This is a genomic window from Peribacillus simplex NBRC 15720 = DSM 1321, from assembly GCF_002243645.1.
Taxonomy (GTDB): domain Bacteria; phylum Bacillota; class Bacilli; order Bacillales; family DSM-1321; genus Peribacillus; species Peribacillus simplex.
Genome location: NZ_CP017704.1, coordinates 2154316 through 2269658, shown reverse-complemented (window position 1 = coordinate 2269658; position 115343 = coordinate 2154316). Strand labels below are relative to the sequence as shown.

Here is a 115343-nt window from a genome sequence, read left to right as displayed (position 1 = left end):
TCCTTTTCCGGTTTAAGGGGATAGTCGTCCCATAATTCATTGAGTACGCGTTTATTGGAAACAAGGTTAGCTTGTTCTTGATCGTAGTAGCTGACTTCTACGTTCGTTCCAAAACGGAAGTCCCCAGAAAGTGCAGGCAGATTAGAGATGATCGTTTTCAGTAACGTTGATTTTCCGACTCCATTTGGGCCAACAAGAGCTATGCTCTCTCCTTTTGTCATCCGGGAATTTATATTCTTTGATACAGTTTCCCCTTCGTATCCGATAGCCAGGTCCTGAAGGTGGAGTACTTCATTTCCGCTTTGCCTTTCAATTTGAAAAGAAAAATTCGCGGATTTTTCATCACCTTGCGGCTTGTCCAATAGATCCATCTTTTCGAGCTGTTTGCGTCTGCTTTGTGCTCTTTTCGTGGTGGAAGCCCTTGTGATATTACGTTGGACAAAGTCGCGAAGCTTTTCAATTTCCCCTTGTTGCTTCTCGAACAGTTTCATGTCCCGCTCATAATCTTCCGCTTTTCCCTCTAGGTAAGAACTATAATTACCATGGTATTTTTTCATGTTATTCCGGGAAATCTCATATACCAGGTTTACTACTTTATCTAAAAAATAACGGTCATGGGAAACAATAAGGACAGCTCCCTGGTAGCTTTGTAAATATTGTTCAAGCCAAGAGAGGGTTTCGATATCCAAATGGTTCGTCGGCTCATCCAGAATCAATATATCCGGTTTCCTTAAAAGCAGTTTTCCTAATGCAAGCCTTGTTTTTTGCCCACCGCTTAAAGTGGAAATTGGGGTAGAATAGTCAAAGTCAGCAAACTGAAGTCCATGCAATACGGAACGGATATCCGCTTCATATTGATAACCGCCCTTCTCTTTGAATGCCACCATCAAAGTGTCGTATTCATTCAGCACTTTTTGGTAAATTGTTTCGTTTTCAAAGATGTCAGGTCTGGCCATATCAGCCTCAAGGCGACGCAGTTCCTTTTCTTGCTCTATAAGGTCCGTGAATACAGTCAGCATCTCATCCCAAATGGTCAGTTCGGATTCCAATCCCGTATCCTGGGCCATATAGCCGATGGTGACGCCTTTTGGTTTGATTATTTCACCGCCATCATGGGAAAGCTGCCCGGCTATGATTTTTAGCAAAGTGGATTTACCGGCGCCATTTCGGCCGACAAGTGCAATTCGATCTTTATTTTGAACTTCGAGCTTCATATTTGATAAAATAAGTTCAGCTCCATAATATTTCGATAGTTGATTGATTTGTAATAAAATCATAGATTTCACCTCAATTGATTATTGTTAGTGTAACGTATTTTAGTTATTATCGGCAACAGCTTGGTTCCAAGCTAAAAGAAAAGCTGTTACATAAAGTGGAATAATAGTGTATGATTTAGGAGGGGTTACTTAAATGGGAAACTTAACGCATTTTAATGAACAGGGCAGGGCCAAAATGGTCGATGTGAGTGCTAAGCCTGAAACAACCCGGACGGCAGTAGCTCAATCGAGCATTTTATTGAATGATGAAATATATGAATTGGTCACGAACCAGAAAATGAAAAAAGGTGATGTACTGGCTGTTGCACAAGTTGCAGGAATAATGGCCAGCAAAAATACATCCAATATAATTCCGATGTGCCATCCCATTGCTCTGCAAGGGGTCAATATAGCCTTTGATTGGGAAAAAGAAGAACAAGGATATAGGCTTAGGATTGAAACGGAAGCTAAGACAAAAGGGAGTACAGGTGTTGAAATGGAAGCGTTAACAGCTGCATCCGTGACTGCCTTGACTGTTTATGACATGTGTAAGGCCCTTGATAAGGGAATGGTGATCGGGCCTACATTCTTAGTGGAGAAAACAGGCGGAGTTTCCAGTAACGATTATAAAAGACAAGTAAAACAAACAGATAGAGATTAAGTTGAAAAGCATGTGTGAAGGCGGGGAAGAACAATGAACCATGACCCAAAGATACCGCAGGCGACAGCCAAAAGGTTGCCATTGTATTATCGATTTTTAAAGAACTTACATTCCTCAGGCAAACAAAGAGTTTCTTCGGCAGAGCTAAGCGAAGCTGTAAAAGTGGATTCTGCTACCATTCGCCGTGATTTTTCCTACTTTGGCGCGCTTGGGAAAAAAGGCTACGGCTACAATGTCAATTATTTATTATCCTTCTTTAGAAAAACACTAGATCAAGATGAATTGACCAAAGTCGCTTTAATCGGGGTAGGAAATTTAGGAACCGCTTTTTTAAATTACAATTTCATGAAAAATAATAATACTAAAATTGAAATGGCTTTCGAAGTTTCTGAAGAAAAGGTCGGCAAGCGAATAGCTGATGTGCCCATCTATCATATGGATCAAAACGATACACTATTGCAGGAAAATAATATTACTGCGGCTATATTGACAGTGCCTGCACAGGTAGCCCAGACAATAACCGATCGTTTAGTCAAAGCTGATATAAAAGGAATATTGAATTTTACTCCTGCACGGCTGACCGTGCCTCCATCCATAAGGGTTCACCACATTGACCTGGCGGTAGAGCTTCAGTCGCTCATCTACTTCCTGAAACATTATCCTGTAGTGGAAGAAGCTGCAATAGAGGAATGAAAAAACACTGCATCATTGCATCGTTCAGTTTGTATACAAAAGGGGTGCGGAATTTTTTAATTCCGCACCCCTTTTGAAATTTTGGCCCGAGGTTAATTAAAGGCTGCCAAAATTTTACGAACCAAATCGTTCACTGGCACCAGTTGGACTAAAGTAATCAAATCAAGTTGAGCTATATAGAATAAAAAGCATCCTCATCACTTCAAGTTTTAATCCTTCTATTTTAAAGAGACTGTAGGAGAAAGGGGTTCATAAAACGTATCTTTCATCAAATGCTGATCCCGAACCAACTGGTCCAAAGCAAAACCTTCAATTCCTAAGGTATGGTTTCTATCTAAATTTTATAACGAAGTTGATTGGAGAGGAAGGTGCGAGACACCTGCGGGAAAAGCGCGTACCTGGAGCGGAAATCAACGTCCAAATTGTAAAAGCCATAAAAAAACTGTAGACAAACTCAACTTTCATCGAGTTTGTCTACAGTCTGAACGCTGCATCATTGCAGCTTTTTTTTATTTTTTCTTATTTTTTTGTGCGGCTTTAATCTTAAAGTGCAGCATGATCATGCGTAATCCCGATCCAAAGTCAAGAGTTGCAATAAGGACAAGTATGTAGGCAAAGATTCCCCATCCGGAAGAATTGACGGTTTGAATCGCGATAGCTGTAAAAAGAGCTCCTAAGCCTGCATAGATGATGCCCATGAATAATGGTGATTGACGTTTCATAATAAACCTCCGATGAAGGCCTGTGCAGTATCTAGCATCTTCTCAATATCCTCCCGATATACCACTTGAAGGATGATAACAAGCGTATTCATTGCAATATGAGCGCTCATGGAAACGAGAATGCGGCCTGTTTTTGCATAAAGGAAAGCAAAGGTGAAGCCCATTGCTGTATATAAAAGAAGATGTTCAAATTCACCATGCGCCAAGCCGAAAATAACTGAGCTGATTAAAGCTGAAATAAAGAAGTTAAAGCGTTTATGAAGTGATCCGAAAATGATTTTCCGGAAAATTAATTCTTCCAATATAGGTCCAATTACTGAAGTGACGAAAATGACCATGGGGACTTTGTAAATGAGTGAAATGAGTTGCTGCGTATTTTCAGATTCAGACTCCACCCCAAGCATTTGTTCAATGCTGCCGGCAATGCTTTGCGCAAAAAGAGCCATGAAAACTCCTGCAATTGACCATAATACGGACATGGGAACGGAAGTTTGATTTCTCGTGTCCAACTTTTCCCTCATATCTTTTCTCATTAAAAAAAGAATCAAGAATAAAGCAGCGAGAAAACTGAAAACTATCCAGTATGCTGCAGACTTCACTTCGAGTTCATCAGCCGGCATTCCGGTATAAGACCCGATCAGCATGAAAATGGGTACCCCAACAATACTGGATAATTGCATGGCAATATAAGTGATGATGACGAACCAATATTCTTTTTTCAAAAATGAAAACTCCTTTTATTTAGTCACCCATTCCGCTTGGAACGTTCCTGATATGGGGACCATCTATAAACGCATACTCCAAAATGGTATCAAATATTGAGGCAGAACTCCACTTAAAGGTACCCCCTAATAAAACATTTCAATTACTTGGTTAAGGAAATCATTATGCTAAAGTAGTATACCCGTAATTTATCAGAAATTAATAAAAAATTTTCAATAAGATACTTGCAAAAAAGGCTCGGTTTATTTAATATTATAAATGTGTTAGCACTCGATGATGAAGAGTGCTAATAATCATGAAACAAATTATCAAGAGAATATGAGGAGGTTGTTTCACTTGTTAAAACCATTAGGTGATCGCGTTATTATTGAACTAGTTCAAACTGAAGAAAAAACTGCAAGCGGTATTGTTCTTCCTGATACTGCTAAAGAAAAGCCACAAGAAGGTAAGGTAGTAGCAGTTGGTACTGGCCGTGTCCTTGAAAATGGCGAACGTGTTGCTTTAGAGGTTGCCCAAGGCGATCTAATTATCTTCTCAAAATATGCAGGTACTGAAGTTAAATACGAAGACACTGAATACTTAATTTTACGTGAAAGCGACATTCTAGCTGTTATCGGCTAATTATACATCATACTTAACTGAACGAAAATTTTCTTAAAATTTTAGGGAGGTACTTATAAATGGCTAAAGAAATTAAATTTAGTGAAGAAGCTCGCCGCTCCATGCTTCGTGGTGTGGACGCACTTGCAGATGCAGTTAAAGTAACGCTTGGACCAAAAGGTCGTAACGTGGTTCTTGAGAAAAAATTCGGTTCACCGCTTATCACAAATGACGGTGTGACGATCGCTAAAGAAATCGAATTAGAAGATGCATTCGAAAACATGGGTGCGAAATTGGTTGCTGAAGTAGCAAGCAAAACAAACGACGTAGCTGGTGACGGTACAACTACTGCAACGGTTCTTGCTCAAGCGATGATCCGTGAAGGTCTTAAAAACGTAACAGCTGGTGCTAACCCAATGGGTATCCGTAAAGGAATCGAGAAAGCGGTCAATACTGCAATTGCAGAATTGAAAGCCATTTCCCAACCTGTTGAAAACAAAGAATCAATCGCACAAGTTGCTGCCATCTCTTCAGCTGATGAAGAAGTGGGACAACTGATTGCGGAAGCAATGGAGCGCGTTGGTAACGACGGCGTCATCACAATCGAAGAGTCTAAAGGTTTCACAACTGAGTTGGACGTAGTAGAAGGTATGCAGTTCGATCGTGGGTATGCTTCTCCATACATGGTTACTGATTCAGATAAAATGGAAGCTGTCCTTGAGAATCCATATATCTTGATCACAGATAAAAAAATCACGAATATCCAAGAAATCCTTCCTGTACTTGAGCAAGTTGTTCAACAAGGGAAACCGCTATTATTGATTGCTGAAGATGTAGAAGGCGAAGCGCTTGCAACTCTTGTTGTGAACAAACTTCGTGGAACATTCAACGCAGTTGCGGTTAAAGCTCCTGGATTCGGTGACCGTCGTAAAGCAATGCTTGAAGACATCGCAGCTCTTACAGGCGGCGAAGTAATCACTGAAGAAATCGGACTTGACCTTAAATCTGCAACAATCGATTCATTAGGCCGTGCGTCTAAAGTGGTTGTTACAAAAGAAAATACAACGATCGTTGAAGGTGCTGGAAATACAGCTCAAATTCAAGCTCGTGTAAACCAAATCCGTGTTCAATTAGAAGAAACAACTTCTGAATTCGACCGTGAAAAATTACAAGAACGCCTTGCTAAATTAGCTGGTGGCGTAGCGGTAATCAAAGTCGGTGCAGCTACTGAAACGGAATTAAAAGAACGTAAACTTCGTATTGAAGATGCATTGAACTCCACTCGTGCCGCTGTTGAAGAAGGCATCGTAGCCGGTGGTGGTACAGCACTTCTTAACGTATACAATAAAATCGCTGAAATTCAAGCGGAAGGCGACGTAGCAACAGGCGTGAAAATCGTTCTTCGTGCCATCGAAGAGCCTGTTCGTCAAATCGCTCACAATGCTGGACTTGAAGGCTCTGTAATCGTAGAGCGCCTTAAAGGCGAAGCAGTAGGTACTGGCTTCAACGCAGCTACTGGCGAATGGGTCAACATGATTGCATCCGGTATCGTCGATCCTACTAAAGTAACTCGTTCAGCTCTACAAAACGCTGGTTCTGTAGCAGCTATGTTCTTAACAACAGAAGCTGTTGTTGCTGACAAACCAGAACCTGCTGGTGCTGGCGGCATGGGCATGCCTGATATGGGCGGCATGGGCGGCATGGGCGGCATGATGTAATAAACACTTATAAACCTTGATATATAAGGTTTTGTAAGTTTTAATACGATCAAATGCTAACTTTTTGCTAACTTTCAGTTTTTGAAACAACTTTATTTCACCAATTAGAGGAGGCCTTTCGTAAGTTCACTGAACTTATGGGAGGTCTTTTCTTCGATATTTTTGGTCATATGAGCGTAAATGTTCATCGTCGTGTCTATGTCTGAATGCCCTAATCTTTCTTGAATCTCTTTTACGCCTGCCCCAGCTTTAATGAGAAGGGATGTATCTCCTCTTAAACCAACCGCAATTTTTATCCACCTTTAAAATACGTCCCATATGTTTTCCAGAGGAACGATTTCTTTTCACCAGCTGGGAAACAAATGTTTTCCATGCTAAGGGAATCGCTGAGAACGGGATCTGATGTTAAAAGAACGGCTGAGGGACGTGCAAGAGCAAAGGCCCAACTGTATAATAAATCACCAGAAAAGTTCCATTTTGATCAATCTTTATTACCACAGTACAGTATCGGAAATAATTTTATAAAAGAAGACCATGACTTATAAAAAATCATGGTCTTTTCAATGCTCTAAATTTTGATGCCCGTTTCACTGATCGAATTCGTTATCGGACGTTCGTTAGGTAATTTGCGTGTACATAACCTGTTCCCTTACCGTACTGAATTTTGTACCAAGAACTGCTCTTAGTAATTACGGTAACGATTTGGTTTTTCTTCAAAGAGCCAAGAACTTTCCCTGATGTTGATGGTTTGGAACGGACATTTAACTTCGTAGCATTGACCTTGCCAGTCAAATTCTTCGCTGCCGGTTTGTTTAATGTGTAGGAAGTCGTCGTTGTACGTTTGTTCTTGCTTGGATCAATCGCTGTAATGGTAAATGTATACTTTCCGTTCGATTCCTTTGTTACATTCCATGATGCACTTTGGATACCGGCATTTTTCTCTGCATTATTGGTTAGTGTCACCAAGATTTTGCCTTTTGCATCTTTTACTTGAACGGTGACCTTCGCCCTTTCGTTAATATCATACTTCAAATCAACTTTACTCGTTTTTGAATCATATGAGGTTTTTATATGATTAATGGAAGGTGCCGTTGTATCGGGTTTCGTTAATGTAAATGGAACCGTTGCTGAGCTTTTATTTTGATTTCTGTCGATCGTTGCAATTTCAAATGAATACTTACCGTTCGAAACCTTCGATACATTCCACGATGTCCATTGGACACCGGCATTTTTCTCTGCATTATTGATCGGAGTAGCTTGGATTTTGCCTTTTGCATCTTTTACTTGAACGATAACCTTTGATTTTTCATTGATCTCATACTTCAGGAAAACTTTATTCGTTTTTGAGTCATATGAGGTATTTGTATTTTTAATAACTGGAGCCGCTGTGTCGGGCTTTGTTAATGAAAATGGAACAGATGCTGAACTTGCATTATTACTACTATCAATCGCTCTAACTTCAAAGGAGTATGAACCGTTACTTACCTTCGATGCATCCCAAATGGCTAATTGCGATCCTGATGGCTTTTGATCCCCTTTGACAAGAGAAGCGATGATTTGCTCTTTTTCATCCTTAACTTCCACTGTCACCTTCGCTTTTTCATTTGTATCAAAGGTTATTTTGACTTGGTTTGTTTTAGAATCGTAATACGTTTTTATATCTTTAATCGCTGGTGCTGTTTCATCCTTAGGTGCAGGGTCCGGAACTGGTGTTGGGATTGGGGTTGGAATGACAGGTGCAGGGTCCGGCTTGACTGGTTCTACTTCTTCAGGCTCTGGCTCATAAGCTTGTTTTAAGCTTGTCCCTTCATAATAGAAAGCAAGAATCTCGTGATACGTATTTCCCTTTTCGCCAGCCTTTTTCGCTCCATACTGACTTAGTCCGACACCATGGCCGTAGCCCTTGCCTGAAACGTTAATCACATCCCTTGCAGTATCCACTTTGTCTACTAAAAAGCTTTTCATGAAACTCAGACCGATAATGTCTCTAATTTTCGAAGCCGTTACATCTTCTAATATTACACTTTGCTGTAGCGCTTTCCCCTTTTCTTTCACTATAAATTCAATCGTAATACTTCCTTTACTCACCCTGCCGCCACTTGTTAGTGCGTGAAGGGATAGATGAGGGACAGCAGTTATTTTAATGTCTTTGCCGGTATAGCCATTTTTCTGTAGCCATGCTCTTATATTAGAAATTACTGGTGTTTGTTCAGTTTCCTTGGTATTAGCCCACCATGTATCTGCTTTTGTCAGATCTAAGTTTGTAAGGTCTATTTGTTGCTTTTTTACACTAAAACTCCAGACAGCTTGCGGATCATATGGATCTTCTTTAACCATTAAATATGGTAGCTCTGGACCAACCCAAACATTTTTGTTGGACTCGGTTTTCCCTCCATTGCTAGAGGAAAAAAGTGCATCTGAACCTATATGTAGTTTTTCACCATAACCAATGACCTGACCTTCTGTTGCTTTAACAGCTTTTGTTGAGTTTTCGTGCCAAGTGTAGCCACCGTATACCTGGTAACTCATTGTGTCATCGGGCGTTCTGTTAATGTAGCTCATCGCATAGGTTCTTGCCGCAACAGCCTGTGCCTTTAAGGCTTCCTGATTCCATAAAGCCGGCATTTCAGCTGGAACAACCCCTTTTAAATAATCTTCAAGACCAATTGAGTTATACGGACGGATGAATTTCCCATCTTCCATAATAAAACGGAAACTACCTAAGTATGTACGGCCATTAATCGAAAGTGGACCGTTCCCTGTTTCAGGTTTCACTTCAATCTCAGAAGCTTTGCCTATTTCTTTTGAATCTGTCAGAACAACAATGTCCGTACCCGCTGACCCTCAACGTATACTTCTTGTTCGATTCTAGCTTTACATTTGCTAGATTCGTAGTGTACGTGACTTCCGGTTCGACGGTAATCTCAGATTTGTTACCAAGATAGCTTTTTAATTTAACCTTAATGATCGGATCGGATGTCGCCTTAACTGATATTTCTGGAAGCAAAAATAGCATGAGAACGAGTGAAACAAACATCCATATTCCAAACCGTACCTTTTTCATTGAATAACCTCCTCTGAATTTGAAAATATACCTAAATAATAGTATACCATCCATAATTAGACATCGGATATATTTTACTATTTTAGGAGTCCCACCTAATTGCCATCACTAGCACAGGTTTAACATGTCAAAAATTCTGGATTAAAAGATAACTAGCTGTTAAGTTAACCGGAATTGGGGATCGAGTAAAGAAACTAAAACATGAATTCGTGTTTTTAGGAGACATACCACAAACCCGTTCTTTTCTCCGGTTTCAAGGGGAGAACATGGAAAAAAGCAGTTTGCATGTATATGTTCTTTTGCATGAAAAGGAAAGCGTATGTGTTTTAGAGGAACACACCTTTTAGGACTCATATAAGTAATAAAGAGGTGAATGAGGTCCAACCTACGATAGTACAGAAGGCAGCTAAATCCCCGCAAGTAGCGACCTATGCTCGCTCGGACATCACAACAAGTCTACAAGCAAGGCAAGGAGAACAAGGCTAAGGCCGAAGATAAAGAGAGGAACCCAAAGGCCAGGGATACATTTCTCGTGGCGAAGCCAAGCCCGCGCAGGGGCCACTCAAGAATTATCAAAGATTTTTCTGCATCTTTTTTACCTTTTGGAGAAAAATGGACAAAATCTCACCTATATGAGAAGAAAACGGTCTTTGATATCTTAGGTGTTGTATATGATTGTACGATGTCACAAAATCTCAAATCTACATAATGATATTTTAAAATACTTATTCAATAGGTTTATTTGCTATGCGTCTTTTTGGTGTAGTCTTAGAAAATCAATGAGAACCCACCACCATTTTACCCTTTGGTATGCTTAGCTTGATGGCGATGTGGCGAGACCCCGTTTGGGAATAAAAATATGAAAAACTCTTTCGAAACGGATATGAAATAGTTATATTAATTTCATAATGCGAAAAAACCATGTAAGGAAGCCTAACATAAACGACTTTTCCTGTAATGTTTGTTGTTATAATAACCCCAATATTAGGAAAACTTAAGGGGGATATGAATGAAAAAAACACATCCAGCAATTGTTATTTTTCTTTTCTTTTTAGGTTGGGTTTTTATGTATGCTGATCGAAACATACTTTCGCCAGTTATGGGGAGTATTGGTGATGAATGGGGACTTGATAATTCTCAATTAGGGTTAATGTCGACTGTATTTTTTGCCGCTTATGCACTTATGCAAATTCCAACTGGATTTTTAGCAGATAAGTTTGGAAGAGTGAGAGTTTTAGTTATTGGATATATACTATTCGGTGTTGGAACATATTTTAGTGGACTAGCTGCAAGCTTTGGTATTTTTCTATTAATGCGTGCGTTAACAGGTCTTGGCGAAGGTACATATTATGGTTCACAATATGGAATTTCATCAAGTATAACTCCTAAAAAATATAGGGGACTAATTTCTGCACTTATAAATAGTGGAATGGCCTTTGGTATTTCTCTTGGATTTATTGCATCGAGTTATTTTACATATACTTTAAATAAAGGATGGCAATTTCCATTTTATGTTTTTGCTATACCTACTATCATTGTTGCGATTTTAATTGGACTATTTGTACGAGACAATCAAAAACAAGAAAAGAAACAAAAACAGGTAATACGAGAAAAAGGTAGTATAAAACAATTATTTACAAAAAATCATATATTGGTATATATTTTAATCTTTTGTTCATTGTATGGATTTTTTGGAATGCTGACATGGCTCCCTTACTATTTACAAACAACGCGTGGAGTTGAAGCTTCACAAACAGGAATCATCGCATCGTTGGTACCATGGGCTTCAATACCAGGAGCAATTATCTTTGGTTACTTGTCAGACAAAATAAAAAGCAAAAAACCACTTATTATCATATTAGCAGTTGCGGGAGCTGGTTGTCAGTTTGCAATTCCATATATTGAAAACTATTCCTTGCTTCTTATTGGATTAATCTTATATGGGTTCCTTGGAAAGTTGGCACTTGATCCAGTATTAATATCTTATCTGGCAGATATAACTCCTTCTTCAATGTATTCAAGAGTATATGGATTTTTCAACTTTAGTGGAATGCTCTCTTCCATATTCGCCCCTTATATTACTGGATATTTCGCTGACAGAACAGGGAGCCTAGAATTCGGTTTTTATCTATCAGGAGGTTTATTGTTAATTGGAGCAATGTTGTTTATTTTTACGGATAAACGCTTAAAAGCAACAGCCGTTACTTCAAAATCAATGAACTTGTCTAAGGAGGAAACAGCATGATGAATAAAACAATTGTTGGATCCAAAACAATGGTAGTTAGTCCTCATTATCTTGCATCACAAGCTGGAAATTCCATTCTCCAAAAAGGCGGAAACGCATTTGATGCTGCAGTAGCTGTTAGCGCTTGTTTAGCAGTCGTATATCCACATATGACGGGACTTGGTGGTGACTCCTTTTGGCTTACATATAGTGTAAAGGATCAAAAGGTTCGTGCTTATAATGGGAGTGGCCGTTCAGGTTCTAAACTTACACGCGAAGTATTTAAGGGGAAAAAATCAATTCCCCATCGTGGTGTAGAAAGTATCATTACAGTACCTGGAATGGTGGATAGTTGGGATGCTGTGTTAACAGAATATGGGCAACTATCTTTAGCTGAAGTTTTAGAGCCAGCCATTCAGTATGCGTCAATAGGTTTTCCTTTTTCAAAGGATCAGCATGAAAATACGGTAAAAAATGCTGATTTACTACGGATTGATCCGGATACAGCAGCAATTTTTTTACCAAATGAAAGAATACCTGATTTAAATGAAAGATTTGTACAAACTAATCTAGCAACTACATTAAAAGATCTTGCTCGATATGGAAGAGAAGGTTTTTATAAAGGAGAGTTGGCAGCTCGAATTATTTCGAGTTTAAAAGAAAAGGGTGGAATGTTAACGCTGGAAGATTTCGCTAATCATCAAGGTGTGTGGACTGATCCGCTTTCAACGTCATATCGAGAGTATCAAATATACCAGGTTCCTCCAAATTCACACGGGTTTGTCGGATTAATGGCTCTTAATATATTAGAGAATTTTGATCTTTCTTTAATACCAGAAGGTTCTTATGAATATTATCATTTATTAGTAGAATCATTAAAAAGGTCCTTTCAAGATCGTAATGCAGTACTAACAGATCCTGATTTTCACTCCATTCCCTTAGAGCAATTATTAAGTAAATCCTATGCGAAAGAAATCGCAGATTCAATTGATCTACATATTGCAAGGGATATTCAAACGCAATCAGTCGGTAGTGATACAGCTTATGCTGCCATTATGGATGAGGAAGGCAATGCGGTTTCCTTTATTCAGAGTCTTTACTTCGAATTTGGCTCTGGGGTCGTAACAGGTAATACGGGGATTATTATGCAAAATAGAGGGTCATTCTTTTCACTTGATGAATCGCATGTAAACTGTCTAGAGCCAAATAAGAGAACTTTCCACACCCTTATGCCAGCGATGGCATTAAAAAATGAACGACCGCGGATTCTGTACGGTACACAAGGAGGGGAGGGACAGCCGCAAACCCAAACTGTCATCATCACGAGAATGATTGACTATGGTATGGATCCCGGGAGAGCAATCAGTGAACCTAGATTTGTTTGGGGAAGAACATGGGGAGCTGATTCACAAGAATTAAAAATAGAAGGACGAGTTAATCTTAACGTAATTGAACAGCTAGCAAAAGCAGGACATTTAGTTAATAGAGTAAAAGAATTTGACGGTGTTATGGGTCATGCAAATGTAATTTTAATAGATGATCAAGGCTTTGTTCATGGTGGTGTCGATCCAAGAAGTGATGGTGCAGCTGTAGGCAGGTGAAAATAAAAATGATAATGGTAACCCGTTTTCATAATACTTTTAACGAGGATTCAGTAATGAATGCTCACCTAACATGTGAATATTAATTTTAAAGAAAAAGGCCTCCCACAGTTTACTGTGGGAGGCCTCTTTCTTCTTTGTTGTCAGCCATGTGAACATACATCGTTATTTGAATATCTGTATGTCCTAATTGTTGTGAACTGTTGAAAGTTGGATTAAAAATGTTTTTAACTTAGTGAAGGATCATCCAAAGGAGGTTTTCCCTTTTTTCGATGGATGTTTGATTTGTAGATTGCTAAAATTGTTAACGCTTACATTTTTGCAGATTGAAGTTGCAAAAAGATGTACTAAACTATTTGAATATGTCCATTTATAATCAAATTATGAAAGGGGTTACTATCATGAAAGAACGGTCTCAACGAGTACTTACCAGATTTTTGAAAGTAAATACCTTTTTGACTTGTGAGGATTTAAGTAAAGAGTTCAATATTAGTGAGCGTACTTTTCGAAACGAATTGGTCCTGATTAATAAATATCTGTCTGAAAATAATTATCCATTCATTACGACGACAAGAGGAAAGGGGTTGAAGTTAGACCTGTCTGATGTGGACCGCGGAAAGCTCCTGTTGAAAATGGGTGATGATAGGGAAACGGATTATTATAGGCCCAATGAACGTTTTCTTGCCTTACTTTTAGATATTGCCGATACCACAAAAACGACAATGCTTTTTGAAATGGAAGAAAAACTGCAGGTATCGAAAAGTACATTGGATGAGGATATGAGAAGACTTCGTCAGTTTTTAAAGGAATATGGGATTTCTGTAGTGAGTTTAACGAAGCAAGGCATTGTATTAAAAGGAGATGAACGATCAATACGCACTATGTTGTACGACGTAATTAATAGTGTGACAGATATTTCCAACCTATTGGGGTACCGAGATAGGGATACAGTGAATACCTTTGCAGATCAATTTATCCTTGATTATTTGGATACAAGTGCTTTGAGGGTCATTGGAGAACATTATGACGAAGTCTTTGAAAAGTCTAGAGTAGAGATTAATCATGTATATCGAAATCAAAGCATTCTATTTTTAGGTATATGGGTAAGGCGGTTGCAAGAAGGAAATAACCTTAGGGAATTAGCCAAAGTTAGAGCCGAGATAAAAGAAGATCCTGTCAGAAATTTTGTGGATTTCATCTGTATGGAGTTTGGCTTATATCCATCATTAAATGAAATAAAATATACTACCTTTACAATCGAATCGTTTAATCCAAAAGATATGAATAATTCATTCGATTGGGTTACCGCACAATTATTAGCTATTCAATTAATTGAGCATGTAGAAAAAGTAACCAGAATCCCCTTTTCTCAGAGAGAAGAAGATTTGTATGAAGGTTTGTATAAGCATATCACGGGGTTATTAAGCAGGGCGAAGAACGATTTACAGGTATTTAATCCGTTGAAAGACACTATTAAGGAGTCCTTTGCCGAGATTTATCAGGCAGTCACTTGCTTTAGTAAGCAAATAGAGGACTATATAAAAAAACCATTATCAGAAGATGAGATCGGGTTTTTGACCGTTTATTTTTCAACTTCTGCCAGCCAGATAAAGCAGAAAGAACAATATGTTTATCAGGCGGTTGTGCTTTGTAATCATGGGATTTCAACTGGAAAGTTATTGGCAGCGAATTTGAAAGAGCAATTCAATATCGAAATTGTAGCAGTATTGAGTACGTTTGAATTAGCCTTTATTGACAAGCTGGATGTTGATTTAGTTTTTACGACCATTTCAATTGATTATCCAAGAAAACCCGTATTATTGCTTAATCCAATATTAAGAGAAAGTGATAAGAAGGAAATTAAAGATTTTTTACTTAAAAATAAGAATAAGAGAAGGATCGTTTCCAATAAGTTAGATGCCACAAAGCTAATGCAGGATATTCTGATGTTAATTGTAGAAAGCGGCGGTACGGTAACAAAGGAAAGCTACCAGAAAGTAGAAGAGACTTTTAAAGAACATCATTTAAATATTAATACAAGGGAGATACAGCCGATGTTACAGGATATTTTGAGGGATTCCAACATTCTACTAAAGCAAGAATGTAAAGACTGGAAAGAGGCGATTACGAAATCTGCCCAGATATTGTTAACAGAAGAGGTCATCGAAGAGCGATATATAAACGCCATGATTAAATCTGTGGAAGAGTATGGGCCTTATATAGTAGTAGGGAAGCATTTAGCGTTAGCACACGCAAGGCCAGAAGATGGAGTAAATAAATTAGGTATTAGTGTCATGACGTTAAAGGAACCGGTGAATTTCGGAAATCCGGATAATGATCCGGTGAAAATTGTTTTTTGTCTAGCTGCAGTGGATTCTTATTCGCATCTAAATGTGATGAAAAATCTGATTGAGTTAATTAATGATGAAGAGAAATTAGACCAGTTAATTACAGCACAAGATGTAACCATGTTTAATCAGGTGTTATATGGAAGTGAAGTAATGGAATGAGGAAAGCTATGGTTATTACAATTGGTGAAGATGCAAGTAGGAGAAGATGAATTATATAACCCAAAAAACGAAAGAGGAGAGAGTGAAATGAAAAAAGTAAATATCTTATTTGTATGTGGAGCAGGTTTAGGAAGCAGTTTTGCTTGTCAAATGGCGGCAGAGGATGTATTAAGCAAGTTAGGTATCAATGCCAAGCTAGATCATAGTGATATCTCGTCTGCTGTTTCAGTAAAACCCGATATTATTATTACGGCACAGAATTTTAAATCCCAATTTGAGAAATTTTCAGTTGATCCAAAACAAACGACAATTGTTTATTTGAGAAATATTGTATCTAAACTAGAGATTGAAGAAAAAATCACCCCGGTATTAAGGGAAAAAGGCGTTTTAGTTTAGAAATAAATAGAGATAGCTAGAGATGGGGGGAGAAAATGGGTGTAGTCAACTTTATTATCGAGAATATTTTGACACAGGCATCAGTCACAATCGCTTTGATTGCTATGTTGGGGTTAATTTTGCAAAAGAAATCAACAGGGCAAGTTATTTCTGGTTCGTTAAAGACGATGTTAGGATTTATGGTATTGTCGGCCGGATCTAGCATTATAGTTGGTAGTTTAATATATTTCGGTCAAATTTTTACAGAGGGTTTCCATATGCAAGGGATTATTCCTTCGATTGAAGCCATTAATGGCCAAGCAATGAATGAGTTAGGCTTGGGTCGTGATATCGCACTAACTTTCTTAGCTATCTTTGTTTTTAATATTTTAATTGCCCGGTTTACTAAATGGAAATACATCTTTTTAACTGGTCAGGCAATTCTTTGGATGGCTACTATGACAACAGTATTTGGTTACTTTGCAGGTTTACGTGGTGTTGCATTGATTTTAGTAGGCGGTTTCATTGGGGGCGTCTTTGCGGTAGCAATGCCTGCGATTGCACAACCATTTGTTCGTAAGATTACTGGTATGGATGATATTGCATTAGGACACTTTTGTACGGTTGGGTATGTGTTTGAAGCCGGTGTAGCAAAACTAGTTGGGGGAAAAGGCGAAAAGAAAAAATCTGTTGAAGATTTGAAATTACCAGCTCAATTTGAATTCTTACAAGATACCTATCTATCTTTGATGGTGGTAATGACTCCTCTTTATATTATTACAGCAGCGTTCGCAGGTGAAGAGTTCGCTTCTAAATTATCGGAAAATACAAACTATTTAATGTTTGCTTTCTTACAATCTATCCAATTCGTAGTTGGAGTGTATGTATTATTAGCAGGGGTTCGCTTATTACTAGGTGAAATTGTTCCGGCATTTAGAGGGATTGCCATGCGGTTGGTTCCAAATGCAAAGCCTGCATTAGATTGTCCAGTCCTATTTCCATTTAGCCCTAATGCAGTCATTGTAGGGTTTATCACAACTACTATAGGTTCAATTATTGCAATGTTTGTATTACCAGTCTTTGGGTTGGCAATGATCTTACCAGGTATTCTGACAGCCTTCTTCGCGGGTGGGACTGCCGGTATCTTCGGTAACTTAACAGGTGGTATTCGCGGTGCAATTATTGGTGGTATTGTACATGGTTTCTTCATTACATTATTACCAGCACTGTTAGTAACGACTTTCAATTCTATGGGATTTGTCAATGCAACAGCTACAGATGTTGATACAGTAACAGCTGCTTTACTATATGCATGGCTCATTGGTCCACTTTTAAAAGCTTTCTAGGATGTGGAAAGAGAAAAGGAGGTTCAAGTAATGTTTGGATTTGGTAAGAAAAAACCTAAAGAACCGAAAAAAGAAACAACCGAAAAGGTAGTGTTAACAGTAGAACGAAAAGAAAAGTTAGTACGTACCATCTCCATTAAAAAGGAAGAAGTAAATCAAACAGTTGGAGAAGAACAAGCAAAAATTCATGAGGAGATTGGCCTAGCATTTAATGAACTTGGTGAAGAAGATAATGCTATTGATTCGTTAGAAAAAAGTATTCAGGCTAAAAAGTCATTAGGCGATGGTTACAAAACTTTATTAAAACTTTATAACAAGAAGCGTGCAGAAGCAGCAAAAGTGAATGATGAAGAATTATTACAGATATATCTAAAGAAAATGGATCAAATGATGCAAGTTTCTAAAGAGGTTACGCGTGGTGTTCGATAAGGAAGAAAATAAAAGATTAGTATAAAGGGAGAGTAATTGATCATGTATATAACATTAAAAGAAGTAACACTTAGGGCTGAAGAATTGAATTATACAGTTGGTTCATTTAATGCACATAATTTAGAGATGTTACCTGATATGATACGTGCAGCAAAAGAGCAAGGAGCACCAATTATTATTCAAACAAGTATAGATACTGCGAAATACATTGGTCATGAAAATTTTGTTGCTGTATGTAAAACTATGGCCACAAATGAAATGGTAGATGTGGTATTGCATTTAGACCATGCAAGGGATTTTGATGATATTAAAGAGGCAATCAATAAAGGATATACATCAGTGATGTTTGATGGTTCTCATTTACCATTCAAAGAGAACATTATGAAAACAAGAGCAGTAGTAGAATATGCACACAAATATGGTGTTTCAGTAGAGGGAGAACTAGGGACAATTGGCGGTACTGAAGAAGGGATTCATGTAGATGAGGATGATAAGGTTTATACTGACCCAAAAGATGCAGAAGAGTTTGTTAAAGCAACAGGGGTTGATGCTTTGGCCATTGCAATCGGTACTAATCATGGTCAATATAAATCTAAAACAGAAGTAAATCTACCACTATTAAAAGAAATCAATGCTGTAGTAGATGTACCTTTAGTTATTCATGGAGGTACAGGTGTTAATGAAATGGATATTCATGAATTAATTAATAATGGGATTCGTAAATTTAATGTAGGTACTGAGTTGTTAGTAGCATGGACGAAAACAGCGAAAGAAACATTCGGAGAAACAAAAGTAACTAAATCATTACGACATAATATTATTCCATGTAATCAGGCAGTAAAAGAAATTGTCAAACATAAAATAGGAATCTTCATGAATAAAGAAGACCGTACCCTTCAAGTAAAATAATTACAAAAAAAGCTCATTAGCCTTTTTCAATAGAGTTGGAGAGGATGGCTAATAAAGAGAGTACGGGGAATTCCTAGTACTCTTTCTTTATTCGTTAGATTATGAGGTGGTAAGATGGATAAAGCCTTAATCTTATTAGCAGGTTTACCAGGAACAGGGAAAACCTACTTGAGTAATATCATCAATAGTAAATTAGGGTCATTTTATAATCTTTCTCAGGATGACTTGAAAGAATATTTTTGTGATATGTATGGTTATCGTAATTTAGAAGAAAAGCAGAAGATAGAAAAGATAGCATGGGCGAAGTACTATGAAATAATGGAACAGCAAATGCAAGTAGGCGACAATATCATGTCTGATTATCCTTTTAGTCAGAAACAAAAACCTCATATTCAGCAATTAGTAGATAAATATGGTTATGAGGTCGTTACTATTCGGTTAATTGCAGATTTAGATGTTTTGTTTGAACGGCAAAAAAAGCGAGATTTGGATCCGACAAGGCATTTGAGTCATATCGTAACTTCCTACAAAAAAGGGGATCATTTAGCTAATAGAAGTAATGCAGATAATTTATTGACCTATGAGGAATTTATTAATAGATGTACAACAAGAGGATATGACACGTTTGAATTAGGGAAATTATATGAAGTGGATGTATCAAATTATACAAAAGTGAATTATTCTAGGTTGTTGGAAGATATAGAACTGGGATACATTTCTGAAACTAGCAAAGAATTGTGAAATTCAAAACATAGAGGCTTTTTTTTATAAGTGGTGACAAAACTGACTATATCTTTGATGTAGTCAGTTTTTAATTAAATTACAGAGGAGTTTCCAGAGAACTCTTATTTAAACTTAGTCTTAGGGAAATAAAGTACCAATGAAAACAGAAGAAAGGAAAAGGAAATCTTATCGGTATCCCTAACAACTTCTGGATAGGCTATACTTATCTAGACAGAAAATTTAAGGTCAGGTAGACTACAGATACAACTAGTTATAGAAAAGAGGTCCGATATGCGACGTGATATACAATTGAATGAACGAGCTTTCTCTTCCAAGGAAGTGGCAGAAGAAGTGGGGATTGCAACTCCCACTGTTCGAAAGTATGGTCAAATCTTAGAGCGGAATGGATATGAGTTTTTGAAAGATGGAGATCGGCGTATCTTTGTTCAATCTGACATCGTAGCTCTTATAGCGCTACGCGATACGGACAAGCCCTTAGACGATACAGCTAAAGACCTTGTATATCAACAAAAAGAAAGATTAGAAGGATCCAATGAAACACAGATAGCGATACCCGATACATATGAAAATTTACCCCACGACCCTAATCAATTAAACGAGGTCTTAATGTTTTTAGTCAATGAACTCGCAGCCACACGTGAAATGAATGTCCAACTGACAAACGATATGTCACAGCTTAAAACAAAGGTTTCCCGGCTCCAGCAAGATCATCATGTTATAAGTTCTAGTATTGGAAATTCAGCGCAAAGAACTAATACTAAGATTGAACAATTAACTGAACAACAAAATACCCATTACGAAACATTGTTGGAACAAGAAAAACAAAAAAGTGAACTCTTACAAAAAGAAATACAAAATATGCGGGACGAACAGAAAAAAGAATGGAGTTCACAAAATGAATTTAATAAACGTTTAGAAGTAACTATACAAAAACGTTCCGAAAAATGGCGGGGGCTTTTCTCCATATTCAAAAAATAAGGTGACTGTTTTTTAGCCTAGCTGTGTATTTATGTAGAAACATTTGATAAATCTTTTTTAAATAAATAATGATGGATAAAAGCATTGAGATGCGAATCCACAAAACTTATAAAAAATCATAGTGCCATATATGATTCGCGTAGCTGAAACACAGAATTAAGAAAGAATATTTCGACTTTACAGGATTTGGTGCCTGCTATGTAAGAGCTCGGCGATACCAATGTATCGGACGTTCTACCAAAGGCAAACGAAGGCTTAATTGAAATTCATTGGAGATTTGTTTAAGCGATATGCATCTAAAACAAAATACACAATTTGAAGCAAGCAAAAAAGGCAGTTTGATAAAATGAGAGTTGAGGCGGTTAAGTACTTGCATTCAAAAATAAGAGTCATCCTTACTAGAGTTGCTCCAGACAGGGATTGATCGGTTCTTTTTTTGTGTGTTTCATATCGCTGGGCGATATAACTTGCTAATAGATTCGAAACCTTTAGGTTTAATAGAAAAACGGCGTTCGATATGCAAACATGATATACATCCAAATGAACGAGTATTCTTTTCTAAGGAGTGGAAGAAGCAGTGGGGATGCAACTCCCACTGTTCAAAAGTATGGTTAAAACTAGAACGAAACGGATATGAGTTTTTAAGGTTGCCTATCTTTATTCAATCTGACTTCGAATCGCACATAGCGCTACGCGATACGGACAAGTCCCTAGAGGGTACAGCTAAAGACCTTGTGTATCTACAAAAAGATGGATTAGATGAATCTAATGAAACAGAGATAGCGATACCCGATATATATGACAACTTAACCCATAATTCCAAACAAATAAAAGAGATTTTAATTGTTTTAACCAATGAACTCGCAGCTACGCGTGAAATGAACGTCCACTGACAAACGATATGTCTCAGCTTAAAACAACGGTTTCCCAGCTCCAGCAAGATCCATGTCCTTAATAGTGTTCCTCAAGAAAGAGGCTTATCGGTTCTTTTTTGTGTTTCGTATCGCTGGGCGATATAACATGAAAATAAATCCAGAGAACCTTCATCTTTAATAGAAAGGGAGGTCCGATATGCGACAGGATATACATCCGAATGAATGAGCATCCTCTTCCAATGAAGTGGCAAAGAAGTGGAGATGCAAAATCAATGTTCGAAAGTATGTTTAAAATTTAGAGCGAAATGGATATTTATTGTTAAAATATGGAAATTAATACATCTTCGTTCAATCCGATATCGAAACGCTTAAAGCGTTACGCGATATGGCCCCCCTAAACGATAGAGCTAAAGACAATTTTATCAAGAAAAAGAAAGATTAGATGGAACCAATAAAACAGGGATAGCGATACCCGATACATATGACAAATTAACCCATGTTCTCATTTAATTAAAAGAGAGCTTCATTTTTTAACCAATGAACTCGCAGCTACGCGTGAAATGAACATCTAACTGACAAACGATATGTCATATCTTAAAACTGAACAACAAAAAACCATTACGAAACATTACTTCAATAAGAAAAAGGTTTCATTACCTTTTTTTTAGTCTCTTTTACGATATTGAGGTGTTAATTTGCGTTAATAACTATTAAACCTAAGGCAATCAAATCAAAAGTGTAAATTCTTTTGTTCCAACCATTCAGAATCACTATTTTCAAATTTCAACAATTTCCCGAGAAATAACTACAAATTCTGAGTAGATATCGACAAAATTAGAAGCTTCTAAAAGATGTAGTAAAACATAAGTATATTGAAAAGAGTAAATATGACTAAATTCGTAGCCAGGCACACTTATTGGGTAAAATTGATATCTATGCAGTAATTATTGCAGGATTTTCAGCTAAAGTTGCAAAGATATATTTTTATGATGGCTTGATTTTTTACTTTACTAGTAATAGGTCAGTAAGAGTTGACTTTAGCTTTGATAGTAGGGTTAGAAATGAGCAGGACTCCTATTCGGTCAGCCCTTCAGCGTTTAGAACATGATGGATTGGTTCGTATTCATCCAAAGCAAGGTATCTATATATGTGATATTTCTGTAAAACAAGTCAATGAAGTGTATGAAATACGAATTGCACTTGAAACATTTGCGTTACGAAAGCTTTCACATAGTATTGAAAAACACCAACTCGAAGAACTATATGACATCTTAAACAAGCAATACGAGTATATAAAAAATGAAGATTCCTATTCAGCACTTGAATACGATATGAGGTTCCATCTTAGAATAATGGAGTTTAATAAAATGAACAAATGTTAGAGATGTTTAAAAGCATTAGAGAAAAGCTGAAATTTTACGGGAAAGAAGTATTAAAGAAAAAAATAGATCGCCTAAAGCAAACATATGATGAACACGTATTAATTGTAGAGGCCCTGGAAAAAGGCAACACGGAAGAAGTAGTTCGAAATATTGAAGAACACCTACAATATGGCAGGAAAACGCTTCTGGATCCATGAACAGTACGGCAAAAGTGTTAAATGATACTAGTTTCTAAAAAAACCATAAAAAAGGGCTGACTTTGAACTGCAGTATCTGAACAACATTGTGGAACAAGATCATCGTTTTATAAAAACGGATCCTTGCCATTTGGGGATTAAAATCGTTTCGAACAGCCATATATATTTTGGGTGGTATCGAAGCTATGCATAGGGTTAAAAAAAAAACAACCTCATCAACGGGCAAAGTCTGCCCAAAATGAGGTTGAATTCATTCATAAGTTGTTCGGAGTAGCTGCTTAAACCCAAAGTTAACAGGATATTATATTTCTATGTTTCTATTTTTTTAACCTTATATTATCAAGAGTCTAGTTAAATTCAAAAAGCTTGCATTATTCATTATTTTTTTTTATTATAATACTTGTATACAAGTGTACTTGAACTCTACAAGAAGGTGAATTTATGGTTGAATCAAAGGAATTTCTTTATCCTGTAAAATGGCTTTCAAAAGCTTCAGCTGGTGATCGTGTAACATCCGAGCTTAGAATGCGTATTATTTCGGGGATGATTGAAAGCGGTACCATCCTATCTGAAAATAAATTAGCTGCCGATTTTGGTGTTAGCCGCTCACCAGTTCGTGAAGCGTTAAAAATACTGGCATCTGAAAATATCATCCGATTAGAAAGAATGGGTGCGGTTGTCATTGGTTTAACAGAAAAAAAATATGCAGAAATATATGATGTACGGATACTCATCGAGACGTTTGTATTTGAACGTCTAGTAAGGGTGGACACGAATGAATTAGTAATGGAACTTAGTAAAATACTGGAAATGATGAAAATTTCCATAAAATACAGAGATGCTGATGAGTTTTCCTATCAGGATGTCCTGTTCCACGAAACAATTATTCGGTCCATCAATCATTCCTACATTCTGATGATCTGGGATAATTTAAAACCTGTGATGGAAAGTTTGATTCTTCTATCCATGCGTTGTCGTTTTAAAGAAAAGTATGAAGACTTTACACGGATCATTAATAATCATCAACTTTATATTGATGCAATCAGAACAAAAGATCGAGACCTCATGATTAAGTCGTTACATGTAAACTTTGATGATGTTCAAGGGGAAGTTGAAGACTTATGGATGGCCCAACAGATGCTTTCAAAAGGAGTCGAACAAGAAAATGACTAGCTATATGTTAGGTGTAGACATCGGTACAACAAGTACAAAAGCTGTATTATTTACGAAAAAAGGCGATGTCATTCAGCAAGAGAATGTTGGTTATCCTCTTTACACACCGGATATGACAACAGCGGAACAAGACCCTGAGGAGATTTTCCAGGCTGTTCTGAAAGCCTTTTCAAATATAACGAAACAGCATCCAGATAAAAAGATATCATTTATTTCATTTAGCAGTGCGATGCATAGTGTTATAGCTATGGATGAAAATGACCAGCCGCTAACCCGTTGTATCACTTGGGCAGATAATCGCAGTGAAGCTTGGGCCCATAAAATAAAAGATGAATTAGATGGGCATGAAGTTTACAAACGAACCGGAACACCGATACACCCGATGTCTCCATTATCCAAAATCACCTGGATTGTGAATGATCACCCAGAGATCGCAACTAATGTTAAAAAGTATATCGGGATTAAAGAATATATCTTTAAAAAGTTCTTTGATCAATATGTTGTCGATTATTCCCTTGCTTCATCCATGGGCATGTTGAATCTCAAAAACTTGGATTGGGATGAGGAAGCTTTAAGAATTGCTGGAATAACGCGTGGTCAATTATCTGAACTCGTACCAACAACAAAGATCTTTAACAACTGTGACCCGGATTTAGCCAAACAAATTGGGATTGATCCACAAACCTCTTTTGTCATTGGGGCAAGTGATGGTGTCCTTTCAAATCTAGGTGTAAACGCTATCCGGAAAGGCGAAATCGCTGTCACGATTGGGACAAGCGGTGCGATTCGGACGATTATTGACGAGCCGAAAACAGACGAAAAAGGAAGAATCTTTTGCTATGCCTTAACGGAAAAGCATTGGGTGATTGGCGGGCCGGTAAACAATGGAGGGATGGTCCTTCGCTGGATTCGCGATGAGTTTGCTTCTTCCGAGGTAGAAACAGCTAAAAGGCTCGGAATCGACGCTTATGAAGTCTTAACCAAGATTGCCGAACGTGTAAGACCAGGCGCTGATGGATTGCTATTCCATCCATATCTTGCAGGTGAACGTGCACCATTATGGAATCCAGACGTACGGGGTTCATTTTTCGGATTAACACTGTCGCATAAGAAAGAACATATGATTCGAGCGGCTCTAGAAGGAGTCATTTACAATTTATACACAGTATTTTTAGCCTTAACCGAATGCATGGACGGTCCCGTGACCCGAATTCAAGCTACGGGAGGCTTCGCAAGGTCGGCTGTTTGGCGGCAAATGATGTCCGATATCTTCGAATCGGAAGTCGTGGTTCCAGAAAGCTACGAAAGTTCGTGCCTAGGTGCTTGTATATTAGGATTATATGCCACCGGGGAAATTGATTCCTTCGAGGTAGTTTCTGAAATGATAGGCAATACCCACAAGCACACACCGAAAGATGATTCTGTAAAAGAATATAGGCAACTACTGCCGATTTTTATTAACCTATCAAGGGTATTGGGAAACGAATATACACAGATTGCGAATTATCAAAGAAACTTAATAAATGCTACAAAGTAAAGACAAGGAGGAATTACAATGCCATTAGTTATTGTCGCTTTAGGAATTGTCGCTTTATTAATTTTAATAATGGGCTTAAAATTAAACACCTTTATTTCCTTAATCATTGTATCGTTTGGAGTTGCTTTAGCACTTGGGATGCCACTTGATGGAATTGTCAAAACCATTGAAGCTGGACTAGGCGGAACACTTGGTCACTTAGCGTTGATCTTTGGTCTTGGAGCGATGTTGGGTAAGTTAATCGCAGATTCAGGCGGCGCGCAGCGCATTGCCATGACCCTTGTTAAAAAATTCGGTGAAAAGAATATTCAATGGGCGGTCGTAGCAGCATCATTTATTATCGGTGTCGCGTTATTTTTTGAAGTGGGATTAGTATTATTAATTCCAATCGTATTTGCCATTTCTAGAGAATTAAAAGTTTCGATATTATATCTTGGTATTCCAATGGTAGCGGCATTATCCGTAACTCACGGTTTCTTACCGCCGCATCCAGGACCAACCGTTATCGCTGGTGAATATGGTGCAGACATTGGCCAGGTTTTACTTTACGGCTTCATTATTGCGGTTCCAACCGTTATTTTAGCTGGACCAGTATTTACGAAGATAGCTAAAAGATTAGTACCTGAATCATTTACGAAAACAGGCAGCATTGCCTCTTTAGGAGAACAAAAATCTTTTAAACTTGAAGATACACCTGGATTTGGAATCAGTGTATTTACCGCTTTACTTCCGGTTATATTAATGTCAATTGCTACGATTATCACTTTGATGCAAAAAACAATGGGCTTTGAAGACAATGGTGCACTAGCAGCTATCCGTTTTATTGGTGAAGCCGGTACTTCCATGTTGCTTTCCTTATTATTTGCGGTCTATTCAATGGGATTAGCAAGAAAGATTCCAATGAAAGATATTATGGAATCTTGTACATCAGCAATCTTGCATATCGGAATGATGCTCTTAATCATAGGGGGCGGCGGAGCCTTCAAGCAAGTATTGATCGACGGCGGTGTAGGTGACTATGTAGCTGAATTATTCAAAGGAACATCATTATCACCAATCTTGCTTGCCTGGATCATCGCGGCAATCCTCCGTATTTCCTTAGGATCTGCTACCGTTGCCGCTTTAACGACAGCTGGTTTAGTTATTCCGATGTTAGGTCAGACGGACGTTAACCTTGCTCTAGTTGTACTTGCTACAGGAGCGGGAAGTTTAATCGCTTCACACGTTAACGATGCTGGTTTCTGGATGTTTAAAGAATATTTTGGTTTAAGCATGAAAGAAACATTTGCAACATGGACCTTGCTTGAGACGATTATTTCAGTAGCTGGATTAGGATTTATTCTATTACTAAGCTTATTTGTATAGGCTTTTCCCGGCAGTAAATCCCCCACTTATGGAAGGGATTTGCTGCCTATTATTCTTACATAAAAGGAGCAGAAATAAATGTTCAATACAATTGGTGTCATTGGTTTAGGGGTCATGGGCAGTAATATCGCTTTAAATATGGCTAGTAAAGGGGAACAAGTAGCTGTCTATAACTACACAAGAGATTTAACGGATCAGCTTGTTGCTAATTTAGACAGTCAGTCGCTTCATCCGTATTACGAAATCCAGGACTTTGTTCAGTCACTGGAAACTCCAAGAAAGATTTTTCTAATGGTGACTGCGGGTAAACCGATCGACTCGGTGATCAATTCATTACTTCCTCATCTTGAATCAGGCGATATTATCATGGACGGCGGTAACTCTCATTACGAAGATACTGAACGCAGATATGATGAATTGAAATCTAAAGGAATCAGTTATTTAGGAATTGGTATTTCTGGTGGAGAAGTCGGGGCGTTAAAAGGACCTTCAATCATGCCAGGTGGAGATAAAGACGCCTATGAAAAAGTAGCTCCAATTCTGACAAAAATCGCAGCAAAAGTAAATGATGACCCTTGCTGTACCTATATCGGTCCAAAAGGAGCAGGTCATTTTGTAAAAATGGTACATAACGGGATTGAGTATGCAGATATGCAATTAATCGCCGAAGCTTATACGTTTTTAAGAGAAAAGTTGCATTTAGAAGTTAATGAAATTGCTGACATCTTTGAAACATGGAATCAAGGCGAACTGAAAAGTTATTTAATCGAAATCACAGCCGAAATTTTAAGGAAAAAAGATGAAGTAACGGGCTTACCCTTGATCGATGTGATTCTTGATAAAGCAGGACAAAAAGGCACAGGTAAATGGACCAGCATGCAAGCTATTGATAACGGAATACCAGCATCGATTATTACAGAGTCTTTGTTTGCTCGTTACATTTCTGCTTTAAAAGAAGAACGGGTTAATGCAGAAAATATTCTAACAGGCCCTGAGAACGTTCAGCAAAAATTAGATAAAAATGAGTGGGTTGACTATATTAGACAAGCATTATATATGGGAAAAGTTTGTGCATACGCACAAGGTTTCACTCAATATAAAATGTCTTCTGAACTTTACGGCTGGGAATTGCCTTTAAAGGATATTGCGCTGATTTTCCGCGGTGGTTGCATCATTCGTGCCGAATTTTTAAACGTCATTAGCGAAGCCTATCAAAAGCAGCCGAATCTGGCTAATTTATTAATCTCACCATATTTTGCTGAAAAGGTTACAGGTTACCAGGTAGGATTGCGAAAGGTTGTCTGTGAGGGAATAAATTCTGGTATCTCGTTTCCATGTTTAAGCGCGTCACTTACTTATTACGATAGTTATCGAACAGGCATCTCAAATGCTAACCTTTTGCAAGCACAACGTGATTATTTTGGAGCACATACCTATGAACGACGTGATTTAGCAGGAGTCTTTCACACAAACTGGCAGTGATAGAAAGTGACAAAAAAAGAGACAATCATTTCTCAATAACCGTTCTTGAATTTGAGACAGATACTTTACTTCAATAAGAGAGTTGCTTTGGCAGCTCTTTTTCTTATGTAACAAAAGGGGCAGGGGAGTGGATAAAGGAATTTTAGTTATGGCAAAAAGATTTATTATGTTATTTCCAATCATCAAACGAAGTAAACACAAATTTTAACCCTGGGAGAACCTCTACCAAAATAGAAAAAGTCTTGGTGGAAAAGATTGACAGACAGCGAATAATGTTTTTTTGGGAGGTTTAATACTCAGGTTAAGTGGTATATAAATGATATCGGTTTATAGCAGTTTATCCCCTGCTACCTTAATTTTATGGTCGGGGTTCACTATGAAATAGTATCGTTTCATGAATAATGTCGGCAAGTGGCACATATTCTTCTTTTGATTATTACCAATTATTTCCGGATAAAAAAGGAGTGATATATCATGAGGAAAATGTGTATTTACTGTTTTAAATGGGCTGACATAGATACGTTGACACCAATTTTTGAACAAGGTAGAGAGTTCGTCAATTATTATTGTGAAGATTGTGTTACTGCTGTTATGGATAATTTGTTTAAGTTCCCATACAAACATGTATGCGAACAATCAAGAACCCACTAGCATCAAGCAATGCGATTTGAAAGTTAAGCGATTACGCTGAAACAGCATAACTAGAGGCCATCTCAAACGAGAAGGGCTTTTTTTGTTCGGGTTTGTCATCTTCTTAATAATATCGCATTTTAGTTTAATCTAGTCGAACCCTTGTGAAATATTGATATATATTCCTTTTCTTCATGTGAGAATGGAGCTTCATCTTTGTTTGAACATGGATGTAGATAATGAATATTAATGTAACTGCAAGTAATTATCTTCACCTAATTTGAATCCAGCAAGCAGGAGGTTTAACCCTAGTTATTTCAACCCACTTAAACAATATGATCATACCGAATATTATTAAGTAGTACTTATGAGGTAGTATATCGAAGTGAGGAAAAATTAAATTTGATGCATGATTTAATTAATGAATTTGAATTAGATATTAACAAATATTTTTGTATACAACAGATGGGTATCTAAATAAGTAATGGTGATATTTGTCTTTAGCTTTAACAATATTGCTCTTTATTTCTTGTGTATCAGGATTTTATCAAAATAAAAACAGTTAAAGAAACTAAAGCATATAAGGGGAAGATTAACCTGTTAAAGGAATTCAATGTTTGTTATACTCTTGACGCTGATGTTAAGTGGGAGAAAATAAAAAAAGGACTGAGTAGTAAAAAAGAGGATGTTTTACAAGAAGTCTTAAAAAGGATGGAACACTGTGAGTATTTTATTGTAAAAAGTGATAGTAAGCATCATATTATCAATACATCTTTAATACGTTATATACGTATTTTTGATGGAAATAAGTAATCTCACTACTGCTTTCTTAGAATATAAGTTATGGTTGTATTCTCCTAACAGTCTATCTGGAAGGGGATTTTTCTATGGCAAAAAAGGGGCAAGCCTTTCATACATATACAGAAGAATTAAAGCGGAAAGTTGCTCGTTTGAAGTTGGAGGAAGGCTGTCATATCCGTCAGCTTCGTTAGCGATTTGGTATCAAAAGTGATGCTCGAATAGCGAATTGGGTAAAGAAAGTCCAAAATAAATGGGCAGAGAAGGTATATTTGGTACAAAAACAGCAGAGCAAGCTTATGTAGCTATTCATGGTTGGTTAACACTTTGAAAGGAGTGTAAAGATGAATAAAGAATTAGATGATGGTTTTATTGGGGCATTAATGGTTTCCCTTCAAGACGAAAGGGTCATTGAAAAGATAAAAGAAATAGCAGAAGCGGGCTCGTTTAGTCAAATAGGGGAACATAAGGAGCTACTGAGAGAAAAAGAAAAAGAAATTGCAAGGCTCCAACAAGTGATTGAGTCGAAAAAAGAGGAAATTAGTGAGTATCAAATAATGATCCACCATCTAAATGAGAAAATGGAATCTTATTTTAATGAATTGCAAAAGAGAAGAGCAGACTATCGGGAAGCAGAAGAACTTTATGAAGCTGTTCAACAATTATCCGAAACCACCAAAAGTTCCTTAAAAGGAATCTTCAAGGGCGGTTCGGTGCAGGAATTTATTGTCTGTGGTGTGCAATATGAAAACATTTCATCTTTGTGGGATTTTATTAAAAACGAGATTATGGAAGGACGAGAGCAGGAAAGAGAGATTTTGCTCGCCCTTTTTCTGTTTTTCTTTCAAGAGTACAGTAAAACATACGATACCCCTTTATATAAAATACAGGAAGTGAAAATGAATGAGGTCTTCAGAGAAGACTTGTACATAAGAGCCCTCAATAGCAAAATGTCCGGGAACATTACGGACATCCTGCTGCCAGGATATATAAGCATTAATGGTAAAACCATTAAAAAAGCCGTTGTGAGAATCTAGCAGGCGAAAAAGATGATAATAAAGGAGAAATAACAATGACATCGATTATTGTCCCAGAGATTGAAGAAGGCATTGAAAAAATCCTTCTTGTGCAATGGTATAAACAGCCAGGCGATTATATTACGGTGGGCGAAAGCTTAGCCAAATTCAGCTGTGAGGGCATCGAATTTGACCTCTTTTCAGAAAAAGAAGGTACCCTTAAAGAATTGCATGTAGCGGAGGACACTATTGTCAAGATTGGTGATCTGATATGTTATTTGGATTCTGGTGAAGCCCTTTCAGGAGAATTATTAAAAGAAGTTGAAGAACAAGAAATAATAGAAGATAAAGAGCCCCTTGAGAACGTAACAAGTTTAGCTGAAAAAAATAACATAGACAGTTCTATTTACTTAATGAATAAGAACGAAGAGCAGGATCTATACTCACCTGATTCCCAAACCGTTCCGGTCTCTGCCATTTCAATGACTTATAAAGAAGTGAGATCTTTAATCAGTCATTTATATCAGAGTGCAGAAGAAACCTTTTTTAAGGATGAAGCGGGCTTCTTTCAAGACATTAAAAAGATGCTCCGTTCCAGATGGGTTTACATGAATAACGGAAATGTTATATATGATCACAACATTGCAGCTTTATTTCCTTATAGAAAATACTATGAATTAATGGACGAAGATTTTGACTACAAAAAGCATCTGGACGTTGCCGGTTTTATAGGTGATGCCATGACACGGGAAGAAGCTGCCAAAAGTTTCAATACAACCGATCACCCTGTATATAAGAAAATAATAGCTTTAGATGATTACTCCACAAGTAAAAATCCTTCCATTTCAAGGATATTTGCCAATCAAGCGACGAACTCTTCTAAATCAATAGCTTTTAAATTCAACGGGTACGACATTCAAAGTTTCGATGTAGTAAATCAAAAAAACAATTTGCTAGGAAAAGGATTTTTCGTTCCTGTTTTCCGTTTAAATGGGGAAAATGCCTTTGAAATCAATGATCAAATGGCTCTCCATCTCTGGCTGGAAAACCGATTAGTACCAAGTGGATTAAGCGCAGAACGCCAGAAGGAGTATGATTATTTGCTGGCATTGTATCAATTAAAGGGTTTAGATCATGAAAGTTTTCTAAAAGAATTGCCATCAATAGCTATCGATTCCAAGACGTTTTATGTGAAACTTTTAAACTCTGAAAAAGTAAGAGCTGATATTGATACATATGATGAAAAGATGTTAATAGATCCAAACCGAGGACATTGGGATTTATGGCCTGTCCACTCTGATGAAAAACCTTTAACGATAAAACTGAACGAAGAAATAATGGCCAGAAACCCTAAATTGGATATTAGGGAGGACGGCATAGTTGGCATTGATTTTGGAACGAAAAGTACAGTGGTCGTTCATCAAGAAGAAAGTGATTTTACTCTTCCCATGCGTATTGGGGTTGGCTACCTTAACACGGAAGTACAAGACTGGCATTATGAAAATCCAACCGTGATTGAATTTATTGATTTAGAACATTTCCTGGAGCTTTATCAAGAAAAAGAAGGAAGACCAGATACAAGGTGGCAGGATGTGACGGTTTCCCACAATGCCCTTAACAACTTGATGAATGGAAAGAGTGACCATTATTATTCCATATTGAATAATCTAAAGCAGTGGGCTGGAGAAAAGAAAAACGAACTCCGATTAAAAGACAAGAGGGGATATGCCGTTGTACTGCGTTCCTTTCTGGACTTAACCGATCAGGAAATCAACCCAATTGAGTTATACGCCTACTACCTCGGTTTGTATATCAATAACCAGAACAATGGAATTTACCTGGACTACACCTTATCTTTCCCGGTGACGTATGAAAAAGAGGTAAGAGAAAAAATTCTAAAGTGTTTTGAGCGTGGGTTAAAAAAGACGCTTCCTATGCCGATTCAGCAGGATGAAGAATTAATGAAAAAGTTTCGTGTCACCGCTGGGGCTAGTGAACCTGCTGCCTATGCCGTTTGTGCCTTACAGGAATACGGGTTTGAACCGGAAGAGGATGAAAAAACGTACTACGGTGTGTTTGATTTTGGTGGAGGAACGACAGATTTTGATTTTGGTATTTGGCGTGAAGCGGGCTTGAAAGAAAGCAGATATGATTATGTCATTGAGCATTTTGCAGCGGGCGGGGACCGTTATTTAGGCGGAGAGAACGTGCTAGAGCTTTTGGCGTTCCAAGTGTTTAAAAACAATCAAAGAACAATGCGTGAGCTAAATATTCCTTTTACTCTCCCAGCAGAATGTGTGAAATTTCCCGGAAGTGAAACGCTGATTAATGAGTCACAAGAATCCTATTTAAATACGAAACAATTGGTAGAAAAATTAAGGCCACTTTGGGAAAGACATGAACGGTATGAAGAACAGTTTGGAAAAGGCATGATTCGGGCAGACTTGTTTGACAAAGCCGGCCACGCAAAACTCAATGTGGAACTTTTGATCGATCAAGATGAAATGGAACAACTGATTGAGGAAAGAATTGAAAAAGGCATTAAAAATTTCTTTGAGTCATTAAGGCGCGCTTTTGCCCGGTCAGAACCCGGCAAAATTAATAAAGTAAATATACTGCTTGCGGGTAATTCAAGTAAATCCCCGGTCGTTATGAATCTATTTAATAAATGGATTGAAAGGGAAGTACAGAACACTCAAAACTGGGGGGAAGTGTCTGATAATCTTTTTGAGATTCTTCCACCACTGGGGACAGAAGGCGCTTATTTAAAGCAAGAAGAGAGAAACAGAGTGGTTAACCGAGATATTTTAACAGCTCCTACGGGAAAAACAGGCGTAGCTTTTGGACTTGTACAAAGCAGAAAAGGCGGAAGTATAAAAGTTATTGACCGCGATATGGTGAATGGTGAATCAAAGTTCAAGTATTTTCTTGGCATCGGGAGAAAAGGGAAGTTAAAAACAGTGATTGATCAAGAAGAAGAGTATAACATATGGCATCTTTTCATTGATGCGTCAGAAGAAGATTTTGAACTTTATTACACAAGCCTGCCGGAAGCTAGTACCAACCAGCTTGATATTAAGCAGGCACAGAGGAAAAAGCTTCGAATTGAGCATGTAGATGATTCAGCTTTTGTTTATATTCGAACCTTAAGCCCGACTGTTATTGAATATGTTGTTGCAGACGAAGACTCGATTTTAAATGGGGTTTATTTAAGTGAAATTACTAAAGTGGAATTAAGCTGATCTTTCGCTAAAAAAATTTAGGAAGATATGTTAAACGAAAAATATTTTCGTAAACACACAACAGATAGTGCACGAAGTCGATAACACCACGTAATAAATTTAGGATATGAATAAATAAAGAAGCTATTTGAGTGTTATAAATGGTAGATGTCCCACCTGGTGCATCGGTTAAGGTTTTATCTAAAAAGGGCCGTGAGTGGAAAATAACTCACTTTAAAGTTAAAGGCCTCCCACAGTATACTGTGGGAGGCCTTTTCATGCTCATCGTATTTGTATTCCCATGGTCACCGTTTAATAGCTTCCCATGGTACTTTATAATGTTTAAGAAAAAGTTTTCATTTTCAACATTTAATGCTAGAAGCTCTATATCCTGAGGGTTCACTTCTTTGATCCTCCTGATGTTCCATAATCATTAATGGTTAATTTTACATCGTAGTTGATCTGAGTTTCACTAAATGTTTGGTCCCAATCCTTTTTGACCTTATTCCATACTTTTGGGTGCTCAATTCTCAATCGATTTCCGAAGCCAGCAACGTCCAGTTGGTATTCTTTTTGCATTTTTTCTATTACATTCCCTACCAAGCGTTTCACTTCTTTTTCAGATGATTTTTCTGCTTTTTTGAGAAATTCATTTTTAAAAGTATTTCCCGAAACTACCCAATTTTCAGACAGTCTACCCACGGATTCAATGTTTACATCAAAAGAGATGTTGTTTCCTGTAACTCGAGGTATGATAGTGCTTTTCATGGACTCTATTTCATACACAATCAGCTGACCGGTTTCTTTATAAAAGCTTTTCACTACACCGCCTTTCCCCTTACCTGTAATCCATGTTACGCCCTCCAGTTCTTCCTCATTCAAAGTACCAGCCATTTTGTGTGTCTTTCCATCAATCACGGCAGCTCCAGCAAATTTGACTTGCCCATCCGCTGATAGAACTTTTTGCATTAGAAAACTAGATCCTGATTTGATTTTGCTTTCTACTTTAATATGAGACATGGGAGGTAAAATCCTCGCTGTTCGATATGCATTTTCTACAATGCCAGCCAGACGAAACGCTGGAATTTCTCCTGCTTTCTTTGTTTCCAGTGTCTTGCTTGCTCTTCCTTTACTTATGAGCACAAGACAGCTTGGTCTAACTTCACTTTCTCGAAAGTTTTGATCAAGTAATTGTTCCAATCTATACGATTTTGCAAGATCTTCGCCGATAACAACCACTTTCATATGGTGAGCGGTTACGGGTTGTTCACTTCTCAATGATATTTCACGAACCATTTGATGGAACGAATCTCCAGTTTCAGAAACGTTAACATAAGATTTTTGTTGTGGTCCTGATTGTTTCGTTGTTGAACTTGCTACTTGTGGAGTGATAAATTGATAGGTTCCAGTAATCAGGTCCTTTTTTGAATAACCATCCCCTTGTTCGTTTAACTTTTTCTCGATGGAGGACTGCTTGCCTTTATCGAATGCCAAACCTATACCTAAACTTTGCTCTTCGATTTCATGACTGCTCCAACATCCTGTAAGGAATAAGAACAAAAGAACGAAGAGGGAAATGAAGAGGGGGCGTATATTGCTATGTGATTGTTTCATATTTCCCTCCCTTAATTCTTGAGATGATAAGCAGGAGAAGCGGGAGTAAACCAAATAATAACAAGGCGATATTGCCGACGAAATCTCCTTGTTTAAATAGGTCATTGATATTTCTCGGTATCATGGCAATGATGTAGAGAATTGGGAGCAAGCCAAACATAAATGGGTGAATGCTCTTTTTCGTAAGTTGAGCCAGCCCTAAAGCGGCTGCAAAGTAGGTTATGGTAAATGTGGCGAATATTTGCATGATCCAAACCCCGAGCAATAAAGATTCAAACCGTTCAAAGATCAAACCGGAGATTTCAAAACTCCGTATAAGATCAAGTGTCGGCCATGTTCTCAGGACCACTCCATCAACAGATAATGCCCCGATAACCATTACGACCGTTATTACATAAAAAATCAATGGAATGGAAACTCCTACAAGCAGGGCTTTTACTGCTTTTTTTGGCTGATTCATAAACGGAACAAGCAGTAGCATGATTTCAGGCCCTGAAAAAGCGAGAGCGGTTGTTTTTACTCCTTTTAGTACAGGGATGACTCCGTCTCCTAATACAGGACGCAGATTATCGATCTCAAATATTTTAAAGCTCATAAAGGTAACAGCCAAAAAAAGGATAACTGTCAAAGGTAATATAATCTCAAAAAGACGGGCGATCGGGTTAATGCCACCGATGATGAGATAAAGACCTACCCACATGAAAATCATGGTAATTGCCCAAGTAGGGGTACCTTCAAGAAGTAAATACCTTACTACCTCCGCCATTGAACGGAGCTGAAACCCGGAAGTCATAAGAAAATAGCAGATTACAACCAAACTGAGTAACCTACCCACCCATTTTCCAACAATATCATTGATGTATTGATAAAAGGTTTTTTCGGGAAACTGTTGGCTTAATTTGACCATGATCACCCCCGCGATTATCGCGATAACTCCGCCAAAAATAACGCTTATCCATACATCTGGTGTATGTACCTTCTCTGTAGCTGATCTGGGTAGGGTGAGTAATCCTGTGCCGAGTATGAAGTTGATGACAATGACAGCTGCTTGAGGAGTTGTGATTTTGTCTTTCGGACTGAGAATCATTCTTTAACCACCCTTTCACCAATAGATTATCCTTTACGCATGGGGTTTTTTGTATGCAACATCTTTGGACGGCTTTTCATCATCATAAGTGGCATGCGAACCATCAGGTCTTTCCACTCACTTAAGCGATAAGGAACGGCTGGACTCAAATAAGGCACACCAAAGCTTTTTAATTTCACTAAATGACTGGTCATTAAAAGAAAAAAGAGAATGACCCCATACAATCCAAATGTGGCAGCACAAATCATAGCTGGAAAACGCAAAATCCGTAATGTAATCCCAATACTATAGTGCGGAATAGAAAATGATGAAATAGCAGTTAACGCTACTACAATCACCAAAACAGGGCTAACAATCCCTGCCTGTACAGCAGCTTCCCCAATGATTAAACCGCCGACAATGCCCATTGCGGGACCGATTGGCTTAGGTAAGCGCAGTCCTGCTTCCCTTAATATCTCGATGGATATTTCCATGAATAAAGCTTCGATAAGTGCCGGAAACGGAACCCCGGACCTGGTTCCGATAATGGAGATGGCCAGTTTGGTCGGAATCAACCCTGAATGAAATGAGATGAAAGCAATATACAAAGACGGTGTAAAAAGAGCCAGAATAGCCGCGATGTAACGAAGCATACGGATGAATGTACCAGGAATCCACCTTTCATAATAATCCTCCGGTGATTGTAACATCATGCTTAATGTTACTGGAACGATCAAAGCGAAGGGCGTCCCATCTAATAAGATGGCCACTCGACCTTCCATTAAAGCAGCGATCACGCGATCTGGACGCTCTGTATTCTGTACTTGCGGAAAAGGACTAAGGTAATTATCTTCGATAAGTTGCTCTACATAACCTGATTCAGGAACATTATCAATATCTATTTTCTTAATTCGGTTTTCTACCTCTTGAACTAATTCGGGATCAACAATATCTTTTATGTAAGCGACAACCAAGTCTTTTTTTGAACGCTTTCCTACTTGGAATTTTATTAATGATAAATTCTCAATTTCACCACTACCCCTTAAAAAAGATGTATTATCGCTCAATGATTCAGTGAAACCGACCCGTGGGCCTCTGACTAATGCCTCTGATACCGGTTCTTCAATCGTCCTTGTTTTAAGTTTTGTAGTTCCAAGGATCAGCGCATCCAATGATCCATCAATTAAAAGAGCGGTAGAACCTGTGAGTACTTTAGCTGCTAATTCTTTAATGGAACGAACTGCTTCTATTTCACTAATGGATAACACTTCATTTTTTATAAATTCTTTTGAAATGCTTCCTTTGAGGTAGGGAAGGTCCTGGTTATATTCTGCTGAAAAATCAACCATCAATGAAGGCATAATATGCTTATCAATGAGATCTTTATCCGATAGTCCATCCGCAAAAATGATAACTGACCGAATACCGGTACGCCCTAGATTAAATTCTCGAAAATGGACATCCCAATTATGACCGATTTCTTGTTTAACACAATCAAGATTAAAATTAATATTATCTGTAAACTGACACGTTGTATCCTGGGAGGTATATGCTTCTTGTTTGTCTTTATCATTACCTTTTCCTTTTTTACTAATCTTTGATATCCACTCTTTCATTATCATCACTCACCCTTTGAGGTACGAAGCCAATTAAACAATTTGCTGATTGAATACGGTATAAAAAACACAATAAAAGCTTGTATAAAAACCTGCCATTCTGGAAGGTAGGAAACAATCGTTTTCCACATTTTCATCACCCTATACTTGCCTCAGATAGCAGCAGAATTATGTAAAATTCCTTTATTTCTCAAATAGTATTAATATCTTCTTCGTTTCTTATGCAATGAAGTTAAAAGCCACTAGCGTATTTGCATCAATTTATACTTCGCAATAGCTATGTGGAAAAAGTGATTTTGAATATAGTAGAGGAGAGAAAGGAGAGAAATCGATATCTGGGACTTATCCGAATGATTATAGTGAGATTTAATAAACATGAATCGTGAACAATTGATTGAGATGTTTAGTGAGGCTTTAGAAAGAAAAAAATAGAGGGTGTTTTTTTATCGGTGCTTTTACTGGGTATCTTAATTAACGATGAAATGAGGGAATTATTTTTATAATTGGCTTTTCCTCTTTGAAATGGAGAAGACTTATGCTCAAGATATTGAAATGTAATTTTAAAAATATAAATAACAAATTGAAATGATTTTCGAAATCATATATACTGAAAATTGAGAATTATTGTTAAGTATTATCCACTTTTGGGAAATATTCACATTTATCAACTTGATAATTAGATATCTAATCACAACCAGGGACGGAAAAGGATACACGATTAGCGCTTTATAGGATTGTGAAGCCCGGTGGAAAATGAATGGAATGAATGAGAATATTATCTATCGGTATTGGTCAAAAGGTAAAGTTGTTCCTTATTTTCTAAAGTGCGATTTCAAAGGGGTGGAAAATGATGAATATATGGACAAGCTTCACACTAAGTTCAATTCTGGCACTTTCCCTACTAGCGCCATCCGTGTCTTTTGCTAATGAAAATCTAAATAAGGAAGCCGCCAGTCAGTATCCAATATTAAAGAAAGCAAAAAATCCAGAAGAAGCGGGCTTTTCGTCTGAAAAGCTGGAAAAGGTGGATCAGCTTATTGAAATGGAAGTGGCTGCCGGTTTCCCTGGTGCTGCCCTGATTGTCATAAAGGACGGGAAGATCGTTAAAAATGAAAGCTACGGGTACAAACAGAAATATAATGAACATACACCTCTTAAGAAGTTTCAGAAAATGGAAACTGACACGTTATTTGACCTTGCTTCAAACACTAAGATGTATGCAACCAATTTTGCTATTCAGAAATTAGTAAGTGAAGGCAAGCTGAATATCCAGGCAAGAGTTCAGCAATACATACCCGAATTCAAAGACACGGAGGAAGATGTGATCAAAGGAAAGGACAATCTGAGGATTATTGATGTTCTTCATCATACTGCAGGGTTTAGACCTGATCCGCAATACCATAATCCAAAGGTTTCTAAAGAACTTTATTCCCAGGAACGGGATAAGACCATCGAGTTCATTTCCAAAACACCGCTCACATATGTACCTGGAACACAGAATGTATACAGTGATGTCGATTATATGCTGCTTGGCGCCATTGTTGAAGAAATAACGGGTCAGCAGCTTGACAGCTATGTTGAAAATGAATTGTACAAGCCGCTTGGGTTGAAAAATACAAAGTTCAATCCTCTTCAAAAGGGCTTTAAACCAAAGGATTTTGCTGCAACGGAATTGCTTGGTAACACCCGGGATGGCGTGATAGATTTCCCTAACATTCGCACATACACACTTCAAGGGGAAGTACATGATGAAAAAGCCTTTTATTCGATGGGAGGCGTTTCAGGGCATGCCGGTCTTTTCTCCAATACGAAAGATATGGCTGTCCTTCTGCAGGTTATGCTGAATGGCGGGGGATACGGTAAACATAAGTTGTTTGATCAAGGAACCATTGATGAATTCGTGGCGCCTTCCGAGATGAATCCTACCTATGGACTTGGATGGAGACGAAATGGCGATGCTAGCATGGAGTGGATGTTCAGTCCTTATGCGAGCGACAGTGCTTACGGTCATACTGGATGGACTGGGACAGTCACGATCATTGATCCCGAAATAGATTTAGGGATTGTTTTACTTACAAATAAAAAGCACTCTCCGCTCGTTAACCCTGTAGCCAATTCCAATCAGTTTTTCGGAGACCTCTTCAAAACAGGAAGCTATGGAAGTGTTGTAACTGCGATTTATGAAGCATTGGAAACGAATGAATAATTGTATATCTCCATAAAGTGAAAGACCTCCCATTTGTGTCGGGAAAGGGCAGGTGACGCCTGCGAGACTATTATTGGTAGGCATAGGAATTAATGCAGCATTCGGTGCAGGTCTGGTCATCTTCCAGATGAAAATGGAACCGAACAATTTCATGAAGGCATTAATCTGGTTATCCGGGACGATCTGGGGGACAAATTGGACTTTTGTATGGGCGTTATTACCGTGGTTGGTCTTATTGATACCTTTAGCGATTTATAAATCCAAAGTATTGGATGTTTTGCGCTTAGGTGACTCGATTGCCATTGGAGTTGGTGTGCAGATAGAAAAGGAACGCAGGCTTTTACTGCTGATTTCAGTCGCATTGGCAGGTGTATGCGTTTCGGTGGGCGGAGGCATTACGTTTTTAGGCCTGATTGCACCGCATATAGCCAGGAGATTAGTGGGGGCGAGACATGCAAAACTACTTCCACTGACTGCAATCTTAGGTTCATTATTGCTGTTATCTGCCGATACTTTAGGAAGAGTCATCATGGCCCCAATGGAATTGCCAGTGGGGATTATCGTTTCGATTTTAGGAGCGCCGTATTTTATCTATTTACTCGTGAAAAACATTTAATATATACGGAGAAGTATAGAAAAATTTCAGAAAAAAGCCCATTTTCCAGGACGTTTATGAGAATGGGCTTTTTTGCATTATGGGTGATTTTTAAAGGATATTAATGAGGGCTTTACGGTAGAAAGCAGGATTGGAGTGTTATAAATCATCCCCAAAAAGAAATATTTTAAAAAATATGTTGACCGAATAGCTTGTATCCGCTTACAATGATATTTAGTTATTAGTGTATTTAGAAAATTGTAAAAGAGGTACCTGCATGACAAAGGAATTCGACAGAAGAATCGGGCGCCATGCAATCATGTACGCGTTTGCGGACGAAGAGGAAGAAGTCATATTGACGAATGATCTAAAGCGGATGGATTGGCTTTATGGAAAAGGTAAAGTCGGTTCAATGGAGCTGCAGAAAATAGTTGCGGCCATTGAGACATCAGCGAAAAGACTTGGATTAGTCAATCCCGATATGTATCGTGAAATGCATGCGCTGTATCATGCGATCATCGAAGCACTCCAAGGCGTGACACGAGGCCAAGTCGAGCTTGGCGGTCTTTTGAGGACTGCAGGCCTTCGGTTTGCAATCGTTCGGGGTAGGCCGTTTAAAAGCGGGGACGAAGGTGAATGGATTGCAGTCGCCGTGTATGGAACGATTGGAGCACCGGTTCGGGGATTTGAACATGAAGCCGTTGGCTTGGGAATTAACCACATTTAAATAATTAAAAGCCTATAGTTATTTAGTAAATTAGGGGGCTGTATTGAAAGACTGGATAAGTCTGTCAATATGGCCTCCTTTTGTTTGTTTAAAAAAAGAATAGGGGTGTAGGAAATGATTATGTTAACGGGCCAAACTTTAACGATTGAAGAAGCGAAAAAAGTATTGTATGGGGAGGCATTTGTCACGGCTTCTGCTGAGAGTGTTAAGAAAGTTGAGAAAAGCCGGGAAGCGGTTGAAAATATCGTGAAACAAAAGAAGGTCATCTATGGTATCACAACAGGTTTTGGAAAGTTCAGCGATGTTTTGATTGATGCAGAGGACGCAGAGCAGCTACAGTGGAATTTGATTCATTCTCATGCATGCGGAGTCGGGGAGCCGTTTCCTGAGGTGGTTTCGAGAGCAATGGTCCTTCTCCGTGCCAATGCACTATTAAAAGGGTTTTCCGGTGTCCGTCCTGTTGTCATTGAACGTTTGATCGATCTTTTGAATGCTCATATCCACCCGGTCATCCCTCAGCAAGGTTCTCTTGGGGCAAGTGGGGACTTGGCGCCGCTTTCCCATTTGGCGCTAGTATTGATGGGAGAAGGGGAAGTGTTTTATAAAGGAGAGCGAATGGAGGCCATCGTAGCTTTATCGAAGGAAGGCATTCTTCCAGTGACACTTAAAGCAAAAGAAGGTCTTGCATTAATTAACGGAACACAGGCCATGACGGGGATGGGCCTCGTAAATTACATTGAAGCTGAACAGCTGGCCCATCAAACTGAAGCGATTGCTTCACTGACTTTAGAAGGATTACGCGGCATTGAAGATGCCTTTGATCAGGATGTTCATCTAGCACGCGGTTACCGCCAGCAAACAGAGGTCGCGGAACGGATTCGTCGCATGATCAGCGGCAGCCAGCTCATCACCAAGCAAGGAGAACTGCGGGTACAGGATGCTTATTCGCTCCGCTGCATCCCGCAAGTGCATGGTGCATCATGGCAAACTCTTGATTATGTAAAAGAGAAATTGGAGATCGAAATGAATGCTGCGACGGATAATCCGCTTATTTTTGACGATGGGGAAAAGGTTATTTCAGGGGGTAACTTCCATGGCCAGCCGATTGCATTTGCGATGGACTTCATGAAAATCGCTGTTGCCGAGCTTGCGAACATTTCAGAGCGCCGCATTGAGCGACTCGTCAATCCTCAGCTGAATGATTTACCGCCATTCTTAAGTCCGTCACCTGGCTTGCAGTCGGGAGCGATGATCATGCAATATTGTGCAGCTTCACTCGTCTCTGAGAATAAAACACTCGCACATCCTGCAAGTGTTGATTCCATTCCATCTTCAGCGAACCAGGAAGATCATGTAAGCATGGGAACGATTGGGTCCCGACACGCACATCAAATCATTCAAAACGTTCGCCGCGTTTTGGCGATTGAGCTCATTTGTGCCTTACAAGCGGTGGAATACCGTGGAATAGAATTGATGGCTCCGTTTACAAAAGAGTTTTATACGGAAGCAAGAAAGCTCATTCCAAGCATTACACAAGATCGTATCTTTTCAAAAGATATTGAAGCTACGGCAAGCTGGTTAAATCAAATCGATTGGAATTCATTCATTCATAGGAGTTTACCTACCGCATAATAGGAAGTGCGGAATATCCGAATCTTAAAATAGGCTTATAGACCTTTGACATGGGTTTTTAAGCCTAGCATCTTTATGTAAATGCTACATAGATCCCAGAATCCAAAAACGGTCTCAGCATTAGAGAATATGACCTAGAAATAGTAATAAATACAGGAAACGACTATTGATGGAATGATCGACTTTACCTATTCGTGCTAGATTAAATATGCATTTTTGGAGGGGAATCTAATTTGGAAAATCGGCAATTGCAACCACCTGTCATAAATGAACAAAACCAGCCATCAAATACTTTACAAAGAAAGCTAAAAGCGCGCCATCTTACGATGATTTCGCTGGGCGGTGCAATTGGAACAGGGCTGTTTCTCGGAAGCGGACCGGCCATTCACTCTGCAGGGCCTGGCGGTGCTTTGGTCGCTTACGCCGTAATTGGTATAATGGTTTATTTTATTATGACAAGCCTCGGAGAACTGGCCTCATTCATGCCAGTCAGCGGAGCTTTCAGTACCTATGCTACGCGCTTCATCGACCCGGCATTAGGGTTTGCGCTTGGTTGGAACTATTGGTTCACTTGGGCGATGACTCTTGCCGCGGAACTATCTGCCGCAACGATGGTAATGAAGTTTTGGTTTCCGAACAGTCCGTCATTTTTATGGAGTTCTTTGTTTTTAGTATTGATATTCTTATTGAATTACGTATCTGTTAAAGGGTATGGAGAAGGGGAATATTGGTTTTCCCTCATTAAAGTGGCAACCATCATCATTTTTATCGTTGTCGGAATATTGATGATATTTGGGATCATGAACGGAGAGGCAATCGGCTTTAAAAACTTCACAGTTGGTGACGCTCCGTTTGCCGGTGGTTTTTTGGCAACATTGGGTATTTTCATTGCTGCTGGATTTTCTTTTCAAGGTACTGAAATAGTCGGTGTGGCAGCGGGTGAAAGTGAAAACCCGGCAAAAAATGTACCTCGTGCAGTTCGCAGTATCTTTTGGAGAATCTTCCTTTTTTACATCCTAGCCATACTTGTAATTGGATTGATCGTTCCTTATACGAATGGCAGTCTACAGGGACACACGATCATGGTTAGCCCGTTTACGATGGTGTTTGAAAAAGTGGGACTGGCATTTGCTGCATCCGTGATGAACGCCATCATTTTGACGGCTGTATTATCCGCTGGTAATTCAAGTCTTTACGTGACAAGCCGAATGTTGTACTCAATGGCAAACGAAGGGCTGGCACCGCGTATTTTTGGGAAGCTTAACAAGCGCGGCGTTCCCATTTGGGGACTGGTTATCACTTCACTTGTAGGGATGTTGGCCTTTTTTGCTTCCATTTTTGGTGATGGAGTTATTTATATTTGGCTTATGAATGCGGTTGGAGTCACTGGATTTATATTTTGGCTGGGTATAGCGGCAAGCCATTACAGATTTAGAAAAGCTTATATTGCTCAAGGGTATTCACTGGACGATCTTCCCTATAAGTCAAAGTGGTTTCCTTTCGGACCGATATTTTCCTTTGCTCTTTGTTTTTTCGTTTTATTGGCGCAAAACTATCAGGCCTTTATTGGCGATGACATTAACTGGGCTGGTGTGTTCGCTGCCTATCTTGGCATCCCATTCTTTCTGGTAATGTGGCTAGGTTATAAGTTCATTAAGAAAACAAAAGTAATTCCGCTAGAGGAATGCCAAATTGATTTTGATGAACATAGGAATGCCAATTAGGATGTATCGATAATAAACATTAACCTTGAAATGAAATAGTTGTTTCAAGGTTTTTTTCTGTAAATGTGACATATTTTCATGTATGTCTGCATAAAACATAACCAATAAAAAAAGTATGAAATTCCAATTTTGCCAGATCCGGAACCGCTTAAATTTACCCGTTATTTAGGACTAAAAATCGCTTTTCCCTTTTTTTGGATCATTTAGGTATTTAAAAAAAATCAAAAAAATTTGTGGCGGATGATGGGCGTTTATGATTATAGGAAGCCAAAGTGTTGGTATATCAACGTTTTTAGAGTCTTCGGGAACCTTTAGAATCGATGGCGTAAATGGGCTTTTTAGGCAAGAATTCCGTCCCACATCATTTGAACTTATATTCATTCTTTGTTAAGGTAATGAAGTACTTTAGGGATACAGGTTCAGTCAGTGTGGTTGGACTGAACAAAACTCTAAAATAAAAAACCATTATATTTCAGTTGGTATATGCTGTGCCTGTTAGTTTCCTCAGTTGTATTGCACCTCTTTTCCCTGCAAAGCTCAAATTAGACACATTGGGAATCCCATAATCATATTTCTATGCGTTTTGGTGTTATACTGCACTGCAAGTATCATTCCACCTGGTTAAGGAAATGAAGTACTTTAGAGGGTAGTCGTAAGTCCACCATCTGGACAAAACTCTAAGTGGAAATCGTTTATATTACAGTTGGTATATGTTGTGCCTGCTAGTTTCCTCAGTTGTGATTGCACCTCTTTTTTCCTACTTGAAATGCTCAATTTATCACACATAATATAATCCAAGTAAAGAATTACTTCTTGGGAATAATAAATATAGATTATTTTTTATGCACGTTATGCCCTGAGCCACTGAATAAGTGTCACTTCCGCTTTTTTTTGAAGAAAAAGTAATGGGGTAGAATAGCTTTGTTAATTTCGGTTATTTAAAGATACTTGTGCATTAATAATCATCACTCGCATAAAATGGGGGAATTCAGCAAAACTGAATATCATATGGGCAACTATTAGAATGAGGTGACTTGATGAAGCCGTATGTAGAAGTCAGAAATGTCTCGAAAATTTTTGGCAAATCTCCAAAAGCAGCAACAGACTTATTGAAGCAAGGCAAATCGAAAAAAGAAATATTGAAAGAAACGGGACAAACGGTCGGAGTGAATAATGTTAATTTCGAGATTTATCCCGGCGAGATTTTTGTCATCATGGGCCTATCAGGAAGCGGGAAATCCACTTTGATCCGCATGTTCAATCGTTTGATCGATCCCACTTTGGGTGAAATCTTAATTGATGATGAAGATATCGTGAAGATGAACGCTGCCAGGTTAAGGGAAGTCAGACAAAAGAAAATAAGCATGGTATTTCAGAACTTTGCTTTATTTCCGCATAAAACGATATTGGAAAACGCTGAATTTGGGCTCGAAATTCAAAAAGTGGATCCAGCAAAACGTCATGAAAATGCGATGAAGGCTCTTGAGGCCGTTGGATTGAAAGGCTACGAAAATCAGCTGCCATCACAGCTTAGCGGTGGAATGCAGCAAAGGGTTGGGTTAGCCCGCGCACTCGCAAGTGATACGGATATCCTATTGATGGATGAAGCCTTCAGTGCCCTTGATCCATTGATTCGTAAGGATATGCAGGATGAACTGATTCAAATCCAAGATCAGTACAAAAAAACGATCATTTTCATTACCCATGATCTTGATGAAGCATTAAGAATCGGGGATAGAATTGCCCTAATGAAAGATGGAAGTGTAATACAATTGGGAACCCCTGAACAAATCATGATGAATCCAGCCAATGAATTCGTCGAGAAGTTTGTGGAAGATGTTGATCTATCAAAAGTATTGACAGCATCTCATGTGATGATACGCCCAGAGAAGATCGCGGTGGACAGAGGTCCGAGGGTTGCCTTGGAAATCATGCGCAAACAAGGGTATTCCAGCATTTTTGTTGTGGATAGAAAGCAGAAGTTATTGGGGGCCGTGACTGCTGAACAGGCTCGTCAGGCAATGAGCAATAACCAATCGATCTCTGAAGTGATGTCAACCGATATCCCAACTGTAAAAGAGGATGAATTACTTGGAAACCTCATGGATGTGATGGCGACTTCAAGCTTGCCAATATCAGTCATCGATGATCAGAAAAGAATTAAAGGAATTCTTCTTCGCGGTGCCGTTATCGGTGCTTTGGCAGGAAATAAAGATTCCTTGAATGAAATGGAGAGTGAATAATTCAATGAATATGCCGAAAATCCCACTAGGAGCATGGGTCGATTCTTTAGTGGATTGGATAACTATTGTATTTGCTGGATTATTTACATTTATAACAAATGTGATCGAGGGTCTATTGAATATCTTGGTCGATGTAATGAGTGCAGGACCTTCGATCGTTTTAATTATAGTCCTGACCCTTCTGGTTGCCTATACAAGTAGATGGCCATTGGGAATATTTACATTCATCAGCTTACTATTGATTGATAATCTGGGTTATTGGGAATCAAGCATCCAAACACTGGCAATCGTTATATTGTCAGGAGCCTTAACGATAGTGATCGGGATACCGATCGGAATATGGTGTGCCCAAAATAACACGGTGCGTAAGATCGTTACCCCGATCTTGGATTTCATGCAAACTATGCCCGCATTCGTTTATTTGATTCCTTCGATTTTATTCTTTGGAATAGGGGTAGTACCGGGGATTATTGCGTCATTCATTTTCGCTATCGCACCGACAATCCGAATGACCAATCTTGGGATTCAGGAAGTGCCTAATGATTTGATCGAGGCATCGGATGCTTTTGGTTCAACCAGCAGCCAAAAGCTATTCAAGGTACAAATACCATTGGCTACTCCAACGATTATGGCAGGAGTCAACCAAAGTATCATGCTCGCACTATCCATGGTTGTTACAGCCTCATTGGTGGGAGCACCCGGACTTGGGGCGGATGTCTACAGGGCTGTCAGCCAAATTAATGTGGGACAAGGATTTGAAGCAGGATTATCCATCGTAATCATTGCAATCATTCTCGATCGTATCACGCAAAATCTTCGTAAACCAGCTTACGAAAATCTCGTTAGCAGGAAAATCATTTTTATAATATTGGCTTTACTCGTTGTAGGTACAGCATTATTCGGTATTTTTACAAAAGAAAAAGCTGTGAACGGGGATGAAAACAGTCTTGCTGCCAAAGCCAATTATGAAATCATCGGAATTGAACCTGGAGCAGGAATAATGAAGTTGACTAAAACGGCTATAGATGATTATAAGCTGGATGATTGGAACGTGGTTGAAGGGTCATCGGCAGCGATGGTTGCAGAATTGAAAAAAGCAATTGATAAAAAAGAACCAATCGTCGTTACAGGATGGTCACCGCATTGGATGTTCTCGAAATATGACTTGAAATATCTCGAAGACCCGAATGAATCCTTCGGCAAGGCTGAAAATATTAATTCGATTGCCAGAAAAGGCCTCGAGCAAGATGCCCCCGGCGCTTATAAAATTCTTGATCAATTCTTCTGGGATACTAAAGATATGGAAGATGTAATGGTCAAAGTTACTGAAGGTATGTCTCCTTCAGAAGCAGCAGAAAAATGGATAAAGGAAAATCAAGACAAAGTATCCGAATGGACCAAAGGTGCTGAATCAGGAAATGGTGAAAAAATCAAACTGGTTTATGTTGCATGGGACACTGAAATTGCCAGCACAAATGTGATTGGCAAGGTTCTGGAGCAAAATGGTTATGACGTAACATTAAGTCAAGTTGAAGTCGGACCAATGTTTGCCGGCGTTGCAAACGGAAGTGCGGACGCAATGGTGGCTGCATGGCTCCCGGGAACACATCTTGAATACTATAATAAGTATAAAGCTGACATGGTTGACCTTGGACCAAACTTAAAAGGAACAAAGCTTGGTCTGGTCGTACCGGATTACGTCGATATTGATTCGATTGAAGACTTAAAATAAGAAAAACGAGGGGATTTCAGAAATGAAATTCCCTCTTTTTTTTATTTTTAATGGGCCGCTGGGGTTTATAAATACTGAAATTCAATGTATGGAAACGAACTTACTCCTCAATTCCTCTTCCGTTACTTCGATCTTTCCTTTCAAATCTTCAGCCAATAATACATAACTTTTCACACCAATGAATTCTGAATGTGATATTAAAAAGAACTTTGTTCCCTTCTTATACGCAGAAGGATCATCTTCAATCAACTTAAACATTTTCATCCTTTTTCCACCTTGGATATGATAAATTCGTACCGCATGTATTCATAACTACCTATGGAGTAGACGTAATAGCATTGAACAAGTTGAAAAGGAAATAGGTCACTACTAAGATACAACTTCTTCTTTCCACTTTTTATATCATTGATATTTATGAGCGGTCAACTATTTTTACTGGCAGATGCAAGAACCCGCGGGCATTGTCATTTGTTTGCAAATTATGAGTATTCCTAACTTTCTGTGGAACTGCCTATCGTTGAATGTTAAAATTCAGTTGGAAAACAGTGTTTCTTGATACATAAGAAAGAGAAAAGAGAGGCATTGAAAGAGCTCTCGAAAAGTGATTTTGGAAGGTGTGGAAATATTGAAGCCAATCATATTTGATGTTGATACTGGGATTGATGATGCCATGGCGATGGCGTATGCTTTAAATTCTCAAGAATTGGAAGTGCTCGGATTCACCACTTGCTTTGGTAACGTGCCCGTTGTTGAATCGACCCGCAATACACTTGCCGTTTTGGAGAAATTAAATAGGCGCATTCCGGTTTTTGAAGGTGCTGACCAAACTTTGGTGCGCGGAAGGAAGAAGAAATATCCCAAGCATGTTCATGGGGAAGACGGGTTAGGAAATACCCTTCAGTTTGAACCGAGTATCAAAGCTTCACAAGGAAATGCAGTAGATTTCATTATCGATCAAGTGAAGAGCCGACCGCATGAAATTACGATTATTGCAGTTGGTCCACTGACTAACATCGCATTGGCGATTAAAAAAGCCCCAACGATCATGTCCTTGGTAAAAGAGGTCGTTATTATGGGCGGTGCCGTAAACGTACCAGGAAATGTAACGCCCTATGCTGAAGCGAACATAATATCAGATCCTGAGGCAGCTGATCAGGTATTTGCTTCAGGGCTGCCAATCACCTTAGTGGGGCTTGATGTGACACTGCAAACATACCTACTGAAATCGAAGCTTGATGATTGGCGTGCCACTGGTAAGGAAAGCGCCAAATTTTTAGCGGAAATGACCGATTATTATATGAAAGCATATGAAAACTCTCATCCTGGTTTAGGCGGTTGTGCCCTACACGATCCGCTGGCTGTAGGGGTTGCGATTGATTCCAGTTTTGTGAGTACAGAATGGATGAACGTCAAGGTGGTGACCGAAGGTGAAGAAACAGGCAGGACAATCGGTCAAAAGGGTGGCGAACCTAGAATCCGCGTCTGTACGAATGTGGAAAGTGATCGGTTTGTGAAACATTTCTTGGAACGGGTTATATGAGGACTTGATCATTTGATAAGGACTTTCATTGACTAGGCAACGTAATTGAAATCATGTATTAGGTATAAAGGCTATCACTTTTCCAAAAACCTTTGGGAAGAGATGCCTGTTTCTGTTGAATAAATTGATTCTCGCTATATGTCGTATTCTGCTGTATTTGAAGTAAGTAGGAGGCCGAAAAAAGCGGAGTCAGGCCACAATATATTTTGTTCAAAAAAAAGACATCCGAATGAACGGAGGACCTTTTTTACGATCAGTATGGAAACGATTTAATTTCAGACTTTAATCAAACGTTTGATTAATTTCCTAGAAAAGAAAGTCTAAAGTCACTATTATTATGGTGAAAACCATATTATTGCATAATGGTTAAGGAATATTGGGTATAAGGAACTTTTTTTACCATAAAAAAGTAAAATATAAAAAAATAATTAAAAAATGGGTTTAAAGATTTGGAAAAACAGGTACATAGACTTTCGTAATGCCATATTTAGGTTTTTTTGCATAATCATAATTTACCATTTTTCGACTTTGCACTTATTTATATGGCAGAAAATGTATGGTTCTATTAAAATGTATTATATAAGATAAAAGGAGGATTTTTTCTATGTCACAAATTCGCGTAACACCTTCGGAACTGAAAGATGTAGCTAGACAATATGACAATGAGAGCCAACAAGTAACGGATATGATTGGTCGTTTAGATAGAATGAGAGATCATTTAACTGGTATCTGGGAAGGTTCTTCCAGTGAGGCTTTCGTAGGTCAATACGAAGAATTAAAGCCTTCATTCATGGATATGGCTCGCTTGTTGAATGAAGTTTCTCAACAATTGAATAAATCAGCTCAAATCCTTGAAGACACAGATAATCAGATTGCTAGTCAAATTCGCGGATAATCATTAGGTCAAAGAGATAAAGAAATTTCTAGGAAAAAGCACCGCGACTCTTTATGAAGACGTGGTGCTTTTTTGCTTTAAAAGAGGTGGCTTCCATATATATTCAACTAACGATCGATTTAAACAGGTATACAGGGGAAGTATTTGATTTGCAAGTGTCGAATTACCGCTCCATCAAGAAGGTTGTGGAGATAATATGGCAGGTAAAGGATATTGCCAATGCACCTAAAGAAGGCTATTGGGTGCGGGTCCAGAATAAAGAGTTCGTATGTTCAGGTTATGAAACCCTGCTTGATAGCGGAATTACGACGGGGGACCGCCTTGAGATCCTCTAATGGATTAAGTGTGGACTCTTTATAGTAAAAAAGTCTAAAGCCCTTTAGCAGGGGTAAAGGAGTACATAAAATGGATGAGAAAAAATCCTCATATCTGGAGAAAAAAACAGAAGCTGCAATGAAGAAGGATGATAATGGGCAATTGTTCGTTTTCCAACGGGCAAAACTATCGATGCAAGACCCATTGGAATTACAGCTTATTCATGAAGCGGATGATGCTCTCCAGAAAAATATAGAAGTGACAGAGGACGAGGTGCAGATCAGAGTTAATCCACCAGCCTCTTTTTTTGTTTTTTCCAAAGCTAAAGATAAAAATCTATTGGGTCGATGGTTATCGTCTTATCAAATCTTGAAGAAAATCAGGAATCATGAGTTGAGTCGCCTGCAACTAGTCGTCTGTCCAGAAAATATCGTTTTTGATTCAAGCTTGGCCCCATATTTCCTGCATTATGGCGTAAAAGACAGTTTGCCTCCTTATGAGCATAATCAAGATGAGCTATTTAAAGAAACGAAGGCAACCATTTCGGCGCTTGTGGATGGGCAGTATACATTCGAAGAGTATCTGCTTTACCATAAAACACTAAAACTATCGAACGAATCACAAAGTATATTGGCATCGGGGACTTGGGATGAACTTTCCACGGTCATTCAAGATCGGATAGATGCTTTAGAGAAGGAAGAAAAAGCTTTTGTGCATATCCCTGAAAAGAAATGGAAAACGGGCCGTTATACACTTTGGGGAACGGTGATCGTTCTAGTACCACTGCTGTGGTTTACGATTTACACACTATTCTTCTCCCACCCAAGACAGGATGCCTATGTAGAGAGCGGTGAAAGCTTCTTAAAACAAAAATATAGTGAAGTCATTGACCGTTTGGAAAACTACGATCCAAAAAAGATGCCGTATGTCGTTCAATATGAACTGGCAAGATCTTATGTCACTTATGAGCCGTTGGAGGGTGTCCCGAAGAAGAATGTAGAAAATGCCATCACTTTGCAGACCGATAGTCAGTACCTTCTATATTGGATTTATATAGGCAGGGGCATGAACGAGGACGCGATCGATTTGGCGAGAATCATGGAGGATCGCGAATTGATTACATATGGTCTGTTAAATCAGAAAGAACAGATTAAGTTAGACGATAACCTTTCAGGGGAAGAAAAGGAAACGCAAATTAAAGAAATCGATACTGAGCTGTCCCAATATGAAAAGGAATTAAAGGAATTGAAAAAGCAAATGGAAGAACAGCAAGATCAGAACCCTGCTGCAACAGAGTCGAATATAGAGGATAAAGGCGCAGCGGAAGCAAAACCTGCTGTAAAAGAAGAAGTGGAAAACGAACCTGCTTCTGGGGGAAAAGAAGAAAGTAAGGATTCCTCAAAAAAATCATCTGAAGAAAAAGAGAAAAGCAAAGAGTGAGCAATGGGCCTTTTGCGGAGGTGAGATTTAATGAGTTTATTATGGATTTATTCTAAGGGGACCTACCAATCCTATACGATCAAGGATAATCATAACGGTCCAATTACGATTGGGCCATCAAAACAGGATACGATCACCGTTTATTCCATTCCCTTTGAACATGGTCCTATCAAGCTGGAAAAACATGAGGGATTTGATGGATATGAGGTGTTTAGAGAGGACAAGAAGCTTGGCGATGTAAAGTCATTCCAAGGCTTCACCTTTCATGAAGGAGAAGAAACGGTCGAGATTTTTTATACGGCAGGGGAATTGGAAGAAAGCCTCTATTATATAGGCAACTTGAAAGAAATCACTTTATCGACCAAGGTGGGTGCAACTTTCCGTAAAGAAGGACCAGTTTCCGGCAATGGCTTTTCCATTGTGCTTCATAAAGGGCAGTGGCATCTCATGCCAAAGGAAAACAGGATTTACCTGAATGGTGAAAGGGTAACGAAGGCTGTTCCCATTCAAAATGGTGATCTGATTTGCTGGCCGAATATGGCGCTGAGGTTGATTGAAGGCGACTTATTGATGATTCATAGTGCTGAAAGTTATGAAACTTCCTTATCTAAAATGAAGAAGCCCATCTCTGAAATGAAAAAAAGCTATCCACAATTTCGTCGAACACCAAGGATGATCTACGAATTGCCGGATGAGAAAGTGACGATATCTTTTCCGAGCCAAGAATCGGAAGATAATAATAGAGGGTTATGGCTAATCCTTATGCCGCCTTTAATGATGCTAATCGTCATGGGGGTCATCACGGTCATTCAGCCTCGGGGCATTTTCATCATCATATCGATTGTGATGTTCACAACGACTTTAGTTACCTCGACGGTACAATACTTTAAAGACAAAAAGAAGCAAAAATTCAGAGAAGAGAAACGTCAACGTGTGTATACCAGGTATTTAGAGCAGAAGAGGGAAGAACTGCAAGAGCTGTCTGAAAAACAAAAGAATGTGCTGTTCTATCATTACCCTTCCTTTGAAAGGATGAAGCATCTAACTGATAGTATTAGCGACCGTATATGGGAGCGGACTTTGGATAGTGAAGACGCTCTGCACTTTAAGATCGGAACGGCGACCATACCCTCAAGCTATCAGGTGTCGGTAAATAGTAGCGATATGTCCAATCGGGATATTGATGATTTACTTGAGCAGTCACAGGAACTTGTGGATGTATACAAAAACCTGGATGATCTTCCTTTATCTATCGATTTATCAAACGGATCGATGGGCCTGGTAGGAAAGGAATCGATTGTTAAACGGGAGCTGCAACAACTGATTGGGCAACTGGCCTTTTTTCATAGTTATCATGATGTTCGATTTGTGGCCATTTTTCCGGAAAAGGATTACCAAGAATGGGAATGGATGAAATGGCTCCCTCATTTTCAATTGCCGCATGCCTATGCAAAAGGCTTTATATATAATGATCAATCACGTGACCAGCTACTGACTTCGATTTATCAGATATTGAGGGAAAGAGATTTGGATGAAAACAAAGGGAAATTGAGATTTACTCCCCACTTTGTTTTTATTGTCACGGATCGTAATTTAATTGCGGAGCATGTCATATTGGAATATTTAGAAGGTAAAACAGACGATTTAGGTATCTCGACGATTTTTGCAGCGGATGCAAAAGAAAGTTTGACTGAAAATGTCCATACGCTTGTGAAGTATATAAATGATCTTGAAGGTGAAATTCTCATCCAGCAAACGAAGGCCGTTCATACTCCTTTTAAACTTGATGCATATTCAAAAGAAGGGAATGAGCGTTATGCACGAACGCTGCGTTCACTAGATCATCAAAAAGGCATGAACAATTCCATACCAGAAACGGTATCATTTCTGGAATTATTAAAAGCTCGTGAAGTGGAAGAGCTGCCTATCAGCCAAAACTGGCGGACCAATCAGTCTTCCAAATCCTTGGCAGTTCCCATTGGATTGAAAGGGAAAACGGATAGGGTTGAATTGAACTTACATGAAAAGGCGCATGGCCCACATGGATTGGTTGCTGGAACGACAGGATCGGGGAAAAGTGAATTACTGCAAACCTACATCCTATCATTAGCTGTTCATTATCATCCACATGAAGTTGCCTTTTTGCTCATTGATTATAAAGGTGGGGGAATGGCACAGCCATTCAGGCAGATTCCGCATCTGCTGGGAGTCATTACGAATATTGAGGGAAGCAAGAACTTCAGTGCCAGGGCACTAGCCTCCATCAATAGCGAATTGAAGAAACGCCAGCGCATGTTTGATCGATACGAAGTCAATCATATCAACGATTACACGGACTTATACAAAGAAGGCAAAGCGGATGAACCGTTACCGCACTTATTTTTGATATCAGATGAGTTTGCGGAACTTAAAAACGAAGAACCAGATTTCATTCGCGAATTAGTGAGTACGGCTCGAATAGGACGGAGCTTGGGAGTTCATTTAATTCTTGCTACACAAAAGCCAGGCGGTGTAATTGATAATCAGATTTGGAGTAATGCCCGTTTTAAAATTTCCTTGAAAGTGCAGGATGCCAATGATAGTAAGGAAATTCTTAAAAATAGCGATGCGGCAAATATCACTGTCACCGGACGGGGATATTTGCAGGTAGGAAATAACGAGGTTTATGAATTGTTCCAGTCTGCGTGGAGCGGTGCACCATATTTAGAAGATACGGTTGGATCTGAGGATGAAGTGGCACTTGTCACAGACCTCGGTCTGGTTCAAATCTCAAATGTATCGGAACAGATAACTAATAAGAGGAAAGAAAAGATTAGTGAAATTGAAGCTGTGGCGGATCGAATTGTGGCGACACAGGAAGAAATGGAGATTATGAAGTTGGCAAGCCCATGGCTGCCGCCTCTTTCAAATCGTTTATCGAGAAACACTGAAAGAAGCCTGACGAGGAATCAATTCCACCTGGGAATGAAGGATGAGCCCGAATTTCAGAGCCAGACAAATTATGTCTATAACTGGATTGAAGACGGGAATGTTGGGGTTTTTGGTTCTTCCGGATACGGCAAGTCAACTACCGTTTTGACACTTCTCTTTAGTTTTGCAGATCAATTCAGTCCTGAAGAACTGCATTATTATATTTTCGATTTCGGGAATAGCGCTTTACTGCCAATGCGTCAGCTGCCTCATACTGGGGAATACTTTAGGTTCGATGAGTTAAGGAAAATTGAAAAATTCATGTTATTCATGAAGGCGGAAATGGAAAGGCGTAAGCAGCTTTTTTCAGAAAAGGAGCTAAGTAATATAAAGCTTTATAATGCATTAGTGGAAGATGAATTGCCGATTATTTATATTGTGGTCGACAATTTTGACTTAGTGAAGGATGAGATGCAGGACCAGGAAGCGCAATTCGTTCAGTTTGCACGTGATGGACAATCACTTGGAATATTCATGATTTTAACGGCAACGAGAATCAATGCGATTCGCCAGCCGTTAATGAATAGTCTTAAGACGAAGGTCGTCCATTACTTAATGGACAGTTCGGAACAATATTCAGTTTTGGGGAGAACCCCTTATGAAAATGAACCTGTGCCTGGTAGGGCGTTGGTGAAAAAGGACCAAACCTATCTCACGCAGGTTTATTTACCAGCCGATGGAGCCGATGATATAGCCGTTTTGGAAGAAATGAAACAAGCCGTGGCAGAACATAAGGTTAAATATAAGGAAATGGCCAAACCGCCGGCAATTCCGATGTTACCGACACGTCTTGATTCCAACAGCTTCAAGAGTTACTGCTCACAAGCCATTAAGAAGGATTCCATTCCAATCGGGCTTTCAGAGGAAAGCGTTGCACCTGTTTTCGTGGAGTTGAATTCCAATCCATTCCTGCTTGTCGTAGGACAGTCACGTAAAGGGAAAACGAATGTCCTTAAAGTGCTCTTGGAATCGTTGCTTACACAGACAATTGGGGAAATTGGTTTATTTGACGGAGTTGATCGTGGTCTATCTTCTTATGCTTTGGAGGAGAAGGTGAGCTATGTGGAAACAAAAGATCAGATAACCGAATGGCTCGATCATATCACTGAAATATTTGAAGAACGTGAACGAAGCTATCTAGCGGCATTGGAAATGAAACCGATGAAGCAACTGGAATTCCCACCGATCATGTTTGTCATAGATAGCATTTCAAGGATCCAACAAACAATAGACGGCAGGATTCAGGATAGGATCAGCGGTTTGATGAAACAGTACGGCCATCTCGGGTTTAGTCTGATTGTCGCTGGAAATGCCAACGACTTCACCAAGGGGTATGATTCGTTGACAACCGAACTGAAACAAGTCAGACAGGCTGTTTTGCTTCTTAAAAAATCGGACCAAAGCTTGTATACTCTCTCCTATTCCAGAAAAGAAGAAGAAATACAGCCGGGTTACGGATATTTTGTTCTGAATGGCCAGGAGAGTAAAATCCAAATTCCACTAAGTGAAGAAAGAAGGAGAGTGCAAGAGAGTGTCTGAAAAAATAAAACCGATGTTATTAATCGGTAAAATACTGGTGATCTTAGCGCTGCCAATCTTGTTTTTTTCATATATTGGCCAAAATCCAATGAAAAAGACAGAAACGGCTTCTCGTGAAATCGCCATTGTAAATGAAGATAATGGCACTGAATTTAACAATAATCCCATTTACGTGGGTACAGAGCTTGTTACTACATTGGACAAGGATTCTGAATATGAGTGGTTTGTGGTTAATAGAAGTACGGCGGAAAGTGGACTTGCAAATGAAAAGTATGATGCAGTTATATATTTTCCATCCGATTTTTCAAAGAATATTTATACCTTCGATGATGAACAGCCTGTTAAGGCGGGGATAAAATACAAGGTACAACCTAGTTTGAATGCAGAGAACATGGAAAAGGTACAGAAAGAATTAGAGAAGACAAAGAGCAAAATGAATAAGCATATTTCAACACAGTATTGGAGCTATGTTTCCCAATCAGTCGAGGACATCCGTAAGAAGTTCGATAATGTCCTTGCTAAAGAAATCGCTTTTCAAAACACGATGTATGAGTTTTATACTCCAAGCTCGGAAAGCCTAGCTGGCGATATCAAGCAGCATAAAGACATGCTTGAAGGAGTCTTTGCCCAGACTAAGGATGCAGGGAAAACGAGTAATGAAACAATGGATGAAATAGGAAACACTAAGACTCAAATGGCTTCCTTTGTACAAGATGTAGTATCTTTTGAGGAATATCAAAAAGCTCAAAGTATCCTTTTTGAGAAGACTTCAGTCCAAAATCAGCAGCTTGTCAAGGAGAGTGTTCAATCATATGACAAGGTGCTGAATGAGGGGAACCAATCTATACCAGAGATTCAACAAGGGATGAATACGAAATACAGCCTTAATGATCAAGGCATTAGTGAGAATGTTGGAATCATGCAGCAGAAACTCGATTCCAGCAGTAATGAATTGGAACAATTTTCAACAAGCATGAAAGACAAACAAGTAGAACAAATTACGAAAATCACCCAAGATCAACAAAGCTCGATTGAGCAATTTAAACAATCGGAAGAGGCGGGTCTTGATAACCTTCAGTCCACCTTGCTTGTGCAAAGAGGAAATCTTGCAAGCAGCTCTGGCGAGGGGGAGGTTATTGATGATGGAACGACGCCTATAGAAGATATTGAAACGGAAACGGGAAAAGGTGAATCGGTTGCTGCACCTGAAAAGAAGGACCCGATTGATGAACTGTCACTGCAGGTGCTACTGGATCAAATTAACGGGATCAACACGGCACTTGAAAGTTTGGTACCGGCAGAAGGAAGTGAAGGAGCTGCTGAACAAATCAACATTCTTACAGCAGAGCTTCAAGCGGAAATCAATAATCTCAGCGGAACGGTAAACGGCAGAACGGGAAATTATAATCAAGTGATAACGGAGTTTAATACACTGGTAGATTCATATAATGATTTGCTGGCGCAGTTTACGCAATTACAAGCTGATTATAATGAACTCGGTACGAATTATAAGGATTTAGGTGACCAATGGAAAAAGTCACAAGAAGATATTCAAAAATTACAGGATATCCAGAGTATGACAATCGATGAGACCATCGCAGAAATCAAGACTCTCGAACAGTCACTTCTTGAAAAAGTGGGGGGAGAAAGGCGAGCGGTGCTGGTAAAGGCCTTTGAGAATTCTATCACCAATCGGGATTCTACTACCCTCCTTGCCTATTACGGTTCACTCTCATCTTATGGTGAATTGGCTGAAAGAGTCACGGAAGCAAATGTAGATAAGGTATTTGCAGCCAATATAAAAGAATTGGAAAACTTGAAAAATGGGGTTTCCGGAAACGTAGATGAAGAAGCGAAACTCGTTAAAGCCAGTTTAGCAGGAGTCAATGAGAACTTCGGGATGTTCTCAGATTCCATTATGGGTTATATGAAAGAATATGATGCTAACGTTGAAACGGGGCAGAAAGCTACTTTAGCTGAATTAGCGGCAATTACCGGGAAGGCTCAAGAAGTGTCTGCCAATTTGTCAGATCATACGGAAGTTCCTGAAATAGAGGCCGAACCGCCAGTTAACCTTGATGGAGAAATGTTTGTATCACTTCAAGACAATACGGCAACAACTGTCGGCTTCATTTCCGAACTTGTCAATTCTGTAGCAGAACGACAGGACACGGTCACGAAGGATACAGCAGACCTGCAAGCGAAAGTGGGTTCAGTACAGGAAAGGGCCGATCAGCTTAATGATAATTGGTCCCAAAATGTAGACTCAACCGAAAAAATCAAGACGGACGTATATAGTGTCTTGAACAACACTCTAGTCGATGATCAGGAGAACGGGTATGTGTACGAATATTTAGCGAATCCCGTACAAATCAGTGGGGAAGTCCTTCATCAGGAAAAGGTTAATATCCCGCCGATCGTCATGTTGGTGATCATACTCATTTCTGGGTTATTGATCGGTTTCTTCCTGCATCATTATGAAACCATTCCAATGATGGTCCATGCGGCCTTGTTTACTTTATTGAATCTGATCGTAGGTTTAATCATCAGCATGTATGGTTTGAAGATCTATCCACTGGGAGATATGCAGGAGATTAAATGGACCGTTTTCACCGTCCTGCTTTTATTCTTCTGTTCAGCGTTTACTCGACTTGCCTTCTCGATTGGGCCGTTTGTCGGTGCTATCCTGGTGATTGGTTTGATCAGTTTCTTTACCATTCCATTGTTGGATTTAATCATGCCTAATTTCAATGTAGACCACCCGGTTGCAGACGTATACATGTCCATTCAATTCGGTAATCAGTCGGCATTCATTCCGGCTAGTATCATCTTGATTGTGCTGACGCTTATCGCAACGATCATTCCATATATAGTGAAGCGTCTTATAGTGAAGCGTCTTACAGAAAGAAGAGCAATGGCCCATGAAGTGGAATAAATACGTAATGCCTGTCTTGCTCATCCTGTTGTTTAGCCATGCACCTCATGGCGGGGCGGAAGAGGAACCCATGGTGGAACCAAATGAATATCAAGAAAAGGATATTGATATTCAAACGGAGTATTTCCATGAAGAAGGATTGTTGGAACAGAAGCGGGAACTGCCTGAAGAACAAAAGGACCTCACTTTTGAAAGAGGGAAATATGATGTCATTGACTCGGTGAAGGACTCACTGTTTCTGTCTCCGGTAACGGAGAATCAAAATAATACCATCGCTTCAAAATCAGAACAGCTTGGATTATTCTCGGAGGCCAGCATTCGAACTAGAAGCGAAGAAGAAACAGAGCCTTCCCTTAATTTTGACCTGACGATATTGCTCGGCATCGTTTTGGCACTTTTGGTCGTTTGTTTGTTTTTTATCCTTATTCCAAAAATGGGGAAGCTGAATGGAGAGGTTAAACGAAAATGAAAACAGCCCGATTCCTGGCATAAGTCAGGAATCGGGCTGTTTTTGCTACATATCCATAATGGTTTTAATAAGCCCTAAAAGAAGGGCAGCTGCGAAGATCAAAATGAAGAATTTTTTATACATGATCAGTACCTCTTATATCTTATGAGTGGATTGCAATCATTTTAGCATAAACAAGACAGAAAGGAAGTTTACTTAAGAATATACAGATCAAAAGGGCGTGTCTTTATTGCCCTATAGACCGGAGCGGGAAAGGAAGAGGATACGCCATTATTGGCGCATCCCCCTTTCGTGTTATTTGAACAAGTCAGGATAAACAGCCTTTGCTGCGAGTTCAACAGCTTCCCCGATCCTTGGTCCAGGACGTGACATGACATTTTCATCAAGTAAATGGACGTCATCGTTCTTCACTGCATCGATATCTTCCCAGCCTTTACGCGATTTAATTTCACCAACAGCATCATCTGCATACGTGGCAGTGGTGATGATGGATTTAGGGTTCCTTTTGACAATCTCTTCATCAGATACCTTAACCCAGCCTTTTTGGTCATCAAAGATGTTTTTAATGCCGGCAGTATTCAGGATTTCATGTTGGAATGTTTCCGCTCCTGTTGTATAGATTTCCGGAGCAGGGCTAATTTCAAAGTATGTTTGTTCCTTTTCATCTAAAGTTTCCACTTTTTCTTCGACACTTGCAATTTGGGATTTGATATCTTTCACTAATTCATCCCCTTTTTCAGCAACACCCATCACTTTAGCAATCTGCCCGATATCTCCGTATACATCATCGAAATTTGCCGCAGATTTAATAATGAACACAGGGATGCCGGCATCTTCGAGTGGTTTCAGTGTCGCTTCATCACCAATGGTATAAGCTATGATGGCATCAGGTTTCAAGGCAATGATTTTTTCTGCATTGATATTAACAGAGTCTGAAACATGTTCGATATTCTTTGCTTCCTCTGGATAATTATCGAAGTCTGTCACGCCAACGACTTTATCACCCTGTTCAAGGGCAAATAAAATTTCCGTATTGCTTGGCTGAAGTGAAACGACTTTTTCCGGGATTTTCTCGAATTTTATTTTCTTTCCAGTATCATCCGTAACGGTATAGTCCTTGATTTCTTCGGCCTTTTTAGTATCTTTATTATCCGTTGCGGCTTGATCATCGTTCACTCCGCATCCGGAAAGGAAAAGGGTAAGCATCAGCATGGAAATCCAACTGAATCGTAGGGTTTTCTTCATTATTTATTCCTCCGTTTTCGTTTTCATGGGTTTGGTTGGGTATGATTTACTTGTAAAAGGAATCTCCTCGATCCCCTGTTGCTTATTGACGTAGACTGCCATCACGAATAATACATTTGCAAGCAAGTGAGCGTAATCAAAAAGAATTCCTGGAATTTCCCTCTCCAGACTTACCTTGTGTAAAGCACGCACGGACTTTTTGGCTTCACTTCGGCACGTATGCAAAGTACATGCTGCGGTTGAGCCTTGTGGAAGGACGAACGTTTCGATTCGATCTTTCACTTCAGCGACATACCGGTCGTAGATTGCGCTTAAACGGTTGAGATCATCGCCGGTAATGGCTAATTTACCACGAACTGAACCATTTAAATGGTAAGCCATGGGCAACAGTTCCATTAAGTCACGGTATACTTCGGGGACATCCTCAGTAAGCGAGGCTGCCAAGCCGATCTGTGTCGTCAATGAGTCTGTACGGATTTCAAAATCGACGGTTGATACGGACTCACGCATGTATGGGTAGCATAAAAAACGAAAGTCTTTCTTTGTCATAACTCTTCCTCCTTTTACGTATTGGGTGAATGACCTCCGTATTGCTTTTTCCAGCAAAACAAAAAGCCAACCAAGAGGTTTGGTCGGCTTCGGGCATCTATGTATCTGTAGTAGAAAAAAGATGGGAGAGCCGTACAATCTCCTATCTTCCGAAGAGCATAATACGATGAATGAAGGCAGGTCTCCTGGCTTGTGCGTCATTTTACTCTAAGAACCTTCCCATTTGGGTTAAATGGACGGTAATCGGCGTGCGATCACCGTCCTCAAATAGTGGTATGCATCTTATTTCATTAGCACTTACAGTTGCGGAAACAGCTTCGGTTTTAAACCGAATTCCCTATTAAGCTGACAAGGCAGCACCCTTTTCTGCAAGGTTCATATTCACTTAGCAACAGTTTACCATACCTTTTTCATTAAGCCGCATTAATATTTTTAGACAAATTCGTTTATGGTTTACCGAATATCTAGTAAACTTACAATGTAAGGCTTAATTGGAGCTTATTGTAAAATGCGTGATGTAGAAAGCGTATGAAATAATAGTGATAATGTTAATCTGTGAATCTCGGGAGGTAGAGAATGATTTATAAGCAGGTCAATCAAAAACTGGAAATGGTTCTGGGGAATATCGAAAAGGTGATTATCGGAAAACGGGATATAGCGGAACTAAGCATCGTGGCACTCCTTTCCGGTGGACATGTCTTATTGGAGGATGTTCCGGGTGTGGGAAAGACAGTCTTGGTAAGGGCACTGGCAAAATCAATAGGTGCAAGCTTTAAGCGAATTCAATTCACACCTGATTTACTTCCTTCTGATGTTACTGGTGTTTCAATCTTCAATCCTAAGGAACAAGAATTCATTTTTAGGCCAGGTCCGATAATGGGACATATTATTTTAGCTGATGAAATTAACCGGACCTCGCCGAAAACTCAGTCTGCATTGCTTGAAGCCATGGAAGAGGCAAGTGTGACGATTGATGGTGTAACAAGAGGATTGGAGAAGCCCTTCTTCGTAATGGCGACACAAAATCCGATCGAGTACGAGGGAACATATCCGCTTCCGGAGGCTCAATTGGATAGATTCCTATTAAAAATGAGAATGGGCTATCCAGGTGTGGAAGAAGAGATAGAGGTTCTTCATAGGGCTCAATACTCGGCACCGCTTGAGGAATTGGAATCCGTCATCACCTTGGATGAATTGATAGAATTACAGTCTGAGGTAAAAGCGGTGATAGTGGATGACACAATAAAACGATATATTGTTGAATTGGCGAATCAAACACGGACGCATGAAGGGGTCTATTTAGGGGTAAGCCCGCGTGGGTCGATAGCATTGATGAAGGCAGCCCAAGCTTACGCGCTGATCCAGGGCAGGGACTATGTTCTGCCGGACGATGTTCAATATTTAGTTCCATTCGTATTTTCCCACCGGCTTATTTTGAAACCTGAAGCGAGTTATGATGGCTTCGATGCTGGAATGGTGATACATGAAATTGTCGCGACAACACAAGTGCCTGTGAAGCGGGCTGTGACCTAATGCGCAAATTCATCAACATTTTAAGGGGAAATATGAGTGTGATCGGACTTGTATTACTCCTGACCGTTTCCTTTTGCTATGCAATGTTTCAAGGCGGTTTTGTCAGTTGGTTCATTTTTTATTCATTTTTGCCGTTTTCTGTGTACGCTTCGATCCTGCTGTTTTATCCACTGCATGACTTTACCGTTGAGAGAAAGGTCAATAAAAGGGAATGCCAGGCCGGCGAATCTGTTGAGATAGCATTGAAGTTTACCCGTAAAAGCCGGCTGCCCCTATTATTATTTATGGTGGTAGAGGAGGAATTGCCTCAGGAGATGGAAGATAGGGGATTCCAAAGGAAAATAATTATCTTTCCGGGATTCAAGCGTACCTTCAGCATGTCATATACTTTGGAAAACTTGCAGCGCGGAGAGCATTCGTTTCAATCGATCCGCTTTTGGATTGGGGACTTTTTCGGGCTAGTCGAAAAGGAAGCGATATATAGTTCACCTTTGAAAATAACTGTTTTTCCTCGTTATCATGAGCTTGCCTACAGTGATCTTGATCGAGTGTTCAATCAAGGGGCAGTGGTTTCAACAAAGAAAACACAACGGGAACATTCAGTGGTATCCGGGGTAAGGGAATATCAGCCAGGCGATCAGTTGTCATGGATTAACTGGAAGGCGACGGCTAGAACGAGTGAAATCATGACGAAGGAATTCGAAGTGCAGAAAAACCGTGATGCATTTATCATGCTTGATGAAAAGCCGTCGGATTTATTCGAAGAATCCATTGTAATGGCGGCTTCCATTGCACACGCCATGTTAAAGAAAGGCATGGAAATTGGGTATGTGAGTATGGGATCGAGGTTAATCATACCGGCAGCAGCAGGCAATAACCAGAAACGAAAGATTCTTTACCGACTTGTTAAAGAAGAGCCAAGTGTTTCAAACGCATTGAACGAAAATGTCAGGAAGGGAATTCTTCCGGCAAATGCTGCTGTGATATTCATCGTTTCAGACTTAACCTTAGAAAAGGTGGACATATTGAGTGCTTTCCGGCCTAATCAGGGATTAATGGTATGTGTGAAGAAACAGGCAGATCTTACTGATCAGGAAAGGTTGTCAAGTTCTACAGCTGTTTCGAGGGGGATAAAGGTTAGCTTTTTTGAACATGGCCAACTAAAGTCTGACAGATCAGAGGTGATGGCGAAATGAATGTCACTACCGAAAAATTGGAAAGGTTCATGCACGTCCTCATGTATGTATTTGGTCTGTTGTTGATTACTGAATGGTTAAGGCCTGTCGATAAACTCACCGATACAGGTAATATCATCATTTTTATCTTATTTTTGCTCTATTCCCTATTACTGCATTATTTCCGCATACATTGGTCAATCCGATTTATTCTCATTAGTGCTTATATAATGATTTCATTACAGTTCCTCCATTCAAATGACGCTTTATTTCAATTGTCATGGCTGAAAGGATTTCTAGCGGATTTTAAGGGGAATCTTGGTTTTATATATGATGGGAATTGGGAGTTGATCACAAATCCATTTCGAACATTTCTATTTTTTGTCCTTCTTTGGCTTGTAACATATTTGATCCATTACTGGGTGATGGTGAGGCAAAGCATCTTTTTCTTTTTTATGTTAACGGTGATTTTCATATCTGTACTTGACACATTCACTCCTTATGTGGGGGATAAGGCGATGATTAGAATCATCATCATCGGGTTCTTGATGCTAGGCCTGCTGTCCCTGCTGCGATTATCGATACAGGAGAGGATTAAGTTTCCGATGGCTTCCATCAATAAGTGGATCTTGATGCTGACCGGCATGATATTGGTAAGTGTCCTTGTTGGTTTTGCTGCCCCAAAGCTCTCTCCGCAGTGGCCGGACCCGGTGCCTTATATTACTTCTTATTCTGATAAAGCGGGGAATGAAGACGGTGGTTCGAAGCGTAAAAGTGTCGGATATGATGAAGACGATTCGGATCTTGGCGGTTCGATAGAGCCGGATAGTTCCATCGTTTTTTATAATAATGCTCCTGCAGGACATTACTGGAAAGTCGAGAACAAGGATATTTATACCGGTAAAGGGTGGGTTTCCATACGGGAAACGGACTTTCACGCTTTTTCCAACGGACAGGATATGGCATCTTTAGATATTTACGACGTTCCTGAAGTGGTGAGGACAGAAGAAATGACGGCAAAAGTGTTCATGACGGAATCATATTCCCATATCCTTCATCCGCAGTCCGGGTATTTAAAAAAGATTGAGGGCAAAAACGGAATGGATTTCAAATATTATCAGGGTATGGACAAAGTTATTTCCGAACAGGGTAATGGCGAACCACTGTCCATGAAAGAGTATGAGCTGGTTTATGATATGCCGAGTTTTGATATAGCTGAGTTAAGGAAGGGAACGGAACCCGACGAATCGATGGATTTATTAATGGAAAAAAACACTCAGCTTCCAGAGGGACTGCCAAACCGGATATATGAATTGGCATCCCGGCTTACAAGGAATGAAACGAATTGGTACGATAAAGCAAAAGCCATTGAGGATTATTTTGACGGACCTGAATTCATTTATTCTAAGGACGATATTCCGTATCCGGAGAGCAATCAAGATTATGTCGATCAATTCTTATTTGAGACACAGATAGGTTATTGCGATAATTTTTCAAGTGCAATGGTCGTTTTACTAAGAGCCGCTAATATTCCTGCAAGGTGGGTAAAGGGCTATACGGAAGGGGAAAGATCAATCCTTGATGGCGAATCCGTTTATAAGGTGACCAATAATAATGCACATTCCTGGGTCGAGGTTTATTTTTCAGGGATAGGCTGGGTTCCCTTCGAGCCGACAAAGGGTTTCAATGGGGAAGTTGAATTTTACGATTCGGAGTTGAAACAGGAAGCGATCAAGAACCCTGAAGAAACCCCAATTAATGAAGAGCAAACAAAGAAAGAGACGAAGGAACGCCAGGACACACCCGATAGGGAAACTCAATCCTCCGTGAAAATTGGTATTGAGAACATGAGAGGGTTCTTAAAATGGACTGCTATCACACTGTCGGTTTTATTGATTCTCGCTTCTATTGGTTATTTCTTCAGAAGGAAGTGGATTCCTCAACTGCAGATTCTTCGTTATAGAAGGAAAACCGGTGCTCATTTCTCGACAGCTTATTTAATATTATTGAAACAATTAAAACGAGCGGGTTTAGTTCGTCCGGAGGGGCAAACTTTAAGGGAGTACGCCGCCTATGTGGATGCAGTGTACAATACAGATGAGATGAGTGAATTGACGGCTGGATACGAGTTAATGATATATCGTGGAGACGTGGAAGATGGCGAATGGAAACACTTTCAAAAGGGTTGGGAAAGCTTAATGAGAAAAACTAGCTCTTGACCAGGTTTTTATTATATTGATACAATAACAAAAACTAACTTAAACTAATATATCCTTCATATATCCTCGATAATATGGATCGAAAGTTTCTACCGAATCACCGTAAATGATTTGACTATGAAGGCGGATTTTAACAGGAAAGCTGAAAATCTGCCTTCGTCTGTACTTTTTCTGTATTTTTGAGGGTGGATTTTTAGTTTTTCTTTTTTTATGATAATATTTTTTATAAGAAATTATCACTCGATTTTATGAGTGAATTACATTGATAGAGGTGACGTTTGTGCCGGGGAAAACAGAATTGCAAAAAAACCAGGAAATGATCGTAGTACTTGATTTCGGAAGCCAATATAATCAATTGATCACTCGTCGTATCCGCGAATTTGGTGTGTATAGTGAGCTTCATCCTCATACAATTACTGTAGAAGAAATCGAGAAAATGAACCCAACGGGAATTATTTTCTCAGGGGGTCCGAACAGTGTTTATGATGCAACTGCATTTGGTTGTGATGAACGCATATTCGAAATGGGCCTACCGATTTTCGGTATTTGTTATGGCATGCAGCTAATGACTAAACATTTTGGCGGTAAAGTGGAACCAGCGAAAAACCGTGAATACGGAAAAGCGACACTTGCCATCCAAAATGAGTCTAAGTTATTCAGTGACCTGCCGAAAGAACAAATCGTCTGGATGAGCCATGGTGATTTAGTGGTGGAAACGCCTGAAGGTTTCAAAATTGATGGAACGAACCCGTCTTGCCCAATTTCGGCTATGAGTGACGAGTCACGTAAATTGTATGCCGTGCAATTCCATCCTGAAGTCCGTCATTCCGTATACGGTAATGACATTTTGAAAAATTTCGTATTCGGCGTTTGTGGCTGCAAAGGTGACTGGTCAATGGAGAACTTCATTGAAATCGAGATGGAGAAAATCCGCCAAACGGTCGGAGATAAAAAAGTGTTATGCGCTTTGAGCGGCGGAGTTGATTCATCCGTTGTTGCTGTATTGATCCATAAAGCGATTGGCGATCAGCTGACATGTATTTTCGTTGATCATGGATTACTTCGTAAAGGGGAAGCCGAAGGTGTAATGGAAACTTTCAGTGAAGGCTTCAATATGAACGTAATCAAGGTCGATGCAAAAGAACGTTTCCTATCGAAACTTGCTGGTGTTTCAGATCCGGAACAAAAACGGAAAATCATCGGTAACGAGTTCATCTACGTATTCGATGACGAAGCAACGAAGCTCGAAGGAATTGATTTCCTTGCACAAGGTACACTTTACACAGACATTATTGAAAGTGGTACGGCCACTGCACAAACAATTAAATCGCATCACAACGTTGGCGGTCTGCCGGAAGATATGCAATTTAAATTGATTGAGCCTTTGAACACTCTATTCAAGGATGAAGTGCGTGCACTTGGAAGTGAAATGGGCATTTCAGATGAAATCGTTTGGCGTCAACCGTTCCCGGGTCCAGGGTTAGGTATTCGTGTATTAGGCGAAATTTCAGATGAAAAACTTGAAATCGTTCGTGAATCTGACCATATCTTACGTGAAGAAATTAAAAAGAATGGTTTGGAACGCGAAATTTGGCAGTACTTTACGGTGCTTCCTAACATTCGAAGCGTAGGGGTAATGGGCGACGCGCGTACGTATGACTATACAATCGGGATCCGTGCAGTTACATCCATTGACGGAATGACTTCCGATTGGGCAAGAATTCCATGGGATGTACTTGAAATCATCTCAACGAGAATCGTTAATGAGGTAAACCATGTAAACCGCGTCGTGTATGACATTACGTCTAAGCCGCCTGCAACGATCGAGTGGGAATAGAAGATTAAAATTATCCAATCAGTGAAGGAATTAACCTTCACTGATTTTTTTTGGTTAAAATAATTTTGAATATGTCGATTACTTACATTTCACGTATGTTGGCGGATATATAGCGGTAATAAGTAAGGAATATATAGCGAAAAGCGAACGTTACCTAAAATTACATAAAAAATATTCGTTTGGTATATTGACGATTATTTTGGTGACTGATACACTATACCTATAATAATAAAAAAACATAATTGTCGTATAATATTGGGGATATGGCCCAAAAGTTTCTACCAAGCTGCCGTGAACGGCTTGACTACGATGTGGATGGATTGGCGAGGATAAACCGCCATTTCTTTACATGACCGCAGTCAAGCCCCGTTCGGAACCGAATGGGGCGTTTTCTGTTGGCACGATTTTATGATAGGGGGAGACTCATAATGAAAAATTATTTTCGGTTTAATGAGCTGGGAACCAATTATCGCCGTGAAATACTTGGTGGACTAACTACGTTCCTTTCAATGGCATATATCCTGGTTGTTAACCCTGTGATGCTGACTTTACAAAGCATCGAGGACTATCCGGATGAATTGAGAATGGACTACGGAGCGGTTTTTGCAGCGACCGCCTTAGCAGCTGCAATCGGCTCGATATTGATGGGACTCATAGCCAGGTATCCAATCTCGCTTGCGCCGGGTATGGGGTTGAATGCTTTTTTCGCTTTTACTGTTGTTCTTGGTTTTGGAATTCCTTGGCAGACGGCTTTATCAGGGGTATTGATTTCAGGTATTATCTTCGTTTTGCTTTCCCTATCGGGAATACGTGAGAAAATCATTAATGCAATTCCAGTTGAATTGAAATACGCAGTTGGAGCCGGTATCGGTTTATTCATTACTTTTGTAGGGTTTCAGAATGCTGGAATCATCACGAATGATGACAGCGTTCTTGTCGGACTGGGCGACTTAACATCAGGGAATACTTTATTGGCTGTGTTTGGAATTGTCGTAACTGTCATTTTGATGACGAGAGGCGTCAAAAGCGGCGTGTTCATAGGGATGGTCATTACAGCCATTGCAGGAATGATCTTTGGACAAGTTCCGGTGCCGGAGAAAATAATCGGTGCCGTTCCTAGCATAGCGCCTACATTCGGAGTTGCGTTCGATGCCTTTGGAAATCCCGGGGATCTCTTCACTGGTCAAATGTTAATCGTGATATTGACCTTCTTGTTCGTAGCTTTCTTTGATACAGCGGGTACGTTGGTGGCTGTCGCGCAACAAGCTGGATTGATGAAGGATAATGTTCTTCCTAGAGTGGGAAAAGGATTACTTGCTGATTCATTATCCATCGTTTCAGGTGCAATTCTTGGTACATCCACCACGACATCTTATGTAGAGTCTACATCTGGTGTAGCTGCTGGTGCTCGAAGCGGTTTTGCGGCTGTAGTGACAGGTTTACTGTTTGTCCTATCACTTTTCTTCTTCCCGCTTCTTTCGGTTGTGACATCTGCGGTGACTGCGCCGGCATTGGTTATAGTCGGAGTATTAATGGCATCATCACTTAAAAATATTGACTGGCAGAAGTTCGAAATTGCGGTTCCGGCCTTCTTTACTGTTATCATGATGCCTATGACATATTCAATTGCGACAGGTATAGCTTGTGGATTCATCTTCTATCCGATCACTATGTCGATGAAAGGAAGAGCTAAAGAGGTTCACCCAATCATGTGGGGTCTTGGAGTCGTCTTCCTACTATATTTCATTTTCTTGAAGTAATAATGCAAGTAAGTAAGGAGAGTCCTGATTTCGGGGCTCTTCTTTCATGTTGTAAGAGAAAGCTCATATCGTGTATAGTAAAAGGACTAAGTACTGAGTACTTTATCCTGTATGGGGCATAGAGATGACTTTGAGAAAAAAAGAGGGAGAAAAATGAATGGTTTTATCGTTGAAAAGGTTTTGAACAATAATGTGGTGATTGCCACGCATCCGTCGTATGGAGAAGTCGTTTCTATTGGAAAGGGCTTGGGCTTCAACCGAAAGAAAGGCGAAGAGTTGAGTCCGGAACTGGCGGAGAAAACGTTTGTCCTGAAAAATGTTAAGGAGCAGGAAAGTTACAAAAAACTTTTGCCGCAAATCGATCAAAATCTTCAAGCTGCCATTATAGAATCCATTCATCTCATTAATGACCGAGTAACTGGAAAGCTAAATGAACATATACATGTCGGTTTAACAGATCATTTATTGTTCGCCCTTCAGCGTGTTTCACAAGGAATGACTATCAAAAACCCATTCTTGAAAGAAACGATAACCCTTTATCCTTTTGAACATGATATTGCTGTTGATGTAATCGAATTAATTCAAGATAAGACAGGCATAGGCCTACCCCAAGGGGAAATCGGTTTTATTACGCTTCATATTCATAGCGCAATATCAAATAAAGACTTATCGGAAGTCAATCAGCATTCGCAGTTAATCTATCATCTTATCCAAGTCGTTGAAGAACAGCTAAACGTAAAAATTAATAAGGAAAGCATTGATTATACACGTTTGGTCCGTCATTTAAGATTCATGATAGACAGGGTTTTGGCTGGGGAAATGGTCGATGAACCTGAAAAAATTGCATTGCTATTGAAAGAAGAATATCCTTTGTGTTACAATATCTCATGGAAGCTAATAAAAATTATGCAGCAGAAATTAGGCAGACCGGTTTGTGATGCGGAAGCTGTCTATCTAACGATGCATATCCAACGATTACAAAAGAAAATTAAATAAAAATACATTAACTTACGTGTTACTGATTCGATCAGGCATAAGTGAGGAGAATGATTGTTATGAAAGAGGGTATTATATACCTGAACTTCATTTCAATCCTATCTTTGCTTATGCCTTTTTTGTATTCGAATTCTGTTGCGTGGGAAGATGAATTCCATCGTTAAATGTAACCGTTTTATTAGCGTGGAAAAACAGTAAAGAGGAGGAAAACCTATGTTTAAGAAGTTGTTTGGTGTTTTGCAAAAAATCGGAAAAGCTTTGATGCTTCCTGTAGCCATTTTACCAGCGGCCGGAATTTTACTTGCTTTTGGTAATGCATTGCAAAACGAGACTTTGTTGGATATCGCCCCGTTTCTTGCGAGTGGCGGAGTTGAAATGGTCGCATCGGTCATGGAGAATGCTGGGAATATTATTTTTGGGAATCTTCCCTTGTTGTTTGCTGTGGGGGTCGCGATTGGTCTAGCTGGCGGAGATGGTGTTGCCGGGCTGGCTGCGATTATCGGGTTCTTGATTATGAATGTAACAATGGGAACTGTTCTTGGAATTGACGCTGCCGACATTGCGAAAAATGGTGCGGTGTATAGCAATGTTCTGGGAATCCCAACGTTGGGAACAGGCGTGTTCGGCGGTATTATTGTCGGTGTCATGGCTGCTGTCATGTATAATAAATTTTATGAAATTGAATTGCCTTCTTATTTAGGATTCTTTGCAGGTAAACGTTTTGTACCCATTGCAACAGCTGCAAGTGCAGTTATTCTTGGGTTGTTGATGATTTTGGTTTGGCCGACGATTCAATCGGGGTTAAATTCATTTTCCGAAAATATGTTAGGTGCTAATCTGACTCTGGGAGCTTTTGTGTTTGGGGTTGTAGAACGTGCGCTGATTCCTTTCGGATTGCATCATATCTTCTATTCGCCATTCTGGTTCGAATTTGGCAGCTATATCCCTCAAGGCGGGGGAACGCCAGTCAGAGGAGATCAAGCCATCTTCATGGCACAAATTAAAGATGGCGTACAGAATTTAACGGCAGGTACTTTCATGACTGGTAAATATCCATTTATGATGTTCGGGTTACCAGCTGCGGCTTTGGCCATTTATCATGAAGCAAGACCGGAAAGAAAGAAAATAGTCGGGGGCTTGATGGCTTCTGCGGCACTTACATCTTTCTTGACTGGGATTACTGAGCCACTTGAATTTGCATTCTTATTCGTTGCACCAGTACTTTTCGGGATTCACTGTCTGTTTGCAGGTCTATCATTCATGACTATGCATTTACTGGACGTGAAAATCGGGATGACGTTCTCGGGTGGGTTGATCGATTACGTTCTGTTTGGTTTAATTAATCCTCAAACTAATGCTTGGATTGTTATTCCAGTTGGTTTGGTCTTTGCGCTTATCTATTACTTTGGATTCCGATTTGCCATAAGGACGTTTAACCTAAAAACTCCTGGTCGTGAAGTGGAAGAGGACGAGGAAGCGGAAGGATCTGCAAGTACAGCTGGAAGTCTCCCTGGGGATATCTTGGATGCTATGGGCGGAAAAGAAAATATTTCTCACTTAGATGCTTGCATTACCCGTCTTCGTGTATCAGTCAATGACATCGGTAACGTTGATAAAAATAGGCTGAAAAAACTTGGTGCCGCTGGAGTTCTGGAAGTGGGCAATAACATCCAGGCAATCTTCGGACCACGTTCAGAAACGATTAAGGGGCAAATGAAAGATATCATTGATGGAAAAAGGCCTCGTAAAGTAGAAGCCTCTCCTGAAGAGGGTGTGGAAAAACAAATCGAGGATATCGTCCCGAAACCTTTGCGAACGGATGAAGTTTCCGATCGATTTGTTTCACCTATTAAAGGGGAATTAAAATCGATCACGGAAGTACCTGATGCAGTTTTTGCTGAAAAAATGATGGGTGATGGATTTGCCATTGTACCGGAGGAAGGATTGGTTGTTTCTCCTGTAGACGGTACGATCGTTAACCTATTCCCGACTAAACATGCAATAGGTATCGTTTCCGAAGCTGGACGTGAAATCTTGATACATGTCGGGATCGATACAGTTAAGTTAGAAGGCAAAGGTTTCGAAGCACTTGTCGCTCAAGGAGATAAAGTGACAAGCGGACAGCCATTGCTTAAAGTTGATATAGAGTATGTCAAAAACAATGCCAGCTCTATCATTACGCCAATCGTCTTTACTAACCTTTCCGAAGGTGAAAGTGTGAAGATTGAAAAGGCCGGAAATGTAGATAGGGAAGAAGCGGACGTAATTTCCATCAATAAATAATCATTAAAAACAGGAGGGTGGCTATAATCAGCTGCCTTCCTGTTTTTGATAATTCATTAGCAGGGTCCGGCTTCTATAGAAAGAAAGTAGTGTATATATAGAAGAAGGTGGTGTTCATGAAAAAAATGAGGGGAATTTTAAAAGATTAAATTGACTTATCTATATGCAGGTGCTAATATATTAAATACACCGCTTGAGACAAAAAAAGACAAGCAAGTAAATGATAACTTGTTGTTGACTTTATGTTTGGAAGGTGTTACAATAATTAAGTCGCTAAAGAAGCGATGGGAAATATTGCTCTTTGAAAACTGAACAAAACAAAGCGCCAACGTTAAAATTTAAGTGAGCACACACTATTAAAAAAGCAAATGAGCAAGTCAAACATTTCTTCGGAGAGTTTGATCCTGGCTCAGGACGAACGCTGGCGGCGTGCCTAATACATGCAAGTCGAGCGAATCGATGGGAGCTTGCTCCCTGAGATTAGCGGCGGACGGGTGAGTAACACGTGGGCAACCTGCCTATAAGACTGGGATAACTTCGGGAAACCGGAGCTAATACCGGATAGGTTCTTTTCTCGCATGAGAGAAGATGGAAAGACGGTTTACGCTGTCACTTATAGATGGGCCCGCGGCGCATTAGCTAGTTGGTGAGGTAATGGCTCACCAAGGCGACGATGCGTAGCCGACCTGAGAGGGTGATCGGCCACACTGGGACTGAGACACGGCCCAGACTCCTACGGGAGGCAGCAGTAGGGAATCTTCCGCAATGGACGAAAGTCTGACGGAGCAACGCCGCGTGAACGAAGAAGGCCTTCGGGTCGTAAAGTTCTGTTGTTAGGGAAGAACAAGTACCAGAGTAACTGCTGGTACCTTGACGGTACCTAACCAGAAAGCCACGGCTAACTACGTGCCAGCAGCCGCGGTAATACGTAGGTGGCAAGCGTTGTCCGGAATTATTGGGCGTAAAGCGCGCGCAGGTGGTTCCTTAAGTCTGATGTGAAAGCCCACGGCTCAACCGTGGAGGGTCATTGGAAACTGGGGAACTTGAGTGCAGAAGAGGAAAGTGGAATTCCAAGTGTAGCGGTGAAATGCGTAGAGATTTGGAGGAACACCAGTGGCGAAGGCGACTTTCTGGTCTGTAACTGACACTGAGGCGCGAAAGCGTGGGGAGCAAACAGGATTAGATACCCTGGTAGTCCACGCCGTAAACGATGAGTGCTAAGTGTTAGAGGGTTTCCGCCCTTTAGTGCTGCAGCTAACGCATTAAGCACTCCGCCTGGGGAGTACGGCCGCAAGGCTGAAACTCAAAGGAATTGACGGGGGCCCGCACAAGCGGTGGAGCATGTGGTTTAATTCGAAGCAACGCGAAGAACCTTACCAGGTCTTGACATCCTCTGACAACCCTAGAGATAGGGCTTTCCCCTTCGGGGGACAGAGTGACAGGTGGTGCATGGTTGTCGTCAGCTCGTGTCGTGAGATGTTGGGTTAAGTCCCGCAACGAGCGCAACCCTTGATCTTAGTTGCCAGCATTCAGTTGGGCACTCTAAGGTGACTGCCGGTGACAAACCGGAGGAAGGTGGGGATGACGTCAAATCATCATGCCCCTTATGACCTGGGCTACACACGTGCTACAATGGATGGTACAAAGGGCTGCAAACCTGCGAAGGTAAGCGAATCCCATAAAGCCATTCTCAGTTCGGATTGTAGGCTGCAACTCGCCTACATGAAGCCGGAATCGCTAGTAATCGCGGATCAGCATGCCGCGGTGAATACGTTCCCGGGCCTTGTACACACCGCCCGTCACACCACGAGAGTTTGTAACACCCGAAGTCGGTGAGGTAACCTTTATGGAGCCAGCCGCCTAAGGTGGGACAGATGATTGGGGTGAAGTCGTAACAAGGTAGCCGTATCGGAAGGTGCGGCTGGATCACCTCCTTTCTAAGGATAATTACGAGAGCGCTTTTGTTTTGTTCAGTTTTGAATGAGTAATTCATTCAAATAGGAAAGACAAACATCACGATGTGATGGATTCTTTCTGCTTTGTTCCTTGAAAACTAGATAATAGATAGAAGGCAATTAATTTTTTTCAAAGCATCTGTAAGATCTTTTTTAACGGTTAAGTTAGAAAGGGCGCACGGTGGATGCCTTGGCACTAGGAGCCGATGAAGGACGGGACTAACACCGATATGCTTCGGGGAGCTGTAAGTAAGCTTTGATCCGGAGATTTCCGAATGGGGAAACCCACTGTTCGTAATGGAACAGTATCTTTACCTGAATACATAGGGTACTGAAGGCAGACCCGGGGAACTGAAACATCTAAGTACCCGGAGGAAGAGAAAGCAAATGCGATTTCCTGAGTAGCGGCGAGCGAAACGGAATTAGCCCAAACCAAGAGGCTTGCCTCTTGGGGTTGTAGGACACTCAATATGGAGTTACAAAGGAACGGGGTAAATGAAGTGATCTGGAAAGGTCCGTCAAAGAAGGTAAAAACCCTGTAGTTGAAACTTCGTTCCCTCCTGAGTGGATCCTGAGTACGGCGGGACACGAGAAATCCCGTCGGAAGCAGGGAGGACCATCTCCCAAGGCTAAATACTCCCTAGTGACCGATAGTGAACCAGTACCGTGAGGGAAAGGTGAAAAGCACCCCGGAAGGGGAGTGAAATAGATCCTGAAACCGTGTGCCTACAAGTAGTCAAAGCCCGTTAATGGGTAATGGCGTGCCTTTTGTAGAATGAACCGGCGAGTTACGATTTCATGCAAGGTTAAGTTGATAAGACGGAGCCGCAGCGAAAGCGAGTCTGAATAGGGCGAATGAGTATGAGGTCGTAGACCCGAAACCAGGTGATCTACCCATGTCCAGGGTGAAGTTCAGGTAACACTGAATGGAGGCCCGAACCCACGCACGTTGAAAAGTGCGGGGATGAGGTGTGGGTAGCGGAGAAATTCCAATCGAACCTGGAGATAGCTGGTTCTCTCCGAAATAGCTTTAGGGCTAGCCTCAAGATGAGAGTATTGGAGGTAGAGCACTGATTGGACTAGGGGCCCCCAACGGGTTACCGAATTCAGTCAAACTCCGAATGCCAAATACTTATTCTTGGGAGTCAGACTGCGAGTGATAAGATCCGTAGTCGAAAGGGAAACAGCCCAGACCACCAGCTAAGGTCCCAAAGTATACGTTAAGTGGAAAAGGATGTGGAGTTGCTTAGACAACCAGGATGTTGGCTCAGAAGCAGCCACCATTTAAAGAGTGCGTAATAGCTCACTGGTCGAGTGACTCCGCGCCGAAAATGTACCGGGGCTAAACGTATCACCGAAGCTGTGGATTGACACCGTATGGTGTCGATGGTAGGAGAGCGTTCTAAGGGCGTTGAAGTCAGACCGGAAGGACTGGTGGAGCGCTTAGAAGTGAGAATGCCGGTATGAGTAGCGAAAGAAGGGTGAGAATCCCTTCCACCGAATGCCTAAGGTTTCCTGAGGAAGGCTCGTCCGCTCAGGGTTAGTCGGGACCTAAGCCGAGGCCGAAAGGCGTAGGCGATGGACAACAGGTTGATATTCCTGTACCACCTATACATCGTTTGAACGATGGGGGGACGCAGAAGGATAGGGTAAGCGCGCTGTTGGATATGCGCGTCCAAGCAGTTAGGCCGGAAACGAGGCAAATCCCGTTTCCATTAAGGCGGAGCTGTGATGGCGAGGGAAATATAGTACCGAAGTTCCTGATTCCACGCTGCCAAGAAAAGCCTCTAGTGAGATGTAAGGTGCCCGTACCGCAAACCGACACAGGTAGGCGAGGAGAGAATCCTAAGGTGTGCGAGAGAACTCTCGTTAAGGAACTCGGCAAAATGACCCCGTAACTTCGGGAGAAGGGGTGCTTTTTAGGGTGAATAGCCCAGAAAAGCCGCAGTGAATAGGCCCAGGCGACTGTTTAGCAAAAACACAGGTCTCTGCGAAGCCGCAAGGCGAAGTATAGGGGCTGACACCTGCCCGGTGCTGGAAGGTTAAGGGGAGAGGTTAGCGCAAGCGAAGCTTTGAACCGAAGCCCCAGTAAACGGCGGCCGTAACTATAACGGTCCTAAGGTAGCGAAATTCCTTGTCGGGTAAGTTCCGACCCGCACGAAAGGTGTAACGATCTGGGCACTGTCTCAACGAGAGACTCGGTGAAATTATAGTACCTGTGAAGATGCAGGTTACCCGCGACAGGACGGAAAGACCCCGTGGAGCTTTACTGCAGCCTGATATTGAATTTTGGTACAGCTTGTACAGGATAGGTAGGAGCCTGAGAAGCCGGAGCGCTAGCTTCGGTGGAGGCGTTGGTGGGATACTACCCTGGCTGTATTGAAATTCTAACCCGCGCCCCTTATCGGGGTGGGAGACAGTGTCAGGTGGGCAGTTTGACTGGGGCGGTCGCCTCCTAAAGAGTAACGGAGGCGCCCAAAGGTTCCCTCAGAATGGTTGGAAATCATTCGTAGAGTGTAAAGGCACAAGGGAGCTTGACTGCGAGACCTACAAGTCGAGCAGGGACGAAAGTCGGGCTTAGTGATCCGGTGGTTCCGCATGGAAGGGCCATCGCTCAACGGATAAAAGCTACCCCGGGGATAACAGGCTTATCTCCCCCAAGAGTCCACATCGACGGGGAGGTTTGGCACCTCGATGTCGGCTCATCGCATCCTGGGGCTGTAGTCGGTCCCAAGGGTTGGGCTGTTCGCCCATTAAAGCGGTACGCGAGCTGGGTTCAGAACGTCGTGAGACAGTTCGGTCCCTATCCGTCGCGGGCGCAGGAAATTTGAGAGGAGCTGTCCTTAGTACGAGAGGACCGGGATGGACGCACCGCTGGTGTACCAGTTGTCTTGCCAAAGGCATAGCTGGGTAGCTACGTGCGGACGGGATAAGTGCTGAAAGCATCTAAGCATGAAGCCCCCCTCAAGATGAGATTTCCCATGGCGCAAGCTAGTAAGATCCCTGAAAGATGATCAGGTTGATAGGTCAGAGGTGGAAGCGTGGCGACATGTGGAGCTGACTGATACTAATAGATCGAGGACTTAACCAACGCTTTAAAAAAATGAAATACCTTCTTATTATCTAGTTTTGAAGGAACAACGTTCCTTTCATGTTTGGTGGCGATAGCGAAGAGGTCACACCCGTTCCCATTCCGAACACGGCAGTTAAGCTCTTCAGCGCCGATGGTAGTTGGGGGTTTCCCCCTGTGAGAGTAGGACGCCGCCAAGCCATTTAAAAAGATCAGCCATCCGGCTGGTCTTTTTTGCGTTATGAATCAAAAAGCTTTATAAAAATTATGACGTCCCGTTATTTCTATTATATAGAAGTTGTTATATCACCCTTGAGAAGGGTGATATTGAAAATTGATTCTCATTATATATTTAGAATCGTTTTGATCCTTCCAGAAATGTATAAGCGAGATAGTCTTCCAGCCTTACTTAGACGGGGATATGGTTATTCAATTCGATTGCAAATAACTGGAGAATTGAAATTAAATAAGCAGCAGTACATATATTTTGGCTAAAAAGAAATTTATTCAGAAACTGGTAACTAAAAAAGTGGGGAATACCGAAATTTAAGGAGGTCCTCATAAATGATAAAAAACTTTGTGCCACAGCAAATAAGAATATTCTTCATCTTGTATGAGCAGTAATAAATCCAAGGTATGGCTGAACTTATAAGATAAATGAGATTGAAAATGAGCACTTCGAAATTTAGAAATAAAGAGTATGAGGAATCGCTTTATAGTTATTAATGACCGCTTCGTGAGTTTGACACAATTAAATTAGCGCAGTATAATAATTCAGTAGAACGATATACTAAATAAAGTTAACTAATTAACTTTGGCATAAGTGTAAATTCAATACCTTTTGGATTCAGAAACTAATTGCTCTGAATAATTAGTAGAACGATATACCAAGGAATTGTTGGTAGAACGATGTACTAACATGAACTTAAGATTAGTAGAACGATATACTAGTTATACGTTAGTAGAACGATGTACTAACTGAAGTCGGTTAACCTAATGAAGTTTATTGTTTTTATTTAGCACGTAAATTTGTATTTATGGTATGGGGCAAGGGGGCAGCTTCTGAAAGGCTAAAGAATCAAATTGCATTTCGATAACTTTTTTAATAGGGGTGTGTTTCATGAAAAATCCATTTATAAAAATGGCCACAGGTTTATATATTAGCTATTTTATTTTAGGCATGATCAATATTATCATCGGGTCAAATATGGAGAATTTGTCAAATCAATTAAATACAAGTGCCTCAGGGATAAGTTACTTGGTCTCTGCTATAGGAATCGGTAAGTTAGTTTCCTTGTTTTTCGCCGGTAGACTCTCGGATAAATTAGGTAGGAAACCATTTGTTGTTTCAGCATCTTTTATCTACCTAATCTTCCTCATAGGTATACCTTTGGCTCCTAACTATACATTGGCATTTATATTTGCTGTATGTGCTGGTATTGCAAACTCATTTTTGGATGCTGGTACGTATCCAGCACTTATTGAGGCTTTTCAAAAGAAAGCTGGTTCCGCTACCGTATTAATAAAAGCGTTCGTTTCAGTCGGTGCCGCACTTCTTCCATTTATAATGGCGTTCTTTATGGCTAGAGATATGTTTTACGGGTATACATTCTTCTTAATGGCTGCTGTTTATCTTGTTAATGGATTGTTCCTGCTTAAGGTTTCATTCCCGGATCATAAAGCTCAAAGCCAGGCTCAAGATGATAAACAAGCTGTGCCGGTTCAACACCAATTCCTCTCAAAACCGAAGTTTGCCCAGGAGGGGATAGCCGTCATACTATTAGGCTTCACATCAACTGCTTTATTTATGTTGGTTCAAGTCTGGCTCCCGAACTTTGGACAAGATGTATTGGGGTTAACCCAGGCTAAGGCTGTTCAATTGCTTAGTTACTATAGCATTGGCTCCCTTGTTTCTGTCATTTTACTAGCAGTTCTTTTGAATAAAGTAATTAAGCCAATTACCGTCATGATTATCTATCCGATCATTGCAGCATTATCTTTATTGTCACTCATTTACATCCAACAACCATTTATGACTGTTTTGAGCGCTTTCTTCATTGGGCTTTCAACCGCAGGAGTGTTCCAATTAGCCATGACGATAATAACAGAATTCTTCCCAGCCAATAAAGGGACGATTACTTCATATGTAAACATTGCAGCTAGTTCAGCCTTTATCATTATACCTTTCGTTACAGGTGTCATTTCTAAGAGCGCTGGTTTAACTGCAGTCTTCTTATTTGATGTGGCAATAGCGGTAGTTAGTATCTTATTGGCCGTATTTGTTGCCTATCGATATAAAAAGGTAATTAAGGTTTCCAATTAAACGGTCTAGCCGAACATCAGTGGGGCATGAATCTCCACTGATGATAATGATAAAAGGGGGAAAATCCATGCAAACAATCACTATCAAAGACGTAACGATTGGAGAAGGGGTACCAAAGATCATCGTTCCACTAATGGGGACAACTGAAGAAGAACTGCTTAAAGAAGTTGAAACGGTAAATGCGCTAGAGCCGGATATCATTGAATGGCGAGTAGATGTCTATGAACAAGTTGAAAGCTTAGAAGCCGTTTCGGATATGATTTCTAAACTTAGAAGTGCTGTACCCAATACTTTGCTGCTTTTCACTTTTAGAAGCCATAAAGAAGGCGGGAACAAGGAAATCAGCGATGATTATTATTTCCAACTTATTCATACAGCAATTGGAACGAAGAATATTGATCTTGTCGATGTGGAGTTGTTTTTTGAGGAATCATCAGTGAAGGAGACTGTAAAGATAGCTGAGGAAAATGGCGTATACGTAGTGATGTGTAACCATGATTTCGATAAGACACCAGCAAAAGAAGAAATCATTTACCGATTGCGTAAAATGCAGGAATTTGGCGCTCATATTCCAAAAATCGCTGTAATGCCCCAAACTGTTGGTGACTTACTCGTTTTATTAGATGCAACTTACACGATGAAAACAAAGTATGCCGATCGTCCATTCATTACGATGTCAATGTCGGGCACAGGCCTGGTCAGTCGATTATCAGGTGCGGTGTTTGGATCTGCTTGTACATTCGGTGCCGGAAAAGAAGCATCTGCCCCAGGACAAATTCCTGTTACTCAATTAAGAGATGTATTGGAGATCATTGATCAGAATATTTAACTCATAATTCCTTCCAAGAAGGAATTTATATAAAGTTTTAAAAATCAGGGGGAATAGAACATGGAAAATCTAGGACGAATTAATGGGAAAACAGAATTAGTAGGATTGCTGGCAACACCTATCGGACATTCTTTATCACCTGCCATGCATAATTTAGCTTTTGATAAATTAGGTTTGAATTGCGCCTATTTAGCATTTGAAGTTGGAAATGAACAGTTGGAAGATGCAGTCAAAGGGATGCGTGCATTAAATGTAAAAGGATTTAACGTCTCCATGCCTAATAAAATGAAAATCCTTCCATATCTTGATGAATTGGCAGACAGTGCTAAATTTTCTGGGGCCGTTAATACAGTTGTCAATGTCGATGGAAAATTCGTAGGGCATAGTACCGATGGAATGGGATATACTCGGAACCTAAAAGAACATGGTATAGATATTAAAGGCAAGAAAATGACTCTTATCGGTTCTGGTGGGGCTGCTACTCCAATTGCCATTCAATCTGCGCTGGAAGGTGTGGCGGAAATCAGCATTTTTGCTCGTGATGATGCTTTCTTCCCGCAAGCAGAAGAGAATGTACGAATCATCAATGAAGATATGAAGCACTTAAATGTGAAAGCCAATGTATACCCTCTTGAAAATGTTGAACAATTAAAGGCTGAAATCGCAACTAGTGATATTTTGGCAAATGGAACCGGCGTTGGCATGAAACCACTTGAAGGCTTAAGTGTCATTCAAGACGAATCTATGCTGCGTCCTGATTTAATCGTAACCGATGTTGTTTACATCCCACGTAAATCTAAACTAATGGAACAAGCTGAGGCTGCCGGTGCTACAGCTATTAATGGTCTTGGGATGATGCTTTGGCAAGGTGCATTGGCCTTTGAATTATGGACAGGTCAACAGATGCCTGTTAATTACATCAAAGAGCAATTGTTTGCAGAATAATATGATTTCACTCTGGAGATCATTTTCAAGTTTATCGTAATAGAGGTTTTTTCATACTTGATGTGCATCATCGTTAAATGATTGCATCAAATGAGTGCAGAAACCTCAGAGCTAAGAAATGCAGGGAGTGAAATCTCTTGTTTTTCTTAGCGTTTTTTTTTTTTTTTTTTGAAAAGTGTTTTCATTTAAATGGATAACATATAGGGGAGGCTTTAATGTAATTCCATTTTGCATTAAAGTGTTCTAGGGGAGAAACACAACGTGTTTTATTATAGGGGTGTAATAATGAAAAATCAGTTTTTTAAAGCGGCATCTGGCATGTATATTAACTATTTTCTGCTGGGGATGGTTAATATAATTCTCGCTTCAAACATGTCCTCTTTAACAGAACAATGGGATACGGATTCTACTGGTATTAGTTATCTTATTGCGGCAATAGGAATAGGCAGATTACTCACGTATGGTCTCTCGGGAGTTTTATCAGATAAATTTGGAAGAAAGCCATTGATCATTGTTTCTTCGGTTATAATGGGAGTTTTTTTAATTGGGATTCCATTTTCCCCCACATATGAAATGGCCTTTGCATTTGCTATACTTGCGGGAATTTCCAACTCAGCCATGGATGCTGGTACATATCCGGCGCTAACTGAAATGTTTCCTGAATCTGCTGGTTCCGCCAGTGTTATGGTTAAGGCTTTTGGTTCACTTGGTGCAACCATCCTACCATTCATTATCTTGTTTCTTACTACGAATCAATTATTTTACGGGTTTGCATTTTTATTACCGGCTGTCTTCTATTTCATGAATATGTTTTTTGTGTTGTCCGCTTCATTTCCAAAACGTAAATCCGATGCTGTCAGTAATGAGGAGAATTTGCATATGAACAGGTTCATAACTGAACCTAAATTTTGGAACGAAGGAATCGCGCTAATCATAATTGGGTTTACATCAACTGCGTTATTTACAGTTTCGCAAATCTGGTTACCGAGTTTCGGCCAGGAAGTCGCAGGGATGTCATCTTCAAGTGCAATTAAATTATTGAGCTATTATAGTGTTGGATCACTGATTTCCGTCCTGCTATTATCCATCTTATTAAACAAATGGATTAAGCCAGTGACGGTGATATTGCTTTATCCAATGATTACTTTACTTACGGTAATCATCATATTAACGATTCATTCACCCATTGTCTTAAGTATTAGCTCCTTTTTCCTTGGAGCCTCGACAGCCGGGATATTTCAATTATCCATTGCAATAATGACTGAACTTTTCTGGAGGAAAAAAGGAACTGTAACAGGGATCGTTGCGACGGCATCCAGTTTGGCGAGCGTCATTTTACCAATTGCAACGGGCTTAATCGCTAAGAGTGGGGATATATCGCATATATTTCTTTTCGATTGCTTTATTGCAACTATAGGAATCCTTGCGGCTGCTTTTGTTCATTACCGGTATAAAAAATTGACACAGCACCAGACCATATTTAACCATGGCTAAAAAATAGTGAAGGATTACTTAAAACTCCATCTTCTAGAACTAGGGTGGCGTTTTTTTGGGACTAATGGATATTGGATATAGAAGTATTGGAGTGAGTATTAATCGATGAGATACCCATGTTCCAAAAGCAAGGGTGTAATAATGACAGTAACTATATTATTATTATAGTAAGAACATGATAATAATAAGTACATCAAAAATACATTCAAGATGGTGATTGAACTATGAAACAATCCAAAAAAGGGCGGGTCACGCTGCAACAGGTTGCGAAACATGCTGGGGTATCTACATCCACTGCTTCCCTTATTGTTCGCAATAACCCTCGAATATCGGAAGCGACGCGAAAAAAGGTATTAAAATCCATGCATGAATTGGGTTATGTATACGATAGAATTGCAGCAAACCTAAGGTCGCAGAGTTCGGATACTGTAGGAATCATCATTACCGACATATCAAATACCTTTTTTTCTGAATTTCTGATAGGTGTTCACGATGCATTGGATGAGGTCGGGTATACAGTGTTGCTGGGGACTACATTCGACTCGGTTGCCAAGCAAGACCATCTCCTTTCAACCATGATGGAACATAGGGTGGGAGGCCTGATTCTTTGTCCTGTCTCTGAAAGCTCACAAGATACAATTGAACGGTTAAATGAAATTGACACGCCGATGGTCCTTGCTGTCAGGGAACTGCCTGGAGTGAATAGCGACTATGTAGGCATAGACTATCCAGAAGGAGCCAGGATCGCTGTTGATCATCTCCTTGGAAAGGGGCATAAAAGAATTGCGCTCCTTGGTGGCATCAAGGAATCTTCTACTTGGATCGAGAGAATGGAGGGATATCGTGAAGCTCTTTCAAGAGCGGGATTGGAAGTGGATGAATCGTTGGTGATAGATAGTGCCCCTACTCGGGAGGGAGGGTTGGAGGCTGTTTTGAAAGTACTTGAGAATTCTAATCCGCCTACCGCGATTTTTTGCTTTAGCGACTTAATTGCCTTCGGTGTTATGCAAGGATTAATGATGAAAGGATTTACTCCTGGAAAAGATATAGATATCGTAGGGTTCGATAATGTTCCAGTCGCAGAAATCTATCATCCGCCGCTAACGACCATTTCCTCATTCCCTAGACGTATTGGAAAAGAGGCAGCGAATCTTCTGTATCAGCAAATGGAGAAAATTGAACGTGAACAACAGCGAATCATATTGAATCCAGAACTGATTATTAGAGAGTCTTCCTAAAAAAAGAAAAATAAAAAGGTGATTAGTTTACAGGAGGCTAGGTATCCATACCGCTGTACGCTTTTCATCTTTTCTATTATTCTTTTATTGGGAACATTGATTATATAAAAAAAAGGATGGTCTTACTTAAGCGGTTCATAAATATCCCAGGCCACTTTCAATGAATCGACTATGAACTCTGCCACTTCATCAACATCAAGATCATTGGTATTCACTTTTGAATGATGATAGGAGTATATTTCTTGTCTGGTGTAAAATAGTTCTTCGATTTCCTCAAGGGACCGACTTTGTAAAACAGGTCTACTATCAATAAGTAAGCCAATTCTTTCTTTCCAGTATTCCCAAGATAAGTCCAGATAAAAGACAATGCAATTGGATAAACAGATATTCCGTATATCCTCTTGTAAAAATGCCCCGCCTCCAACAGAAATGATTTTCAATTGTTGTTGACTAAAGCTTTCAATCACACTTTTTTCTTTTTCGCGAAAAGCTTTTTCCCCAAACTTCTTGAATATTTCTGTAGTGGGCATATTGAATTCCTTTTCAATTTCTTGATCTATATCAATAAAGTCCCTATATAATTTCCGTGCTACTTTCTGTCCGATCGTCGTCTTTCCTACCCCCATAAAGCCAATAAAAACGATACTTTGCATCCTCAAAGATGTGTTTTTATTAATCATTTATAAATCCCTCTCCCAACTATTTTTATAATGATTAAAAGTCTCACCTGAAATTTTTAAAATATATTTATTATAGTACAAGAAAGTAAAATTGTAAAAAAATTTTTTAATATTTGGACAATGAAATTCCGTGATTTAGATGTTTATTTTTAAATCAATCTATTTGAAAGGAACAATCATTTTTCAGTATTCGATTTATACATCTAATTATACGTTTCCTCATCTATAACAGGTTGTTATTGCCATTACCTATCACTTGCAAGTTTTATGGATTTTGCCAAAAGCATTACTAGGTAGAAGGGGAATGTGTGTTAAATGGGTCTTTGATTTAATAAAATGGATGGGATCAATGATTTTGTTAGATTATATGTTTTAAGCGGAAGCTAAGGTACGACTGGCGTATTTATTCCTCCATATAATTAATTAAATCATTTAACAAGGAAATGTATGAAATGTGTTGACTTTATAGTGGGAAAGGATTAATATAAATAAGCACCAACTAAGACAAACGAAAAACTTCATCGCTTTTGGCAGATTGCTGAAAGAAATAATAACTATTGACTTCTTACTATGAAAATGATAAGATGAAATGGTCGCTGAAAAACACAGCGGTTTAAAATAAGTTAAAAACTTCGCAGAAGTTGACAACTAATCAATAAGATGTTATGATGAATAAACAGTTGTTCGAAAGAACGATTGTGAAAATTGCTCTTTGAAAACTGAACAAAACAAAGCGCCAACGTTAAATTTTAAGTGAGCACACACTATTAAAAAAGCAAATGAGCAAGTCAAACATTTCTTCGGAGAGTTTGATCCTGGCTCAGGACGAACGCTGGCGGCGTGCCTAATACATGCAAGTCGAGCGAATCGATGGGAGCTTGCTCCCTGAGATTAGCGGCGGACGGGTGAGTAACACGTGGGCAACCTGCCTATAAGACTGGGATAACTTCGGGAAACCGGAGCTAATACCGGATACGTTCTTTTCTCGCATGAGAGAAGATGGAAAGACGGTTTACGCTGTCACTTATAGATGGGCCCGCGGCGCATTAGCTAGTTGGTGAGGTAATGGCTCACCAAGGCGACGATGCGTAGCCGACCTGAGAGGGTGATCGGCCACACTGGGACTGAGACACGGCCCAGACTCCTACGGGAGGCAGCAGTAGGGAATCTTCCGCAATGGACGAAAGTCTGACGGAGCAACGCCGCGTGAACGAAGAAGGCCTTCGGGTCGTAAAGTTCTGTTGTTAGGGAAGAACAAGTACCAGAGTAACTGCTGGTACCTTGACGGTACCTAACCAGAAAGCCACGGCTAACTACGTGCCAGCAGCCGCGGTAATACGTAGGTGGCAAGCGTTGTCCGGAATTATTGGGCGTAAAGCGCGCGCAGGTGGTTCCTTAAGTCTGATGTGAAAGCCCACGGCTCAACCGTGGAGGGTCATTGGAAACTGGGGAACTTGAGTGCAGAAGAGGAAAGTGGAATTCCAAGTGTAGCGGTGAAATGCGTAGAGATTTGGAGGAACACCAGTGGCGAAGGCGACTTTCTGGTCTGTAACTGACACTGAGGCGCGAAAGCGTGGGGAGCAAACAGGATTAGATACCCTGGTAGTCCACGCCGTAAACGATGAGTGCTAAGTGTTAGAGGGTTTCCGCCCTTTAGTGCTGCAGCTAACGCATTAAGCACTCCGCCTGGGGAGTACGGCCGCAAGGCTGAAACTCAAAGGAATTGACGGGGGCCCGCACAAGCGGTGGAGCATGTGGTTTAATTCGAAGCAACGCGAAGAACCTTACCAGGTCTTGACATCCTCTGACAACCCTAGAGATAGGGCTTTCCCCTTCGGGGGACAGAGTGACAGGTGGTGCATGGTTGTCGTCAGCTCGTGTCGTGAGATGTTGGGTTAAGTCCCGCAACGAGCGCAACCCTTGATCTTAGTTGCCAGCATTCAGTTGGGCACTCTAAGGTGACTGCCGGTGACAAACCGGAGGAAGGTGGGGATGACGTCAAATCATCATGCCCCTTATGACCTGGGCTACACACGTGCTACAATGGATGGTACAAAGGGCTGCAAACCTGCGAAGGTAAGCGAATCCCATAAAGCCATTCTCAGTTCGGATTGTAGGCTGCAACTCGCCTACATGAAGCCGGAATCGCTAGTAATCGCGGATCAGCATGCCGCGGTGAATACGTTCCCGGGCCTTGTACACACCGCCCGTCACACCACGAGAGTTTGTAACACCCGAAGTCGGTGAGGTAACCTTTATGGAGCCAGCCGCCTAAGGTGGGACAGATGATTGGGGTGAAGTCGTAACAAGGTAGCCGTATCGGAAGGTGCGGCTGGATCACCTCCTTTCTAAGGATAATTACGAGAGCGCTTTTGTTTTGTTCAGTTTTGAATGAGTAATTCATTCAAATAGGAAAGACAAGCATCACGATGTGATGGATTCTTTCTGCTTTGTTCCTTGAAAACTAGATAATAGATAGAAGGCAATTAATTTTTTTCAAAGCATCTGTAAGATCTTTTTTAACGGTTAAGTTAGAAAGGGCGCACGGTGGATGCCTTGGCACTAGGAGCCGATGAAGGACGGGACTAACACCGATATGCTTCGGGGAGCTGTAAGTAAGCTTTGATCCGGAGATTTCCGAATGGGGAAACCCACTGTTCGTAATGGAACAGTATCTTTACCTGAATACATAGGGTACTGAAGGCAGACCCGGGGAACTGAAACATCTAAGTACCCGGAGGAAGAGAAAGCAAATGCGATTTCCTGAGTAGCGGCGAGCGAAACGGAATTAGCCCAAACCAAGAGGCTTGCCTCTTGGGGTTGTAGGACACTCAACATGGAGTTACAAAGGAACGGGGTAAATGAAGTGATCTGGAAAGGTCCGTCAAAGAAGGTAAAAACCCTGTAGTTGAAACTTCGTTCCCTCCTGAGTGGATCCTGAGTACGGCGGGACACGAGAAATCCCGTCGGAAGCAGGGAGGACCATCTCCCAAGGCTAAATACTCCCTAGTGACCGATAGTGAACCAGTACCGTGAGGGAAAGGTGAAAAGCACCCCGGAAGGGGAGTGAAATAGATCCTGAAACCGTGTGCCTACAAGTAGTCAAAGCCCGTTAATGGGTAATGGCGTGCCTTTTGTAGAATGAACCGGCGAGTTACGATTTCATGCGAGGTTAAGTTGATAAGACGGAGCCGCAGCGAAAGCGAGTCTGAATAGGGCGAATGAGTATGAGGTCGTAGACCCGAAACCAGGTGATCTACCCATGTCCAGGGTGAAGTTCAGGTAACACTGAATGGAGGCCCGAACCCACGCACGTTGAAAAGTGCGGGGATGAGGTGTGGGTAGCGGAGAAATTCCAATCGAACCTGGAGATAGCTGGTTCTCTCCGAAATAGCTTTAGGGCTAGCCTCAAGATGAGAGTATTGGAGGTAGAGCACTGATTGGACTAGGGGCCCCCAACGGGTTACCGAATTCAGTCAAACTCCGAATGCCAAATACTTATTCTTGGGAGTCAGACTGCGAGTGATAAGATCCGTAGTCGAAAGGGAAACAGCCCAGACCACCAGCTAAGGTCCCAAAGTATACGTTAAGTGGAAAAGGATGTGGAGTTGCTTAGACAACCAGGATGTTGGCTCAGAAGCAGCCACCATTTAAAGAGTGCGTAATAGCTCACTGGTCGAGTGACTCCGCGCCGAAAATGTACCGGGGCTAAACGTATCACCGAAGCTGTGGATTGACACCGTATGGTGTCGATGGTAGGAGAGCGTTCTAAGGGCGTTGAAGTCAGACCGGAAGGACTGGTGGAGCGCTTAGAAGTGAGAATGCCGGTATGAGTAGCGAAAGAAGGGTGAGAATCCCTTCCACCGAATGCCTAAGGTTTCCTGAGGAAGGCTCGTCCGCTCAGGGTTAGTCGGGACCTAAGCCGAGGCCGAAAGGCGTAGGCGATGGACAACAGGTTGATATTCCTGTACCACCTATACATCGTTTGAACGATGGGGGGACGCAGAAGGATAGGGTAAGCGCGCTGTTGGATATGCGCGTCCAAGCAGTTAGGCCGGAAACGAGGCAAATCCCGTTTCCATTAAGGCGGAGCTGTGATGGCGAGGGAAATATAGTACCGAAGTTCCTGATTCCACGCTGCCAAGAAAAGCCTCTAGTGAGATGTAAGGTGCCCGTACCGCAAACCGACACAGGTAGGCGAGGAGAGAATCCTAAGGTGTGCGAGAGAACTCTCGTTAAGGAACTCGGCAAAATGACCCCGTAACTTCGGGAGAAGGGGTGCTTTTTAGGGTGAATAGCCCAGAAAAGCCGCAGTGAATAGGCCCAGGCGACTGTTTAGCAAAAACACAGGTCTCTGCGAAGCCGCAAGGCGAAGTATAGGGGCTGACACCTGCCCGGTGCTGGAAGGTTAAGGGGAGAGGTTAGCGCAAGCGAAGCTTTGAACCGAAGCCCCAGTAAACGGCGGCCGTAACTATAACGGTCCTAAGGTAGCGAAATTCCTTGTCGGGTAAGTTCCGACCCGCACGAAAGGTGTAACGATCTGGGCACTGTCTCAACGAGAGACTCGGTGAAATTATAGTACCTGTGAAGATGCAGGTTACCCGCGACAGGACGGAAAGACCCCGTGGAGCTTTACTGCAGCCTGATATTGAATTTTGGTACAGCTTGTACAGGATAGGTAGGAGCCTGAGAAGCCGGAGCGCTAGCTTCGGTGGAGGCGTTGGTGGGATACTACCCTGGCTGTATTGAAATTCTAACCCGCGCCCCTTATCGGGGTGGGAGACAGTGTCAGGTGGGCAGTTTGACTGGGGCGGTCGCCTCCTAAAGAGTAACGGAGGCGCCCAAAGGTTCCCTCAGAATGGTTGGAAATCATTCGTAGAGTGTAAAGGCACAAGGGAGCTTGACTGCGAGACCTACAAGTCGAGCAGGGACGAAAGTCGGGCTTAGTGATCCGGTGGTTCCGCATGGAAGGGCCATCGCTCAACGGATAAAAGCTACCCCGGGGATAACAGGCTTATCTCCCCCAAGAGTCCACATCGACGGGGAGGTTTGGCACCTCGATGTCGGCTCATCGCATCCTGGGGCTGTAGTCGGTCCCAAGGGTTGGGCTGTTCGCCCATTAAAGCGGTACGCGAGCTGGGTTCAGAACGTCGTGAGACAGTTCGGTCCCTATCCGTCGCGGGCGCAGGAAATTTGAGAGGAGCTGTCCTTAGTACGAGAGGACCGGGATGGACGCACCGCTGGTGTACCAGTTGTCTTGCCAAAGGCATAGCTGGGTAGCTACGTGCGGACGGGATAAGTGCTGAAAGCATCTAAGCATGAAGCCCCCCTCAAGATGAGATTTCCCATGGCGCAAGCTAGTAAGATCCCTGAAAGATGATCAGGTTGATAGGTCAGAGGTGGAAGCGTGGCGACATGTGGAGCTGACTGATACTAATAGATCGAGGACTTAACCAACGCTTTAAAAAAATGAAATACCTTCTTATTATCTAGTTTTGAAGGAACAACGTTCCTTTCATGTTTGGTGGCGATAGCGAAGAGGTCACACCCGTTCCCATTCCGAACACGGCAGTTAAGCTCTTCAGCGCCGATGGTAGTTGGGGGTTTCCCCCTGTGAGAGTAGGACGCCGCCAAGCCATTTCAAAGATCAGCCATTCTGGCTGGTCTTTTTTTGTATTTCTATGTTATCAGTTTCAGGGAGAATTAACGCAAATTCGACCTGAAATGAAATAATTAAACCCGCGGAATTCCGACCTAAAGTGAAATAAATCGACCTGCAGCTTATTTAATTCGAACTATCGTTAAATCCTCTCGAATTCTTATATAATCGGTCTCACTTGAATTGAAATAATTCATGAGAGCAATATACGAATATGTACCGATCATGGAGCAGAGGTTAATTTCATGATTCAGGCTATAGTAATTCGAGGGGGAGAAGGGGATGTATAATTTATGAGTGTAGGTGCTTTTACGGAAGACAGGGAATTCATACTCTGAGGAATTATGGAATTTCTATTATAATGTAATCGGTTTTAATGAAATGTATTCTTGTCTTTACTTGTTCTTTTCATTATACTATGAAGAATTTATTGATGATATTTAATGCAAGTTGGATGCTAAAGAAGAAGACAGACAAAATAAAATTATGGAAGGGATCGGTATTGTGAGTAAAAAGAGTAAGGAAAAGTTTGAAGTTATCGAAGGCGAGTCGATCGATGCATGTTTAGATCGAATTAAAGCGGCAGGGTACTTTCCTGTAAGGCGAACGGAAGAGCCTATCTTTGCCGAGAGAATCGAGAATGGCAAAGTCCAATATGTGCCAGTTGATCGAAAAATTGTATTCGAAGCAAAATTAATTGAGTAAAACACGAACGATTAATTAATATCATGTAAAAATATTCGATTTTCACTTGACATTAAATTGGTCGGAAGGTAAGATGAAGTTACATTAATACATCTCATATAATCATGGGGATATGGCCCAAAAGTTTCTACCTGATGACCGTAAATCATCGGACTATGAGAAAAGCATCTGACTATTTCGGAAACTAGCCAAGTCTTTTTGTACTTTTTCAAAAAGGGCTTTCTTTTCCGGACAGGTTGCTTTCTCGATGAGGAAGCAACCTGTCCGGTTTTTTAATTTACATGTGATAGATAATGATAAGCGTCCGTCTGCATACTCGGGACGCCATAATATGAGTGTTGGAGGGAAAGATTATATGAAACCGCAAGTTGGGGTTATTATGGGAAGTGTCTCGGATTGGGAAACGATGAAATACGCTTGTGAGTCATTGGAACAGCTTGAGATTCCCTATGAAAAAAGAGTCGTTTCCGCCCACCGGACGCCGGATTTACTATTTGAATATGCAGAGAGTGCAAAAGAGAGAGATATTAAAGTGATTATTGCCGGAGCAGGCGGGGCTGCACATCTTCCAGGTATGACCGCCGCTAAAACGATTGTCCCTGTGATAGGTGTACCAATACAGTCGAAGGCATTAAATGGGATGGATTCGTTATTATCGATTGTTCAAATGCCTGGTGGCGTACCGGTTGCAACGGTTGCGATCGGAAAAGCGGGCGCAGTCAATGCCGGTTTGTTTGCGGCTCAAATATTAGCAGCTTTTGATTCTGACATTGCTGATAGGTTAGAGGCTTTACGAGACGAAACCAGAGAAAAGGTGTTACAGAGCAGTGAACAACTTAAATAATACAATCATTTTACCGGGACAGACCATTGGAATAATCGGCGGTGGGCAATTGGGCAGGATGATGGCCTTATCGGCTAAGGCATCGGGCTTTAAGATAGCGGTCCTTGAGCCGACGGCAGAAGGTCCATGTGCTCAAGTAGCGGATATAGAAATCACTGGTGCTTATGATGATATCGAAGCATTGAAAAGATTAGCTGAGGTCAGTGACGTCATAACATACGAGTTTGAAAATATCAGTTCAGAAGCCCTGGATTGGTTAAAGCAACATGCATTTCTTCCTCAGGGCTCAGAATTATTAAAGCTGACGCAGGATAGACTTACAGAAAAAAAAGCCATATCTAATGCAGGAGCTTCTGTTGCTCCATATCAGGAAATACAGGATATTTCAGAAATTTACCTTCATATAGAGAAATTAGGGTACCCTAGTGTGTTAAAAACGACGCGGGGCGGTTATGATGGAAAAGGGCAGTTGGTCATAAAGGAAAAAGCCGATATCAAAAAGGCTGAATCCCTGCTCAAAACAGGTAAATGTGTGCTGGAAGCCTGGATTCCTTTCGTAAAAGAAATCTCCATTATCGTGACGCGCAAGGCAGATGGCGAGGCAAGTCATTTCCCGATTGCGGAAAACATTCATATTGAAAACATTCTTCATAAAAGTATTGTTCCCGCCCGTATTAGTCAACAAGCTGAACGGAAAGCTATTAATGAAGCTTTGCAGCTTGCAGAGAAACTTGATTTGGTGGGGACATTGGCAGTCGAGATGTTTTTAACCGCTCAGGATGAGATCATCATTAATGAATTAGCGCCAAGACCTCATAACTCAGGTCATTATACAATGGAAGCATGTGAGACTTCACAGTTCGAACAGCATATAAGGGCTGTCTGCGATTGGCCGCTTGGAAATACGGCGTTATTGAAGCCTGTGGTAATGATAAACATCCTTGGTGAGCATATCGGGCCCTTAATGGATGAAATTCCGACGCTATCAGATTGGAAGGTTCACCTTTACGGTAAGAAAGAAGCCAAGCTTAAGCGGAAAATGGGTCATGTGAATATTTTACGTCCAACGATTGAGGAAGCTCTTTTGGAAAGTGATCGAAGCAAAATTTGGAATCAACAGGTTGAAACGGAGGAAGTAAAATGATTGAACGTTATACCCGCCCAGAGATGGGAAACATTTGGACAGAAAAGAACCGCTTTAATGCGTGGTTGGAAGTTGAAATCTTAGCTTGTGAAGCATGGTCTGAACTAGGTGTCATTCCAAAAGAAGATGTGAAGCTTCTTCGTGAAAATGCTACATTCGATGTGGACCGTATCAATGAAATCGAAAAAGATACACGCCACGATGTTGTTGCTTTTACACGTGCGGTTTCTGAAACGTTGGGTGAAGAACGGAAATGGGTCCATTACGGACTGACTTCTACTGATGTGGTGGATACAGCTCTTTCATATGTAATAAAGCAAGCGAATGATATCCTTGCCAAGGATTTAAATAACTTCGTGGAGATCCTGAAAAATAAAGCGAAAGAACATAAATACACGGTTCAAATGGGACGTACACATGGAGTTCATGCTGAACCGACCACTTTTGGGTTGAAACTGGCACTTTGGTATCAAGAAATGAAACGAAATGTCGAACGTTTTGAAGAAGCTAGAAAGAACATAGAGGTTGGGAAAATCTCTGGAGCTGTCGGAACCTACGCTAACATCGACCCGTTCGTTGAAAAATTCGTTTGTGAAAAGCTTGGCCTTGAGGCAGCGCCTATTTCAACGCAAACATTGCAGCGCGATCGCCACGCACATTATATGAGCACATTGGCTTTAATTGCGACATCAATTGAAAAGTTCGCAGTGGAAATTCGCGGCTTGCAAAAAAGTGAAACACGCGAAGTGGAAGAATTCTTTGCAAAAGGACAAAAGGGATCTTCGGCAATGCCTCATAAACGGAATCCAATCGGCTCAGAAAATATGACGGGTATGGCTCGTGTAATCCGCGGTTACATGATGACAGCATATGAGAATGTGCCATTATGGCATGAACGTGACATATCTCATTCTTCTGCTGAGCGCATCATCTTGCCGGATGCAACGATCGCATTAAACTACATGCTGAACCGTTTCAGCAACATAATTAAGAACTTGACCGTTTATCCAGAAAATATGAAACGCAATATGGACCGTACGCTGGGATTGATTTTCTCACAACGTGTGCTGCTTTCCCTTATCGATAAAGGACTTGTCCGTGAAGAAGCTTATGATACGGTTCAGCCGAAAGCGATGGAAGCATGGGAGCTTCAGGTTCCATTCAGAAGCCTGATCGAAAAGGATGATAAAATCACAAGCTTGCTTACGAAAGAAGAACTTGATGATTGTTTCGATCCTACACATCACCTGAAAAATGTTGATGTAATCTTTGATCGTTTAGGTTTATAAAAGTGAAGGCGGCAAACATGGCACCTCTAAACGGTGATATGTTTGCCAAGCCTGATCAATGGCAGGAAGATTCATAATATTCACAATGTGGGGGTCTGGACAGATGGAAAAACGAGAATTGTTGTATGAAGGAAAAGCGAAACAGATTTTTGCAACGGACAACAGTGAAATAGTATGGGTGGAATACAAGGATTCGGCAACAGCGTTTAATGGTGAGAAGAAGTCAGAGATTGCCGGAAAAGGTAAGTTGAATAATCAAATTACTAGCTTACTCTTTTCAAAGCTTGCCCAGGAAAATATCCCGTCCCATTTTATTGAAAAGCTTTCCGACCGGGAGCAGCTAGTCAAGAGGGTATCCATCATTCCGCTTGAAGTCGTTGTCAGAAATACGGCTGCCGGCAGTTTTTCTAAAAGGACTGGCATTGAAGAAGGCCAGCCGCTCAAGAAAACGCTGATTGAGTTTTACTATAAAGACGACGAGCTCGGCGATCCTCTGTTAACGGAAGACCATATTGAAGAATTGGAACTTGCAAGCAAGGAAGATGTAGCCATTTTAAAAGAAAAGGCACAAGAAATCAGTATCGTCTTAACTTCCTTCTTTAAAGAATTGGACATTAAATTGATTGATTTTAAATTAGAGTTCGGTAAAACCCCGAATGGAGACATTCTGCTGGCAGATGAAATTTCACCTGATACCTGCCGATTATGGGATATTAACACGAACGAAAAGTTAGACAAAGATGTATTCCGCCGTAATTTAGGCAGTTTAACAGATGCTTACGAAAAAATACTAGCAAAGTTGGAGGGCACTCAACATGTATAAGGTTAAGGTATATATCACACTACGCGAAAGTGTACTAGATCCACAGGGAGCAGCAGTGCAACAATCACTTCATAGTTTGACTTATAACGAAGTTAGTGATGTTCGAGTGGGGAAATACATTGAACTTACAATTAAGGATACGGATCGTGATTTAGATCAACTTGTGAAGGAAATGTGTGAAAAACTATTGGCCAATACGGTAATTGAAGCTTACCGTTATGATGTTGAGGAGGTTATCACCCAATGAAATTTGCTGTCATAGTTTTCCCTGGTTCCAATTGTGATGTCGATATGTACCATGCGATAAAGGATGCACTTGGGGAAGAAGTGGAGTATGTTTGGCACTCTACAGACAATCTAGATCAGTATGATGGGATTCTCCTTCCTGGAGGTTTCTCTTATGGAGACTATTTACGCTCTGGAGCAATTGCACGATTTTCGAATGTAATGGCCGAAGTCGTAAAAGCGGCACAAGCAGGAAAGCCTGTATTGGGTGTCTGCAATGGTTTTCAGATTTTACTTGAAGCAGGACTTTTACCTGGAGCGATGCGCCGTAATGAAGGCTTGAAATTCATTTGCCGCAATGTAGGATTGAAGGTTGAAAATAATCAATCGATGTTCACGACAGGATATGAATTAAATGAAACGATTACGATTCCAGTTGCCCATGGTGAAGGGAATTACTACTGTGATAATGAGACATTGGCTGAATTAAAACGAAACAACCGCATCTTGTTCACGTATGATGGTGAAAATCCAAACGGAAGCTTGGAACAAATAGCGGGAATTACAAATGAACAAGGAAATGTCCTCGGAATGATGCCTCATCCCGAACGTGCTGTTGATTCGCTGCTTGGCAGTAAAGACGGCTTAAAGATTTTTCAATCCATCGTAAAAAACTGGAGGGAATCACATGTTATTACAGCTTGAACCAAGTCCGGAAAAAATTAAATCGGATCGATTGTACGCAACTATGGGACTATCCGATGATGAATTTGCAATGGTTGAGAAAATCTTAGGCAGACTGCCGAATTATACGGAAACTGGATTGTTTTCGGTTATGTGGTCAGAGCATTGTTCCTACAAAAATTCAAAACCCATCTTAAGGAAGTTCCCGATTACAGGGGAGAAAGTGCTACAAGGTCCTGGTGAAGGAGCAGGTATCGTTGATATCGGTGACGACCAGGCTGTCGTTTTTAAAATAGAAAGTCATAACCACCCATCGGCAATTGAACCTTATCAAGGTGCTGCTACTGGTGTCGGCGGTATTATCCGTGATGTTTTCTCCATGGGTGCCCGTCCGATTGCGATGCTGAACTCGCTTCGCTTCGGTGAGTTAGACAATGATCGTGTGAAATATCTATTCAAAGAAGTGGTTGCAGGGATTGCAGGATACGGGAATTGTATCGGAATTCCAACTGTCGGCGGAGAAATTCAATTTGATCCATCGTATGAAGGAAATCCTCTGGTCAATGCAATGTGTGTCGGTTTGATCGATCATAAGGACATTAAAAAAGGCCAAGCGCATGGAGTGGGAAACACAGTGATGTATGTGGGTGCCAAAACTGGACGTGATGGTATTCATGGAGCAACATTTGCATCTGAAGAGCTATCAGAGTCTTCAGAAGAAAAACGACCTGCCGTACAAGTAGGCGATCCATTCATGGAGAAACTGCTTTTGGAAGCATGCCTTGAATTGATTCAAAATGATGCCCTTGTTGGTATTCAGGATATGGGAGCTGCGGGTCTTACAAGTTCATCTGCCGAAATGGCGAGCAAAGCTGGATCAGGAATAAAAATGAACCTTGATTTGGTACCGCAGCGTGAAACGGGAATGACAGCATATGAAATGATGCTTTCTGAATCACAAGAGCGGATGCTGATCGTTGTAACTAAAGGACGCGAACAGGAAATCGTTGACTTGTTTACGAAATATGACCTAGAAGCGGTTGCTGTTGGAGTAGTAACGGATGATAAAAATCTAACACTTTCCCATCAAGGTGAAATCGTTGCTGAGGTTCCGGTTGATGCATTGGCTGAAGAAGCTCCGATTTACCACAAGCCATCTGCAGAACCGCAATATTTCCGTGACTTCCAAAGCATGACAGCAGAAGTGCCAGTCATTGGAGATTATAAAGAAACATTGGTATCACTATTGAAGCAACCGACAATTTCGAGTAAGGAATGGGTCTACGACCAATATGATTACATGGTCCGCACGAATACAGTCGTCTCACCTGGATCGGATGCAGCGGTTGTGCGTGTACGGGGTACAAATAAGGCCCTTGCCATGACGACGGATTGCAACTCCCGCTTTATTTATTTAGATCCTGAAACAGGTGGCAAAATCGCAGTGGCTGAAGCTGCCCGTAACATCATTTGCTCGGGTGCAGAACCTTTAGCGATTACGGATTGCTTGAATTTTGGGAATCCAGAAAAACCTGAAATATTTTGGCAATTGGAAAAAGCGGCAGACGGTATGAGTGAAGCTTGCAGAAGCTTAAGTACTCCTGTAATTGGCGGAAATGTCTCCCTTTACAATGAAACGAATGGTGAAGCGATTTATCCGACACCTGTAGTTGGGATGGTTGGTCTTGTCAGTGACCTTCAGCACATCACTACACAAACATTTAAAAATGAATCCGATTTGATTTATGTGGTCGGCGAAGCGAAAGTTGAATTTGGTGGCAGTGAATTACAGAAAATGCTTGAGGGTAAAATCTTTGGACGCGCTCCAGAACTTGATTTGGCCGTTGAACAAAAACGTCAGCAGCAAATCCTCGCTGCAATCCAAAAAGGACTTGTTGCATCAGCCCATGACCTTTCGGAAGGCGGTTTGGCAGTGGCTTTAGCTGAATCTTTATTCGGGGCTAGCAAGCTTGGGGCAAAAGTGAATTTAGCGGGCGAACCGGTATCAGAATTATTCAGTGAAACGCAATCTCGATTCCTACTATCCATCAAGCCTGAAAACAAAACGGCATTCGAAGCGCTAGTTGAAGATGCGATATGCATTGGCTCAGTAACGGGAGATAATAAATTAGTCGTGGCAACAGACATTGATAGCAAAGTATTGGAAGCGGACGTTGAAGATTTACAAACAGCTTGGAAGGGAGCCATACCATGCTTGCTGAAATAAGAAGCCTAAACGAAGAGTGTGGTGTTGTTGGAGTCTGGGGACATCCCGATGCAGCACAGCTGGCTTACTACGGTTTGCATAGCTTACAACATCGTGGGCAAGAAGGAGCTGGCATCGTCGTGACGGACGGTGAGCAGATGTCAATCTCCAAGGGTGAAGGTCTTGTCACAGAGATATTCACGGCAGAAAAAATGCAGGCACTTTCCGGTACCGGAAAAGCAGCAATCGGCCATGTCCGTTATACAACGGCAGGCGGCGGCGGGTATCAAAATGTTCAGCCTTTCTTGTTCAATTCACATACAGGAGGGCTGGCTCTTGCTCATAATGGGAATATCGTCAATGCCCATCAGTTAAAAGCACAGCTTGAAGGACAGGGAAGCATTTTTCAAACGACATCTGATACGGAAGTTCTGGCCCATCTGATTAAACGTTCCGGCTACTCGGATATCAGAGATTCCGTGAAGAACAGTTTAAGCATGCTGAAGGGAGCTTATGCCTTTGTCATCATGACAGAAAACCAAATGATCATGGCTAGAGATCCGCATGGCTTCCGTCCACTTTCCTTGGGGAAAATAGGCGATGCATATTTCGCTGCATCCGAAACATGTGCACTTGATATTGTAGGTGCAGAATTCATCCGCGATATTGAACCGGGTGAACTGGTTGTCATTAATGATGAGGGAATCACATCCGAATACTTTTCGCTTTCCAGTCAACAGGCAATGTGCACGATGGAGTACGTGTATTTTTCCCGTCCGGATAGCAACATTGATGGGATCAATGTTCATACGGCACGAAAAAATCTTGGCAAGCAAATGGCACTGGAAACCAAAATTGAAGCCGATGTAGTTACAGGTGTACCTGATTCCAGCATTTCGGCAGCGATTGGCTATGCTGAAGCTGCAGGCATTCCATATGAAATGGGTTTAATAAAAAATCGGTATGTTGGACGGACGTTCATTCAGCCATCACAAAGTTTGCGTGAACAAGGCGTGAAGATGAAACTTTCACCTGTAAGAGGGGTAGTGGAAGGTAAGCGGGTCATAATGGTTGATGATTCAATCGTCCGTGGGACAACGAGCAGAAGGATTGTCCGCATGTTAAAAGATGCTGGAGCGAAAGAAGTGCATGTAGTAATCAGCTCACCACCGATTAAGAATCCATGTTTTTATGGCATTGACACGTCTAAAAAGGAAGAACTGATTGCGAGCTCTAAATCAGTGGAGGAAATAAGAGAAATCATCGGTGCTGATTCCTTAACTTTTTTAAGTGTCGAAGGTATGGTCGAAGCAATTGGACGACCGTTTCCTGGAGAAACGCGCGGTTCATGCCTAGCTTGTTTCACCGGAAATTATCCGACTGAAATTTTTGAATACGAACGAGAAAAAACAAAATGTTAATCAAGTCGGCAATGATGATTGATTTTCGGAGGAGGATTTCAAATGGCTAATGCATATAAACAGGCTGGTGTGGATATTGAGGCTGGTTATGAAGCGGTAAATCGAATGAAAAAACATGTAAAGCGCACATTACGTCCAGAAGTAATGAATGGTCTTGGCGGTTTCGGCGGCATGTTTGATTTATCTTCCTTGAACCTTAAAGAACCTGTCCTCATTTCAGGTACGGATGGAGTGGGTACGAAACTTTTGTTGGCGTTCATGATGGATAAACACGATACAATTGGAGTGGATTGTGTAGCTATGTGCGTCAATGATGTTGTCGTTCAAGGTGCTGCACCTTTATACTTTTTAGATTATATTGCCTGCGGTAAAGCAGATCCTGAACGAATTGAAATGATCGTCAAAGGGATTGCAGATGGCTGTGAGCAGGCGGGATGTGCTTTAATCGGCGGAGAAACAGCTGAAATGCCAGGCATGTACGAGACGGAAGAATACGATGTGGCAGGTTTTACTGTAGGTGCCGTTGAAAAATCACGTCTAATTACTGGTGAAGCGATCTCGGCGGGTGATGTCGTTATTGGACTCGCTTCAAGCGGCATCCACAGTAACGGGTATTCCCTTGTTCGTAAAATTCTTCTTGAAGACTCAGGTATGTCGCTTCATGACTTCGTACCGGAACTGGATTGCAAGTTGGGAGAGGAATTATTAAAACCGACAAAAATCTATGTGAAGTCCGTTTTATCGACGTTGGAAAAATTTGATGTTAATGGTCTTGCCCATATCACTGGTGGAGGGTTCATCGAGAATATTCCGCGTATTCTTCCTGAAGGATGCGGTGTTGAAATCGAGCTTGGAAGCTGGGAAATTCCAACTATATTCTCATTCCTTGAAGAAAAAGGGAACCTTGTAAAAGAGGAAATGTTCAATATCTTCAATATGGGGATTGGAATGACGGCTGTCGTGAAAAAAGAAGTGGCATCAGATGTGCTAGCCCACCTACAGTCTTGCGGTGAAGAAGCCTCAGTTATTGGAACGGTTGTGGATGGAAATGGAGTGTCGTTCAAATAATGAAACGCCTTGCTGTCTTTGCATCAGGTAACGGTAGTAATTTTCAATCAATTGCTGAAGCAATAAAAAGTGGAAAGTTGGAAGCGGAAATCTGTCTTGTCGTTTGCGATCGTGAAGACGCATATGTGCTTGAGAGAGCTAAGCTTGAGAATATTGATTCTTTCTCCTTTTTAGCGAAGAATTACTCTAACAAGACTGAGTATGAATCGGAAATCCTGGAAAAACTTCGCCAGTATGAGATAGAATTTATCATTCTGGCTGGTTATATGCGTTTGATCGGTCCGACATTATTACAAAAGTATTCACAGAGGATTGTGAACATCCACCCTTCACTCTTGCCTAGTTTTCCAGGCAAGGATGCAATTGGCCAGGCTTTTGACGCCGGAGTGAAGGAAACGGGGGTAACGGTTCATTATGTTGATGATGGAATGGACACAGGACCGGTCATTGCCCAAAAAGCAGTGCCAATTCTTGAGGGGGATACGAAAGATATCCTTCAAAAAAGAATTCAGGAAATGGAGCATGACTTGTATCCGTCAGTTTTGCAGGAGCTATGCCACAAGAAACTTACTTAATGGAGGGACCAACATAACATGAAGAAACGTGCATTAATTAGTGTATCGGATAAAACAGGTATCGTAGAATTTGCTCAAGGGTTGATTGAAGCAGGTTTTGAAATTATTTCTACAGGCGGTACCAAAAAAACGCTGCAGGATAATGGTATTGAGGTAATTGGAATCAGTGACGTCACCGGTTTCCCGGAAATATTGGATGGACGTGTTAAAACGCTTCACCCGAATGTCCATGGAGCGGTGTTGGCAAAACATGATGACAAAAATCACGCAGCACAGCTTGCAGAGCATAATATTGAACCCATTCAACTTGTCTGTGTAAACCTATATCCATTCCAAGCGACTATTTCCAAACCGGAAGTCACTGTGGAAGATGCTATTGAAAACATCGATATCGGTGGACCGACAATGCTTCGTTCTTCTGCCAAAAACCACGAATATGTGACTGTTATCGTTGATTCTAATGATTATCCTACTGTATTGGCTGAGCTGAAACAAAACGGCGGGGTATCAAAAACCACGAATCGCCGCCTGGCTGCAAAAGTTTTCCGCCATACAGCAGCATATGATGCCGTTATTTCAGAGTATATGACAGAGCTTGCCGATGAAGAAAATCCTGAATCTTTGACTGTTACCTATGAATTGAAACAGTCGCTTCGTTATGGGGAAAATCCACATCAAAAAGCCGCATTCTATAAAAAACCGCTCGGTTCCGTTTTCTCAATTGCAGAAGCGAAGCAATTACATGGAAAAGAACTTTCATACAACAACATTAATGATGCTGATGCAGCACTTCAAATCGTTAAAGAATTCAATGAGCCGGCCGCTGTTGCAGTCAAACATATGAATCCTTGCGGCGTAGGTGTCGGTGCAACCATTTTGGAAGCATATGAAAAAGCTTATGAGGCAGATGCCACTTCCATTTTCGGTGGGATCATCGCTTTGAACCGTGAAGTTGATAAGGCGACCGCGGAAAAGCTTCATGAAATTTTCCTTGAAATCATCATTGCTCCTGGGTTTACGCAAGAGGCAGTGGAAGTATTGACAAGCAAGAAAAACCTTCGTTTATTAACGATTGATTTCGACGCGGTTAAAAAGCCTGAACGTAAATTGACATCCATTGAAGGCGGATTACTTATTCAAGATCGGGATGCACATAGCTTAAAGGATGCAGAGGTAAAAGTGGCAACGAAACGTGAGCCTACCCCTGAAGAGTGGAAAGCCATGGAACTTGGCTGGAAAATCGTGAAACATGTAAAGTCGAATGCAATTGTGGTTTGTAACGATCAAATGACATTAGGCGTTGGCGCAGGTCAAATGAACCGTGTGGGAGCTGCAAAAATTGCTCTTGAACAAGCTGGGGAAAGAGCGACAGGAAGTGCATTGGCATCAGATGCTTTCTTCCCAATGGATGATACTGTAGAAGCGGCGGCGAAAGCGGGCGTCACGGCAATCATTCAGCCTGGTGGATCTGTTAAAGATGAGGATTCAATCAAGAAAGCTGATGAATATGGGATTACGATGGTGTTTACAGGAATTCGTCACTTTAAACATTAATCAAAAATGAGGTGCGATAATGAATGTACTAGTAATTGGCCGGGGCGGCAGGGAGCATGCCATAGCCCGCAAACTATTTGAAAGTAAACGGGTTGGGACTGTTTTTGCAGCACCGGGAAATCCAGGGATGACCGATGTAGCGACTCTTGTTCCAATTGATGAAAACAATCACGCGGATTTGGTTGCCTTTGCCAAAGAGAATGCAGTTTCATTAACGGTGATCGGGCCCGAAACTCCATTGTTGAATGGACTTGCAGATGATTTTACGGAGGCAGGATTACAGGTATTTGGTCCTAATGGCCGTGCTGCAGTCATCGAGGGAAGTAAATCCTTTGCTAAAGATTTAATGAAGAACTACAACATTCCGACAGCAGAATATGAAACATTTTCTGATTATGATTCAGCAAAAGCATATATCGAAAAAATGGGTGCCCCCATCGTCATAAAAGCGGATGGTTTGGCTGCAGGAAAAGGTGTCGTAGTTGCTATGACGATGGAAGCGGCGTTAGACGCCATCCATGATATGCTAGTCGGAGCAAAGTTCGGGGAAGCATCTGCCAAAGTCGTCATTGAGGAATTTCTTGATGGTGAGGAATTTTCATTGATGGCATTCGTTAATGGAGAAAAAGTGTATCCGATGGTCATTGCTCAAGATCATAAGCGAGTTTTTGATGGAGATCAGGGTCCGAACACAGGTGGAATGGGTGCATACTCACCGGTGCCGCAAATTTCCGATGAAATGATTCAGACTGCAGTCGAAACAATTCTTAAGCCCACGGTAAATGCGATGATTTCGGAAAATCGCCGTTTTACAGGAATATTATATGCCGGGTTGATCGCTACTGAAAAAGGCACAAAAGTCATTGAGTTCAATGCCCGTTTTGGCGATCCGGAAACGCAAGTTGTTTTACCACGCCTAAAAACAGATTTCGTAGATACGCTAGAAGCGGTTCTTTCTGAAGAGGATTTACAACTTGAATGGCATGAAGAAGCCGTTCTTGGAGTGGTCGTCGCAGCTGATGGATATCCAGGGGAATATAAAAAGGGATCTATCATTAAAGGCTTGGAAAAGATTGATCCGAACGCCCATGTTTATCATGCTGGAACGGCTCTTAATAGTGAGGGGAATTTCATCTCGAATGGCGGACGTGTGCTTCTGGTTGCTGCAAAAGGGAAAGATTTGGCCTCTGCCCAAGCTGAAGTTTATAAAGAGTTGGGGCATATTGAGAAAGACGGCTTATTCTGGCGAACGGATATTGGCCACCGTGCAATAAAATACAATTTTTGATCATAATATAAAGAAGCTGACTCTAAGCGGAGTCAGCTTCTTCTTTAGAAAAAACTTAATATGAATCAGATTGATTGGATTCGTTTTCTTGTTTTGGTTCGTTTTTCATAAAGCTTTGTCCGTTTTCCAATGCATCGACGACAGGACAATAGCGGAGAATGCCTTCGCCTATTTTCATGGCTGAAAGCATGACCACGAATATATAAGATTGGTTTTTCCATGGTTTTTTTACCATTTTAGCCATTGCCCATGTTAGAAGTGTAAAACCACAGGTAATTCGCATTAACGCATTTATTATACTGATATTTTGTTTAAAATTCATTTAAAGTCCATCCCTTCACAAAAATTTAACAATATTCTGGATAACATTACTGTTCTAATGAGGCAAGTATGTTACTATGAAATAAAATTGGATTGAAAATGGTTTTTTTCATACAACTGTTTCTAAAAAATTATGGGGGAATGTTTAATGCTTGAACAGCGCTATAGATGGAAAAATAAGCATCTAAGAGAACATATAGATGTGCTGGATGGCAATAGGGCACCACACATTCTGCTTAAAAATACGACTTATTTAAATCAGGCTTTACGAAAGTGGGTAAAAGCGAATATATGGATATATGATGATCGCATCATATATGTTGGCGATAAACTTCCTGATAATATAGACCGCTGTGAAATGGTAGACTGTACAAACCAGTACTTAGTCCCGGGTTATATTGAGCCGCATTCACACCCTTCTCAATTATATAATCCCCTTTCTTTTTCACGTTATGCATCTCATTTTGGCACAACGACATTGATCAATGATAACTTGCCGTTTCTATTGCAGTTAGATAAAAAGAAAGCGTTTTCTCTTTTGAAAGAATTACGTAACATTCCTGTAACAATGTATTGGTGGAGCCGTTTTGACGGACAAACGGAATTGATAGATGAAGACATGGTCTTTTCCCATGGGGCCGTTAAATCATGGCTGGAGCATGATGCCGTATTACAGGGCGGGGAACTGACTGGATGGCCGAAGCTTCTCGATGGGGATGACATGATGTTGCACTGGATTCAGGAAGCCAAGCGAATGAGGAAGAAAATAGAAGGACATTTTCCAGGTGCTTCAGAGAAGACTTTAGCAAAAATGACCTTGTTCGGCGCCGATTGTGATCATGAGGCAATGACAGGTGATGAAGTCATGTCGCGCTTGCTGCAGGGCTATTATGTATCTTTAAGACATTCTTCGATCCGGCCGGATCTTCCAAAAATGATACAGGAAATCCATGAACTGGGCATTGATCATTATGACAAATTCTTTTATACGACAGATGGATCGCCGCCATCCTTTTATGAAGGTGGTTTCATAGACTGCTTGATTAAAATAGCGATAGAGCATGGTGTTCCGGTCATCGATGCATACAATATGGCAACTATCAACATTGCACGATATTATAACATTGAGTACCTTCATGGCAATATTGCCACTGGAAGGGTAGCGAACATCAACTTCCTGACCGATGTAAAGGAACCTGCACCGGTTTCGGTAATGGCAAAAGGTAAATGGGTTAAAAGGGATGGTGAAATCATTCCGGATAAACAGGAAATCGAATGGAGTGATTTCGATTTTAAACCACTAGATCTTGATTGGGAGCTTAGTTTAAAGGAAGATTTTGAATTTTCCATGCCGTTTGGGATTGAATTGGTCAATAATGTAATTACGAAACCGTACTCCCTTGCCAATGATGTTGGACATGAAGAACTGAACTTTGAGGATGATGAATGCTTTTTCATGCTTATTGACCGGGAAGGGAAATGGCGCATCAATACGATATTAAAAGGGTTTGCGGATAAATTGTGTGGCTTTGCTGGCTCTTATACAAATACAGGAGATATCATACTAATCGGTAAAAGGAAAAAGGATATGCATTTGGCATTTAACCGGCTGAAGGAGATTGGCGGTGGAATCGTTTTAACGGAACACGGAAATGTGATTCATGAACTTCCTCTGAAATTAAAGGGAGTCATGTCCACCAAGGAGGTTCCTGAACTGATTGAAGAGGAAAATGAATTGAAAACTTTGCTGCGTGAGAGGGGTTATCGCTTCGCTGATCCTGTGTACACCCTTTCATTCTTTTCAACAACCCATCTGCCATATATAAGGCTAACCCAGCGGGGAGTATATGATGTTATGAATAAAACTATACTCTTTCCCACTATAATGCGTTAAAATATAAGAGAAGAAATGGCTAATAAATCAGAGGAGTGGAAAGATGAATTTAAAGAGAGTTCTTTTCATCGTTATTGCTATTTTACTGCTGGCAGGCTGTTCGACGAAAGAAAACCCTGCAACGGATGACAGTAAGCCGAAAGACCAGGCTGTCATCAAAAATACAGATGTGAAAAATGAACCTTCCAATAAGTTTCCACTTACAGGTATAGCCACCGATGAAGGCAGTGAGCAAAGGGCTGCAGCAGTGATGGTTAATAATCATCCGGAAGCACGCCCGCAATCGGGCCTCTCAGAAGCCGATATCGTCTACGAAATGCTCGCAGAAGGTGACATAACCAGATTTTTAGCTATCTTCCAAAGTGAAATGCCAAGCCAAATTGGTCCAATTCGGAGTGCAAGGGACTATTATATCGAATTGGCTAAAGGCATGGATTGCATCTATGTGTGTCATGGGAATAGCCCCGAGGCAAAAACCATGCTGGACAAAGGGTATATTGATAACTTGAACGGATTATATTATGATGGTACTTTGTTTCAACGTTCGGCAGATCGAAAAGCACCTCATAATTCCTACATCTCCTTTGAGGATATCCAAAAAGGCGCGAAGGAAAAGGGATATGAGTTGAATGGTGCACCGGAGCCTTATACTTTCCTGACAAAGGAAGAAGAGGCTGGCCTTCAAGGGGAACCGGCATTGAAAACCGAGATTTCCTACGGATCAGACGAGTATGATGTACAGTATGAATACGAAGCAACGGAAGAGAAATATAAACGTTATTCGAATGGAGAGCAAACAGTCGAACATAAATCGAATAAACCTATTTTACTTGATAATATATTGATCATTGAGGCTGCTCATCAAGTGATTGACGATAAAGGGCGTCGTAAAATCGACTTGAAAAGTGGCGGAAAAGGTTATTTACTTCAAAAAGGAAAAGCGAATGAAGTAGAATGGGTTAATAAGGATGGTCGGATTATACCAGTGAAAAACGAAGAAGAAGTAGGATTGATTCCAGGTAAAACCTGGGTCAATATTATTCCGGATGAACCTGGTTTAGTAGGAGACGTCTCATTTTGATACCCATGAAATAGAGGGGGAGTAACATGCAAATTGATAAGTTAAGGGGAAAAGAAACGGATCAGCTGTTTAAGTCGATCCTTTCCTTGCGTGATTTAGACGAATGCTATCGATTTTTTGATGATTTATGCACAGTCAATGAAATTTCATCACTGGCACAGCGTCTTGAAGTAGCCCGCATGCTTGAAGAAGGTAAAACCTATCATAAAATTGAAACGGAAACGGGTGCAAGCACGGCTACGATTTCCAGGGTCAAACGCTGCTTGAATTACGGAAATGATGCTTATTCTATGGCACTTAACCGTATTAAGGATAACGTTGAGGAAACAACTGAATCTTAATTCTATCGATTATAATAACAAGCCGAGGAATTCATTTCCCGGCTTTTTATTTTGGGGGTCCATCACTTTTTCTTTGCCGGCTGTCTTTCAGCCGTATCCGTGTTATATTGGAATTTAGATTCAGAGGTTCCATTTGGTAATAACATTTTATCGATACTTCTCTTTTTTAATGAAAAATCTTAATGCTATAATGGTGTAATGGGAAGTGTGAATGGAGGATTATAATGTACGATTTTCGCGAGTGGAAACATGTTTTCAAACTCGATCCAAATAAAGAAATAAGTGATGAGGCCCTTGAGAAAGTCTGTGAATCCGGTACTGATGCAATCATGGTCGGAGGAACGGATGGAATCACGCTTGAGAATGTGCTTCATTTAATGGCACGTGTCAGACGATATACCGTTCCATGTGTGATGGAAATTTCCTCTGTTGAAACGGTGACACCAGGGTTTGATTTATATTTCATTCCGAGTGTCCTGAATAGCACAAACCCGGATTGGATGATGAAACTGCATCAGCAAGCAGTCAAGGAATACGGATACCTTTTAAATTGGGATGAAATTTTCGTTGAAGGGTACTGTATTCTGAATCCAGAGTGCAAGGCGGCCCAATTGACGAAAGCCAATACTGATTTGGATATGGATGATGTGGGTGCATACGCGATGATGGCTGAAAAGATGTTCAACCTGCCGATTTTTTATTTGGAATACAGCGGTGATTATGGCGATGTCCAGATGGTGGAAGCCGCCAAAGAGAGTTTGGAGGATACCGTACTATTCTATGGCGGTGGGATAAAATCGGTTGAACAGGCCAAAGAGATGTCTAAGATTGCGGATGTCATCGTTGTCGGCAACGTGATTTATGAAGATTTGAAGGTGGCACTTGCAACAGTTTCGGCAGTTAAATGAAAACATGTAATAAATATAGTATACTAAAACAGAAACGAATGTTCGTATAGGTGGTGTGATAATGCAATATTTAGCGGAAAAATTATTAATAGGTTTGAATGAACAGCAACAAAAAGCAGTGAAATCAACTGATGGCCCACTTTTAATCATGGCTGGGGCAGGAAGTGGAAAGACGCGTGTGCTGACTCACCGAATAGCTTACTTGATGGTCGAGAAGGAAATAGCGCCATGGAACATCCTTGCAATCACGTTCACCAACAAAGCGGCCCGTGAGATGAAGGAGAGGATCCGCGCCATACTTGGCGGTGCATCCGAAGATATCTGGATTTCAACTTTCCACTCGATGTGTGTCCGCATTTTACGAAGAGATATCGACCGTATCGGATTTAATAGGAACTTCTCGATATTGGATACGACGGATCAGCAATCGGTCATAAAACAAATTATGAAAGATCGTAATATGGATACAAAGAAATATGATTACCGTGCCATTTTGGGTAGCATCAGTTCAGCGAAAAATGAATTGGTCGGGCCGGAAGAGTACCTGAAGACGGCTTCTGATTACTTCACTAAAGTAACTGCCGATGTATATACGGAATATCAAAAACGGCTGCGTAAAAATTCAGCGCTTGATTTCGATGATTTGATCATGATGACGATTCAATTGTTCCAGCTCGTACCTGAGGTGCTTGAATATTATCAGCGTAAATTTCAATACATTCATGTTGATGAGTACCAAGATACGAACAGGGCTCAATACATGCTTGTTAAACTACTGGCTTCACGCTTCCGTAATCTCTGTGTTGTCGGGGATTCCGATCAATCGATCTATCGTTGGCGCGGTGCGGATATTGCGAATATCCTTTCATTTGAAAAAGATTATCCGAATGCCAACATGATTTTCCTTGAGCAGAATTACCGCTCGACGAAAAAGATTCTAGCAGCGGCGAATAAGGTCATCGGTAACAATCAAAACCGTAAGCCGAAAAATCTTTGGACTGAGAATGCAGATGGCAATAAGTTATTCTATTACCGTGCAGACAATGAGCAAGGGGAAGCACAATTTGTAGCTGGAAAGATAAATGAGTTAGTTCAGGGCGGTAGCAGGAAATATTCCGATATAGCAATACTTTACAGAACAAATGCACAATCACGTGTCATGGAGGAAGTTCTGCTTAAATCCAATATAAATTATGCAATAGTCGGCGGAACCAAGTTCTATGACCGTAAAGAGATTAAGGATTTACTTGCCTATCTTCGCCTTATTGCGAATCCTGATGATGACATCAGTCTCCGCCGTGTAATCAATGTACCAAAACGCGGAATTGGTGCAACTTCAATGGACAAAGTGGCAGATTATGCAGATCAATATGATGTTTCCATTTATAAAGCACTCGAATCTGTGGAAATGGTAGGGATAAGCGGGAAGGCTACCAAAGCGGCAAGGGAATTCCATACGCTGATCACTAACTATACAAATCAGCAGGAGTACTTATCCGTGACGGAACTGGTGGAGGAAGTCATTAAGAAAACCGGTTACCGTGAGATGCTGCAGGCAGAAAAAACGATTGAATCACAAAGCCGGCTTGAAAATATAGATGAGTTTTTATCTGTTACGAAAGCATTCGAAGATAGCAGCGAGGACAAATCATTGGTGGGCTTTTTAACGGATCTGGCATTGGTTGCAGATATAGATCAACTAGATGAGAATTCCGAAGAAGCTACAAACACTGTAACGCTGATGACACTTCACTCTGCGAAGGGACTAGAATATCCGGTAGTCTTTTTACTGGGTCTTGAAGAAGGTGTTTTCCCTCATAGCCGCTCGCTCATGGATGAAGAGGAGATGGAAGAAGAACGCCGTCTGGCTTATGTTGGAATTACAAGGGCTGAAAATGAACTATTCATAAGCAATGCCCAAATGCGGACATTGTATGGACGGACGAGCATGAATCCAGTTTCACGATTCATCAGTGAAATACCAGAGGAACTTCTTGAAGATCTAAAACCGAAACCGGCTCCTAGAGCTAGGCAAACACCTTTCAGTTCTTCGAGAACCGGATCTCCTTCAACAGCTTCCACAAGAAAAGTGCCTGCCTTTGGAAAAGCTGTTTCTGCACCATCCGCAACGGGCGGTGAAGAGATCGGCTGGGCTGTCGGCGACCGTGCATCCCATAAAAAATGGGGGATAGGAACCGTGGTGAGCGTAAAAGGGGAAGGCGAAGGGAAGGAACTGGATATTGCCTTTCCAAGTCCAATCGGCATCAAACGTCTATTGGCGAAATTTGCACCAGTTGAAAAAGCATAAGCTATTAATATGTTTCTACTGGTAAAGAATAGGGATATCTGACTTTAGACACCGCTCTTCTATAAGAAGTGCGGTGGAGTCTTCTTTAGAAAGGATTGAACGTATGGACTTACAAGCTGCAGAGAAGAAAGTTCTAGAACTGCAAACGTTATTGAACCAATACAGCTATGAATATTATGTGATGGACCAGCCATCAGTACCTGATGCTGAATATGATCGGCTACTCCGTGAACTTATTGAGTATGAGGAGAAATTTCCTAAACTGCAATCGGCGGACTCACCGACACAACGGGTCGGTGGCGCCATTTTGGATATGTTTGAAAAAGTGGAGCATACCACACCGATGCTTAGTTTAGGCAATGCCTTCAATGAAAGTGACTTACTGGATTTTGACAGAAAGGTCAGACAATCTGTAGGTGACGATTTTTCCTATGTATGTGAATTGAAAATTGATGGACTTGCCGTCACTCTTCAATATGAGAATGGATATTTCGTAAGAGGGGCAACCCGTGGAGATGGAACGATCGGTGAAGATATTACCGCTAATTTGAAAACGATCAAGTCGATTCCATTGAAGTTGCGGGAGCCGGTTGCCATAGAAGTGCGCGGTGAGGCCTTCATGCCAAAAAAATCATTCGAATCATTAAATAAGGCTAAGGAAGAACGCGGTGAGGAACCATTTGCAAACCCACGAAATGCAGCTGCCGGTTCGTTAAGGCAGCTTGATCCAAAACTTGCTGCGAAACGGAACTTGGATATTTTCCTTTATGCGATTGCCGATTTGGGGGAAACAGGGGTCCGTTCCCACAGTGAGGGTTTGGATTTATTGGATCGGCTCGGGTTTAAGACGAATCGGGAAAGAAAAACATGCTCGAATATAGAGGAAGTACTGGCCTATATAGTAGAATGGACGGAACACCGTCCAAACTTAGCCTTTGATATTGATGGAATTGTCGTAAAGGTGGATTCCCTTGAACAGCAGGATGAATTAGGTTTTACTGCAAAAAGTCCGCGATGGGCCATTGCTTATAAATTCCCAGCTGAAGAAGTCATTACAACCCTAAGGGATATCGAGCTGAATGTTGGCCGTACGGGTGTATTGACCCCGACCGCCGTTTTGGATCCCGTTCGGGTAGCAGGTACGACCGTGCAGCGAGCTTCACTTCATAACGAAGACTTAATCCGTGAAAAGGACATCAGAATCGGAGATCAAGTGGTCGTGAAAAAGGCCGGTGATATCATTCCAGAGGTGGTCAATGTACTGGCAGAGCGCCGTACAGGGGAAGAAGTCGAATTCCAGATGCCGACTGAGTGCCCGGAATGCAGCAGTGAACTTGTTCGGCTGGACGGGGAGGTTGCTTTACGCTGCATCAACCCGAAGTGTCCT

Annotated in this window: 80 protein-coding genes, 6 rRNA genes, 4 pseudogenes and 4 riboswitches (2 of these 94 only partly in view); of the genes and pseudogenes, 76 read left to right on the top strand and 14 right to left on the bottom strand. The window is 40.9% G+C overall.

Annotation, left to right across the window (positions count from 1 at the left end):
- A protein-coding gene (locus BS1321_RS10685) for an ABC transporter ATP-binding protein (RefSeq protein ID WP_063235586.1) crosses the window boundary here: on the bottom strand, positions 1 to 1277 show its 5' portion. It extends 643 nt beyond the left edge of the window; 1277 of the gene's 1920 nt are visible here — the first part of the coding sequence; its start codon is at positions 1275 to 1277; its stop codon lies beyond the left edge, outside the window.
- A 133-nt stretch (positions 1278 to 1410) separates the two neighbouring features.
- Between BS1321_RS10685 and moaC the strand changes: the two genes are divergently transcribed.
- Entirely contained in the window at positions 1411 to 1917 is a 507-nt protein-coding gene (gene moaC / locus BS1321_RS10680) for a cyclic pyranopterin monophosphate synthase MoaC (RefSeq protein WP_063235585.1), read from the top strand.
- A gap of 33 nt (positions 1918 to 1950) precedes the next feature.
- Positions 1951 to 2610 carry a redox-sensing transcriptional repressor Rex gene (locus BS1321_RS10675; protein ID WP_063235584.1) on the top strand — a complete coding sequence of 220 codons (660 nt, stop codon included), beginning with the start codon at positions 1951 to 1953 and terminating at the stop codon, positions 2608 to 2610.
- A 509-nt stretch (positions 2611 to 3119) separates the two neighbouring features.
- Here the strand turns inward: BS1321_RS10675 and BS1321_RS10670 are convergent.
- Both BS1321_RS10670 and BS1321_RS10665 read right to left on the bottom strand, forming a co-directional pair.
- Positions 3120 to 3332 carry a YdiK family protein gene (locus BS1321_RS10670; protein ID WP_063235583.1) on the bottom strand — a complete coding sequence of 71 codons (213 nt, stop codon included), beginning with the start codon at positions 3330 to 3332 and terminating at the stop codon, positions 3120 to 3122.
- Positions 3329 to 4054 (bottom strand): CPBP family intramembrane glutamic endopeptidase, encoded by a 726-nt coding sequence (locus BS1321_RS10665; protein WP_063235582.1) that lies wholly within the window; start codon positions 4052 to 4054, stop codon positions 3329 to 3331. The genes BS1321_RS10670 and BS1321_RS10665 overlap by 4 nt, the downstream gene beginning before the upstream one ends.
- Before the next feature lie 337 nt (positions 4055 to 4391).
- On the opposite strand from BS1321_RS10665, the gene groES reads away from it, so the two are divergent.
- Both groES and groL read left to right on the top strand, forming a co-directional pair.
- Positions 4392 to 4676 carry a co-chaperone GroES gene (groES, locus tag BS1321_RS10660; RefSeq protein ID WP_034306337.1) on the top strand — a complete coding sequence of 95 codons (285 nt, stop codon included), beginning with the start codon at positions 4392 to 4394 and terminating at the stop codon, positions 4674 to 4676.
- Positions 4677 to 4735: 59 nt separating this feature from the next.
- Positions 4736 to 6373, top strand: a complete 1638-nt coding sequence (gene groL / locus BS1321_RS10655; RefSeq protein ID WP_063235581.1) for a chaperonin GroEL — start codon at positions 4736 to 4738, stop codon at positions 6371 to 6373.
- Between the two features lie 104 nt (positions 6374 to 6477).
- Here the strand turns inward: groL and BS1321_RS10650 are convergent.
- Positions 6478 to 6639: pseudogene (locus BS1321_RS10650) on the bottom strand (tyrosine-type recombinase/integrase); the annotation flags it as partial.
- A 96-nt stretch (positions 6640 to 6735) separates the two neighbouring features.
- Between BS1321_RS10650 and BS1321_RS27850 the strand changes: the two are divergent.
- A complete protein-coding gene (locus BS1321_RS27850; protein WP_063235580.1) occupies positions 6736 to 6918 on the top strand; it encodes a hypothetical protein in 183 nt (60 codons plus the stop codon).
- A 58-nt stretch (positions 6919 to 6976) separates the two neighbouring features.
- Here the strand turns inward: BS1321_RS27850 and BS1321_RS10640 are convergent, their stop codons facing one another.
- Both BS1321_RS10640 and BS1321_RS10635 read right to left on the bottom strand, forming a co-directional pair.
- A complete protein-coding gene (locus BS1321_RS10640) occupies positions 6977 to 9148 on the bottom strand; it encodes a SpoIID/LytB domain-containing protein (protein WP_155726520.1) in 2172 nt (723 codons plus the stop codon).
- A gap of 7 nt (positions 9149 to 9155) precedes the next feature.
- Positions 9156 to 9437, bottom strand: coding sequence for a hypothetical protein (locus BS1321_RS10635; protein ID WP_063235578.1), 282 nt, complete (start codon positions 9435 to 9437; stop codon positions 9156 to 9158).
- 560 nt (positions 9438 to 9997) lie between these two features.
- On the opposite strand from BS1321_RS10635, the pseudogene BS1321_RS27480 reads away from it, so the two are divergent.
- The 20 genes and pseudogenes from BS1321_RS27480 to BS1321_RS10535 form a co-directional block, all read left to right on the top strand.
- Positions 9998 to 10146: pseudogene (locus BS1321_RS27480) on the top strand (IS4 family transposase); the annotation flags it as partial.
- 300 nt (positions 10147 to 10446) lie between these two features.
- A complete protein-coding gene (locus BS1321_RS10630; RefSeq protein ID WP_063235575.1) occupies positions 10447 to 11682 on the top strand; it encodes an MFS transporter in 1236 nt (411 codons plus the stop codon).
- Positions 11682 to 13262: a gamma-glutamyltransferase gene (ggt, locus tag BS1321_RS10625; protein ID WP_063235593.1), complete on the top strand. Its 1581-nt coding sequence runs from the start codon at positions 11682 to 11684 to the stop codon at positions 13260 to 13262. Before BS1321_RS10630 ends, ggt begins: the two co-directional genes overlap by 1 nt.
- 401 nt (positions 13263 to 13663) lie before the next feature.
- On the top strand, positions 13664 to 15772 hold the full coding sequence (locus BS1321_RS10620) for a BglG family transcription antiterminator (RefSeq protein ID WP_063235574.1): 2109 nt from the start codon (positions 13664 to 13666) through the stop codon (positions 15770 to 15772).
- An 87-nt stretch (positions 15773 to 15859) separates the two neighbouring features.
- A complete protein-coding gene (locus BS1321_RS10615; RefSeq protein ID WP_063235572.1) occupies positions 15860 to 16168 on the top strand; it encodes a PTS sugar transporter subunit IIB in 309 nt (102 codons plus the stop codon).
- Positions 16169 to 16203: 35 nt separating this feature from the next.
- Entirely contained in the window at positions 16204 to 17493 is a 1290-nt protein-coding gene (locus BS1321_RS10610; protein ID WP_063235571.1) for a PTS sugar transporter subunit IIC, read from the top strand.
- 30 nt (positions 17494 to 17523) lie between these two features.
- Positions 17524 to 17922 (top strand): hypothetical protein, encoded by a 399-nt coding sequence (locus BS1321_RS10605; protein WP_063235570.1) that lies wholly within the window; start codon positions 17524 to 17526, stop codon positions 17920 to 17922.
- 42 nt (positions 17923 to 17964) lie between these two features.
- On the top strand, positions 17965 to 18831 hold the full coding sequence (locus tag BS1321_RS10600) for a class II fructose-bisphosphate aldolase (RefSeq protein WP_063235569.1): 867 nt from the start codon (positions 17965 to 17967) through the stop codon (positions 18829 to 18831).
- Positions 18832 to 18945: 114 nt separating this feature from the next.
- Positions 18946 to 19572 (top strand): P-loop nucleotide/nucleoside kinase family protein, encoded by a 627-nt coding sequence (locus BS1321_RS10595; RefSeq protein ID WP_063235567.1) that lies wholly within the window; start codon positions 18946 to 18948, stop codon positions 19570 to 19572.
- Positions 19573 to 19845: 273 nt separating this feature from the next.
- The gene (locus BS1321_RS10590) at positions 19846 to 20553 is read left to right on the top strand and encodes an SH3 domain-containing protein (RefSeq protein WP_063235566.1); all 708 of its coding nucleotides are present in this window, start codon (positions 19846 to 19848) and stop codon (positions 20551 to 20553) included.
- A 467-nt stretch (positions 20554 to 21020) separates the two neighbouring features.
- Positions 21021 to 21446 carry a hypothetical protein gene (locus BS1321_RS10585; RefSeq protein ID WP_155726519.1) on the top strand — a complete coding sequence of 142 codons (426 nt, stop codon included), beginning with the start codon at positions 21021 to 21023 and terminating at the stop codon, positions 21444 to 21446.
- Between the two features lie 1043 nt (positions 21447 to 22489).
- Positions 22490 to 22810 carry a GntR family transcriptional regulator gene (locus BS1321_RS10580; RefSeq protein WP_063235563.1) on the top strand — a complete coding sequence of 107 codons (321 nt, stop codon included), beginning with the start codon at positions 22490 to 22492 and terminating at the stop codon, positions 22808 to 22810.
- Positions 22804 to 23007 (top strand): FCD domain-containing protein, encoded by a 204-nt coding sequence (locus tag BS1321_RS28750; RefSeq protein WP_081113059.1) that lies wholly within the window; start codon positions 22804 to 22806, stop codon positions 23005 to 23007. Before BS1321_RS10580 ends, BS1321_RS28750 begins: the two co-directional genes overlap by 7 nt.
- A 64-nt stretch (positions 23008 to 23071) precedes the next feature.
- Positions 23072 to 23289 (top strand): annotated as a pseudogene (locus BS1321_RS28140) (DDE-type integrase/transposase/recombinase); the annotation flags it as partial.
- 159 nt (positions 23290 to 23448) lie between these two features.
- Positions 23449 to 24180 (top strand): GntR family transcriptional regulator, encoded by a 732-nt coding sequence (locus BS1321_RS10565; RefSeq protein ID WP_063235561.1) that lies wholly within the window; start codon positions 23449 to 23451, stop codon positions 24178 to 24180.
- Positions 24173 to 25717, top strand: coding sequence for a gluconokinase (gene gntK / locus BS1321_RS10560; RefSeq protein ID WP_063235559.1), 1545 nt, complete (start codon positions 24173 to 24175; stop codon positions 25715 to 25717). The genes BS1321_RS10565 and gntK overlap by 8 nt, the downstream gene beginning before the upstream one ends.
- 18 nt (positions 25718 to 25735) lie before the next feature.
- Positions 25736 to 27082 carry a GntP family permease gene (locus tag BS1321_RS10555; protein ID WP_063235558.1) on the top strand — a complete coding sequence of 449 codons (1347 nt, stop codon included), beginning with the start codon at positions 25736 to 25738 and terminating at the stop codon, positions 27080 to 27082.
- 78 nt (positions 27083 to 27160) lie between these two features.
- The gene (gene gnd, locus BS1321_RS10550) at positions 27161 to 28564 is read left to right on the top strand and encodes a decarboxylating NADP(+)-dependent phosphogluconate dehydrogenase (protein ID WP_063235557.1); all 1404 of its coding nucleotides are present in this window, start codon (positions 27161 to 27163) and stop codon (positions 28562 to 28564) included.
- Between the two features lie 1772 nt (positions 28565 to 30336).
- Positions 30337 to 31029, top strand: a complete 693-nt coding sequence (locus tag BS1321_RS10540) for a hypothetical protein (RefSeq protein ID WP_063235556.1) — start codon at positions 30337 to 30339, stop codon at positions 31027 to 31029.
- A 35-nt stretch (positions 31030 to 31064) separates the two neighbouring features.
- The gene (locus BS1321_RS10535; RefSeq protein WP_063235554.1) at positions 31065 to 34250 is read left to right on the top strand and encodes a biotin/lipoyl-containing protein; all 3186 of its coding nucleotides are present in this window, start codon (positions 31065 to 31067) and stop codon (positions 34248 to 34250) included.
- A gap of 378 nt (positions 34251 to 34628) precedes the next feature.
- On the opposite strand, the gene BS1321_RS10530 is transcribed toward BS1321_RS10535, so the two are convergent.
- The 3 genes from BS1321_RS10530 to BS1321_RS10520 are packed head-to-tail and all read right to left on the bottom strand — an operon-like array spanning position 34629 to position 38525.
- Positions 34629 to 35843 (bottom strand): Ger(x)C family spore germination protein, encoded by a 1215-nt coding sequence (locus tag BS1321_RS10530; RefSeq protein WP_063235553.1) that lies wholly within the window; start codon positions 35841 to 35843, stop codon positions 34629 to 34631.
- The gene (locus BS1321_RS10525; RefSeq protein ID WP_063235552.1) at positions 35827 to 36930 is read right to left on the bottom strand and encodes a spore germination protein; all 1104 of its coding nucleotides are present in this window, start codon (positions 36928 to 36930) and stop codon (positions 35827 to 35829) included. The genes BS1321_RS10530 and BS1321_RS10525 overlap by 17 nt, the downstream gene beginning before the upstream one ends.
- 26 nt (positions 36931 to 36956) lie before the next feature.
- Positions 36957 to 38525 carry a spore germination protein gene (locus BS1321_RS10520; RefSeq protein WP_411836541.1) on the bottom strand — a complete coding sequence of 523 codons (1569 nt, stop codon included), beginning with the start codon at positions 38523 to 38525 and terminating at the stop codon, positions 36957 to 36959.
- A gap of 850 nt (positions 38526 to 39375) precedes the next feature.
- Between BS1321_RS10520 and pbp4b the strand changes: the two genes are divergently transcribed.
- From pbp4b to BS1321_RS28555, 7 genes and pseudogenes are all read left to right on the top strand, one after another.
- Positions 39376 to 40731 (top strand): penicillin binding protein PBP4B, encoded by a 1356-nt coding sequence (gene pbp4b / locus BS1321_RS10510; protein WP_063235549.1) that lies wholly within the window; start codon positions 39376 to 39378, stop codon positions 40729 to 40731.
- A 43-nt stretch (positions 40732 to 40774) separates the two neighbouring features.
- Positions 40775 to 41347: pseudogene (locus BS1321_RS10505) on the top strand (FecCD family ABC transporter permease); the annotation flags it as partial.
- Positions 41348 to 41603: 256 nt separating this feature from the next.
- Positions 41604 to 42053, top strand: a complete 450-nt coding sequence (gene hutP, locus BS1321_RS10500) for a histidine utilization transcription antiterminator HutP (protein WP_063235548.1) — start codon at positions 41604 to 41606, stop codon at positions 42051 to 42053.
- 114 nt (positions 42054 to 42167) lie between these two features.
- Positions 42168 to 43685: a histidine ammonia-lyase gene (gene hutH, locus BS1321_RS10495; RefSeq protein WP_063235547.1), complete on the top strand. Its 1518-nt coding sequence runs from the start codon at positions 42168 to 42170 to the stop codon at positions 43683 to 43685.
- Positions 43686 to 44011: 326 nt separating this feature from the next.
- Positions 44012 to 45409 (top strand): amino acid permease, encoded by a 1398-nt coding sequence (locus tag BS1321_RS10490; RefSeq protein ID WP_081113061.1) that lies wholly within the window; start codon positions 44012 to 44014, stop codon positions 45407 to 45409.
- Between the two features lie 1037 nt (positions 45410 to 46446).
- Positions 46447 to 47652, top strand: a complete 1206-nt coding sequence (locus BS1321_RS10485; protein WP_063235544.1) for a quaternary amine ABC transporter ATP-binding protein — start codon at positions 46447 to 46449, stop codon at positions 47650 to 47652.
- Between the two features lie 4 nt (positions 47653 to 47656).
- On the top strand, positions 47657 to 49384 hold the full coding sequence (locus BS1321_RS28555) for a glycine betaine ABC transporter substrate-binding protein (RefSeq protein ID WP_063235543.1): 1728 nt from the start codon (positions 47657 to 47659) through the stop codon (positions 49382 to 49384).
- An 81-nt stretch (positions 49385 to 49465) separates the two neighbouring features.
- Here the strand turns inward: BS1321_RS28555 and BS1321_RS10475 are convergent, their stop codons facing one another.
- Positions 49466 to 49648, bottom strand: coding sequence for a hypothetical protein (locus BS1321_RS10475; RefSeq protein WP_063235541.1), 183 nt, complete (start codon positions 49646 to 49648; stop codon positions 49466 to 49468).
- Between the two features lie 361 nt (positions 49649 to 50009).
- On the opposite strand from BS1321_RS10475, the gene BS1321_RS10470 reads away from it, so the two are divergent.
- The 7 genes from BS1321_RS10470 (at position 50010) to essA (ending at position 61487) form a co-directional block, all read left to right on the top strand.
- Complete coding sequence (locus tag BS1321_RS10470; RefSeq protein ID WP_063235592.1) at positions 50010 to 50924, top strand: nucleoside hydrolase; 915 nt, start codon at positions 50010 to 50012, stop codon at positions 50922 to 50924.
- Between the two features lie 604 nt (positions 50925 to 51528).
- Positions 51529 to 51819 (top strand): WXG100 family type VII secretion target, encoded by a 291-nt coding sequence (locus BS1321_RS10465; RefSeq protein ID WP_034306171.1) that lies wholly within the window; start codon positions 51529 to 51531, stop codon positions 51817 to 51819.
- A gap of 95 nt (positions 51820 to 51914) precedes the next feature.
- Complete coding sequence (gene yukD, locus BS1321_RS10460; RefSeq protein ID WP_063235591.1) at positions 51915 to 52154, top strand: ESX secretion system protein YukD; 240 nt, start codon at positions 51915 to 51917, stop codon at positions 52152 to 52154.
- Between the two features lie 70 nt (positions 52155 to 52224).
- Entirely contained in the window at positions 52225 to 53574 is a 1350-nt protein-coding gene (essB, locus tag BS1321_RS10455; protein ID WP_063235540.1) for a type VII secretion protein EssB, read from the top strand.
- Positions 53575 to 53604: 30 nt separating this feature from the next.
- Positions 53605 to 58083 carry a type VII secretion protein EssC gene (essC, locus tag BS1321_RS10450; RefSeq protein WP_063235539.1) on the top strand — a complete coding sequence of 1493 codons (4479 nt, stop codon included), beginning with the start codon at positions 53605 to 53607 and terminating at the stop codon, positions 58081 to 58083.
- Positions 58076 to 61018: a type VII secretion protein EsaA gene (esaA, locus tag BS1321_RS10445; protein WP_063235538.1), complete on the top strand. Its 2943-nt coding sequence runs from the start codon at positions 58076 to 58078 to the stop codon at positions 61016 to 61018. The genes essC and esaA overlap by 8 nt, the downstream gene beginning before the upstream one ends.
- Positions 61005 to 61487: a type VII secretion protein EssA gene (essA, locus tag BS1321_RS10440; RefSeq protein ID WP_063235536.1), complete on the top strand. Its 483-nt coding sequence runs from the start codon at positions 61005 to 61007 to the stop codon at positions 61485 to 61487. Before esaA ends, essA begins: the two co-directional genes overlap by 14 nt.
- Before the next feature lie 294 nt (positions 61488 to 61781).
- Here the strand turns inward: essA and BS1321_RS10435 are convergent, their stop codons facing one another.
- Together BS1321_RS10435 and BS1321_RS10430 are read right to left on the bottom strand one after the other, a co-directional pair.
- Positions 61782 to 62732, bottom strand: coding sequence for an ABC transporter substrate-binding protein (locus tag BS1321_RS10435; protein ID WP_063235535.1), 951 nt, complete (start codon positions 62730 to 62732; stop codon positions 61782 to 61784).
- Between the two features lie 3 nt (positions 62733 to 62735).
- A complete protein-coding gene (locus BS1321_RS10430; protein WP_063235534.1) occupies positions 62736 to 63281 on the bottom strand; it encodes a hypothetical protein in 546 nt (181 codons plus the stop codon).
- Between the two features lie 158 nt (positions 63282 to 63439).
- A riboswitch (cobalamin riboswitch) is annotated at positions 63440 to 63660 on the bottom strand.
- 197 nt (positions 63661 to 63857) lie between these two features.
- On the opposite strand from BS1321_RS10430, the gene BS1321_RS10425 reads away from it, so the two are divergent.
- From BS1321_RS10425 to BS1321_RS10355, 15 genes are all read left to right on the top strand, one after another.
- The gene (locus tag BS1321_RS10425) at positions 63858 to 64814 is read left to right on the top strand and encodes an AAA family ATPase (RefSeq protein ID WP_063235533.1); all 957 of its coding nucleotides are present in this window, start codon (positions 63858 to 63860) and stop codon (positions 64812 to 64814) included.
- A gap of 32 nt (positions 64815 to 64846) precedes the next feature.
- Positions 64847 to 66010 carry a DUF58 domain-containing protein gene (locus tag BS1321_RS10420; RefSeq protein WP_157732809.1) on the top strand — a complete coding sequence of 388 codons (1164 nt, stop codon included), beginning with the start codon at positions 64847 to 64849 and terminating at the stop codon, positions 66008 to 66010.
- Positions 66007 to 68208 carry a DUF4129 domain-containing transglutaminase family protein gene (locus BS1321_RS10415; protein WP_063235530.1) on the top strand — a complete coding sequence of 734 codons (2202 nt, stop codon included), beginning with the start codon at positions 66007 to 66009 and terminating at the stop codon, positions 68206 to 68208. The genes BS1321_RS10420 and BS1321_RS10415 overlap by 4 nt, the downstream gene beginning before the upstream one ends.
- Before the next feature lie 36 nt (positions 68209 to 68244).
- A riboswitch (purine riboswitch) is annotated at positions 68245 to 68346 on the top strand.
- 142 nt (positions 68347 to 68488) lie between these two features.
- Positions 68489 to 70045, top strand: a complete 1557-nt coding sequence (gene guaA / locus BS1321_RS10410) for a glutamine-hydrolyzing GMP synthase (RefSeq protein WP_063235529.1) — start codon at positions 68489 to 68491, stop codon at positions 70043 to 70045.
- A 225-nt stretch (positions 70046 to 70270) separates the two neighbouring features.
- Positions 70271 to 70372: riboswitch (purine riboswitch) on the top strand.
- Between the two features lie 101 nt (positions 70373 to 70473).
- Positions 70474 to 71805: an NCS2 family permease gene (locus tag BS1321_RS10405; RefSeq protein ID WP_063235528.1), complete on the top strand. Its 1332-nt coding sequence runs from the start codon at positions 70474 to 70476 to the stop codon at positions 71803 to 71805.
- 153 nt (positions 71806 to 71958) lie between these two features.
- Entirely contained in the window at positions 71959 to 72801 is an 843-nt protein-coding gene (gene glcT / locus BS1321_RS10400; protein ID WP_063235526.1) for a glucose PTS transporter transcription antiterminator GlcT, read from the top strand.
- Positions 72802 to 73014: 213 nt separating this feature from the next.
- A complete protein-coding gene (gene ptsG / locus BS1321_RS10395) occupies positions 73015 to 75084 on the top strand; it encodes a glucose-specific PTS transporter subunit IIBC (RefSeq protein ID WP_063235525.1) in 2070 nt (689 codons plus the stop codon).
- 386 nt (positions 75085 to 75470) lie between these two features.
- Positions 75471 to 77021: ribosomal RNA gene (locus BS1321_RS10390) — 16S ribosomal RNA — on the top strand.
- 176 nt (positions 77022 to 77197) lie between these two features.
- Positions 77198 to 80130, top strand: a 23S ribosomal RNA gene (locus BS1321_RS10385).
- A gap of 63 nt (positions 80131 to 80193) precedes the next feature.
- A 5S ribosomal RNA gene (gene rrf / locus BS1321_RS10380) occupies positions 80194 to 80309 on the top strand.
- Together the 16S, 23S and 5S rRNA genes form the textbook arrangement of a ribosomal RNA operon.
- Before the next feature lie 920 nt (positions 80310 to 81229).
- Positions 81230 to 82432: an MFS transporter gene (locus tag BS1321_RS10375; protein WP_063236544.1), complete on the top strand. Its 1203-nt coding sequence runs from the start codon at positions 81230 to 81232 to the stop codon at positions 82430 to 82432.
- A gap of 67 nt (positions 82433 to 82499) precedes the next feature.
- Positions 82500 to 83261, top strand: coding sequence for a type I 3-dehydroquinate dehydratase (aroD, locus tag BS1321_RS10370; protein ID WP_063236545.1), 762 nt, complete (start codon positions 82500 to 82502; stop codon positions 83259 to 83261).
- Between the two features lie 60 nt (positions 83262 to 83321).
- Positions 83322 to 84206 carry a shikimate dehydrogenase gene (locus tag BS1321_RS10365; RefSeq protein WP_063236546.1) on the top strand — a complete coding sequence of 295 codons (885 nt, stop codon included), beginning with the start codon at positions 83322 to 83324 and terminating at the stop codon, positions 84204 to 84206.
- A gap of 285 nt (positions 84207 to 84491) precedes the next feature.
- Entirely contained in the window at positions 84492 to 85700 is a 1209-nt protein-coding gene (locus BS1321_RS10360; RefSeq protein WP_063236553.1) for an MFS transporter, read from the top strand.
- Positions 85701 to 85924: 224 nt separating this feature from the next.
- Complete coding sequence (locus tag BS1321_RS10355) at positions 85925 to 86938, top strand: LacI family DNA-binding transcriptional regulator (protein ID WP_063236552.1); 1014 nt, start codon at positions 85925 to 85927, stop codon at positions 86936 to 86938.
- 122 nt (positions 86939 to 87060) lie between these two features.
- Here the strand turns inward: BS1321_RS10355 and BS1321_RS10350 are convergent, their stop codons facing one another.
- Entirely contained in the window at positions 87061 to 87618 is a 558-nt protein-coding gene (locus tag BS1321_RS10350) for a shikimate kinase (protein ID WP_063236551.1), read from the bottom strand.
- A gap of 797 nt (positions 87619 to 88415) precedes the next feature.
- Here BS1321_RS10350 and BS1321_RS10345 point away from each other — a divergent pair.
- The 16 genes from BS1321_RS10345 to purD all read left to right on the top strand — a co-directional run bounded on the left by BS1321_RS10345 (position 88416) and on the right by purD (position 107103).
- A 16S ribosomal RNA gene (locus BS1321_RS10345) occupies positions 88416 to 89966 on the top strand.
- Positions 89967 to 90142: 176 nt separating this feature from the next.
- Positions 90143 to 93075: ribosomal RNA gene (locus BS1321_RS10340) — 23S ribosomal RNA — on the top strand.
- Between the two features lie 63 nt (positions 93076 to 93138).
- Positions 93139 to 93254 (top strand): 5S ribosomal RNA (gene rrf / locus BS1321_RS10335).
- 527 nt (positions 93255 to 93781) lie between these two features.
- Positions 93782 to 93982 carry an NETI motif-containing protein gene (locus BS1321_RS10330; protein ID WP_063235770.1) on the top strand — a complete coding sequence of 67 codons (201 nt, stop codon included), beginning with the start codon at positions 93782 to 93784 and terminating at the stop codon, positions 93980 to 93982.
- Between the two features lie 74 nt (positions 93983 to 94056).
- Positions 94057 to 94158: riboswitch (purine riboswitch) on the top strand.
- A 179-nt stretch (positions 94159 to 94337) separates the two neighbouring features.
- Positions 94338 to 94826, top strand: coding sequence for a 5-(carboxyamino)imidazole ribonucleotide mutase (purE, locus tag BS1321_RS10325; protein ID WP_063235771.1), 489 nt, complete (start codon positions 94338 to 94340; stop codon positions 94824 to 94826).
- Positions 94810 to 95970 carry a 5-(carboxyamino)imidazole ribonucleotide synthase gene (gene purK, locus BS1321_RS10320; protein ID WP_063235718.1) on the top strand — a complete coding sequence of 387 codons (1161 nt, stop codon included), beginning with the start codon at positions 94810 to 94812 and terminating at the stop codon, positions 95968 to 95970. Before purE ends, purK begins: the two co-directional genes overlap by 17 nt.
- Complete coding sequence (purB, locus tag BS1321_RS10315) at positions 95967 to 97259, top strand: adenylosuccinate lyase (RefSeq protein ID WP_063235719.1); 1293 nt, start codon at positions 95967 to 95969, stop codon at positions 97257 to 97259. Before purK ends, purB begins: the two co-directional genes overlap by 4 nt.
- 103 nt (positions 97260 to 97362) lie before the next feature.
- On the top strand, positions 97363 to 98082 hold the full coding sequence (gene purC, locus BS1321_RS10310) for a phosphoribosylaminoimidazolesuccinocarboxamide synthase (protein WP_063235720.1): 720 nt from the start codon (positions 97363 to 97365) through the stop codon (positions 98080 to 98082).
- Positions 98075 to 98329: a phosphoribosylformylglycinamidine synthase subunit PurS gene (gene purS, locus BS1321_RS10305; protein WP_034306118.1), complete on the top strand. Its 255-nt coding sequence runs from the start codon at positions 98075 to 98077 to the stop codon at positions 98327 to 98329. Before purC ends, purS begins: the two co-directional genes overlap by 8 nt.
- The gene (gene purQ, locus BS1321_RS10300; protein ID WP_034306116.1) at positions 98326 to 99012 is read left to right on the top strand and encodes a phosphoribosylformylglycinamidine synthase subunit PurQ; all 687 of its coding nucleotides are present in this window, start codon (positions 98326 to 98328) and stop codon (positions 99010 to 99012) included. Before purS ends, purQ begins: the two co-directional genes overlap by 4 nt.
- Positions 98996 to 101218 (top strand): phosphoribosylformylglycinamidine synthase subunit PurL, encoded by a 2223-nt coding sequence (purL, locus tag BS1321_RS10295; protein WP_063235721.1) that lies wholly within the window; start codon positions 98996 to 98998, stop codon positions 101216 to 101218. Before purQ ends, purL begins: the two co-directional genes overlap by 17 nt.
- Complete coding sequence (purF, locus tag BS1321_RS10290; RefSeq protein WP_063235722.1) at positions 101203 to 102618, top strand: amidophosphoribosyltransferase; 1416 nt, start codon at positions 101203 to 101205, stop codon at positions 102616 to 102618. The genes purL and purF overlap by 16 nt, the downstream gene beginning before the upstream one ends.
- Before the next feature lie 42 nt (positions 102619 to 102660).
- The gene (gene purM, locus BS1321_RS10285) at positions 102661 to 103686 is read left to right on the top strand and encodes a phosphoribosylformylglycinamidine cyclo-ligase (RefSeq protein WP_063235723.1); all 1026 of its coding nucleotides are present in this window, start codon (positions 102661 to 102663) and stop codon (positions 103684 to 103686) included.
- A complete protein-coding gene (gene purN / locus BS1321_RS10280) occupies positions 103686 to 104261 on the top strand; it encodes a phosphoribosylglycinamide formyltransferase (protein WP_063235724.1) in 576 nt (191 codons plus the stop codon). The genes purM and purN overlap by 1 nt, the downstream gene beginning before the upstream one ends.
- A gap of 18 nt (positions 104262 to 104279) precedes the next feature.
- Positions 104280 to 105815, top strand: a complete 1536-nt coding sequence (gene purH, locus BS1321_RS10275; RefSeq protein ID WP_063235725.1) for a bifunctional phosphoribosylaminoimidazolecarboxamide formyltransferase/IMP cyclohydrolase — start codon at positions 104280 to 104282, stop codon at positions 105813 to 105815.
- Between the two features lie 19 nt (positions 105816 to 105834).
- A complete protein-coding gene (gene purD, locus BS1321_RS10270; RefSeq protein ID WP_063235726.1) occupies positions 105835 to 107103 on the top strand; it encodes a phosphoribosylamine--glycine ligase in 1269 nt (422 codons plus the stop codon).
- A 55-nt stretch (positions 107104 to 107158) separates the two neighbouring features.
- On the opposite strand, the gene BS1321_RS10265 is transcribed toward purD, so the two are convergent.
- Complete coding sequence (locus BS1321_RS10265; RefSeq protein ID WP_063235727.1) at positions 107159 to 107425, bottom strand: YgaP-like transmembrane domain; 267 nt, start codon at positions 107423 to 107425, stop codon at positions 107159 to 107161.
- Between the two features lie 147 nt (positions 107426 to 107572).
- On the opposite strand from BS1321_RS10265, the gene BS1321_RS10260 reads away from it, so the two are divergent.
- The 6 genes from BS1321_RS10260 to ligA form a co-directional block, all read left to right on the top strand.
- Positions 107573 to 109318 (top strand): adenine deaminase C-terminal domain-containing protein, encoded by a 1746-nt coding sequence (locus BS1321_RS10260; protein ID WP_081113073.1) that lies wholly within the window; start codon positions 107573 to 107575, stop codon positions 109316 to 109318.
- A 43-nt stretch (positions 109319 to 109361) separates the two neighbouring features.
- On the top strand, positions 109362 to 110399 hold the full coding sequence (locus tag BS1321_RS10255) for a DUF3048 domain-containing protein (RefSeq protein WP_063235729.1): 1038 nt from the start codon (positions 109362 to 109364) through the stop codon (positions 110397 to 110399).
- A 26-nt stretch (positions 110400 to 110425) separates the two neighbouring features.
- Positions 110426 to 110740, top strand: a complete 315-nt coding sequence (locus tag BS1321_RS10250) for a YerC/YecD family TrpR-related protein (protein ID WP_034306094.1) — start codon at positions 110426 to 110428, stop codon at positions 110738 to 110740.
- A 224-nt stretch (positions 110741 to 110964) separates the two neighbouring features.
- The gene (pcrB, locus tag BS1321_RS10245; RefSeq protein WP_063235730.1) at positions 110965 to 111648 is read left to right on the top strand and encodes a heptaprenylglyceryl phosphate synthase; all 684 of its coding nucleotides are present in this window, start codon (positions 110965 to 110967) and stop codon (positions 111646 to 111648) included.
- Positions 111649 to 111709: 61 nt separating this feature from the next.
- Positions 111710 to 113956, top strand: coding sequence for a DNA helicase PcrA (pcrA, locus tag BS1321_RS10240; protein WP_063235731.1), 2247 nt, complete (start codon positions 111710 to 111712; stop codon positions 113954 to 113956).
- Between the two features lie 103 nt (positions 113957 to 114059).
- Positions 114060 to 115343, top strand: the 5' portion of a protein-coding gene (gene ligA / locus BS1321_RS10235; RefSeq protein WP_063235732.1) for an NAD-dependent DNA ligase LigA. 723 nt of this gene lie beyond the right edge of the window; 1284 of the gene's 2007 nt are visible here — the first part of the coding sequence; its start codon is at positions 114060 to 114062; its stop codon lies beyond the right edge, outside the window.

Bases quoted from the DNA above. Each gene is read 5' to 3' on its own strand.
- pcrB (WP_063235730.1), top strand. From the start codon at position 110,965: ATGTACGATTTTCGCGAGTGGAAACATGTTTTCAAACTCGATCCAAAT.
- BS1321_RS10530 (WP_063235553.1), bottom strand. From the start codon at position 35,843: ATGAAACAATCACATAGCAATATACGCCCCCTCTTCATTTCCCTCTTC.
- purL (WP_063235721.1), top strand. From the start codon at position 98,996: ATGTTATTACAGCTTGAACCAAGTCCGGAAAAAATTAAATCGGATCGA.
- BS1321_RS10475 (WP_063235541.1), bottom strand. From the start codon at position 49,648: ATGAAAATGTTTAAGTTGATTGAAGATGATCCTTCTGCGTATAAGAAG.
- BS1321_RS10360 (WP_063236553.1), top strand. From the start codon at position 84,492: ATGAAAAATCAGTTTTTTAAAGCGGCATCTGGCATGTATATTAACTAT.
- BS1321_RS10590 (WP_063235566.1), top strand. From the start codon at position 19,846: ATGCGACGTGATATACAATTGAATGAACGAGCTTTCTCTTCCAAGGAA.
- BS1321_RS10540 (WP_063235556.1), top strand. From the start codon at position 30,337: ATGAATAAAGAATTAGATGATGGTTTTATTGGGGCATTAATGGTTTCC.
- purE (WP_063235771.1), top strand. From the start codon at position 94,338: ATGAAACCGCAAGTTGGGGTTATTATGGGAAGTGTCTCGGATTGGGAA.
- BS1321_RS10525 (WP_063235552.1), bottom strand. From the start codon at position 36,930: ATGATTCTCAGTCCGAAAGACAAAATCACAACTCCTCAAGCAGCTGTC.
- purC (WP_063235720.1), top strand. From the start codon at position 97,363: ATGGAAAAACGAGAATTGTTGTATGAAGGAAAAGCGAAACAGATTTTT.
- essC (WP_063235539.1), top strand. From the start codon at position 53,605: ATGAGTTTATTATGGATTTATTCTAAGGGGACCTACCAATCCTATACG.
- aroD (WP_063236545.1), top strand. From the start codon at position 82,500: ATGCAAACAATCACTATCAAAGACGTAACGATTGGAGAAGGGGTACCA.
- purB (WP_063235719.1), top strand. From the start codon at position 95,967: ATGATTGAACGTTATACCCGCCCAGAGATGGGAAACATTTGGACAGAA.
- pbp4b (WP_063235549.1), top strand. From the start codon at position 39,376: ATGAATATATGGACAAGCTTCACACTAAGTTCAATTCTGGCACTTTCC.
- BS1321_RS10260 (WP_081113073.1), top strand. From the start codon at position 107,573: ATGCTTGAACAGCGCTATAGATGGAAAAATAAGCATCTAAGAGAACAT.
- gntK (WP_063235559.1), top strand. From the start codon at position 24,173: ATGACTAGCTATATGTTAGGTGTAGACATCGGTACAACAAGTACAAAA.
- purQ (WP_034306116.1), top strand. From the start codon at position 98,326: ATGAAATTTGCTGTCATAGTTTTCCCTGGTTCCAATTGTGATGTCGAT.
- BS1321_RS10465 (WP_034306171.1), top strand. From the start codon at position 51,529: ATGTCACAAATTCGCGTAACACCTTCGGAACTGAAAGATGTAGCTAGA.
- BS1321_RS10415 (WP_063235530.1), top strand. From the start codon at position 66,007: ATGAATGTCACTACCGAAAAATTGGAAAGGTTCATGCACGTCCTCATG.
- hutH (WP_063235547.1), top strand. From the start codon at position 42,168: ATGATTATGTTAACGGGCCAAACTTTAACGATTGAAGAAGCGAAAAAA.
- purN (WP_063235724.1), top strand. From the start codon at position 103,686: ATGAAACGCCTTGCTGTCTTTGCATCAGGTAACGGTAGTAATTTTCAA.
- BS1321_RS10535 (WP_063235554.1), top strand. From the start codon at position 31,065: ATGACATCGATTATTGTCCCAGAGATTGAAGAAGGCATTGAAAAAATC.
- moaC (WP_063235585.1), top strand. From the start codon at position 1,411: ATGGGAAACTTAACGCATTTTAATGAACAGGGCAGGGCCAAAATGGTC.
- ptsG (WP_063235525.1), top strand. From the start codon at position 73,015: ATGTTTAAGAAGTTGTTTGGTGTTTTGCAAAAAATCGGAAAAGCTTTG.
- BS1321_RS10365 (WP_063236546.1), top strand. From the start codon at position 83,322: ATGGAAAATCTAGGACGAATTAATGGGAAAACAGAATTAGTAGGATTG.
- BS1321_RS10255 (WP_063235729.1), top strand. From the start codon at position 109,362: ATGAATTTAAAGAGAGTTCTTTTCATCGTTATTGCTATTTTACTGCTG.
- essA (WP_063235536.1), top strand. From the start codon at position 61,005: ATGAAGTGGAATAAATACGTAATGCCTGTCTTGCTCATCCTGTTGTTT.
- BS1321_RS10355 (WP_063236552.1), top strand. From the start codon at position 85,925: ATGAAACAATCCAAAAAAGGGCGGGTCACGCTGCAACAGGTTGCGAAA.
- BS1321_RS10375 (WP_063236544.1), top strand. From the start codon at position 81,230: ATGAAAAATCCATTTATAAAAATGGCCACAGGTTTATATATTAGCTAT.
- BS1321_RS10490 (WP_081113061.1), top strand. From the start codon at position 44,012: ATGATTTCGCTGGGCGGTGCAATTGGAACAGGGCTGTTTCTCGGAAGC.
- BS1321_RS10605 (WP_063235570.1), top strand. From the start codon at position 17,524: ATGTTTGGATTTGGTAAGAAAAAACCTAAAGAACCGAAAAAAGAAACA.
- ggt (WP_063235593.1), top strand. From the start codon at position 11,682: ATGAATAAAACAATTGTTGGATCCAAAACAATGGTAGTTAGTCCTCAT.
- BS1321_RS10620 (WP_063235574.1), top strand. From the start codon at position 13,664: ATGAAAGAACGGTCTCAACGAGTACTTACCAGATTTTTGAAAGTAAAT.
- essB (WP_063235540.1), top strand. From the start codon at position 52,225: ATGGATGAGAAAAAATCCTCATATCTGGAGAAAAAAACAGAAGCTGCA.
- BS1321_RS10670 (WP_063235583.1), bottom strand. From the start codon at position 3,332: ATGAAACGTCAATCACCATTATTCATGGGCATCATCTATGCAGGCTTA.
- purF (WP_063235722.1), top strand. From the start codon at position 101,203: ATGCTTGCTGAAATAAGAAGCCTAAACGAAGAGTGTGGTGTTGTTGGA.
- BS1321_RS10675 (WP_063235584.1), top strand. From the start codon at position 1,951: ATGAACCATGACCCAAAGATACCGCAGGCGACAGCCAAAAGGTTGCCA.
- BS1321_RS10405 (WP_063235528.1), top strand. From the start codon at position 70,474: ATGAAAAATTATTTTCGGTTTAATGAGCTGGGAACCAATTATCGCCGT.
- BS1321_RS10425 (WP_063235533.1), top strand. From the start codon at position 63,858: ATGATTTATAAGCAGGTCAATCAAAAACTGGAAATGGTTCTGGGGAAT.
- pcrA (WP_063235731.1), top strand. From the start codon at position 111,710: ATGCAATATTTAGCGGAAAAATTATTAATAGGTTTGAATGAACAGCAA.
- glcT (WP_063235526.1), top strand. From the start codon at position 71,959: ATGAATGGTTTTATCGTTGAAAAGGTTTTGAACAATAATGTGGTGATT.
- BS1321_RS10600 (WP_063235569.1), top strand. From the start codon at position 17,965: ATGTATATAACATTAAAAGAAGTAACACTTAGGGCTGAAGAATTGAAT.
- hutP (WP_063235548.1), top strand. From the start codon at position 41,604: ATGACAAAGGAATTCGACAGAAGAATCGGGCGCCATGCAATCATGTAC.
- BS1321_RS10615 (WP_063235572.1), top strand. From the start codon at position 15,860: ATGAAAAAAGTAAATATCTTATTTGTATGTGGAGCAGGTTTAGGAAGC.
- BS1321_RS10420 (WP_157732809.1), top strand. From the start codon at position 64,847: ATGAGTGTGATCGGACTTGTATTACTCCTGACCGTTTCCTTTTGCTAT.
- BS1321_RS10635 (WP_063235578.1), bottom strand. From the start codon at position 9,437: ATGAAAAAGGTACGGTTTGGAATATGGATGTTTGTTTCACTCGTTCTC.
- BS1321_RS10555 (WP_063235558.1), top strand. From the start codon at position 25,736: ATGCCATTAGTTATTGTCGCTTTAGGAATTGTCGCTTTATTAATTTTA.
- BS1321_RS10565 (WP_063235561.1), top strand. From the start codon at position 23,449: ATGGTTGAATCAAAGGAATTTCTTTATCCTGTAAAATGGCTTTCAAAA.
- BS1321_RS28750 (WP_081113059.1), top strand. From the start codon at position 22,804: ATGTTAGAGATGTTTAAAAGCATTAGAGAAAAGCTGAAATTTTACGGG.
- BS1321_RS27850 (WP_063235580.1), top strand. From the start codon at position 6,736: ATGTTTTCCATGCTAAGGGAATCGCTGAGAACGGGATCTGATGTTAAA.
- purH (WP_063235725.1), top strand. From the start codon at position 104,280: ATGAAGAAACGTGCATTAATTAGTGTATCGGATAAAACAGGTATCGTA.
- BS1321_RS10430 (WP_063235534.1), bottom strand. From the start codon at position 63,281: ATGACAAAGAAAGACTTTCGTTTTTTATGCTACCCATACATGCGTGAG.
- gnd (WP_063235557.1), top strand. From the start codon at position 27,161: ATGTTCAATACAATTGGTGTCATTGGTTTAGGGGTCATGGGCAGTAAT.
- purS (WP_034306118.1), top strand. From the start codon at position 98,075: ATGTATAAGGTTAAGGTATATATCACACTACGCGAAAGTGTACTAGAT.
- BS1321_RS10580 (WP_063235563.1), top strand. From the start codon at position 22,490: ATGAGCAGGACTCCTATTCGGTCAGCCCTTCAGCGTTTAGAACATGAT.
- BS1321_RS10520 (WP_411836541.1), bottom strand. From the start codon at position 38,525: ATGAAAGAGTGGATATCAAAGATTAGTAAAAAAGGAAAAGGTAATGAT.
- purM (WP_063235723.1), top strand. From the start codon at position 102,661: ATGGCTAATGCATATAAACAGGCTGGTGTGGATATTGAGGCTGGTTAT.
- BS1321_RS10610 (WP_063235571.1), top strand. From the start codon at position 16,204: ATGGGTGTAGTCAACTTTATTATCGAGAATATTTTGACACAGGCATCA.
- BS1321_RS10595 (WP_063235567.1), top strand. From the start codon at position 18,946: ATGGATAAAGCCTTAATCTTATTAGCAGGTTTACCAGGAACAGGGAAA.
- BS1321_RS10485 (WP_063235544.1), top strand. From the start codon at position 46,447: ATGAAGCCGTATGTAGAAGTCAGAAATGTCTCGAAAATTTTTGGCAAA.
- BS1321_RS10435 (WP_063235535.1), bottom strand. From the start codon at position 62,732: ATGAAGAAAACCCTACGATTCAGTTGGATTTCCATGCTGATGCTTACC.
- BS1321_RS10250 (WP_034306094.1), top strand. From the start codon at position 110,426: ATGCAAATTGATAAGTTAAGGGGAAAAGAAACGGATCAGCTGTTTAAG.
- BS1321_RS10265 (WP_063235727.1), bottom strand. From the start codon at position 107,425: ATGAATTTTAAACAAAATATCAGTATAATAAATGCGTTAATGCGAATT.
- BS1321_RS28555 (WP_063235543.1), top strand. From the start codon at position 47,657: ATGAATATGCCGAAAATCCCACTAGGAGCATGGGTCGATTCTTTAGTG.
- BS1321_RS10350 (WP_063236551.1), bottom strand. From the start codon at position 87,618: ATGATTAATAAAAACACATCTTTGAGGATGCAAAGTATCGTTTTTATT.
- groL (WP_063235581.1), top strand. From the start codon at position 4,736: ATGGCTAAAGAAATTAAATTTAGTGAAGAAGCTCGCCGCTCCATGCTT.
- purD (WP_063235726.1), top strand. From the start codon at position 105,835: ATGAATGTACTAGTAATTGGCCGGGGCGGCAGGGAGCATGCCATAGCC.
- BS1321_RS10630 (WP_063235575.1), top strand. From the start codon at position 10,447: ATGAAAAAAACACATCCAGCAATTGTTATTTTTCTTTTCTTTTTAGGT.